Origin of the sequence: Mariprofundus micogutta, assembly GCF_001895085.1 — a bacterium.
GTDB lineage: Bacteria > Pseudomonadota > Zetaproteobacteria > Mariprofundales > Mariprofundaceae > Mariprofundus > Mariprofundus micogutta.
This window is the reverse complement of the sequence record NZ_BDFD01000003.1, coordinates 1-115343: the sequence shown is the minus strand read 5'-3', so window position 1 is coordinate 115343 and position 115343 is coordinate 1. Positions and strand designations below refer to the sequence as shown.

General features: G+C 50.1%; 94 protein-coding genes, 6 tRNA genes, 6 rRNA genes, 1 other RNA gene and 1 riboswitch (1 of these 108 running past the window's edge). Of the genes, 67 read left to right on the top strand and 40 right to left on the bottom strand.

Annotation, left to right across the window (positions count from 1 at the left end; all coding sequences use genetic code 11):
• The 3 genes in view from MMIC_RS02845 to MMIC_RS02835 are tightly spaced (at most 25 nt apart) and all read right to left on the bottom strand, a layout consistent with a single transcriptional unit that may run on beyond the window.
• On the bottom strand, positions 1–764 hold the 5' portion of the coding sequence (locus tag MMIC_RS02845; protein WP_083530407.1) for a helical backbone metal receptor. 7 nt of this gene lie to the left of the window's left edge; the window shows 764 of its 771 coding nt (coding positions 1–764); the start codon lies at positions 762–764; its stop codon lies beyond the left edge, outside the window.
• Between the two features lie 14 nt (positions 765–778).
• Positions 779–1402 carry an energy transducer TonB gene (locus MMIC_RS02840; protein ID WP_072658836.1) on the bottom strand — a complete coding sequence of 208 codons (624 nt, stop codon included), beginning with the start codon at positions 1400–1402 and terminating at the stop codon, positions 779–781.
• Between the two features lie 25 nt (positions 1403–1427).
• On the bottom strand, positions 1428–3359 hold the full coding sequence (locus tag MMIC_RS02835; RefSeq protein WP_072658835.1) for a TonB-dependent receptor: 1932 nt from the start codon (positions 3357–3359) through the stop codon (positions 1428–1430).
• A gap of 154 nt (positions 3360–3513) precedes the next feature.
• Positions 3514–3717: riboswitch (cobalamin riboswitch) on the bottom strand.
• 113 nt (positions 3718–3830) lie between these two features.
• On the opposite strand from MMIC_RS02835, the gene MMIC_RS02830 reads away from it, so the two are divergent.
• The gene (locus MMIC_RS02830; RefSeq protein ID WP_072658833.1) at positions 3831–4400 is read left to right on the top strand and encodes a YajG family lipoprotein; all 570 of its coding nucleotides are present in this window, start codon (positions 3831–3833) and stop codon (positions 4398–4400) included.
• 67 nt (positions 4401–4467) lie between these two features.
• Here MMIC_RS02830 and MMIC_RS02825 read toward each other — a convergent pair whose 3' ends face one another.
• From MMIC_RS02825 to MMIC_RS02765, 13 genes are all read right to left on the bottom strand, one after another.
• A complete protein-coding gene (locus MMIC_RS02825; protein ID WP_072658832.1) occupies positions 4468–6381 on the bottom strand; it encodes a tetratricopeptide repeat protein in 1914 nt (637 codons plus the stop codon).
• A gap of 34 nt (positions 6382–6415) precedes the next feature.
• Complete coding sequence (gene ubiD, locus MMIC_RS02820; RefSeq protein WP_072658830.1) at positions 6416–7876, bottom strand: 4-hydroxy-3-polyprenylbenzoate decarboxylase; 1461 nt, start codon at positions 7874–7876, stop codon at positions 6416–6418.
• On the bottom strand, positions 7873–8205 hold the full coding sequence (locus MMIC_RS02815) for an STAS domain-containing protein (RefSeq protein ID WP_072658829.1): 333 nt from the start codon (positions 8203–8205) through the stop codon (positions 7873–7875). Before MMIC_RS02815 ends, ubiD begins: the two co-directional genes overlap by 4 nt.
• Positions 8189–8674: an ATP-binding protein gene (locus tag MMIC_RS02810; protein ID WP_227819320.1), complete on the bottom strand. Its 486-nt coding sequence runs from the start codon at positions 8672–8674 to the stop codon at positions 8189–8191. Before MMIC_RS02810 ends, MMIC_RS02815 begins: the two co-directional genes overlap by 17 nt.
• Positions 8675–8697: 23 nt before the next feature.
• Positions 8698–9681, bottom strand: a complete 984-nt coding sequence (locus MMIC_RS02805) for a hypothetical protein (protein WP_072658825.1) — start codon at positions 9679–9681, stop codon at positions 8698–8700.
• Positions 9678–10679 carry an MlaD family protein gene (locus tag MMIC_RS02800; RefSeq protein ID WP_072658823.1) on the bottom strand — a complete coding sequence of 334 codons (1002 nt, stop codon included), beginning with the start codon at positions 10677–10679 and terminating at the stop codon, positions 9678–9680. The genes MMIC_RS02805 and MMIC_RS02800 overlap by 4 nt, the downstream gene beginning before the upstream one ends.
• Positions 10680–11354, bottom strand: a complete 675-nt coding sequence (locus MMIC_RS02795) for a hypothetical protein (RefSeq protein WP_072658822.1) — start codon at positions 11352–11354, stop codon at positions 10680–10682.
• The gene (locus MMIC_RS02790) at positions 11351–12172 is read right to left on the bottom strand and encodes an MlaE family ABC transporter permease (RefSeq protein ID WP_072658820.1); all 822 of its coding nucleotides are present in this window, start codon (positions 12170–12172) and stop codon (positions 11351–11353) included. Before MMIC_RS02790 ends, MMIC_RS02795 begins: the two co-directional genes overlap by 4 nt.
• A 117-nt stretch (positions 12173–12289) precedes the next feature.
• Positions 12290–15325: an AsmA-like C-terminal domain-containing protein gene (locus MMIC_RS02785; RefSeq protein ID WP_072658818.1), complete on the bottom strand. Its 3036-nt coding sequence runs from the start codon at positions 15323–15325 to the stop codon at positions 12290–12292.
• Positions 15326–15345: 20 nt separating this feature from the next.
• Positions 15346–15975: an MlaC/ttg2D family ABC transporter substrate-binding protein gene (locus MMIC_RS02780; RefSeq protein ID WP_072658817.1), complete on the bottom strand. Its 630-nt coding sequence runs from the start codon at positions 15973–15975 to the stop codon at positions 15346–15348.
• Positions 15976–16040: 65 nt separating this feature from the next.
• The gene (gene mlaD / locus MMIC_RS02775) at positions 16041–16490 is read right to left on the bottom strand and encodes an outer membrane lipid asymmetry maintenance protein MlaD (protein WP_072658816.1); all 450 of its coding nucleotides are present in this window, start codon (positions 16488–16490) and stop codon (positions 16041–16043) included.
• 12 nt (positions 16491–16502) lie between these two features.
• The gene (locus MMIC_RS02770; protein ID WP_072658815.1) at positions 16503–17306 is read right to left on the bottom strand and encodes an MlaE family ABC transporter permease; all 804 of its coding nucleotides are present in this window, start codon (positions 17304–17306) and stop codon (positions 16503–16505) included.
• The gene (locus MMIC_RS02765) at positions 17303–18112 is read right to left on the bottom strand and encodes an ABC transporter ATP-binding protein (protein ID WP_072658814.1); all 810 of its coding nucleotides are present in this window, start codon (positions 18110–18112) and stop codon (positions 17303–17305) included. Before MMIC_RS02765 ends, MMIC_RS02770 begins: the two co-directional genes overlap by 4 nt.
• A 113-nt stretch (positions 18113–18225) precedes the next feature.
• Here MMIC_RS02765 and MMIC_RS02760 point away from each other — a divergent pair, with 113 nt between their 5' ends.
• Positions 18226–19146, top strand: a complete 921-nt coding sequence (locus MMIC_RS02760; RefSeq protein WP_072658812.1) for a branched-chain amino acid transaminase — start codon at positions 18226–18228, stop codon at positions 19144–19146.
• Between the two features lie 69 nt (positions 19147–19215).
• Here the strand turns inward: MMIC_RS02760 and MMIC_RS12675 are convergent, their stop codons facing one another.
• A complete protein-coding gene (locus MMIC_RS12675; RefSeq protein ID WP_171966441.1) occupies positions 19216–19371 on the bottom strand; it encodes a hypothetical protein in 156 nt (51 codons plus the stop codon).
• Positions 19372–19506: 135 nt separating this feature from the next.
• Here MMIC_RS12675 and MMIC_RS02755 point away from each other — a divergent pair, with 135 nt between their 5' ends.
• The 7 genes from MMIC_RS02755 (at position 19507) to MMIC_RS02725 (ending at position 27701) form a co-directional block, all read left to right on the top strand.
• Entirely contained in the window at positions 19507–20295 is a 789-nt protein-coding gene (locus MMIC_RS02755) for a methyltransferase domain-containing protein (RefSeq protein WP_072658811.1), read from the top strand.
• Between the two features lie 271 nt (positions 20296–20566).
• On the top strand, positions 20567–21952 hold the full coding sequence (gene gltX, locus MMIC_RS02750; RefSeq protein ID WP_072658810.1) for a glutamate--tRNA ligase: 1386 nt from the start codon (positions 20567–20569) through the stop codon (positions 21950–21952).
• A 116-nt stretch (positions 21953–22068) separates the two neighbouring features.
• Positions 22069–24138, top strand: a complete 2070-nt coding sequence (locus tag MMIC_RS02745; protein ID WP_072658808.1) for a M3 family metallopeptidase — start codon at positions 22069–22071, stop codon at positions 24136–24138.
• Positions 24135–24323 carry a hypothetical protein gene (locus MMIC_RS02740; protein WP_072658806.1) on the top strand — a complete coding sequence of 63 codons (189 nt, stop codon included), beginning with the start codon at positions 24135–24137 and terminating at the stop codon, positions 24321–24323. Before MMIC_RS02745 ends, MMIC_RS02740 begins: the two co-directional genes overlap by 4 nt.
• A gap of 237 nt (positions 24324–24560) precedes the next feature.
• Positions 24561–24941 carry a SpoIIAA family protein gene (locus MMIC_RS02735; RefSeq protein WP_072658805.1) on the top strand — a complete coding sequence of 127 codons (381 nt, stop codon included), beginning with the start codon at positions 24561–24563 and terminating at the stop codon, positions 24939–24941.
• A complete protein-coding gene (locus MMIC_RS02730) occupies positions 24934–25251 on the top strand; it encodes a YajD family HNH nuclease (RefSeq protein WP_265331361.1) in 318 nt (105 codons plus the stop codon). Before MMIC_RS02735 ends, MMIC_RS02730 begins: the two co-directional genes overlap by 8 nt.
• A 200-nt stretch (positions 25252–25451) precedes the next feature.
• A complete protein-coding gene (locus MMIC_RS02725; protein WP_072658801.1) occupies positions 25452–27701 on the top strand; it encodes a TonB-dependent receptor in 2250 nt (749 codons plus the stop codon).
• A 47-nt stretch (positions 27702–27748) separates the two neighbouring features.
• On the opposite strand, the gene MMIC_RS02720 is transcribed toward MMIC_RS02725, so the two are convergent.
• The 3 genes from MMIC_RS02720 to MMIC_RS02710 are packed head-to-tail and all read right to left on the bottom strand — an operon-like array spanning position 27749 to position 29831.
• The gene (locus MMIC_RS02720; RefSeq protein ID WP_072658800.1) at positions 27749–28792 is read right to left on the bottom strand and encodes an AI-2E family transporter; all 1044 of its coding nucleotides are present in this window, start codon (positions 28790–28792) and stop codon (positions 27749–27751) included.
• 3 nt (positions 28793–28795) lie between these two features.
• Positions 28796–28999: a hypothetical protein gene (locus tag MMIC_RS02715; protein ID WP_072658799.1), complete on the bottom strand. Its 204-nt coding sequence runs from the start codon at positions 28997–28999 to the stop codon at positions 28796–28798.
• Complete coding sequence (locus tag MMIC_RS02710) at positions 28992–29831, bottom strand: sterol desaturase family protein (protein ID WP_171966444.1); 840 nt, start codon at positions 29829–29831, stop codon at positions 28992–28994. Before MMIC_RS02710 ends, MMIC_RS02715 begins: the two co-directional genes overlap by 8 nt.
• A 222-nt stretch (positions 29832–30053) precedes the next feature.
• Here MMIC_RS02710 and MMIC_RS02705 point away from each other — a divergent pair, with 222 nt between their 5' ends.
• The 4 genes from MMIC_RS02705 to MMIC_RS02690 all read left to right on the top strand — a co-directional run bounded on the left by MMIC_RS02705 (position 30054) and on the right by MMIC_RS02690 (position 35038).
• Positions 30054–30731 (top strand): YiaD family glycine zipper/OmpA-like lipoprotein, encoded by a 678-nt coding sequence (locus tag MMIC_RS02705; RefSeq protein ID WP_072658796.1) that lies wholly within the window; start codon positions 30054–30056, stop codon positions 30729–30731.
• A 300-nt stretch (positions 30732–31031) separates the two neighbouring features.
• Positions 31032–31235, top strand: a complete 204-nt coding sequence (gene cspE / locus MMIC_RS02700; RefSeq protein WP_072658974.1) for a transcription antiterminator/RNA stability regulator CspE — start codon at positions 31032–31034, stop codon at positions 31233–31235.
• A gap of 174 nt (positions 31236–31409) precedes the next feature.
• Positions 31410–33593: a DUF3857 domain-containing protein gene (locus tag MMIC_RS02695; protein ID WP_171966440.1), complete on the top strand. Its 2184-nt coding sequence runs from the start codon at positions 31410–31412 to the stop codon at positions 33591–33593.
• 14 nt (positions 33594–33607) lie between these two features.
• Positions 33608–35038 carry a hypothetical protein gene (locus MMIC_RS02690; protein ID WP_072658793.1) on the top strand — a complete coding sequence of 477 codons (1431 nt, stop codon included), beginning with the start codon at positions 33608–33610 and terminating at the stop codon, positions 35036–35038.
• A gap of 210 nt (positions 35039–35248) precedes the next feature.
• On the opposite strand, the gene MMIC_RS02685 is transcribed toward MMIC_RS02690, so the two are convergent.
• From MMIC_RS02685 to MMIC_RS02675, 3 genes are all read right to left on the bottom strand, one after another.
• Positions 35249–36205, bottom strand: a complete 957-nt coding sequence (locus MMIC_RS02685) for an acetyl-CoA carboxylase carboxyltransferase subunit alpha (protein WP_072658791.1) — start codon at positions 36203–36205, stop codon at positions 35249–35251.
• A gap of 14 nt (positions 36206–36219) precedes the next feature.
• A complete protein-coding gene (gene dnaE / locus MMIC_RS02680; protein WP_072658790.1) occupies positions 36220–39711 on the bottom strand; it encodes a DNA polymerase III subunit alpha in 3492 nt (1163 codons plus the stop codon).
• A gap of 168 nt (positions 39712–39879) precedes the next feature.
• Complete coding sequence (locus MMIC_RS02675) at positions 39880–41583, bottom strand: carbon starvation CstA family protein (RefSeq protein WP_072658788.1); 1704 nt, start codon at positions 41581–41583, stop codon at positions 39880–39882.
• A 364-nt stretch (positions 41584–41947) separates the two neighbouring features.
• Between MMIC_RS02675 and MMIC_RS02670 the strand changes: the two genes are divergently transcribed.
• Complete coding sequence (locus MMIC_RS02670) at positions 41948–42781, top strand: peptidylprolyl isomerase (RefSeq protein WP_072658786.1); 834 nt, start codon at positions 41948–41950, stop codon at positions 42779–42781.
• Positions 42782–43045: 264 nt separating this feature from the next.
• Here MMIC_RS02670 and hemH read toward each other — a convergent pair whose 3' ends face one another.
• The 3 genes from hemH to nadB are packed head-to-tail and all read right to left on the bottom strand — an operon-like array spanning position 43046 to position 45938.
• Positions 43046–44056 carry a ferrochelatase gene (gene hemH / locus MMIC_RS02665; protein WP_072658785.1) on the bottom strand — a complete coding sequence of 337 codons (1011 nt, stop codon included), beginning with the start codon at positions 44054–44056 and terminating at the stop codon, positions 43046–43048.
• Between the two features lie 20 nt (positions 44057–44076).
• The gene (gene yccX / locus MMIC_RS02660; protein ID WP_072658783.1) at positions 44077–44358 is read right to left on the bottom strand and encodes an acylphosphatase; all 282 of its coding nucleotides are present in this window, start codon (positions 44356–44358) and stop codon (positions 44077–44079) included.
• Positions 44355–45938: an L-aspartate oxidase gene (gene nadB, locus MMIC_RS02655; protein WP_072658782.1), complete on the bottom strand. Its 1584-nt coding sequence runs from the start codon at positions 45936–45938 to the stop codon at positions 44355–44357. Before nadB ends, yccX begins: the two co-directional genes overlap by 4 nt.
• Positions 45939–46024: 86 nt before the next feature.
• On the opposite strand from nadB, the gene MMIC_RS02650 reads away from it, so the two are divergent.
• The 14 genes from MMIC_RS02650 to MMIC_RS02585 all read left to right on the top strand — a co-directional run bounded on the left by MMIC_RS02650 (position 46025) and on the right by MMIC_RS02585 (position 59513).
• Positions 46025–46540, top strand: coding sequence for a SoxR reducing system RseC family protein (locus tag MMIC_RS02650; RefSeq protein ID WP_227819319.1), 516 nt, complete (start codon positions 46025–46027; stop codon positions 46538–46540).
• 89 nt (positions 46541–46629) lie between these two features.
• Positions 46630–48045 (top strand): DegQ family serine endoprotease, encoded by a 1416-nt coding sequence (locus MMIC_RS02645; RefSeq protein ID WP_227819318.1) that lies wholly within the window; start codon positions 46630–46632, stop codon positions 48043–48045.
• A gap of 31 nt (positions 48046–48076) precedes the next feature.
• Entirely contained in the window at positions 48077–48322 is a 246-nt protein-coding gene (locus tag MMIC_RS02640) for a glutaredoxin family protein (RefSeq protein ID WP_265331360.1), read from the top strand.
• On the top strand, positions 48319–48882 hold the full coding sequence (locus tag MMIC_RS02635) for a TlpA family protein disulfide reductase (protein ID WP_227819317.1): 564 nt from the start codon (positions 48319–48321) through the stop codon (positions 48880–48882). The genes MMIC_RS02640 and MMIC_RS02635 overlap by 4 nt, the downstream gene beginning before the upstream one ends.
• Complete coding sequence (ligA, locus tag MMIC_RS02630; protein WP_227819316.1) at positions 48854–50956, top strand: NAD-dependent DNA ligase LigA; 2103 nt, start codon at positions 48854–48856, stop codon at positions 50954–50956. Before MMIC_RS02635 ends, ligA begins: the two co-directional genes overlap by 29 nt.
• On the top strand, positions 50953–51684 hold the full coding sequence (locus tag MMIC_RS02625) for a hypothetical protein (protein WP_072658778.1): 732 nt from the start codon (positions 50953–50955) through the stop codon (positions 51682–51684). The genes ligA and MMIC_RS02625 overlap by 4 nt, the downstream gene beginning before the upstream one ends.
• 23 nt (positions 51685–51707) lie before the next feature.
• Entirely contained in the window at positions 51708–52034 is a 327-nt protein-coding gene (locus MMIC_RS12535; RefSeq protein WP_143144850.1) for a hypothetical protein, read from the top strand.
• Positions 52035–52138: 104 nt separating this feature from the next.
• The gene (locus tag MMIC_RS02615) at positions 52139–52960 is read left to right on the top strand and encodes an RNA polymerase factor sigma-32 (RefSeq protein WP_227819315.1); all 822 of its coding nucleotides are present in this window, start codon (positions 52139–52141) and stop codon (positions 52958–52960) included.
• Positions 52961–53092: 132 nt separating this feature from the next.
• The gene (leuS, locus tag MMIC_RS02610; RefSeq protein WP_072658774.1) at positions 53093–55546 is read left to right on the top strand and encodes a leucine--tRNA ligase; all 2454 of its coding nucleotides are present in this window, start codon (positions 53093–53095) and stop codon (positions 55544–55546) included.
• Positions 55543–56052, top strand: coding sequence for an LPS-assembly lipoprotein LptE (locus MMIC_RS02605; protein ID WP_072658772.1), 510 nt, complete (start codon positions 55543–55545; stop codon positions 56050–56052). The genes leuS and MMIC_RS02605 overlap by 4 nt, the downstream gene beginning before the upstream one ends.
• Positions 56053–56077: 25 nt before the next feature.
• Positions 56078–57067 carry a DNA polymerase III subunit delta gene (holA, locus tag MMIC_RS02600; RefSeq protein ID WP_072658770.1) on the top strand — a complete coding sequence of 330 codons (990 nt, stop codon included), beginning with the start codon at positions 56078–56080 and terminating at the stop codon, positions 57065–57067.
• Complete coding sequence (bioA, locus tag MMIC_RS02595) at positions 57064–58347, top strand: adenosylmethionine--8-amino-7-oxononanoate transaminase (protein WP_072658769.1); 1284 nt, start codon at positions 57064–57066, stop codon at positions 58345–58347. The genes holA and bioA overlap by 4 nt, the downstream gene beginning before the upstream one ends.
• A 33-nt stretch (positions 58348–58380) precedes the next feature.
• Positions 58381–58659 carry a hypothetical protein gene (locus MMIC_RS02590; protein WP_072658767.1) on the top strand — a complete coding sequence of 93 codons (279 nt, stop codon included), beginning with the start codon at positions 58381–58383 and terminating at the stop codon, positions 58657–58659.
• 8 nt (positions 58660–58667) lie between these two features.
• A complete protein-coding gene (locus MMIC_RS02585; RefSeq protein ID WP_072658765.1) occupies positions 58668–59513 on the top strand; it encodes a radical SAM protein in 846 nt (281 codons plus the stop codon).
• A 24-nt stretch (positions 59514–59537) separates the two neighbouring features.
• Here MMIC_RS02585 and MMIC_RS02580 read toward each other — a convergent pair whose 3' ends face one another.
• The 3 genes from MMIC_RS02580 to MMIC_RS02570 form a co-directional block, all read right to left on the bottom strand.
• The gene (locus MMIC_RS02580; RefSeq protein ID WP_227819314.1) at positions 59538–60227 is read right to left on the bottom strand and encodes a Crp/Fnr family transcriptional regulator; all 690 of its coding nucleotides are present in this window, start codon (positions 60225–60227) and stop codon (positions 59538–59540) included.
• Entirely contained in the window at positions 60214–60552 is a 339-nt protein-coding gene (locus MMIC_RS02575) for a DUF190 domain-containing protein (RefSeq protein WP_227819313.1), read from the bottom strand. The genes MMIC_RS02580 and MMIC_RS02575 overlap by 14 nt, the downstream gene beginning before the upstream one ends.
• A 104-nt stretch (positions 60553–60656) precedes the next feature.
• Positions 60657–61130 carry a response regulator gene (locus tag MMIC_RS02570; protein WP_072658764.1) on the bottom strand — a complete coding sequence of 158 codons (474 nt, stop codon included), beginning with the start codon at positions 61128–61130 and terminating at the stop codon, positions 60657–60659.
• Positions 61131–61698: 568 nt separating this feature from the next.
• Between MMIC_RS02570 and MMIC_RS12440 the strand changes: the two genes are divergently transcribed.
• The 18 genes from MMIC_RS12440 to rrf (MMIC_RS02465) all read left to right on the top strand — a co-directional run bounded on the left by MMIC_RS12440 (position 61699) and on the right by rrf (MMIC_RS02465) (position 86853).
• Positions 61699–63915 carry a histone H1-like repetitive region-containing protein gene (locus tag MMIC_RS12440; RefSeq protein ID WP_171966439.1) on the top strand — a complete coding sequence of 739 codons (2217 nt, stop codon included), beginning with the start codon at positions 61699–61701 and terminating at the stop codon, positions 63913–63915.
• A 201-nt stretch (positions 63916–64116) separates the two neighbouring features.
• Positions 64117–66456 (top strand): cellulose biosynthesis cyclic di-GMP-binding regulatory protein BcsB, encoded by a 2340-nt coding sequence (locus tag MMIC_RS02550; RefSeq protein WP_171966438.1) that lies wholly within the window; start codon positions 64117–64119, stop codon positions 66454–66456.
• 14 nt (positions 66457–66470) lie between these two features.
• Positions 66471–68534 carry a cyclic di-GMP-binding domain-containing protein, MshE-related gene (locus MMIC_RS02545; protein WP_507760603.1) on the top strand — a complete coding sequence of 688 codons (2064 nt, stop codon included), beginning with the start codon at positions 66471–66473 and terminating at the stop codon, positions 68532–68534.
• A gap of 43 nt (positions 68535–68577) precedes the next feature.
• Complete coding sequence (locus MMIC_RS02540; protein WP_227819311.1) at positions 68578–70038, top strand: hypothetical protein; 1461 nt, start codon at positions 68578–68580, stop codon at positions 70036–70038.
• A complete protein-coding gene (locus MMIC_RS02535) occupies positions 70038–71129 on the top strand; it encodes a glycoside hydrolase family 113 (RefSeq protein WP_072658757.1) in 1092 nt (363 codons plus the stop codon). Before MMIC_RS02540 ends, MMIC_RS02535 begins: the two co-directional genes overlap by 1 nt.
• A gap of 20 nt (positions 71130–71149) precedes the next feature.
• Complete coding sequence (locus MMIC_RS02530; protein WP_143144848.1) at positions 71150–72013, top strand: hypothetical protein; 864 nt, start codon at positions 71150–71152, stop codon at positions 72011–72013.
• A gap of 7 nt (positions 72014–72020) precedes the next feature.
• Positions 72021–73991 (top strand): CotH kinase family protein, encoded by a 1971-nt coding sequence (locus tag MMIC_RS02525; RefSeq protein ID WP_072658754.1) that lies wholly within the window; start codon positions 72021–72023, stop codon positions 73989–73991.
• Between the two features lie 568 nt (positions 73992–74559).
• Positions 74560–76096: ribosomal RNA gene (locus tag MMIC_RS02520) — 16S ribosomal RNA — on the top strand.
• 104 nt (positions 76097–76200) lie between these two features.
• Positions 76201–76277, top strand: a tRNA-Ile gene (locus MMIC_RS02515).
• 73 nt (positions 76278–76350) lie between these two features.
• Positions 76351–76426 (top strand) — tRNA-Ala (locus MMIC_RS02510).
• A 172-nt stretch (positions 76427–76598) separates the two neighbouring features.
• Positions 76599–79546 (top strand): 23S ribosomal RNA (locus MMIC_RS02505).
• A 65-nt stretch (positions 79547–79611) separates the two neighbouring features.
• A 5S ribosomal RNA gene (gene rrf, locus MMIC_RS02500) occupies positions 79612–79726 on the top strand.
• 402 nt (positions 79727–80128) lie between these two features.
• Positions 80129–80896: a nuclear transport factor 2 family protein gene (locus MMIC_RS02490; protein ID WP_072658957.1), complete on the top strand. Its 768-nt coding sequence runs from the start codon at positions 80129–80131 to the stop codon at positions 80894–80896.
• A gap of 790 nt (positions 80897–81686) precedes the next feature.
• A 16S ribosomal RNA gene (locus MMIC_RS02485) occupies positions 81687–83223 on the top strand.
• 104 nt (positions 83224–83327) lie between these two features.
• Positions 83328–83404 (top strand) — tRNA-Ile (locus MMIC_RS02480).
• A gap of 73 nt (positions 83405–83477) precedes the next feature.
• Positions 83478–83553: transfer RNA gene (locus MMIC_RS02475), tRNA-Ala, on the top strand.
• A gap of 172 nt (positions 83554–83725) precedes the next feature.
• Positions 83726–86673 (top strand): 23S ribosomal RNA (locus MMIC_RS02470).
• A gap of 65 nt (positions 86674–86738) precedes the next feature.
• A 5S ribosomal RNA gene (gene rrf / locus MMIC_RS02465) occupies positions 86739–86853 on the top strand.
• Together the 16S, 23S and 5S rRNA genes with 4 tRNA genes alongside form the textbook arrangement of a ribosomal RNA operon.
• 283 nt (positions 86854–87136) lie before the next feature.
• On the opposite strand, the gene MMIC_RS02460 is transcribed toward rrf (MMIC_RS02465), so the two are convergent.
• The 6 genes from MMIC_RS02460 to dnaQ form a co-directional block, all read right to left on the bottom strand.
• Positions 87137–87697: a Maf family protein gene (locus MMIC_RS02460; protein ID WP_072658751.1), complete on the bottom strand. Its 561-nt coding sequence runs from the start codon at positions 87695–87697 to the stop codon at positions 87137–87139.
• 30 nt (positions 87698–87727) lie between these two features.
• Positions 87728–87913, bottom strand: coding sequence for a DNA gyrase inhibitor YacG (locus tag MMIC_RS02455; RefSeq protein WP_227819310.1), 186 nt, complete (start codon positions 87911–87913; stop codon positions 87728–87730).
• An 8-nt stretch (positions 87914–87921) separates the two neighbouring features.
• Positions 87922–88701, bottom strand: coding sequence for a cell division protein ZapD (locus MMIC_RS02450; RefSeq protein ID WP_072658750.1), 780 nt, complete (start codon positions 88699–88701; stop codon positions 87922–87924).
• On the bottom strand, positions 88694–89308 hold the full coding sequence (locus MMIC_RS02445) for an ATP-binding cassette domain-containing protein (protein ID WP_072658748.1): 615 nt from the start codon (positions 89306–89308) through the stop codon (positions 88694–88696). The genes MMIC_RS02450 and MMIC_RS02445 overlap by 8 nt, the downstream gene beginning before the upstream one ends.
• Before the next feature lie 30 nt (positions 89309–89338).
• Positions 89339–89412 (bottom strand) — tRNA-Gly (locus tag MMIC_RS02440).
• Positions 89413–89420: 8 nt separating this feature from the next.
• Positions 89421–90173 (bottom strand): DNA polymerase III subunit epsilon, encoded by a 753-nt coding sequence (gene dnaQ / locus MMIC_RS02435; RefSeq protein ID WP_072658745.1) that lies wholly within the window; start codon positions 90171–90173, stop codon positions 89421–89423.
• Positions 90174–90304: 131 nt separating this feature from the next.
• Between dnaQ and MMIC_RS02430 the strand changes: the two genes are divergently transcribed.
• Positions 90305–91213, top strand: coding sequence for an adenylate/guanylate cyclase domain-containing protein (locus MMIC_RS02430; protein ID WP_072658953.1), 909 nt, complete (start codon positions 90305–90307; stop codon positions 91211–91213).
• Between the two features lie 115 nt (positions 91214–91328).
• A complete protein-coding gene (locus MMIC_RS02425; RefSeq protein ID WP_072658951.1) occupies positions 91329–91715 on the top strand; it encodes a glutaredoxin family protein in 387 nt (128 codons plus the stop codon).
• A 31-nt stretch (positions 91716–91746) separates the two neighbouring features.
• On the opposite strand, the gene MMIC_RS02420 is transcribed toward MMIC_RS02425, so the two are convergent.
• Both MMIC_RS02420 and MMIC_RS02415 read right to left on the bottom strand, forming a co-directional pair.
• Positions 91747–92175 (bottom strand): YchJ family protein, encoded by a 429-nt coding sequence (locus MMIC_RS02420; RefSeq protein WP_072658744.1) that lies wholly within the window; start codon positions 92173–92175, stop codon positions 91747–91749.
• Complete coding sequence (locus MMIC_RS02415; RefSeq protein WP_072658742.1) at positions 92168–92608, bottom strand: YcgN family cysteine cluster protein; 441 nt, start codon at positions 92606–92608, stop codon at positions 92168–92170. Before MMIC_RS02415 ends, MMIC_RS02420 begins: the two co-directional genes overlap by 8 nt.
• A 212-nt stretch (positions 92609–92820) precedes the next feature.
• Between MMIC_RS02415 and mraZ the strand changes: the two genes are divergently transcribed.
• From mraZ to MMIC_RS02325, 18 genes are all read left to right on the top strand, one after another.
• Complete coding sequence (mraZ, locus tag MMIC_RS02410; RefSeq protein ID WP_072658740.1) at positions 92821–93252, top strand: division/cell wall cluster transcriptional repressor MraZ; 432 nt, start codon at positions 92821–92823, stop codon at positions 93250–93252.
• Positions 93236–94258 (top strand): 16S rRNA (cytosine(1402)-N(4))-methyltransferase RsmH, encoded by a 1023-nt coding sequence (gene rsmH / locus MMIC_RS02405; protein ID WP_227819308.1) that lies wholly within the window; start codon positions 93236–93238, stop codon positions 94256–94258. Before mraZ ends, rsmH begins: the two co-directional genes overlap by 17 nt.
• Positions 94239–94505 carry a cell division protein FtsL gene (gene ftsL, locus MMIC_RS02400; RefSeq protein ID WP_227819307.1) on the top strand — a complete coding sequence of 89 codons (267 nt, stop codon included), beginning with the start codon at positions 94239–94241 and terminating at the stop codon, positions 94503–94505. Before rsmH ends, ftsL begins: the two co-directional genes overlap by 20 nt.
• Complete coding sequence (locus tag MMIC_RS02395; RefSeq protein ID WP_072658739.1) at positions 94502–96382, top strand: penicillin-binding transpeptidase domain-containing protein; 1881 nt, start codon at positions 94502–94504, stop codon at positions 96380–96382. The genes ftsL and MMIC_RS02395 overlap by 4 nt, the downstream gene beginning before the upstream one ends.
• On the top strand, positions 96375–97910 hold the full coding sequence (locus MMIC_RS02390; RefSeq protein ID WP_072658738.1) for a Mur ligase family protein: 1536 nt from the start codon (positions 96375–96377) through the stop codon (positions 97908–97910). The genes MMIC_RS02395 and MMIC_RS02390 overlap by 8 nt, the downstream gene beginning before the upstream one ends.
• The gene (locus MMIC_RS02385) at positions 97901–99265 is read left to right on the top strand and encodes a UDP-N-acetylmuramoyl-tripeptide--D-alanyl-D-alanine ligase (protein ID WP_072658736.1); all 1365 of its coding nucleotides are present in this window, start codon (positions 97901–97903) and stop codon (positions 99263–99265) included. Before MMIC_RS02390 ends, MMIC_RS02385 begins: the two co-directional genes overlap by 10 nt.
• Entirely contained in the window at positions 99255–100325 is a 1071-nt protein-coding gene (gene mraY, locus MMIC_RS02380; RefSeq protein ID WP_072658735.1) for a phospho-N-acetylmuramoyl-pentapeptide-transferase, read from the top strand. The genes MMIC_RS02385 and mraY overlap by 11 nt, the downstream gene beginning before the upstream one ends.
• A gap of 2 nt (positions 100326–100327) precedes the next feature.
• Complete coding sequence (gene murD / locus MMIC_RS02375) at positions 100328–101704, top strand: UDP-N-acetylmuramoyl-L-alanine--D-glutamate ligase (protein WP_143144847.1); 1377 nt, start codon at positions 100328–100330, stop codon at positions 101702–101704.
• A complete protein-coding gene (gene ftsW, locus MMIC_RS02370; RefSeq protein ID WP_072658733.1) occupies positions 101701–102897 on the top strand; it encodes a putative lipid II flippase FtsW in 1197 nt (398 codons plus the stop codon). The genes murD and ftsW overlap by 4 nt, the downstream gene beginning before the upstream one ends.
• Entirely contained in the window at positions 102894–104015 is a 1122-nt protein-coding gene (murG, locus tag MMIC_RS02365; protein WP_072658731.1) for an undecaprenyldiphospho-muramoylpentapeptide beta-N-acetylglucosaminyltransferase, read from the top strand. The genes ftsW and murG overlap by 4 nt, the downstream gene beginning before the upstream one ends.
• On the top strand, positions 104012–105385 hold the full coding sequence (gene murC, locus MMIC_RS02360; protein WP_072658729.1) for a UDP-N-acetylmuramate--L-alanine ligase: 1374 nt from the start codon (positions 104012–104014) through the stop codon (positions 105383–105385). Before murG ends, murC begins: the two co-directional genes overlap by 4 nt.
• Positions 105382–106326, top strand: a complete 945-nt coding sequence (gene murB / locus MMIC_RS02355) for a UDP-N-acetylmuramate dehydrogenase (RefSeq protein ID WP_227819306.1) — start codon at positions 105382–105384, stop codon at positions 106324–106326. The genes murC and murB overlap by 4 nt, the downstream gene beginning before the upstream one ends.
• On the top strand, positions 106323–107243 hold the full coding sequence (locus tag MMIC_RS02350) for a D-alanine--D-alanine ligase (RefSeq protein ID WP_072658728.1): 921 nt from the start codon (positions 106323–106325) through the stop codon (positions 107241–107243). Before murB ends, MMIC_RS02350 begins: the two co-directional genes overlap by 4 nt.
• Positions 107236–107988, top strand: a complete 753-nt coding sequence (locus tag MMIC_RS02345; RefSeq protein ID WP_072658727.1) for a cell division protein FtsQ/DivIB — start codon at positions 107236–107238, stop codon at positions 107986–107988. The genes MMIC_RS02350 and MMIC_RS02345 overlap by 8 nt, the downstream gene beginning before the upstream one ends.
• Complete coding sequence (gene ftsA, locus MMIC_RS02340) at positions 107988–109220, top strand: cell division protein FtsA (RefSeq protein WP_072658726.1); 1233 nt, start codon at positions 107988–107990, stop codon at positions 109218–109220. Before MMIC_RS02345 ends, ftsA begins: the two co-directional genes overlap by 1 nt.
• Before the next feature lie 63 nt (positions 109221–109283).
• Positions 109284–110489 (top strand): cell division protein FtsZ, encoded by a 1206-nt coding sequence (gene ftsZ / locus MMIC_RS02335; RefSeq protein WP_072658725.1) that lies wholly within the window; start codon positions 109284–109286, stop codon positions 110487–110489.
• 177 nt (positions 110490–110666) lie between these two features.
• Positions 110667–111566, top strand: coding sequence for a UDP-3-O-acyl-N-acetylglucosamine deacetylase (lpxC, locus tag MMIC_RS02330; RefSeq protein WP_072658724.1), 900 nt, complete (start codon positions 110667–110669; stop codon positions 111564–111566).
• A 178-nt stretch (positions 111567–111744) separates the two neighbouring features.
• Positions 111745–112287 (top strand): Crp/Fnr family transcriptional regulator, encoded by a 543-nt coding sequence (locus MMIC_RS02325; RefSeq protein WP_072658723.1) that lies wholly within the window; start codon positions 111745–111747, stop codon positions 112285–112287.
• Positions 112288–112340: 53 nt separating this feature from the next.
• Here MMIC_RS02325 and ffs read toward each other — a convergent pair.
• Positions 112341–112437, bottom strand: an RNA gene (ffs, locus tag MMIC_RS02320) — signal recognition particle sRNA small type.
• An 81-nt stretch (positions 112438–112518) separates the two neighbouring features.
• Positions 112519–112608, bottom strand: a tRNA-Ser gene (locus MMIC_RS02315).
• Positions 112609–112715: 107 nt separating this feature from the next.
• Between MMIC_RS02315 and MMIC_RS02310 the strand changes: the two genes are divergently transcribed.
• Entirely contained in the window at positions 112716–114077 is a 1362-nt protein-coding gene (locus tag MMIC_RS02310; RefSeq protein ID WP_072658944.1) for a POT family MFS transporter, read from the top strand.
• 433 nt (positions 114078–114510) lie between these two features.
• Here MMIC_RS02310 and MMIC_RS02300 read toward each other — a convergent pair whose 3' ends face one another.
• Positions 114511–115182 carry an alpha/beta hydrolase gene (locus MMIC_RS02300; protein ID WP_072658721.1) on the bottom strand — a complete coding sequence of 224 codons (672 nt, stop codon included), beginning with the start codon at positions 115180–115182 and terminating at the stop codon, positions 114511–114513.
• Between the last annotated feature and the right edge of the window lie 161 nt (positions 115183–115343).

Below are 115343 nucleotides of genomic sequence, written 5' to 3'. Positions count from 1 at the left end.
ATCTGATCCAGTTGCTGCTGCAGTTGAGCGATACCTTCGACAATTCGTGGAGACGGGCGACTGATCAGGTCGGGATTGATGGCGATGACATAAGCCGTGGGTAGCCACTGCTTCCAGAAGGCCTTGCGGCTTTCAATATTGCCGCTGCGATTCGGAATGATAATCACTGCCGGTTTGGCGCGAATCACGGCTTCGATATTCACTCGCATGGTTTCGACATTATTGCCGGAAAATACATTGTCGCCACCTGCTGCATCCAGAACCTGTGTGATGAAGCTATTGCCGGCTTCAGTCATCAGCGGATCACTCCATACCTCGAAAAAAACACGATGACGTGTATCTGTTTTGGCTTTGATTTCAGCCAGTCTGGTCTGCAACTGGCCGACCAGTAGCGTTGCCTGTGATGCATGGCCTGTCTGTTCACCAAGCCGATGCAGATCATCAAAAATATCTTGTAGATTCTCAGGGTGGGTCACGACAATGAGGGCGCCATGTTGTCGTGCTGTTTCCAGTCCTTTCAATGAGGCGTTGGAAGCGATCAGCAGTGTGGGTTTGAGTCTGAGGGCAGCTTCATGATAGAGGCGTGAGTAGTTGGCGATAACGGGTCTGTTTTTTACTGCATCCGGAAAATCACAGTATTCGGAAACGCCAACCACCTCATCACCAGCACCGATGGCATAGAGCATTTCACAGGCATGCGGAGAAAGGGCGAGGATACGCTCCCCAGCCCAGGCGCTGCCCACAGAAAGGCAGGTTAGCAGCATGCATATAATGATTCTCACAGGCGTTTGAACCTTAGGCGAAAACGATAACTGCCATCATCGACAGGAAAAGGTTGCGCTCTGCTCACAGTTTGCATGGCTGCCCGGTCGAGCATGGCATAACCCGAGCCCTGCAGTAGTTTGATTTGATCGGCAGAACCATTATGGCTGAGAACAAAGGCCACATCGACATGACCTTCAATGCCACGTCGGCGTGCACTGGCAGGATAAAATTTGAATGATTCCAGGTGGTTCCTCACCAGTGTGTTTATCTGCTCATGTTGTGCGATATTAGAGGCAGACTGGCTGACTACTGCTGCCGCGATCTGAGATTCAGTTTCACTAATAGCCGAAACAGGCTTTTCTGCTTCCAGAGCCTGGCTGGCAGCCTGATGCATTGAACTCCTAGCTGGTTGGACCACAACAGCTGCAGGTTTTCTTTGTGTGACTTGTTTCGGCGCTTTTGCTGAATTATTTTCAGAGATGGCTGGTTTGGAGGGCAAGGTAGCAGGCTTTTCTTCAGGGATGGCTTCAATGCTGACAACTTCCAGCACGGTTTGCTTTTGCGATACAGCACTGCTACTGCCGCTCAGATCCAGCCATACGACAAACAACAGGCCATGGATGGCAGCAGATGCCACCAGCCACGGCCAGATGGGTTTGATCCTAGAAGTTATAACTCACTCCGCCATGGATACTGATCGTTGCAGCGGGGTACAGGCCGAAGGTACCAGCGCTTGGTGAAACAGCGCCTGTACTGATATATTTCTTGTTCGTCAGATTGTCTACACGCACGAAAACCTCCACACCCTGCCAACGATAGGATGCAGCAGCATCGACTAAAAAGTAAGCGGCTAATTTCGGGCGACTGTTCAACTGATCGTTAATCAGATGGGATGCACCGACATAGGTACTGTGTAGCGTGGTCGAGAAAGCTTCACTCCAGTCCGATTTCAGATTCAAACCAAAGCGGCTCTGCGGCACACCGGGAATGTGATTTCCGCTGAAAGCTCCACCCTGGAATGTGGCACGAACCTGTGTGAAATTGGCGCTGATCTGGGCAAAATCATGGGCATGCCAAAAACCTGCAATGGTTAGTACACGGTGCAGGGTTGGATCGACATAATTACTGTTGGTGCCGAAGAAACCGATGGTTGGATCCAGATAAATTTCATGTTTCAACTTGGCATGCTGATAGGAGACTTCCAGCCAGGCAGATTCCGCCTCATAGCGCAGCGCAGCATTATAATGCATACCTGTCTGAGGCAGGAGATCGGCACGGAAGTTCGGAGCAAATGTGGGGAACAAATACTCGGTACGCTCATCCAGACGGGGCAAGCGGATGGAACGATTATGATTCAGACGCAGTCGAAAATCACCAAAGCCGATAGAAGTACCTATATCGTAGGCATTCAGTCGATTGGAAGCAGTGCTGGTGCCATCGATCAGGGCATCATTTACTTTCTCGGAGCGAAAGCCACCTGAAACAACATAGTTACTATCAGAATCAGAAACTGTGAACTGGGCGTAATAACCACTGCGGTCACGCTTGGCATCAAGACCGGCAACCGTACCTTTTACCTTGTCGATATCTGCGCCGGCAATCAGTTGCGAATTAAAATCAGCATGTTCATGAGAAACAGTCATCTTCGGGCGAATGGAGACCGTGCGCAGCACACTTGTGGAATCAAAAGGGAATAAGCCTCCAAAATGAGCAGAGGAATCACGACGACGAAATGAAGCAGGGAGATCCAGTTCGACAGGGCCGGCATTGATTAACAGACCTGAGTTGATGAAATCATCGGTGGTGCTGCCATAATCATCCGGTTTCAGAGTCTGCTTTGGATTGGTGTCGATCTGAGCCTGTGTCAGCGCTCCGGGCAAACCGAAGCGGTCTGTATGATGATTGCCGCTGCCGTACCACATGATGTTATCGCTGATGTCGGCCTCAAAACGTGCACCTGCATCGTAGCGCTCATATTTACTATTATCGCGATAACCATCGGTTTTCTGGCCGGAGAAGTTAGCTTCCAGACGCACCTTGCCGGTATCAGCACCTATGCGTGCTTTGCCATTCTGGCTGCCAAAGCTTCCGCCACCCAGTGCAATCTGGCCGCCGGATTCCGGGATGCGGGTGATAATGTTGATCACACCGCCAACTGCTCCGTCGCCATACAATACTGAGCCTGCACCATGCAAAATTTCAATGCGTTCAATCTGATCGATGGGAATCTGTGTCCAGTCTGCTTCTGCCAGATCAGGATTGCTGATACGACGTCCATCGATCAATACGACTTTATTCGAGGCTGCCGAATCCCCGAATCCCCCCAGGTCAATCACCGCTTTAGCACCAACGCCGGAAGTGTCTCGCACAGTAATGCCAGCCTGACCTTTGAAGAGGTCAGCTACATTTACCGCATGTGAAGCCTCTATCTCTTCTCTGCTGATGATGGTAACTGGTTTTGATGACTGAATCGAAGGCGATTCGATTCTGCTGCTTGTGACATCGAGTTGCCCCAGGTCCTGTGTTTGAGCGATGCCTGTTGTTGGCATGGCTGCCATACAAGCTGCCAGCCATAGTATATGTTTCTGTTTCAAAGTGTTCTCCGCGCCCGCCGCGCTATATTGTATTTTGGCGGTTGTCAGGATCAGAGGAGAGTGGGAAGCGGATCAGAAGAGGCAGATGGGGAGCCAACAGTCCGGCAACACCTCCCTCCGAGGCCATCAAACCGATGATATGCAGGTATTTCCCGTCATATCGCATTTCAGGCCGGTCTCCTGGCTTACCTTCATCCGCAGCGGTTCTCCTTCCCGGTTTCCCAGTGGGTTTGAACAGCGTTGTCAGGTCTACAGTAGCGGGGGCTGCGCCGGAATTGGATCATTAAGACCCGCACCGGACTTCCCGTTTCACCCATAGTCTTTCGACTGATCGGGCACCCAAAACAGCGCGAAGCTTAGCGAGGGGGGGTAGCTTAGTCCATGAGCTTGAAGCCGGGTGTGATTTTTCGCACTGCATGAAATGTAAATCTTGCTAGTGTGTTTGTAATCTTGTGTTTGGAGAGTATGAGTATGCTGAATGTAAAAAGAACGATGATGATTATGTTGCTATCGCTGATGATACCGGCCCTTGCCTGTGCAGGTGAAATCAAAACGGAAGTGATCTATCCGAAAGATGCGATACCTGTCGTAGGGGGTCAGAGCGAGCTTGCGCTCTGGGTTGAGGATGGCAGAAAAGAGACAGTATTCGGACGAGCTGTTGACGGGGAATATCTGGTTTCAGCATCTGATGTGGCAGCATCACTATATGCACACATGACTTCTTCCTTGAAAGCTGCCGGTTATCAGGTTGTTCCTTTTAACCCCGATCACGCCAATGGCATGCTGGTCCGTATTCAGTCCATTACATATTCAAGTGAGCGAGAAATGTTCAAAAGCAAGGTGGGGGTTAAAGTGGCGCTGGAGGTCAAGATGAACAGCTCAGATGTCACACGTACCTACCGCGCTGCCGTTGAGCAGCAGTTTGCCCTGAGCCCCTCGCCAGAAGAGAACGGCAGCACTATCGGTAATGGTCTGTCGACCGCTGCTGCGGCAGCACTGGCTGATTTGAAGTTGGCCGAAGCAAATCCTGCAGCGGAATAAAGACAGTATCATTCCGGGTATTTATCTCCAGCAGGGCTGCATCGGCGCAGTGAGATATGGCTGACGCTTATTGCAGTTCCGGCATGCGGTAGACATCCAGTCGTTGTTCGAGATTGAAAGGCTGTTCATCGAGAATTGTGGCGCGAATCTGAATGTCTATGCTCTGGCTTGCCAGTGTGAAACTGCTCTGCTTCTGCCTGAGCAGGTTGAGATTCTGCATGGCAATACTTAACCCCTGCTCAGCCGCTTTTTTAAACCATGCTTCGGCCATATGTCGATCAGTTTTCACACCGCGGCCAAGGGCGTACATATAAGCCAGAGAATTCTGGGCCTGCGCATATTTCTGAGCTGCAGCCTGTTGATACCAGTGCACTGCCTTTTTATCGATTTGTTCAACACCTTCGCCTTTACGATAAAGATTGGCCAGATTGAACTGTGAGGGAGCATACCCCTGTCGGGCTGCTTCTTCGAACGATGAGGCAGCTTTGCTCAAGTCATAATCAACGCCTTGTCCCTGTTGATACATCAGGCCGATAATATTACGAGCCTCGTTGTCGCCTGCATCTGCTGACTGTAAAAACAGTGTATAAGCTTTTTTATAATCACCTGCCTTATAATGCAGGATGGCGAGATTGAATGTGGCATCAGTGTCGCCCAGAGATGTGGCTTTGCTGTACCAGTGAATAGCCTGTTTCTCATTATACAGGACACCACGGCCAAGATGATACAGCAGCCCCAGCAGGATTTGAGATTGCTGGTTTCCGCTGGCCTCGGCTTTTAAGAGCCATTCTGCGGCGAGTTCATCATTGTGCATGACATGAACGCCGCGCAGATATAACAGCGCGAGATTATATTGTGCCCGGCCATCTTCTTTGGCGGCTGCCTTGAACAGTGTATAGGCTTTTTTCAGATCACGGTCTACACCTCTGCCCTGCAGATACATGGCAGCCAGATTGTTCATGGCTTTGCTCTGATTCTGATCGGCTGCTTTTTGAAGCCATTGAACTGCTTGTTTGTCATCATGCTCAAAACCCTTGTTCTCGTCATAGAGAATGCCGAGATTGGTTTGCGCATGGGTAATGCCTGCATCTGCTGCCTTGTGTAACCATAACAACGCATCTTTACTGTTTTGCACAGTGCCCATACCTGTCGCAAACATGGTGCCGATGGCTGCTGCAGCCAGCAGATGATTCTGTTTCGCCGCTGCGAGATACCAGCGCGATGCTTCGCTTGCTCCTGCGGCTTGTTTAATCAGCAAATTGGCAAGATGGAATTGCGCCTCGGCATTGCCACTGGCTGCACTTGCCCTTAACCACTGTTCTGCAGATTTCACATCTTCATGGATGCCTTCACCGCGTTGATAGAGTCGGGCCAGTACAAACTGGGCTTTTGCATCACCATGGGATGCCTTGTTTTTCACCTTGTTGATCATTTGTTGCTTAAAAGAATCGGCTTCAGTGTTGTTGGCTTTGGCTGACCTGATCGCCCAGTCCAGTGCGAGTGCTTCATCTTTTTTTACACCCCGTCCGTCAGCATAGAGCATGGCCAGACGAAGCTGGGCGGCGGCCAGATTGTGTTCGGCAGCTTTGCGATACCAGTGAGCAGCACCGACAGGATCGGCCATGTCTACACCACGGCCGGTTTCAAGCAGCTTGGCCAGTTCATATTGAGCTTTCAGGTGGTCCTGGGCTGCGGCAAGTTTCAGCCAGCGTAGAGCTTGTGCATCATCGCGCTCTACGCCCTTGCCATCGCGGTACAACATGGCCAGATGGAATTGCGCTTCCTGATTGCCGAGCTTGGCAGCCTGACGAAACCATTCTGCCGCCTCATCGAAATCACCCTGATTGAAAGCAGCTTTGCCTTGTGCCAATCCGTCAGCATTCAAATCGTTGTATTCAGTGTTGGTTAGTAGCAGGTATGAGAGTACTGCGGTGATAAGCAGGGCAGCGATGAGAAGTGGACCTTTCAGTTTCGTAACCATCGTTTAAGCCTGTTTGCCTGTCATGAGCTGTGAATCAGAGCCCGAGTTCCGGCCATAAATCGTCTATGCGCTTTTTCACATCCTCATCCATGACAATCGGACGGCCCCATTCGCGGTCCGTTTCACCTTGCCATTTATTGGTTGCATCGATGCCAACCTTGGAGCCGAGTCCTGCCACCGGAGATGCAAAATCGAGATAATCAATCGGTGTATGTTCAGCCATGGTAAAATCGCGAACCGGATCACAACGCGTTGTGATCGCCCAGATCACTTCATTCCAGTCCCGGCAATCGATATCCGCATCCACAACGATAATGAATTTGGTATACATGAACTGCCTTAAATATGACCAGATACCGAACATCACCCGTTTGGCATGCCCCGCATAACCTTTGTTGATCGATACTATGGCCATGCGATAGGAGCAACCTTCCATAGGCAGGTAAAAATCGACAATTTCAGGGAACTGTTTTTTCAGGATCGGTACAAACACTTCATTGAATGCCAGTCCCAGTATAGCCGGTTCATCAGGCGGTTTGCCCGTGTGCGTGGAGTGGTAGATAGCGTCACGCCGCATGCTGACAGACTCAACGGTAAACACCGGGAACATTTCTGTTTCGTTATAGTAACCGGTATGATCACCAAAAGGACCTTCTTCAGCATATTCATCAAGGGAGACATAACCTTCAAGCACAATTTCGGCAGATGCAGGCACCTGCATATCTATGCTCAGGCAGTTTGTTAACACTGTTTTTTCACCACGCAGAAGCCCAGCGAACTGGTATTCGGACAGCGTATCCGGGATTGGCGTCACTGCAGCCAGTATTGTGGCCGGATCTGCACCGATCACAACCGCGCAAGGGAAGCGCTCGGCCCCTGATTTTTTTGCTTCCAGGTGATCCTGAGCACCACCGCGATGTTTGAGCCAGCGCATGATCAGCTTGTTTTTGCCTATCAGTTGTTGGCGGTAAATGCCGAGATTCTGGCGATCTTTGTTCGGCCCCCTGGTAACTACCAGTCCCCATGTGAGCAGTGGTGCCGCATCTTCCGGCCAGCAGCGCTGAATAGGGAGTTGATACAGATCAACATCATCCCCCTGCATAACCACTTCCTGCCAGGCTGCCTTTTTCGTGACTTTGGGCTGCATATGCATGACTTTTTTCAGAATAGGGAACTTGTCCCAGGCATCGCGTAAACCCTTCGGAGGTTCGGGCTCTTTCAGATAAGCGAGCAGTTCACCAATATCGCGCAGTTCCTCAGCCGATTCCCGGCCCATGCCGAGCGCAATGCGTTCGGCAGTACCAAACAGATTGGTCAGCACAGGCATGTTCGAGTCTTTAACGTTTTCAAACAGAAGGGCAGGGCCTCCGGCGCGCAGTACCCGATCCGAGATTTCGGTGATCTCCAGTTCGGTGCTTATCTCTGTTGTGATACGTTTAAGCAGGCCTCGCTTTTCCAGTTCAGCTGTAAAGGCGCGCATATCGGAAAAACTCATGCTGTGGTATTATCCTCGATATCAAATACGGTATCCAGTTTGGCTAGCGAGAATACGTCTTTGACGTTGTCCCTGAGTCCGGAGAGTACAAAACGACCACCGGTAAGTCTGGACCATTGCAAGCCCTCCACCAGTGTGGCGATACCGGATGAGTCCATGAAGTCCACCTGCTCGAGTGTGACGTGAATCTCCTGCATTTTCGTCGTAAACAGAGGTTTTAGCTGTTCCCGTAATCGCGTGGAAGTATGAATGGTGACGTCACCGATAACGCGTAATAACACATGCGTATCATCCTTGTCTTCACGTTCGAAATTAAGCGTTACATCCATTTTGTTCTCCATCATTGATGTTAAATATCAGGCGCCAGTGGTTGCCGTCTTCAAGACTTTCATGTTCGCAGTGATCCGACACCTTGCAGATCAGTCTCAAGCCAAGTCCGCCCGGGGTAAGGTTTGCAGGATCCGGTTCATGGTTTGCGGCGGCCTTGATATCACCGCTCCATACCACGGAGGCAAAGTCTCGAAAATCGAAGATCAGTACAGGCCCTCGATCTGACTCGTTGCAGATACAGGTTTCCATCTCCACGCGACCGGCCTTGCCGCCATATGCGTGGGTTGCAATATTGGCAAACAGTTCGTCGACAGCAATGGCAACCCTGTTGCTGCGTAACTCATCCATACCGGCACGAGCGGTCATTACCGCAACCATGGAACGAAGCACATGGATGCAATCGCTATTGCAGTTCAGCTGCAGGCATAATTTTCCGACATGACTGCTTTCTTTTTCGGAAAAGCTCACGTCTTGAATACAGGGGGCTACCATCAATGATCCTCTTTTGCGCTCGAAAAGTTTGTATCCTTTTCGCTTGCTTTGCCAAGCTTGTCTTCGAGCTGCTGTAAACGCAACTGCAGGGCTGAGCCTTTTCCTGGCGGACTGATGTTGATGAGTGCTGTGAGAACCTGTTTTTGTCCTGCATGACTGTTGAGGGCAGTGTATATGCTTAGTGCGCGCTCCAGTCTGTCCTGACGCGCAGCTTTTTCGATGATCGTAAGTTGGCCCTGTAGCAGCAGGGCATGCGCAGTCAGACGCGGGGCGCCAATCTTGCGGCAATAAACCAGTGTCTGTTCACTTTCGGCCAGACTGTTCCCATACTTGCTCTCGGATCTGGCCAGAAGCGCAAGCCCCATATGGGCCTCAGCTTTCATTTTCAACAGATTCTGTTTATTTTCTGTCTCGGAGGTGACAGTCAGATAACCCTGTTTTGCCAAAGATGTTTGTTGCATCAGTTGCGCCAGACGTGCTGCCTGCAGGCGAATATCTGCTGGCCACTGACCGGCTGTAAACAGGCTCGCTGGAAACTGTTGCAGGTTGAATGAATCCGGAAGTTTTGCTTCACGTTGCTGCATCAGGGCAAGTGCCAGTCTGGCACGCATATGCATATTGGAATCATGATGGCGGTCGGTGAGCTCAATAACCCGCAAGTAAGCTTTCTCTGCACCGGCTATATTCTTTAATGCAGTGCGTACGATGGCCAGATTATACCAGGCGTGGGATACGAGATGGATGTCATCTGACAGTTGCGATGAGGTGAGTGCCAGCTTGAAAGAACGCTCAGCAGATTGCCAGCGCTCATACTTCATGGCGGCTAAGCCGTTCTGGATATGATTGTTGGCCTTCAGGATATAAGGGTTCTCTGGTTCGGCAATCTTATGGCTGCTTCGCCCGGCGCATGAGCATAACAGCCCAATGAGCAGTAGAGAGAGCAGGTATGCAGCACTGCGTGAGAGGGATAGACGCTGTCTCAAGGCTGCATCTCCAGCACTGGAGGTGCTACAGACCGTTCATCATCCTGCGCAGGTTGAGCTTTCCCGCCGACCAACCATGAGTTTTGCAGTGCTTTCAGGAGTTGCTGCATTTCTGCGATGGTGACGCGGGATTCACGTGCTAGACCCGGTAGTTCAGGTGTCAGTTCGGAAAGGTCTGAAGCTACCGAATCGAGAGATTTGGACAGCTTATTCACGTGATTAATCAGGCTGTTAATACGTTTCAGGCTTTCCGGTCCCTCTTTGGAAATCTGTTGAGTCAGGGGTCTCAGGTCAGATAATATCTGTGACGTTGAATGCAGCGATTTAGCCAGTTGTTCACCAACATGGCTGTCTTTCAGGTCTTTGGTGAGGCTCTGCAGGTTTTCCAGTATCTCTGCTAGATTCACAACCAGTTTGCCTACATTTTCACGGTTCAGATCCTGACTGAGGGCGTTAAAACGTGCTCCCATCTGGCGGAAGTCGCTGTTCGGGTCATTCAGCCATGTGGCGAGCTCAGACAGCTCTTGCAGCAAGGTGTTAGCATTTTCCACGGCTGGTTTTATATCCTGCAGCAGTTGTTCAATGGTGGCGGCAGTTTCGTATGTGATGACCTGTCCGGGTTGTACAACAGGTTTTTCAGAATCACCGGAGGTGATTTCAAGCGTTTGTTCTCCAATCAGCCCTTCTCTGACCAGGTGAACTATAGCGCCCTCATGTAGCATGGGATGATAACGCTCCAGCAGATTCAGGGTGATGCGAACGGTGCCGTCATCTTGCAGATCCATCGCTTTGATGCGGCCAACGGTGAAACCCTGAAACTTGATGGCCTGACCTTCGTAGAAGGATGCAGCTGATGGTGGAGAGAAGTATAGTTGAAACTTTTTCGCAAACAGATCGCTTTGCAGGCTGACAGCGAGGATAATGGCGACAATGGTGCCTATGCCGAGTAAGACAAACCAACCGACCTGACGTCTGACATTTGCAACAAATTCGGCCACTTATTCTCCTTTCCTGCTCTGAATGTCTTTGTGTTCGGCTTTGACTGTCAGCGTACGAGCATAATCCAGGCCAGAGCCCTCTTCAGGGCTGGCAGTCAGATAAAGCAGACCTGACCCTAATCGCTGAAGAGCGCTCATGCTAATATCTTTAAACTGTTCCAAATGTTCAGGAGGCATGCCGATATGCACCTCCTGCGCTACGATAATGGCTGGTTTTATCAGCAGGCAGCGTCCCAGGCTAATCAGCGCGTGGGTGAATGTGGTGCGTTCGCCGGCCTTTTCATCCAGTGCTGCAGTGAGACCGATCAGGTTGGCAACATCCACCAGTTCATCTGCGGCCTGTTCAAGGCGGGTATGGTTTTCGTGATACAGGAATGGCAGTAGCAGGTTTTCCCGCAGGCTCAGGTTGGCAATAAGGCCACGATGACGAATCATGCTGCCGACGGACATGCTGAACTCCCGACTTCCCGACATCTGAAGTCCGCTATCTGTTTGAAGCCACATTTTCCAGTTGTCGGCACATGATTCGTCGCAGGGAGAAAACATATGTTGCATAAATGCATACTGGCATGGGTAGTTCATCACCAGACGGACAAATTCACCGTGGGCCACATGTGATGCCGGAATGAGGGTGTGTCCAAGGTGCAGCTCATCCCAATGCAATACATCACTCATGCCAGCGCCTGTATGATGGCGATGAAGGCATCACTCATCAGTATTAGCATCAGAGCTCCCAATACACCCTGTGTTGCATGTACCGGGATCAGGTTGGGTTCACGGCCAACATGGCAGCCCCGGTTCAGTAGCATGATGGCACTGAGCATGGGATACAGTGATCCCTTGAAGATGAGGATAAGCAGTTCATTAAAGCTGGTGCCTTTCCTGACTTCAATCAGGAAGTCTATGAAGTTGATTTCATAACTGAGTGAAACAAGCAGTCCGCCCAGCCAGATTGATACAAACACAAAGACGAAAGTCAGGATCAGGCCGCACAGGGTAAATGCCATCAGGCGAGGCCACAGCAGGTATTCCTGCACACTGATCCCCATGCTGCGCAGTGCCAGGTCTTCGCCGCGCACGTGCATGGTACCCAGTTCCGTCACTACAGCGACACCGGAACGGGAGAGAAGCAGGATGGTGACAATCAGCGGGGCGACTTCCTGCACCAGCAGGTTTGAAATCAGGCGTCCGATCAGAGACATGTCCTGTATACTTTTGGCAAAATCAACGATGTTATAAACGGCCAGGACTCCCACGCCCAGCGCAACCAGTATAACCCAGGGCAAGCCCTGCACACCTGTAAAATAAATCTGTCTGAACGCGACATTGGTGACAGCCGGCTTGGATAGCCAGGACATTCGCAGCCCAACGACCAGAATGGATAAGGTCATCTGGAAGATGCGGCGCAGCTCGGAAAACATGTGCAGGCTAATGGTGCCGACCCGGTCGGCTCGTTTGTGAAGCTGCATCATCATGTTGCGCTGCGATTCCATGTTGACTTTATATGCTGATTGTCAGGAAAGACAAGTGAGATCTGTCACATTGTATGTTCATGAGGTGTGTTGAAAAAGCCGGGCTTTCCCTGATGCATGCATTTGAGAAGCGTAGGCTTAAGAGCCGAACCACTCTGTGGGAAGATTGAAAAGGCGTTCAACAATGCCGGGGGAGGCGAGTCCTGCATCTTCGGCGCTCACAGCCTCAACCTGAGCATCGGTGAATGGCCCATGCATATGATAAATCTTTCGCATCAGGCTGTGTGATTTGCCGCCGAGAAGGTCGCGGAGCAGCGGTATTTTAGCCAGCAATGCATCCAGATTCTGGAGCGGTTGCGCAACCAGATAGAGATCGATGTTCGCTTGATTGATATCCATAGTTCCCTGACCCACGAGATCAAATGCAGATGATCTCAGGGCAACATTTCTAATCTGGATATTCTGATTTTGCATAATGGCTTCCATCTGCAGGCGTTCATACATGATGCCCGGTCCTGAGAGGTCCTTACGTTGCCCCAGCAGCAGCTTGTATAATTCTGTAAGGTTGAATGCAGCCAGTAGTGTTGTAAGCGTGCCGCCCTCCAGAATTCTCCCATCATCCACGCGTAATCTCAGTCTGCCATCAATGCCTTGCCACCAGGGCTGATTCTTGAGAATGATGCCCTGACCTGAAAATAGCAGGTGACCATCGCCATTACTGAAGCGTTTGGATAGATCGCCGAATTTCATCAAATGCCCGAAGTCACCGCCCAATTCGGCAAATCCACGCCAGTGCATGCCGCCCTCGCTTTCGGGTGTGAGTGTGGCGGACATGGTAAGGGTTTGTTTTTCAACATGAGCGGACAGTTTGCGCAAATCCACTGTGCCTTTGCCGGGAAGCGAGAATATGGCATCTACATCAGTGATGTTCAGTTGTGCGGTGCTTATTTTTTTTGCTTTGAGCCGGCCAAGACTGTTTTTGGCTGAAGCCAGCTTGATACTTACACCATTCATCTGTGCATCATTCCAGTCGAAGCGTTCAATATCAGCGGTTAAAATCCAAGATTGCTCAATAAGTTGATCCGGATGATCAAGTGCTTCAGGCAGGGCATTACGATTTAAGTAACGCACTTTTGTTGATAAAGACCAGGGTGTGTCGGCGAAGGGAATTCTGATATCCAGAGAGCCACTGAATGAAGGGGTGTGCAGATCATTCAGATAAAGGCTGAATGCATCGCGGTTGATTTTCACAATGCCGCTGTGAATGAGAAGGGCTGCACCTTCGCTTTCCAGCTTTGTCATATGGATGGTTGGTATCGCCTCATTGAGTTCCACATCACCTGCAAAATTGATGCGATAGGCTTCCCCTGCATCTTTGCTGGAGCCCAGAAGATGCTGCCATCCGGCAGCTGTCATATCGATATGACCTGACCATGTTTTATCAAAATGTAGTTCTGTTTTGATCGTGCCGTCTGCATCTGATACGGGCAATTGAAAGTGGGCGGCTACTGCAGAAAAATCGCTCTCGCCTTTGGCATCCATTTCGGTAATGCGCCAGTTACCATCTGCACCGGCTGCTGTACTCAGCGATAGCGTTCCTTGCATGTGCTCGGATTGAAAATGCATGCCGGAAATATTCAAGCCATGTTGCTGGTCCCATTGCGCAGATCCGGTTGAGAGCTTTAGCGCTGCATCATGGATGGATACATTCCAGTCACCAATAGGGTTCAGTGTTGCTGTGGCCTGTGCAGGTTCCGGTTGACTGGGATCCCAAATCAGCTCAAAAGTACTGCTTGCTTTAGCCTGACCCCACTGCCAGTCAGAGATATGGCTCGGCCCGAACCAGCGCAATAAGGATGCGACATCGACATCGGATTGTCCTGAAACATGAAGCTCCAGCGTCTGCCATGGGATATACAGGCTGCCGGTTGAGTGGCCAAGCTGTCTGGGTAGTTCGGCATCAATAATGTCGGCATTCAGTCCGCTCTGATTGAGTTTTACACTGGCATGGGTCTGCAGAAGAAAGTCTTCGGAGAGCCCCAGGGCGATGTCGGTTTGTTCAATCTCTGCTGCAAGTTGGTACTGCATATTTTTCCATGCATCAGATGTGGGCAGCGAAGACAATGGGTTCTGCCATGTCAACGATAGCTGTCCTTTGATCTGTTTGGCTGACCCTGCCTGCATCATGGAGAGCCAGTTTTGCCATGCTTCATCGCCAAGCGGGCGTAACCAAGACCAGATTAACGGCATGGCCAGCTGATCGGATGTCGCGGATGCAGTTAATCGGCCCTCATGCCATTTGCCATTTGCTGAGATGCTGTTGTCGCCCAGCGCCCAGAAGACTTTGCTGATATCTACTTGTTCCAGCTGGATGGGCTCAAGCTGCTTCATCCTGATATTCATCTCTGTTTCGATGCGGTTCAGGCTATAGGCATAAATAGTTTCGGGGAAAAGGGTTACAGGCTGCGCTGACTGCGCTGACGCGAGGATATGCCAATCGTGTTGCGAAGTTCTTTGCAGTTTTATGTTGATTCTGGGGCTGCCTTGCATCTGCTGGCGCATCTTTTCCGGTAGCCAGTTAATATGACTGCAGGACATAGTCAGCTGTTTAGGCAGGCCATCCGAATCAAGCTGCGCATGCAGGGACAGTACAGATGAAACCGCATCAAGCTTGCTGCTGTCACCATCAAGTGTTAGACGAAGTCCGGGCAGCGAGCCGTGCATCTCTTTATAGGACCAGTTTAAGGTGACATCTTCGAGAATAATCTGCTCGGCAGGAATCGGAGCGCTGGACTCCGCATTATGACGCAGGTTCAGTGTGCCGCCATTGAGGCGAATGCGATCAGGTTGAATGGCTCCGGTGAGCAGGGAAGAGAGTGGCAGTCGTACGGCAACACCGCCATCATGAAATGCGACGTCTTCCTGGCTGTTGATGAAGTCCAGTTTGTCGGAACGTAGCCACAAATGCCCGGCCCAGTACCATGACAGACCACCCAATTGTACCTTTTTGAGTTCAAGGTTCTGGGCAAGATATTGCTCGATGCTCGGACGTAGCGAGTCGAGCGTAGGAGATTGCCAGTATACCCAACTGCCCGCTACAGTGATTGCCAGTAGCAGTAGCAGGAAGACGCGCCGGCAAGATGCCAGCGCGCGTTTAACCAGTTCGCCTTTCATGGCGGAGTGTTTTATCTCGGTCAGCTCTGGTCTTTTTCTTTCAGCTTGGCGATTTTATCTTCGAGTGTTTTGAGCAGGCCCGCATAACCACCCGCATCCAGTGTTGATTTGAAATCCTGATAGAAGGTGCGCACCATGCTGGTGCCTTCGATACGAATGTCATATACCTGCCAGCCGGTTTTGGTTTGATGCAGGCGATATTCAACGGGAGTTTCACGCGTGCCATCGATGACGGTCGACTCGACACGTGCTTTTTTACCTTTCATTTCGGCATCGGCAAACACCACTGTCTGGCCTTTGTATTCATTCAGACGGTTGCCGTAAGAACGCTCCAGTAATTCACGGAATACATCTGTGAAATGAGCGTGGTCATCCGCGCCGAGCTTTTTCCATGGTTTACCCAGACTACGTTTGGCCATAGCCATGTAATCGAATTTACCTTCGACGGTGTTACGGATGGCATCCCGGTCAGCCGTAGTCAGTTTGCTCTTGTCGGTACGACTATCCAGCACATGAATAATCTGGTTTACCGTGCTTTCAATAACTGTTTTTGGATCGTTTTCACTGCCAGCGGCGTTTTCAGTTGCCCATGCCGGCATGGCAATCAGGAGTGTGAAAAGTGCGATCATACTGTGTTTTATCAAATTCATGCTGTAACTCCTTTCCTTTGATAGTGCATCATAGAATGCATGGATGCGGCGGCGAAGCGGAATGATTACTCCTTGCCGCTGAAAATATACTTGCTGATCAGATCTTCAATGTTGATGGCTGATTCGGTCTCTTCAATTTCACTGCCTGCGACCAGCGCATCGTCTTCCATGCCCTGGGTGATACGGATGTAGCGGTCACCGATAATGCCCTTGGTGCGCACCGATGCGAATGCATCTTCAGTAATTGCCACGCCTTCGTGGATGCGGAGAATCATGGTTGCGTGGTCGTTATCGGTCAGGCTGACCGCATCCACACGGCCGATAATGACACCGGCCATCATAATGTCGCTGCCTTTGCGCACGCCACCGGCATCGTCGAAGTCTGCGGTCAGCGTGTAACCGGATTCACCAATACCACCGACCTGGCCGACTTTCAGAGCCAGCCATGCAATGGCAACCAGCCCCAGGAAAACAAATACGCCGACAGTCATTTCCACTTTTCTATACTGTTGCATTACAAACTCCTATTACAGGTAGAACGAGGTTAAAATATAGTCCATGATCAGCACGCCCACAGAGGCAACAACCACGGCTTGCGTGGTTGCTTTGGCAACACCTTCAGTGGTTGGGGTGGCACGATAGCCCATGTAGGTACAGATCATGCCGATCATGAATCCGAATACGACTGCTTTTACCCAGCCGCCGTAAATATCATGCATGGTGATTTTGGCAATGAGTTCAGCCATATACGCGCCGGGATTCACGCCCAGTAGTTCAACACCCACGATATAACCCGAACCGATACCAACCACATCAAAAATGGATACCAGCAGGGGAACGGCAATGGTGGTGGCAATGATACGCGGCAGCAAAATGCGCTGCTTGGGATTGACTGCCATCATTTCCAGCGCATCAGTCTGTTCAGTTACACGCATGATGCCAATTTCAGCTGTAATACTGGAGCCCGCCCGCCCGATGATCATGAACGCGCCAAGCACAGGACCGAGTTCACGAATGATCGACATGCCTACGCCCGCACCAAGCAGTGATTCCGAACCGAATTTTGCCAGTGTGTAATAGCCCTGTAGTGCCAGCACCATGCCGGTAAAGGCACCGGTAATGATGATAATGGCCAGTGATCCCACGCCTAGCGCATACAGCTGTAGAACGAAATGTTTGCCCTGCCAGGGGCGGACAAAAAACAGTGACAGGGCCTGCATGCCGAGGCGGGTACCATCACCGAGTTCTTCAATGCCGCGCATGGCATAGCGGCCAAGGCTGCCGAAAAACATGGATATAGCGGATGATTTACCAGACATTTCGTTACTCATGATTCCAGCCTTACTGTACCCGGTCTGTGAGTCAGGTCATCAATATAGGATGTTGTACTGCGTGAGAAGGGGATTGGCCCATCAGGACGGCCTTCAAGGAACTGGCACACGCGCTCATCGGTGCTCTCCCTGATCGAATCCGGCGGGCCTTTGGCAATAATGCGTCCCTGCCACATCAGGATAACATGGTCTGCAATGGCAAGGCCTGCGGAAACATCGTGGGTGACCACGACCGAGGTCATCCGATTCATTTTAGAGGTATCATGTATCAGCGTGCTGATAACACCAGCAGAGATCGGGTCCAGACCGGAAGTGGGTTCATCAAAGAAAACAATTCGGGGATCCATGGCCATGGCACGGGCGAAAGCCACGCGTTTGGCCATGCCGCCGGAGAGCTCTGAGGGCATCAGGTTTTCAAAACCGCGCAAACCGACCTGCTCTAGTTTCATGGCAACCATGGTGCGAATCACATCTTCATCCAGGTCGGTATGTTCATGCAGTGGAAATGCAACATTGTCATATACATTGAGCGAATTCAGCAGGGCTGAATACTGAAACAGCATGCCCATGCTTTCGCGTACTTCATACAGGCGTTTGTCTGGCATGTCGCACAGATCTTCATCACCGTACCAGACGTGGCCTGTGGTGGGTATTTCCAGGCCGGAAAGCAGACGCAGCAGGGTGGTTTTTCCTGAGCCGGAACCACCCATAATTGCAGTAATGGCACCCGTCTTAATATGGATATCAGTCGATGCTACTGCATCCACATCGCCATATCGTTTGCTTAAATTCTCTCCACGGATCATGGCCGGAGGATAGCACAGCAAAAGCGCTTTGCACGCTCAAGGATGGCATGGCTCGATGTGAGACGCTACATTACGCGCTGTTTTATTATAAATGCAGGATTGGAGTTGTTTCGATGAATTTCGCAGATCGTGATGGATTAATTTGGTTTGACGGTCAGATGGTAGATTGGCGTGATGCCAAGGTGCATGTGCTGACACATACGTTGCATTATGGCATGGGTGTTTTTGAGGGTGTTCGTGCCTACCATGCTGATGACGGTGCTGCGATTTTCCGACTGCAGGCGCATACTGACAGGCTGTTTCGCTCAGCCAAGATTATGAATATGGATATGCCTTTTAGCAAAGAAGAGTTGAATGATGCGCAGTTGGCGGCAGTTCGTGAAAACGGACTGGATTCGGCTTACCTGCGCCCGATGGTGTTTTATGGATCAGAAGGTATGGGACTGCGTGCCGACAACCTCAAAACCCATGTTATTGTTGCCGCATGGAGTTGGGGAGCCTATCTGGGTCAGGATGCACTGGAGAAAGGAATTCGTATTCGCACCTCTTCTTTTACCCGCCACCATGTGAATATTGCAATGTGTAAGGCCAAAGCCAATGGTAACTATATCAATTCCATGCTGGCTCTCTCCGATGCACAGCGTGATGGTTATGACGAAGCACTATTACTAGATGTTGATGGTTTTGTGGCTGAGGGCTCCGGGGAAAACTTCTTCATGGTTTACGACGGGGTGATTTACACGCCTGAACTGACCAGTGCCCTGGATGGGATTACGCGTCAGACCGTCATGCAATTGGCGAAAGAAGAGGGTTATGAGGTGCGGGTGAAGCGCATTACCCGCGATGAAGTCTATGTAGCTGACGAAGCTTTCTTCACAGGTACAGCTGCCGAAGTTACCCCGATCCGTGAGCTGGATGGCCGCAGCATCGGTTGTGGCTCACGCGGACCTGTTACAGAAGTCTTGCAGAAGAAGTATTTCGATGTGGTTCATGGTCGCAGTGAGGCGCATAAGCAGTGGCTGGCTTATATCTGATCCGGATAGCGTGAGACGAAAAGGCCTGAATTGTGCAGGCCTTTTCACTTGGATCGTTTGACTCTTTGATCAGAGGAAATTGATAGCGACCAGAATGCCTACTGCACTGAGGATTAACGCGACCATCATAAAGTTGGAGCCTTTAAAGTCTTCATTCTCCCCTGGCATGGGGTTGCGCTTCCACGAATTGTCCAGATCATCGAGATTATCATTGTTTACACCCATCCGGTGTCCCTCTATGCATTCCATTGTTTATCTTGTTCTTCCTGATGCAGATAGTTATAGACCAGGATTGCCAATTCCGCCATCTCCTGAACCGAGGATTAACCGGGACGTAGACCACATTACTAAAGAAGAGGCATGCTTTTGATTCAGTCAGATCGGAATTTTGATGATTTAAGTGAACGTTTTGCACGTAATATCTATGGTAGTGCCAAGGGTGAAGTGCGTCTTGCCATTGTCTGGGAACATCTGTTGCAGACTTTGCCACAGCTCAGCGAAGGTAAACCGCTGCGTATTCTTGATGCCGGTTGCGGATTGGGTCAGATGGGGTTGAAGCTGGCAGAGATGGGGCATGAGGTGGTGCTTTCCGATCTTTCTGAAAAAATGCTGGAAGAGACGCGTACCTTGTTTAAGGAAAAACGACCGGAACTGGAGCCGGTAATGATCCATGCATCGGTACAGAATTTGGATTCTGAAATGCATGGTCAATTTGATCTGATACTGTTTCATGCTGTGCTGGAGTGGCTGGCAGAGCCGAAACAGACTCTGCAGCACTTGCTGAGATTCATCCGGCCGGATGGTTTTCTCTCACTGATGTTTTATAACCGCGATGCACTGGTGTTTCGCAATCTGATTCGCGGCAACTGGCGTAAAGCTGAAAGTGATAAGCTGCAGGGTGAGGAGGGCGGACTTACGCCATATTATCCGTTAACGCTGGAAGAGGTTCAGGGCTGGCTGATGGAGTGGGATTGTCCGGTGCTCAGTCGCGCCGGTGTACGTGTGGTTTTTGATTATATGGATCGCAAAATGCGTGAGGCACGAGATGTTGAAGAGGTGGTGCGTATTGAGATGAAGTACGCCAGAAAAGAGCCTTATCTTCATATGGGGCGTTATCTGCATCTGATTGTTTCTAATGCATCGAAATAACCGATTGCGGAAGGTGGTTACTTAAAAAAGCCTGAAAAGGCCATGCCGAGCATGAGAAAGCCAATGAGAAACAGAGCAATGCCAAGATAACGCTTGAGCGGATTTTCCTGATCGTGTTCCTTTTTGCTCATGATGCTCTCCCAGTATCTCGCTGTAATAGCGAATTCTTATGTTTTTTGCGCCAGAGGTAAATATGGATCTCTCTTTACTCTTTAACAGTGCCGCTACTTCCGGTTAGGCTGCGCCGCCGTTTTTGAATTTAGGAGAACCCATGACTGTTCGTACTCGTTTTGCCCCATCACCAACCGGCATGTTGCATATTGGCGGTGCCCGTACCGCGCTGTTTGCCTGGTTGTATGCCCGTCACTTTGGAGGCGAATTTGTACTGCGCATCGAAGATACTGATCGCGAACGCTCAACCGATGAAGCAACGAAGGTAATCCTTGATGGTCTTGCATGGCTGGGACTGGACTGGGATGGTGAGCCCGTTTTTCAAAGCGCCCGCGAGGCTCAGCATGTAGCCGCGGTGGAAAAGCTGCTTGCTCAAGGCAAAGCGTATAAATGTTATTGCAGCAAAGATGAGCTGGATGAGATGCGTGAGGGGCAGCGCGAAGCCGGCCAGAAAGCCATGTATGACGGACGCTGCCGCAGTCGTAAAGAGCATCCTGAAGGAGCGCCATATGTGGTACGTTTCCGCTCTCCTGATGAAGGGGAAACCTGGGTAAAAGATCAGGTGCTGGGTGATGTCTGCTTCCCCAATAAAGAGCTCGATGATCTGATTATCATGCGTACAGATGGCACGCCGACCTATAATCTGGCTGTAGTGGTGGATGATGCTGATATGGGAATCACCCATGTTGTTCGAGGCTCTGATCACCTGAACAATACACCGCGTCAGATTCAGCTTTATGAAGCACTCGGCCTGATACCACCTGCGTTTGCTCATATTCCACTGATTCACGGTCCTGATGGAGCTAAAATGTCCAAACGTCATGGTTCCGTGGCGATTACCGAATACCGCGAACAGGGTTATCTGCCACATGCAGTGAATAATTATCTGGCCCGTCTCGGCTGGTCACATGGCGATGAAGAGGTGTTCTCCGAAGCTCAGTTGATTGAACTGTTTGATCTGGCACAGGTTGGTAAGGGTGCTGCCCGTTTTGATCAGCAGAAGCTGGACTGGCTTAACGGCCATTGGCTGCGCGAGTCAAAAGCTGCGGACCTGGTGGCCGAAGTCAGCCGTCTGCTGGCGATCGATGTGTCGGCGGGCCCTGATCTGGAGCCTGTGATTGCTTCATTGCAGGAGCGTTCTAAAAACCTGGTGGATCTGGCAGAAGGCGCACGCTTCTTTTACGAAGCTCCCACAGCATATCAGGAAAAAGCTGTGAAGAAGAATTTCAGGGATACCACATGGCCTCTGCTTGAGTCCTTTATTGCACGCATTGAAGCCATGGAAGATTTTTCAGGTGAAGCTGCGCATGCTTTGATCGGAGAAATTTGTGAAACCGAAGGCGTGAACATGGGTAAACTGGCTCAGCCGATCCGCATCATGGTTGCCGGTGGCCCGATTTCACCGCCGATCGACCTTACTCTCGGCCTGCTAGGTAAAGATGAAACACTGGCTCGCTTAAAGTCGGGAATCACTGCGCTTAAATAAAACGGTAATATTTACTCTGAATGCCCTGAACAAAGGGATAGCCATTCGAGAGTGTTTATGAATTCACGGAGAATGCCTGGGCTTGCGTCCAGGCTTGGCTGATTTAGCTTGCCAGCATGACTGAAAATACTTCCCTTACTGATAATCCGATTCTTGACAGCATTACGGCTGAACTGCCGCTGTTTGATGCAATTCAACCTGAATATGTGCTGCCTGCGATTGATGCGGTGCTGGCCGAAGCACGGCAGGCAGTATCTGAACTGATTGAGCAGAGCGATCCCGACTGGGATTCGTTGATGCTTCCGCTTGAAGTAATTGATGAGCGCCTGGGGCGTGTTTGGGGACCGGTCGGGCATCTTAATTCGGTATGTGATTCGGATGAATTACGCCCTGTTTATCAGCAGGCTGTAGCTAAGATGACCGAGTGGTCGAGTGAACTGGCCCAGAATGAAGAGCTCTATGCTGCCATTCGCAAAGTAGCTGAACGCCATGATTTCACCGATCTGTCTGCCGAGCGCAGGCAGGTGGTTGAACACGCGCTTCGTGATTTTAAACTTTCCGGCGCTGAGTTGGAAGGGGAGGCGAAGGCGCGGTTCAAGGCAATCCAGATGCGGCTGTCCGAATTAACAACAGCTTTCGGTCAGCATGTGCTTGATGCAACACAGGCTTTTGATCTGCACTTGAGCGATGAGGCGGATGTTGCAGGTTTACCTGAATCTGTTTTGGCCTCTGCCTCACAGCGTGCTGAGCTATCCGGAAAAGAGGGCGGCTGGTTGATTACACTCGACGCCCCGTCTTATGTGCCGTTCATGCAGTTTGCAGAGCATCGTGGTTTGCGTGAAACGATGTACCGTGAATATGTCACACGTGCATCCGGGGGTGAACTCGATAACGGACCGGTGATTGATGAGATTCTGAGTCTGCGTAGCGAAGCTGCAGATTTGCTTGGATTTGAACACTACGCAGCATCATCTTTGGCCAGCAAAATGGCGGAAGACGTAGATGAAGTAACCGGATTTCTGCGTGAGCTGGCAGCAAGGAGTAAGCCGCAGGCACAAGCGGAGTTTGCCGAACTGCAGGCTTTTGCTGCGGCCGAGTTGGGTATTGAAGACCTGCAGGCGTGGGATGTGGCTTATGCCTCAGAAAAGCTACGTCTGAAAACTTATGCGATTTCTCAGGAAGAGCTGAAACCCTATTTTCCGGAACAGAGTGTTGTGAACGGTATGTTCGGGCTGGTTGAGAAGTTGTACGGCTTGTCGATCAAAGAGAATACGGATGTGCCAAAATGGCATAACAGTGTGCGTTATTTTGAAGTGTCAGGTCAGAACGGAGATCAGATCGCTGCCTTTTATCTTGATCCGTATGCGCGTGCACACAAGCGCGGTGGCGCATGGATGGATGAGTGCATTGTGCGCTGCCGTAAATGCGATGGCTCTTTGCAGTTGCCGGTGGCTTATCTGGTATGCAATTTTGATGCGCCGGTAGGAGATAAACCGGCACTGTGGACACATGATGAAGTAACAACACTGTTCCACGAGTTTGGTCATGGTCTGCATCATATGCTGACCACGGTAAGCGAGTTGGGTGTATCAGGTATCCGTGGCGTGCCATGGGATGCAGTGGAACTGCCAAGTCAGTTTATGGAAAACTTCTGCTGGGAGCGGCAGGTCGTTGATCTGTTTGCGCGTCACTTTGAGACGGGTGAAACATTGCCGGATTCCTTGTTCGACAAGATGCTGGCGGCAAAGAATTTCCAGTCAGCAATGATCATGTTGCGCCAGATCGAGTTCGCCCTGTTTGATGTCTTGCTGCATAGCGAGTTTGACCCGGCCGGTGAAGAGACTGTGCAGCAATTACTGGACCGTGTACGTGCCGAAGTTTCAGTTATCGCACCGCCTGCGTTTAATAAGTTCCAGAACAGTTTCTCGCATATCTTTGCCGGTGGATATGCGGCGGGTTATTACTCCTATAAATGGGCTGAAGTATTGTCAGCTGATGTATATGCCACATTTGAGGAGGAGGGGGTGTTGAATGCGGATACGGCTTCCCGTCTGCGCGAAGAGTTGTTATCTGTTGGTGGTAGTAAAGAGATTATGGATGCCTTTGTGGCGTTCCGGGGCCGTAAGCCGAGCGTCGATGCATTGCTGCGCCATAGCGGGCTGAATGTTGAAGGAGTGGAAACATGAGTGATCAGGTGACAATCGTGGATATCAAGATGCCGTTTATGTCGATGGTAGTATTTATGGTGAAAGCGGCCATCGCATCGATTCCAGCATTTATTATCCTCTCCATTTTCGGCTCGATTACATTTGCGCTGCTCGGGGCAACATTCGGATCAATCGAGACCTATTTCGGCCCGACACAGTACTAAGGTTGCTCTGAATAACTACGTCCATGTCGTTGTTCAGCACGAAAAGGAAAAAAGATCGATTTCTCCTTTTCTCACATAATCTAATCACTTGTAGTGCGAGGTTTGGTCGCCCATGGCCTGTGCGGATGCTCTGATTTATTCAGTTCTCCCTGATTCAGACGGAATGATGCCTGCAATCATACTCTGACAGGTCTATACTAAAGTGTGCCCGATGTTTCAGAGCCATGGAGGTCACCTATGATTGATTTTGATCTGAATATGCAGAATTTAATTCTCACAGTGCGGCCCTGTGGCCCGTTATCAGAGGATGATTTCAAAAAGGTTGCCAGGCGGGTGGATGCCGTGATTGAGAAAGATGGTGATCTTCCCGGCTTGATTATCCATGCCGAATCATTTCCCGGCTGGGATAGCTTTGCCGGCCTGCTCAGTCATTTACGTTTTGTCAGGGATCATCACAAGTTTATCAAAAAAGTAGCCATTGTGTCTGATGCTGCAGTGCTGACGATCTTTCCTCGTATCTCTGCCCACTTCATTCGTGCAGAGCTCAAACACTTTCATTATGAAGATTATGAGGCGGCGGTGGAATGGATTGAAGATAAAGAGTCGCCAGATGAGTGATAGCCGGGGCTCATATCGAGAGCAGGCCTTAAAATTATTCCCCTGGGTATGCGGTCGTTGTGGGCGTGATTTTGCAGGCAAACAATTACGCGAATTGACAGTTCATCATAAAGACCACAACCACAGTAATAACCCACCCGATGGCAGCAACTGGGAACTACTCTGTACCTACTGTCATGATAATGAGCATCAGCGTTACCTTGAAGCGGATGCTCAGGGTGATATCAAACGTGATGAACCCGAAATGACAACCTACAAGGGGTTCGCCGGGCTGGACAAACTATTAAAAGGCGACAAGAACACAGGCTAGCTATCTGCGGGACTTTAGCTTTTTCCATTCCGGCTTGCTTGAGCCGTAGCCGGATCATTGCCCTCGGAGTTGCCTGTCTGAGCGGGCAACAATCACCTGCGACAATTTGCCCTATTATTAAAATCTCTTTCGTCACTACTCTTCGCCCCCACCTACACTTTTGAGAGGCCTTTTTTAAATATCAGGCGAGGGGACAAACCATGAATATATATTATCGGCAGGCATTTCTGGCGGCATTGATTGCAGCTTCCAGCCACGGTGTTGCTCTGGCGGAAGATACAGGGCTTCCTGTCATCGATGTAACCGGCTCAGCTGTGACCGATACGCAGGCGCCGCATTGTGAAATTATTCCTCAGAAAGAGCTGAAATCTCTGGCACCGGCAACCAGTGACTCAGCCAGCTTGCTGAAGAATATTCCAGGCCTCAACCTTCAGGGTGGGGGCGCTGTTTCCAGTTTACCTGTGATTCGAGGTCTTGCTGATGATCGTCTGCGAATCAAGGTTGATGGTATGGATCTGATTTCTGCTTGTGGTAACCACATGAATCCAGCTCTCTCCTATGTGGATCCGAGCAATGTCGGCAGTGCAGCGGTCTTTGCCGGCATTACACCTGTCAGCATTGGTGGTGATAGCATCGGCGGTACTATTCTGGTTGATTCCGAAGAAGTGGAATTTGCCAAACCCGGAGAGGGAATTCTAAGCAAGGGTGAGATTGGCGCATTCTATCGCAGCAATGGCAATGTTCAGGGTGGCAATGTGGCCGCGACAGTGGCCAGTGAAAATGTGAGCTTGAGCTATCGTGGCTCAACGGCCAAAGGCAAAGATTACAAAGCTGGCGGTGACTTTAAACCGGCCGGACTTGCAGCGGCAGGTCGGGGCTGGCTGGCTGCTGATGAAGTTGGTTCAAGCATGTACAAGTCGACCAATCAATCGATCGCAATGGCTGTACTTAATGGTAACCATCAGTTTGATGTGAAGCTGGGGCTGCAGGATATCCCTTATCAAGGCTGGTCAAATCAGCGCATGGATATGACCGGAAATGACAGTAAGCAGGCTAACCTGCGTTATGAGGGGCAATACAACTGGGGCGAGTTGGAAGCACGCGCCTATTATGAAAATACCAAACACGCCATGCAATTCGGTGAAGATAAGCTGTTCTGGTATGGAAACCCTATGCCAATGGCTCCAAATGACGGCGTTCCCTGCACACCTTCTGCAGGCATGATGGGCTGTGCTGCGGGTATGCCTATGGATACAGAAGGGCTGAACATCGGTGGTAGCATCAAAGCCAATATCCCACTTTCAGCAGGCTCCCTGCTCAGGGTGGGTGGTGAGACCCAGCAGTATCGGTTGGATGATTGGTGGGACCCATCCGGTAGAATGATGGCACCTAATACCTTCTGGAATATCAATGGCGGGAAACGTGACCGTCTGGCTCTTTTCAGTGAATGGGAGTCCGAATGGAATTCGGACTGGCTGACGCAGTTTGGTGTACGTTATGAACAGGTCACGATGGATACCGGCACGGTGCTAGGGTACAATAATATGGCTGTCTATGCTGCTGATGCAGTTGCCTTCAATGCCGCCAATCGCAAGAAAACCGATAATAATATTGATCTGACGGCGCTGGTGCGTTTCACGCCGACAAACACACAGACGATTGAGTTTGGCTATGGTATGAAAACCCGCTCACCGAATCTTTATGAGCGTTACACCTGGTCAACCTTCGGCATGGCCATGCGCATGATCAATATGGCTGGTGACGGCAATGGTTATGTGGGTAACCTGAACCTGAGGCATGAAACTGCTCATACCATTAGTGCTACGTTCGATTTCCATGATGCTGAAAAGAAAGCATGGGGAGTCAAGGTGACGCCGTATTATAGCTATATCAAAGACTATATTGATGCTAATCGCATAGCTAACCACGCTGCTACGACTGGTTTTGTTTATCTTCGCTTTGCCAATAAATCAGCCAAGATGCATGGCGTTGATGTGTCCGGCAAGCTCTCTCTGGTTGAAGGCAGTGACTTCGGAAGCCTCTCTGCCAGCGGTATCCTGAACTATGTGCGTGGCAAGAGTATGGCGACTAACGATAACCTCTATAATATCATGCCATTGAATGGCCGGATCGGGGTTACACACCGCCTGAGCGGCTGGACTAACACTGTTGAGGTTGAGATGGTCGCTGCCAAAACGAAGGTTTCGAAGGTGAGAAACGAGGTTCCGACTTCTGGGTACAGTCTGCTTAACCTGCGCAGCAGTTATGAGTGGGAACAGGTGCGCATTGATGTAGGCGCTGAGAACCTGCTCGATAAATTCTATAATGATCCGCTGGGTGGTGCTTATCTGGGGCAGGGCAAGACCATGTCGGGCACCATTGTACCCTGGGGTGTCCCTGTTCCGGGTATGGGGCGTTCGTTTTATGTCGGTATGACCGTCAAGCTCTAGGGTCTTATGGCAACTACATAGCCACGAATGCCCCTGGGTGTTCGTGGCTATTTTTTTATTTCAGCGATGTCTTCCTGATTGATATCAGGGCCTAATAAAATCGCTATCCATTTTGTGCCTTTACGCTCTTCCAGAGCCAGTTTTACCACCATCGTCAAAGGTACTGATAATAACATGCCGACAGGACCGAGAACCCATCCCCAGAATACCAGAGACAGGAACACAACCAGAGTCGAAAGGCCAACGCCTTTACCCATAAAACGCGGTTCAATCACATTGCCCATAACAAGATTTACAGCAATAAAACCGAGTCCGGTTAATACGGCATCACCCAACCCGAGTTGAACCAGCGCTAACAGCACGGCTGGCACTGCGGCAATGATTGAACCGATATTGGGAACAAAATTAAACAGGAATGCCACGAGCCCCCACAATACCGCGTGGTCCACACCGAGCAGGGATAGCCAGAGAGTGATGCAGGTGCCGGTTGCAAGACTCACCCAGGTTTTGATGGCGAAATAAGAGCTGACGGTGCTGGAAAACTTTTCAAAAGCCCCGGTTGAGGGGGCTGATTCACCCATTGCAGCCCATTTATGCGGCAGGGCTGTCGCTTCAATCAGCAGAAAAATCACGGTCAGCACAATGAGGAATGTATTGGTCAGCGCATTGCCCAGGCCCGATAACAGGTTGCCTGCCATGCCCATGGCAACAGATGGATCGAGGTTTTCACGCAGCAGTTGCGTATTCAGGTTGATGCCGAGGCTGGAAAGCCAGGTGGTCAGGTCGGCAGTCTGCTGATGCAGACGCGCTTGATAGGTCGGCAGATTACTGGAGAACTCGGCAACCGATGCACCGACAAAAGCGCCCAGCAGGCTTCCAATCAACACCAGTACCAGTGTGATAATCAGAACTGAAATGGCTGCTGAAATGTTTCTATCCGTCAGCCATTTCAGGGGTGGCAGGCAGATGATGGCGATAAAGGCTGCAAGCAGGAATGGCACCAGCATCGAGGTTGCAGCCTGCATGCCGGCCACGACCACCACAAAGGCTGCGGCAGAGATTAAGAAATTGTGGCCGGATTGCGTTTCCATAAGCTATTGGTAACTGCTCAGTCGCTCATCTTCAATATCAAATGCGGTTTCGCCGCTTGCGAACATCAACTTCAGATAAGGTACACAGCCTTCACATTCCAGTCCGCAGCCGGTTTTGGCCTGAGCTGTTTCAAAGTCCGGAAACTCTTTCAGCTGCTCAAAGGTCTTGTTGATACACTCACAGCGATTGACCTTTTCATCACACATGCGGGTTCTCCTGATCGTTGGTTTTGTGTTGCAGGATCGGATACTGGCCCAACTGATGATGAAACGGCAAGCGCAGCATGAAGCCCAGCTGATGTGTCGGCGCCTGTTGCAGGTGCTCCAGACCGATACGCATTGCAGCGTGTCCTTTTTCAGGTTGGGCCCGGTAGGTGCCGAACAGCCGATCCCATATCGAAAGATTGAAGCCGTAGTTACTGTTGGTCTCTTGTTTGATGATGGAATGATGTATCCGGTGCACATCAGGGGTAATCAGGAGCAGCCGTAGCAGTGCATCCAGTCGTCGGGGTAATTTCACATTGGCATGGTTGAACATAGCCATGCCGTTGAGCACAACTTCAAAGATAATTACCGCCATAACCGGCGCACCGAGCAAAACAACACAGCTGATTTTTATCAGTAGTGAGATGATGATCTCGATGGGATGAAAACGCAGCCCTGTGGTGACATCAATATCTCGATCAGCATGGTGAACCATGTGCAGTCGCCATAACAGGGGCAGCGCATGGAACAGTAGATGTTGTGCGTATATAATCAGATCAAGCAGGACAACTGCAGCGAAGATGGTGATGGGGGCAGGCAGTTCCAGCCAGTTCAGTATTCCGAACTGGTGCCCGGCGGCCCAAACGGCAGCGCCTGTTGCACCTGCAGGCAGCAGCAGACGCACGATCGCGGCATCCAGAATGACAATGCCAAGGTTGGCGCCCCAGCGTTTGCGCCCCTGAGTCAGCTGCTTGCGCGGGGCAAACAGCTCTAACAGAGCCATGCCGATAAGAATGGTGAAAAAGAAAGCGAGTCTGATACTGGATTCATCCATGTCGCCATGCTGTATGAAAACCAGATAGAGGAAAACGTTGGTTGCACGCATAGCGCGTAAATTCCCCTTGGTGATGTTTGTCATAGTTTGTAGTTTGAAGCGACTTATGATGGCAGTCGCCACACAGGCATGGCATCGTGTTTTTTGCTATACTTGCGAGTACAGACGATGAAAGCATCGCCGATAGTTATTGAGAATGTGATTGTTTGACGGAGGAAAGAGATGAAACGAATGATGATATTGGCAACCCTGCTGGGACTGACCCTGACTGGTTGCATAAGTAATGATGATCCAAATAAGAATACCAAGCAGGGCGCTGCTGCTGGTGCTGCTATCGGTGCTATTGCCGGTGCTGTGATCGGTCATCAGCAGGACCGTTCCGGTGGTGCATTACGCGGTGCATTGATTGGTGGTGCAGCCGGTGGCGCATTGGGTGCCGGTGTTGGTTATTATATGGACAAACAGCAGGCTGAGTTCAATCGTGTGCTGGCTGAAGAGCGCCGTGCCAATCAGATCGAAATTGAACGTCTGCAGAACGAGAATCTGAAGATCACCATGAACTCAGAGGTTTCTTTTGATTACAACTCGTCACAGCTGAAACCAGCATTCCACAATACACTGGATAAAGTGGCTGATATTCTGAGTCGTTATCCTCGTACAACGATCAAGGTGACCGGTCATACCGACAGTCGCGGTTCAGCTGAATATAACCAGCAGCTCTCTGTGAAACGTGCACAGTCAGTAGCCTGGTATCTGGCAGATCGCGGTGTCAGCTCAAACAGGGTCATTGCCGATGGTCGTGGTGAGTCTCAGCCAAGGGCAACCAATGAGACAGAAGCAGGACGCCAGCTGAACCGTCGTGTTGAAATGCTGATTATTCCGGATCGGGATATTCAGTAACAGCTGACTGAGTTTGTAACTCAAGAGCCCGGCTATTGGCCGGGCTCTTTTATTTTCCAGACAGTGCCATAAAGAGACTGTTTGGAAATCGATAGTGTGACAGATTGAAGACAAAGTTGATTTTTGGCTTAATTTTACTGGCATATTGCTATTAACTGACATACAGTGCGCATCGCAGAACATGATTATTGATGGTTTTAATGGACAATTGTAGGGCTCGTTCCTTGAATTTTGCCACTAAATTTCTCGTCTGAAGCATGAATGCAGATAATTATATTTAGAATAGAGGTACATTTCAAAATGGCTACAGGAACAGTTAAATGGTTTAACGACACTAAAGGCTTCGGCTTTATCGCTCAGGACGACGGCGGCGACGACGTTTTCGTTCACTTCTCTGCAATTCAGGGTGACGGCTTCAAGTCACTTGTTGAAGGTCAGAAGGTTGAGTTTGAAGTAGAAGACGGACAGAAGGGCCCACAGGCTCGTAACGTTTACCCACAGTAAACCGTCTAAGTAAGATTTAAAAGCACCTCGCCTCGGCGGGGTGCTTTTTTTTGTCCTCCATTTGGGGGACAGACATCAATTAAAAATTGAGTAAGCTTGCCGGGCTAAATCCGGAGGGGAAGCTTTATGGTTAAGTCTGTAGCTGATTTCATGAGCACGTATAGGTGTATGGTAATGGCGATATTATTGCTTATGTGCTCTTCAACAGCGTATGCAGCTAGCCTTGCACCAAGCTTGAAACAGCAGTCCAGTCTATGGGGCGGGGGAGATGGGGCCGAAGTCCTCCATGCCATCCAAAAAGTGATAGTTCGCGAAGACAAACATTGGGAGGAGGTGCAATACTACTCCATTCAGGTCAATGATCTTGATGCTGCAAGAGACTATGGCCGTATCGTGATTCCGTATAATCATTATTACAACAATATTGAGCTTGAGTTTGCCAATGTTCTCAGCGATAAGGGTGTGATCAAAGCGGTTGCTAGCGACGCGATTCAGAGGCGCGATAAAAGCGGGCAGGATTTTTATTCTGAGGACTCGGAGTTGGCATTTTCACTGCCTGATATTAGCCCTGGTTCAATAATTGAATTTCAGTTTCGTATTCAAAGTGAAAAGTTGACCATGCCTGATTTATTTTACAATCGATCCGATAACTACTGGTTTCAGCCTACAGCTGGAGGGGATGGGTTTAGGGCAGATCCAGTGCGTGAAGCGTCATACGAATTAAACCTTCCTAAGCAGATGCAAATCCATATCAAAGAGTTTGGTCCGGGCAAAACGGATTACGATGTTGCTAATAAAGCCAACAGACAAGTACACATGTGGAGTTGGGATAGGTTGCCTGCAATTTCGATTGAAGGGAATATGCCTGATTTTGATACGTTGAGAAAAAGAATCCGAGTGTCGACCAGCAAGCAATGGATGGATGTTGATTCATGGTCCTGGAACCTTGTCCGAGACAAATTTCAGTCAACTTCTGCGGTTTCAAAACTTGCTAAGAAGATTGCTCGCCCCGGTGACAGCAGGGATAAGAAGATCAGAGCTGTATATGCATATTTGCAGCAAAATATCCGTTATGTTTATGCCCATCTGGGGCGTGGTGGATATGAGCCGCATATTGCTGATGAAATTATTCAAAAACAGTATGGCGACTGTAAAGATCAGACTATATTGGCAGTTTCGCTGTTGAGGGAACTTGGTATAGATGCCTATCCTGCACTGATTGCCACCAGACGTGTTGGCCAGCCTGATATGGATATGGTCCATTTAAGTTTCGATCATATGATTGTACATATTCCCCAGGCAGATGATGGACACAACACGAGATGGATGGATACAACCTCTGATCGAGGTCTTTTCCCCGGTATATATAACAGTCTGCTTGATCAGCCTGTGTTTGTTCTTAATGGTCACGGAGGCAAATTAACGACCATTCAGCAAGATGATTTATATGAGAATCTCGCAAGGCTGGAAATAGATTTTACCACCAATAAAAATGGCAGTTTAAATGTTGTGATGAATACTTTTCTCTCTGGGGAATATGAACAGTATTTACGTGACTGGTGGTTAAGAGATCACAACCGTAAAACGAATTTAAATAGAATGGTTTCTGGGCTTTTTACCCTTGAAAAAGGTGATGTGAAAGTGGACGCCGAAGTGCTTCATCATAATGATCTATGGAAGCCGATCGCCATTAAGGCTGAATTTAATCTCAAATCAGAAAATGGAAAAAAAGAAATATTTCCTTCTGTAGCCATTTCCCAAGTTTATCGTATGTTCAATGCCCGGGGGGTCCTTCCGCTTCCGGCATCAAGGGAAAATGACTGGCTGGACAAGCAGCCTCATACCCTTCAGATCAAGGCTAATTTCCATGATAAAAAAAGACGATTTCCTGTGGTTGTACACTCAGGCGGGTTTGTGGATAACGATTATTATGTTGTGACCCAGAGAGGTGAAAAAAGGGAAAAAGAGTATTCCATATTTATGGAATTTAAGCAGAAAGCTCTTTCTCTATCCCCTAAAGGGTACAAAAAATATTACTATGCAATTGAAAACCTGCATAAAAATAGCGGGAGTTGGCTTATCGCATATGACGAAAATGAGAAGAATAATTCATTGGCCGAATTGAAAGCGAAAAGTGAGGGTGAGGGGGGAGAAGAGTCTAAACTAAAACTCGCCCGTCATTATATTAAGCAGGGGCAGTTCGAAGAGGCCCTGAGAATTGCTACTGCTGTTGTCGAGTTAGATAAAGAAAATGGACAAGCTTGGTATATCCTTGGGGTTGCTCAGGGCTACAATGCGATGATTAGCGAATCTACCAAGTCATTCACTCAAGCAACCACACTAGGTTATACCCCGTAAGTGACGTGTACCCGATGAGATTATATTCTATTTTTCTGGCACTGGCATTTTTCTCTATCAATTCATTGCCTGTAACCGCTTACGCAAAAGCAGGGTCTGACTCTGCAATAGAACTCTGGGAGAAAGGGCGTACTGAGGTTCGTCGTGGCTTAGAGAGTGGCAGTAGTAGTACGCTGAAAAAAGCAGAAAAAATATTGAGGGATGCTCGTTCTCAGATGCCTGACAATGTTAATCTGCAAGTTGAATACTATAGGCTTCTATACCACCTCGTCGGAGAAAAGGACTTTAATAAACAAGCTCTGGAGAAGGAGTTTTCTCTTTTGCATCAAAAAGCGAAGGAGGTTGTTCATCCTCCAGTGATGCTTGATATTCTCGATGCATTTCAGCGGGACAGGCCGAGCCTGTTTACAGAACCAGCAACGTCTGAAGAAAAACTGAATCTTTTAAGACAGGCGATCAGGCAGCAACCTAAGTCTGTTCTTGCTTGGTATATTCTTTCTGTACATCAGCAAAATGAACACCGTGAATTCCTTGCTCTAGATGCAGCTTTGATGGCGTTAGAGCTTGATAAAGATAATGGCAGTGCTCTCTATCAGGCCGGAGAGTTATATAATATCATTGCAGAAAAAAATACCTATGTTTATGAAGAGACTGAAGTTTTAGGTAAGGCTGCAAGGCATTTGGCCAAGGCAGTGGCAATAGTTCCAAATCATGGAAGTAACCTTTATGCGTTGAATCTGTTGGGCCAGATATATGTCAGACTTGGGTTATTTCCTCTAGCTATGGAGGTTTCGCAGAAAGCCAAGGCTCGGATGATATTTGATGGTATTTTGCTCCACCCTGCGGCATTGACGGATGCCCTTATCTATCTCGGCAAAGGAGATGAGGCGGTGGCATTGATGAAAGTCAGTCGTGAGGTGGACGTTAAATTTCTTTCTCATCCTGTTTCAAGTGCAGCTAAATCACCTGCTAGAAAAAGCCGTTTTGCTGCTGCAAATGTTTTGAAAGGCGATTGGAAAAGAGCATATACTGAGTATGTGAAAGTCGTGAAAAAAACCGATTCACCCAAACTTAAATGGATTGCACAGTGGGTACATGACGTTTATGGCAAAAAGTCACCACGCTTTGTTAATATGATGAAGATGGAAGAGGCTTTTGAACCGATCAGCGAAGGAGCTTCCACTGATCCATGGATCAAAAAAATCAATGATTATTTAACAGATGCGAATAGAGATGAGATGGCTTTGGTTAGAGATGCGAATGGGACCTTTCAGAAGGTAGAGGCTCATTTCTATACTGCCTTGGCATTGTGGATTGGTGGGGATGCCGAAGGTTCAAAAAGGCATTTAAGAGAAGCTGTAAAATTAAAAGCCTATGGTTATCAAGAGCATTTTTGGGCAACTGTTTTTCTAAAGAGTGAGCTGTTTTCAGAAAACAAAGGTTGAGTTTAAAGTAGAAGGCGGACAGAAGGGCCCACAGGCTCGTAACGTTTACCCACAGTAAACCGTCTAAGTAAGACTTTAAAGCACCTCGCTTCGGCGGGGTGCTTTTTTTTGTCCTGATTTTGCAAGGTGTTGGTAACTGTTTTGAGCATCAACGCATGTATTACCCAGAACAAGTGCCTGAAGCTGCTTGTTCAGGGTAATATAGCAGGATTAGCCGCCGTACTGGCCCAGATTACGGAGGCGCTCGGCGCGCTGGGCGAGCAGTTGATCCACAGGCAGAGCCAGCAACTCATTCAGTGTTTTTTCCAGGGTGTCGGAGATCAGTTCCGCCGCATCTTCGACATTGCGGTGTGCTCCCTCCAGAGGCTCGGCAATGATGCCATCGATCAGGCCAAGTTCCTGCAGGTCTTCAGCTGTTGGTTTCAGAGCTTCTGCTGCTTCATCAGCATGCGCACGGTCACGCCAGAGAATGGCTGCACAGCCTTCAGGAGAGATTACCGAATATGTGGAGAACTGCTGCATATACATGCGATCTCCTACTCCGATAGCCAATGCCCCACCGGACCCTCCTTCACCGATTACAGTACAGATTACCGGTACTGTAAGTGCTGCCAGTTCCTGCAGGTTGCGGGCTATCGCTTCACTCTGGCCGCGTTCTTCAGCATCGATGCCGGGCCATGCACCGGCTGTATCGATGAAGGTAAGAACCGGGATTTCAAAGCGTTCGGCCAGTTTGAGCAGACGCAGTGCTTTGCGGTATCCTTCAGGCCTTGGCATGCCGAAATTACGTTTCAATTTTTCTTTGGTGTCGCGGCCTTTCTGGTGGCCGATCACCATAACACTTTTGCCGCGGAAGTTTGCAATGCCGCCTACAATGGCACCATCGTCAGCGAATGCACGGTCACCATGCAGTTCCTGAAAATCATCAAACATGTGTGGGATATAATCCAGAATATACGGGCGGTCAGGATGACGCGATAGCTGACAGACCTGAGCGCGTGTTGCCTTGCTGTAGGTCTGCTCGATCAACTTGGACCGTTTTTCATTCAGCTTTTCGACCTCTTCAGCGATATTCATGCCTGAGCTTTTGCCCATGCCGGACAACTCTTCAATCTTTGAGGTTAGTTCTGCGATCGGACGTTCAAATTCCAAATAACTATAAGCCACTTCAATCTCCTCGTTTATCCACGACGTGCCTGCTGTTTGCGCGGTGGTTGCCATGGTTTGCAGCGCAGGCGTACAGCATCCGGTCCAAATCTGGCATCCAGTTGTGCCTTGGTAGCATCATTCCAGCTGATGCATGGGCCGGTGATCAATTTCGCAAGACTAGCGTCTGGAAGGCGTACATGGAATGAGAGCCTTGCGTCGCCCCCGCTGGCCATGGATTTTAACCTTGCCAGTGTCATTTCATCCCAGGCAATGCTGGCAGCAGTAATCTGAATTTCATGCACCAGTTCGGGTAGTATTCCATCCAGTGATGCGATTGCCTCAGCTATCAATACCGGGTCATCTTTTGACTTGTCCACTCTGGCGGCGACCAGGATGGGTGCATCGCCGTGCAGCAGTTCAGAGACCTCGGCGTACAGCTTGGCAAAGCAGATCATTTCAGACTGTCCATGCAGGTCTTCCACTTGCACAAACGCCATAGTTCCACTGCGCCCGTTATACGGTCGGATGCTCGAAACACCGACCGGAATGACGATCTGACTGTCCTGCTCACGATCAGCCAGTTCGGTCAGGTTGCAGTCGCCAAGGCCACTGGTGCGGTTCAGGAATGCTTCCAGAGGGTGGCCTGTCAGATAAAAGCCCAGGACCTCTTTTTCAGCCTGCAGAATTTCACCCGGATTCCACGGCGCAACATCAGGGAAACCACCTTCACCGGCTTCAGGTTCGGCGACTTCAAACAGGGCTGACTGGTTGGAAGCATACTCCTTGCGCTTACGGCCAAGCATTTCCACCACTTCGGTGAGGCCTTCAAGGGCAGCTCGCTGATGAGGAACCAGGCCTTCGAGGGCAGCTGCTTTGATCAGTGCTTCCAGAACACGTTTGTTCAGGGTGCGCCCCTGAGATCGCATAATCAGCGCTTCAAAGTTATCAAAGGCGCCATTTTCGCGACGTTCGTTCACCATCTCCTTGATGGCTGCTTCACCGACACCTTTGATGGCGCCAAGACCGTAGCGGATGCCATCCTTTTCCGGTTTGAATTCCCAGTCCGATTCGTTGACATGCGGTGGCAACATCTCGATATCCATATTGCGGCAGTCAGTCACCAGAGCGGCAACCTTATCGGTATTACCCATATCACAGGTCAGTGTGGCGGCCATGAATGCCTGCGGGTAATGTGTTTTCAGATAAGCGGTCTGGTAGGATATCAGCGCATAGGCAGCCGAGTGTGATTTGTTGAATCCGTAACCGGCGAATTTCTCCATCAGATCGAAAATCTGTTCAGCCTTGTCATGGTTGACCTTCTGTGTTTCTGCACCTTCCATGAAAATCTTACGCTGCTTGGCCATCTCTTCGGGTTTCTTTTTACCCATTGCACGACGCAGCATATCGGCCTGACCGAGCGTGTAACCGGCCAGTACCTGGGCGATCTGCATCACCTGCTCCTGATACAGGATCACCCCATTGGTCTCCTGCAGAATCGGTTTGAGCTGGGGCAGCAGATAAACAATCTCCTGACGGCCATGTTTACACTCGATGTAGGTGTCCACCATGCCCGATTCCAGCGGCCCCGGACGATACAGCGCAACGAGTGCGATAATATCTTCAAAGCAGTCAGGTCTCAGACGCGTGAGCAGATCACGCATGCCGGATGATTCCACCTGGAATACCGCGCCGGTCTGGCCGCGCTGCATCAGCTTGAATGTGGCTTCGTCATCCATCGGGATGGTGTCGATATTGAGAGCCTGAGCTTCAGGGCTGCTGTCGTATTTCTTGATCAGCTGGCAGGCAATATGAATCACGGTCAGTGTTTTCAGACCGAGGAAGTCGAACTTGATCAGGCCCATCTTCTCGCTGTTGCCCATATCCCACTGAACAACTTTTCCCTCTTCGCCAGCCACTTTGAACAGTGGTGCTGATTCATCCAGATCCTGACGTCCGATAATCACACCGGCGGCATGTTTACCTGCATTACGGTGGCAACCTTCGAGACGATCGGCCAGTTCAAACAGGCGGGCGACCTCGGGGTCATCATCAATCATTTTGGCCAGTTTCGGCTCTTCTACCAGCGCTTTTTGCAGCGTCATTTTCAGATCGTTGGGGATCAGTTTGGCAATCAGATTGACCTTGGAGAGTTCCATACCCAGTACGCGACCGACATCGCGGACCACGGCTTTGGCCTTCATCTTGCCGAAGGTAATAATCTGGGCAACTTTCTCTTCACCGTATTTCTCGGTGACATAGCGAATTACCTCTTCACGGCGGCTCATGCAGAAATCGATATCGAAATCGGGCATCGATACACGTTCAGGGTTCAGGAATCGTTCGAACAGTAAGCCGTATTTGATCGGATCGAGATCGGTGATCTTCTGGCAGTAGGCCACCAGAGAACCTGCACCGGAACCACGGCCGGGGCCGACAGGGATATCATGATTTTTAGCCCACAGGATGAACTCTGATACGATGAGGAAGTAACCGGGGAAACCCATGCCTTCAATAATATCGAGTTCAAATTCAAGCCGTTTATCATACTCCTCACGATTTGCATCGGGGCAGCCAGCCAGAATCGCCGGCCAGCGCAGGTCGAGGCCTTCGCGTGCCTGTGAACGCATGTAGGCATTGAGTTCCATATCATCCGGCGGCACAAAATCCGGCAACTGATAGTTTCCAAAGCGGAGGTCCACATTACAACGATTGGCAATGTGTATGGTGTTTTCCAGTGCTTCGGGGATATCGGAGAACAGCTCTTCCATCTCCTCATACGACTTGAGATAATATTCCGGTGTAAAATGACCTGATACTTCATCATTGAGAGTACGGTTCTGCTGCAGAGCCAATAAAGCTTCAAATGAGTTGAAGTCGTCACGATCGAGAAAGTGCGCGTTATTACTGGCTACCAATGGAATATCCAACTCATGTGCCAGCTCAATGACCTGACGGTTTAACTCTTCCTGACCATTAGAGCCGTGGCGCTGCAGCTCTAGAAAAAAGCAGTGTTCGTGGAACATGTTTTTATAGGCAAGTGCTGCAGCTTTGGCACCTTGTCTATCGCCTTTTTGTAGCAGTTGTTCCACTTCACCATTCAGGCCGGAAGAGAGTGCAATGATACCGTCGGCATGTTCAGCCAGATATGGTTTGCCGACACGCGGTTTGTAGTAAAAGCCCTCCATGTAGGAGACGGATATGAGTTTCAACAGATTTCGCCAGCCGTGATTATTGCGGGCCAGCAGTACCAGTTGCGGAAAATTTGGTCCGCGCGGTCCTTCGGAGATTCGCACGTTATGATCGTCGCAGAGGTAAACTTCACAGCCCAGAATAGGTTTAATACCCATTTGCATGGCTTTGGAATAGAACTCGATGGCACCAAAGAGGTTACCGTAATCGGTCAGTGCGATGGCCGGCTGCTTAAGCTCTGCCGCCCTTTTCAGCATATCACCCACCCTGAGGGTAGATCCTAACAGGGAGAAATCCGAGTGGTTATGCAGGTGGGCAAATGGAGCAAAGCGCATCCCGCGAGCATAGCGGCCGAGTCCGATTATTGCACCTGTCGATCAACACAATCAGGTCAACAAAAGATACAAAGTGAACGAATTCACTGCAGTTACTTCTGGGGGGCTCTGATTATTCGTTCGAGCTTTGTTTGGGGAGCCATGCAGGACTCGAACGAATGGTCGCAGTTAGCCGGAGGTTTGGTCTCCGCCCCGCTCCAGTTTTACTTTTTTGACTACCAGCATCGCTTCGACCAGTACCCAGCTGGCGAGCAGGAAGATGGCTGAGCCCACTGAGGCGACGATCCACTGCTCTTTTGCGATGGCGCCGAAAATGCCCATGACCATGCCGGCGATGGTGGCGCCGAGAACGAGTAGCATCGGCAGCAGGGTGTAGAGGATCGGTTTTTTCTTGCGATACAGATAGATCGTGACGGTCAGCAAGGTCAGTGCTGCGAGAATCTGGTTGGTGGTGCCGAACAGGGTCCAGAGGAACAGGCCTGCCGGTTTACCGTCGACCTTGAAGAAGGCGAAGAAACCGATGGCTGCAACAGCAAGGAAGGTGGCGATATAACGGTTGCCGAGCGCTTTTACACCAATCGTCTGACCGATCTCTTCCAGATTGAAGCGCAACAGGCGTGCGCCGGTATCAACCGAGGTCATGGCAAAGCCCACGACAACAACAGAGATGAACGCCGCAGCGTAATCGAGTGGTACGCCGAGTTGATGGATGAAGTTGGCATTGCCCTGAATGAATACGCCGAGTTTCTGGTGCAGACCCGCAGCTTTGTCCCATGAGCCGTAAAATGATTCCCATTCGGCACGTGATGAAAATGCACCTGCTGTTGTGGCAAGCACTGCCAGCAGAGCTAGCAGTGATTCACCGATCATGCCGACATAACCGACAAAGGGCGCATCGGATTCTTTGTTCAGCTGTTTCGAAGTCGTGCCTGAAGCAACCAGCCCATGGAAGCCGGAGACTGCACCGCAGGCAATGACGATGAACAGGAACGGCATCAACGGCGGTGCTCCAACAGGGTTCGGATTGATCGCAGGTGCGACCCAGTCAGGTGAGAGCACGAAGAAACCAGCCATCATGGCAAACAGTGCCAGATAAAGTAGTAGTGAATTCAGGAAGTCACGCGGCTGCAGTAGCAACCAGACAGGTAGTATGCTGGCGACAAAGGCATAGATGAGCAGTGTCCAGGTCCAGTCGCCAGCGGTGAATCCGGTGACAGGCATTTCCAGGCCGAGATATGTTGTGGTCAGCATCAGTACGAAGCCGAGCCCGATCATGGGCCATAACGGCATGTTCTTTTTATAAACCATAAATCCGATAACCATGGCAATGAGCATCAGTGAGTAGGTAGGGAATACTGCTTCCGGATGTGAAGTCGAAGGGATGTTGGCTGCATCGGGTGCAGCAAAGAGGCCCGAAATCACCAGTACAAATACACCCATGGCCAGAGCTACGAGGAAAAATATCACCAGCAGAAAGAGCAGGCGTGTACGTGGACTGATCACATCGCGGGCAATGGTTCCGACACTCTGCCCTTTATGACGAATGGAGAGCACGAGGGCTGAGAAATCATGAACGGCGCCGACCAGAAGCGTGCCGAATACCACCCAGCACAGTGCCGGTACCCAGCCCCAGATGACGGCAATCGCAGGCCCCAGCATGGGGGCAAGACCGGCAATGGAGGCATAGTGATGGCCGAAGAGGATATATTTATTGGCAGGCACATAATCGACATCATCGCGTAGCGCATGAGCAGGGGTTTCGTTGACATCATCCAGTTCAAAGACTTTCCTGGCGAGAATACGCTTGGCATAAAAGCGGAAAAAAATTAAATAGAGGCAGAGTACGGTGACTGCCATAACTACAGGTGACATCTGTTATTCTCCCACATAGAAATAACGCACGATCAAGGCTTGGTTGTGCAGAGGGGCGACGCTACCCTAGTGTCCTATCCCATAGAAGAGCGCACTATCAGCGAATGCTGGCGGGATGTGCGGCAAGGCGCACGATGAGTAGGACTGGCCGAAGCCAATTCAAACGAGTGCAACACAGCCGAACGCCCGCCAGTATTCGCCCGAAGGGAGCCACCCCAAAGCACCAATGCGGTGTTACGTCCCTTGCCAAGGGCATGCCATTGCCTGCGGGTCGCGCCTTGCTTTGGTGTTTTGGGATGACTCTGATAGCGTGTTCTTCTACGGGACAGGGCACTGCTATCCACGATGGACAAGAGGTGAATGAATGAGATTTCTGCTGCTTATATTTCTGGGCCTACTGGCTGCCTGCCAGCAGCAGGATGAATCCCTGCAGCAGGATGCAAACCTCAGCCCGGTAGTAGCCAGGGTTGGCGGTGTTGCTATTCATGAGTCGGATATTGATGTCGAAATGGCCAATATGCCGGATACCATGTACCAGTATCGTGATGATCCTAAAGCACGAGGTCATATATTGCGTTCGCTTGTTCACAGGCAGGCCATCAGTCAAAAGGCCAGACAATTGGGGCTGGATCTGGACCCTGCCATTCAGCAACGTATCGAATCGGTGCGTCGTCAAATCCTGATTGATGCGGCCAAAGAGTGGCAACTGGTGAATATGAAGAAAATCCAGGATGCTGAGATTCAGGTTTATTATAAAAAGCATCTGGATGAATTTACTGTGCCAGAACAGGTGCATGCGCGTCATATTCTTGTGCGAACAGAAAAACAGGCTTGGGATCTGTTAAAGAAACTACGCAAAAACAGAGCATCCTTTACTGCGCTGGCGGCGAGTCAGTCGCTGGATGACAGCAATAAATCTCGGGGTGGGGATCTGAACTGGTTTCCACGTGGTGTGATGGTGAAAGCTTTTGATGATGCGGTATTCGAATTGAAAAAACATGGTTTGAGCAGGCCAGTCAGGACCAAGTTCGGCTGGCACGTGATAGAGCTACTGGGTAAACGTGAGGCGGCTCTGAAATCGCTTGATGAGGTACGTGTTGAAATTATCAGCGTATTGCAACATCAGCGCCTGCAGCAGTGGTACGGAGAAGTGGAAGCGGCTGCAAACATCACGATTGAAAAACCGGAGTACCGCTAAGCCGGGTGTAATCCCTTTCAAGGGGCAAGCTGATAGCTGGTAACGCAGATCAGCCGTATTAAAAGCATTTACCGCAAAGTTTTGCAAAGGAAGTCAAAGACCCGGCTGGCAAAAGTAGAGGTATGCATCGGATCGCTATAGTGGGGTCAACACAATAAAAACCTAACATACTAAAATGTAAGTGTTTGCTCTGCGAGACTTTGCGTACTCTGCGGTGAAAGATACCTATGTGCTGTAAACATAGGGTGCTGTGCGATGGTCTGGCTAAAGACGCTGTAAAACCACCTGTGCGAGGGCATCGATATGCGCATTACTATCATTCAGGGCTGGTATGTAGCGGTATCTTGTGCCACCGGCTTCAAGAAAATAGTCGCGGTTTTCAATGCCGATCTCTTCAATGGTTTCCAGACAATCTGCAGCGAAGCCGGGGCAGACTACATCCACCGTGGCCGGACCTGATTTACCCCACGCCTTCAGGGTTTCATCTGTATAAGGTTGAACCCAGGGGTCTTTGCCGAAACGTGACTGGAATGCCAGTTGTGCCTGCTCTTCATCCAGTCCCAGGTTTTCGCGTACCAGCCGGGCTGTTTTGCGGCAATGGCAGGGGTAGGGGTCACCTGCCTGGAAATAGGATTCGGGAATGCCGTGGAAGCTCATCAGTAGACGTTCAGCTTCCCCGTGCTCCTGCCAGTATTGTTTAATACTATCACTCAGAGCTGCGATATAGGCTGGATGATCATGATATGCATCGATCATACAAAGTTCAGGCACGCGCCGCCATGTTTTCAAGGCATCGCTCACGGCATCAAATGTTGAGCCGGTAGTGGTAGCTGAATATTGCGGATAGAGCGGCAGAACGATGATTTTGCGGCAGTTCTTCCGGCGCAAACTTTCAAGCCCTGTCTTAATGGATGGATTGCCATAGCGCATGGCAAGCTCAACATGCAGCTTATCACCGCACTTTTTCTGTAAAACCTGCTGCAGCTTGGCGCACTGTTTTTTGCCGATAGCCAGCAAAGGCGATCCTTCGTCACTCCAGACCTCTTTGTAGGCCGCTGCCGATTTGGCCGGACGTGTATTGAGAATGATGCCATTGAGAATCAGCCACCATTTCCAGCGTGGCTCTTCCACCACACGCGGATCCCAGAGAAACTCCTTCAGATAAGTACGCAATGCTTGCCTGGTCGGTGCATCAGGCGTGCCGAGGTTGGTCAGCAGAATGCCGACGCCGGCCTGCTGATCATGATCAAAGTTCTGTTGAGCGCTGAAATCCATTCAATCTCCAGGAGAAATAGTTAGGTAATATAACGAATGCGAAAATCATTGCAGTTATCGGGCAAATGACCAGCAGAAAATTCAATATGATCGACAACTGCGAAATCCGGCCCCTGCTTTAACCACTGTTGCATAGAGGCGATTTGAGTCGGGTTACCGCAGATGCAGGCTTCGACACTACCATCCGGACAATTGCGCACCCAGCCTGAGATGTTCAGGCGATTGGCCTGAGCCTGAGTATGATAACGGAAGCCAACGCCTTGTACCCGCCCCCGGATACAGGCGATCAGACAGTCTTTCATGGCTCATCCGGCCTTAATATGGTGTCACTGGCTAGTTTGTCAGTTTGCGAGTGGTCGGTGGAAAAGTGTAAACCGCGCGATTCTTTGCGCTGCTGGGCGCTCTGAATAATCAACTCGGATACCTGCGCCAGATTACGCAATTCAAGCAGGTCCTGACTGACCGGATGTTTCCAGTAATAAGAGGCAATCTCTTCCCGGATAACGCGCAGGCGACGGCGGGCCATACGCAGCCTGTCATCGGATCGTACAATGCCGACATAATGCGCCATCGTGGCGCGAATCTCATCCCAGTTTAATTTAATCTGGATGCGTTCTGTTTCCGGTACAATGCCGCTGTCATCCCATGACGGAATGGGCGGTGAATCCGGCACATGTTCCCTGAGGATATCCTTGGCGCAGTAGTCGGCCATGACCAGACACTCCAGCAACGAGTTGCTGGCCAGTCTGTTGGCACCATGCAGGCCCGTACAGGCAGTTTCACCAATGGCATGCAGCCCCTCAAGCTCGGTTTTCCCATGTACGTCGGTTTGAATGCCCCCGCAAACATAGTGCGCTGCAGGCACGATAGGGATGGGTTCATTCAGCATGTTTAAGCAGAGCTGTTGCAGGCGGGCATGGGTATTGGGGAAATGATCCAGGATCAGATCCTCACCCATGGGCCGGGCATCCAGATACATGCAGTCTGCGCCCTGTTTTTTCATTTCATGGTCAATGGCCCGGGCGACAATATCACGCGGAGCCAGTTCGCCGCGTTCATCATAATCAAACACAAAGCGCCTGCCCTGTTTGTCTACCAGATGCGCGCCTTCACCGCGCAGAGCTTCAGAAAGCAGCATATTGGAACCCTGACGGTGGAACAGGCAGGTCGGGTGAAACTGAATAAACTCAAGATTCATCACAGCACAGCCTGCACGCCAGGCCATGGCAATGCCGTCGCCGGTGGAGGCATGCGGATTGGAGGTGTAGAGATATACTTTGCCAGCCCCCCCTGTGGCCAGAATGGTATGGCCAGCTTCAATGGTGAGGACTTTTCCTTCAGGGGAAAGGACGTATGCGCCAAGGCAGCGGTTTGTATCTGTGCGACCAAGGCGACTGGATGTGACCAGGTCAATGGCGGTATGTTGCTCCAGTCGCATAATGTTCGGGTGTGGTTTTATGCGTGATAGAAGGGCGTTGCTGATGGCTTTGCCGGTGGCATCCTGAGCATGGGCAACGCGACGGTTGCTATGCCCTCCCTCCTGAGTCAGGTGCAGTTCACCATCCTTCCGATCAAACTGTGTGCCGATCTCAACAAGTTCATGAATGATGGCATTGCCCCGATTGACAATGGCCTCCACCACATCTTCATGGCACAAGCCGGCTCCGCATCTGATGGTGTCCAGCACATGTGATTCGGTGGAATCGGAATCGGAAAGCACACCTGCAATGCCACCCTGAGCATACCATGTGCTTGAGTCCTGAAAGCTACCCTTGTTCACCAGTATGACTTTACCGTGCTGTGCCAGTCTGTTGGCCGCAAGTAATCCTGCGGCACCACTGCCGATAATCAGATAGTCAGTTTTCAATCTGTATTGATCCATGTGTAGCGAACTCTAGCCGTATAATGTTGATTAGAAACCATTTGAAATACTCAGGGGATGGCGCGACGAGATCAGATTAGTGTAATATGCGCCATGCTTCTTCTGACGAAGCAGTGGATCGTGTGAAAGAATGCGAGTATCGGAGTGATATGGAACAGCAGGTTGAAGTCATCGCAGTGGAAGGAAATCAGGCGCTTGTGCGTGGACAAAGAGCATCCGCATGTGGTGGTTGTGCTGGAAAAACCTCCTGCTCAACCATGGGATCATGGATTGAGCGCGCCATTGAGTTGAAGGTGAATAACAGTGTTTCAGCTGCTGTGGGTGATCAGGTGTTGCTTGAAGTGCCTGATAGTCTGCTACTGAAAGTCTCATTTAAGCTGTATGCATTACCCATGCTGGCCTTTGTGTTTGTCGGGCTGGCTATGCGCTCGTTTGCCCTGCAGCAAGGCTTGCCACATGCTGAGCTGTTGGCCGCTGTTGCGGGTTTGGCAGCTGTGATTGTCACATTTGCCTGGCAGATGGTCTCGCCTTTAGGCAAGAAAACCAGTCTGGATATCAGAATGGTCAAGGTAATTCGGCAGGCTGAATCACTGGTCGGCTAACAACAATTTCGATTTTAACACATCATTTTCATCTTTTATTCATCTTGGTTGCTTAAAAAGCGGCCTGACTACATTTCAAGGAGTGCAGATTGAGTTATTTTAGAGTCATGGTTCCAATGTTTGTGGCAGCAGTGATGTGGGTTTCTTCCGCTCATGCGATGCCGGAGAGTTTTGCAGATCTGGCGGCTGAACAGGCTGATTCGGTAGTAAATATAAGCACCACCCAGCATGCGAAACAGAGAATGCAAGGCATGCCTCCGGGAATGCAGCTTCCGCAGGGTTCACCATTCAACGATTTCTTTAATGATTTTTTGCGCAACATGCCTCAACAGCAGCAGGAGAAACACTCTCTTGGTACCGGCTTCATTATTTCAGCTGATGGCTATGTGGTAACCAATAACCATGTGGTTGATGGTGCTGATGAAGTGATCGTGAAGATGCGTGACGGCACAGAACATGAAGCAAAAGTTATTGGCGCGGATTCAAAACTTGATGTGGCCTTGCTGAAGATCAAAGCCAAGGGTTTGAAAAAGGTGAAAATAGGCAACTCCGAAGCCTTGCGTGTAGGTGACTGGGCAGTTGCAATCGGTAATCCGTTCGGTCTGTCCCAGACAGTGACTGCAGGTATTGTATCGGCGAAGGGACGTGTGATCGGCTCAGGTCCGTACGATGATTTCATTCAGACCGATGCAGCGATTAATCCGGGTAACTCCGGTGGTCCACTATTCAATACCAGAGGCGAAGTGGTCGGTATCAACACGGCCATTTATTCGCGCAGCGGCGGTAATAATGGTATCGGTTTTGCGATTCCGATTAATCTGGCCAAGCCGATTCTTGATGAGTTGAAAGAGAAAGGACATGTGACACGCGCCCGTCTGGGAGTGCATATTGCTGATATCAACAAGGAGACAGCCAAAGCGCTGGGTCTGAAATCACGTGATGGTGCACTGGTGCCGCAGGTTGAAGCCGGATCGGCAGCTGACAAGGCTGGTATCCGCGCCGGTGATGTAATTGTTTCTATCGATGGTACACCGATTCGTAAGGCGCATGATCTGCCGATCAAAGTGGCGCGTCACGCACCTGGAGATAAGGTGAAGATCGGTATTATCCGTGATGGTAAAGCCAAAGTGATCACCGTGAAGGTTGAGGCGATGCCGGATGAGCAGACTGCTCAGAACGGCAACAGCAGCTCTGGTGTGAGCAAGGTGCGGCTTGGTATGGTGCTCGAAAATCTGACCTCGGATCTGGCGGCACGCCTGCAAACAAGGGTTAAAAAAGGTGTTGTGGTTTCACAGATCCAGCAGGGCCTGCCTGCATCACGTGCAGGTCTTCAGCGCGGTGATGTGATTTACCGTATCAATGGTAGCGATATTAAAAATATGGCGAGCTTCTCCAAAATGGCCGGCCAGTTTAAACCCGGTGATGTGCTGCGTGTGATGTTGGATCGTCGCGGTGATCAGGTCTTTGCCCTGATCAAGCTGCCGAAGTCGAAGGCTGATAGATAACTGCCTTATGACTATCCCTCATCTTCAGTTAATGAGCCGGCGCGTCTGCTGCCTTTGCGACGATGCCAAGGCGGTGCTTGCGACTCTGGCTGATGAGGGGCTGTGCACATGGGAAACGGTAGATGTGGACCGGGATAAAACACTGATGGTATCCTATGGTCTGGATGTGCCTGTGCTGGTGTTTGAGAACAGAGTATTGTTCAAACACCGGCTGGTAGAAGACGAGCTAAAAAAATCACTGACTGAACTTGGTCGGCAGGATGCTGTAGGGATATGATGAAATATCGCTGGTTACTGGTTTTGGGTATTGTGGCAGGCATGGGGGCCATCGTCTGGCTGGCGCTTCCGAAGGCAACAACAGCAGCGATGAAGCAGGGACCGCAACTGGCAGCCTTGCAGTTACCTGACCTGAAGGGCCAACTGCACGGTATTATACCGAAGGGTGAAGTTGTGTTGCTGAACTTCTGGGCAACATGGTGTCCGCCTTGTCGTAAGGAAATCCCGTCCATGGCCGAGCTTCACAATAGATATGCCGGGAAAGGCCTGAAAATAATTGCTGTATCGGTGGACAAACACCGTGATGATCTGATCACATTTGTTAACGAACACGATATGCCGTTCCAGGTGTTGCATGATGGTACGACCTATGTTTCACAGCAGTTCGGGGTATTCAGGTTTCCTGAAAGTTTCCTGATTGGTAAAGACGGCAAAATTCGCCATCATTTGATTGGCGCTGTTGACTGGGAGTCACAGCCTGTGTTGGATTCAGTCGAGCAGATGTTAAGTGAGCCATTCAGTGGGGTCGTCAGTGGAGAAAGTCAGCCAGATAATAGCTGAAACAGATCAGGACGCTTTAAAGCAGCGTATCAATGTACTTCGTACAGAACTGACAGAGCATAATTATCGTTATTATATTCTGGATGCTCCGATGATTACGGATGCTGAATATGATCGCCTGTTACGTGAACTGACCACCCTTGAGACAGAGCTGGCTGAGCCCGTTCCTGCCGATTCCCCCACGCAAACCGTGGGAGCGCCGCCTTCTTCTACTTTTCAATCCAGAAAGCATGGGGAGCAGCTACTGTCTCTAAAAGATGTTTTCGATAAAGATGCAGTTGAATCATTCGTACAACGCTGCAAGAAAGAAGTTATTGATGATGAACTACATTTTATTGTTGAGCCAAAAGTCGATGGGCTAGCAGTAAACCTGCGTTATGAGCAGGGAGTTTTGACGGTGGCAGCTACACGTGGAGATGGCACCACTGGTGAAGATGTCACTGACAACGTCCGAACCATTTCTGATATTCCTTGGCAGTTGAATACTGATGGTTTTCCTGTGCCTGATGTTCTGGAAGTACGCGGTGAAGTATATATGTCCAAACAGGCATTCGCTGAGTTAAATGAGAGGCAGGACACTGAAGGCCTTGTTCTCTTTGCTAATCCGCGCAATGCAGCAGCTGGATCATTACGCCAGCTAAATGCGAAAGTGACGGCTAAGCGCAGACTTTGTTTCTTTGCCTATGGTGCAGGTATAGGGGGCAGGGTATTGGCTTCAAGTCAGTCCAGTCTCCTTGAACGTTTAAACTCTTTTGGATTTGCTGTGCAAGAAACTGTGCTGGTCAATAGTGTGAATGCTTTACTTGATAGGTACCAAGTTCTTTTGGAAAAGAGATCCGTCATGCCATATGAAATAGATGGCGTGGTTTATAAGTTAGATGAATTTCTTTCACAAGATACTATTGGGGCTGATGCCCGATATCCTCGCTGGGCAGTAGCGCACAAATTTCCTGCTGAAGAAGTTGAAACTACTGTTAAAGAAATCATTTGGCAGGTTGGCCGCACTGGCAAGATAACGCCTGTGGCAGATATGGAACCTGTAAAGGTCGGTGGTGTAACTGTTTCAAGAGCCACGTTGCATAACCTTCAGGAGATGACCAGGAAAGACATTCGAGCTAATGATAAAGTAGTCATTCGTCGAGCAGGAGATGTGATCCCAGAAGTAGTTCGTCTGTATGAATTTGGCAATAACAGAGGGCTTCCCTCATCAGCACCTAAGAAATGCCCAGTTTGTAACGCTCATTCTGAAAGAAATGAATTAGAAGCTGATATATACTGTTCTGGTGGATTGTCTTGTTCTGCCCAGTTGAAACAAAGGCTAAAACATTTTGTTTCAAGAGGGTGTATGGATATTGATTCAATGGGTGCCAAATTGATAGAAATGTTGGTGGATGAACCGGGTGATTCAAAATTAAAGTTATACTCTATTGATCAAATATATCGAATTGATTTTGATGCCTTGGTGGGTCGAAAAGGTTTTGGTGAGAAGAAAATTAGTGCACTAAAGAAGGCGGTTGAAGCTAGTAAGGCAAGGCCTTTATCAAAATTTATTTTTGCACTTGGCATTCGGCAAGTCGGTGAAGTTACAGCTTTCTCTTTAGCTAAGCGCTTTGGTTGCATTGAGAGGGTTAGAGATGCCAGTCTTGAAGAGTTGCAATCAATTGAGGATGTTGGCCCAGAAGTAGCGAAAAGTATTAAGTCATTTTTTGAGGAAGACCATAACATCCGAGTTTTGGAATCATTTAGAACGAACGGTTTGTGGCCAAAAGAAATTGAGGCGACTTCAAATCTTGTCGATAACCCATTTAAAGGGAAAACTATTGTAGTGACTGGAACACTTGAGAAAATGAGTCGGTCTGATGCTAAAGAAAGATTGCGATCATTGGGGGCTAAGCCCGCTGGGTCAGTGTCAAAGAATACTGATTTGGTTATTGCTGGTCCGGGGGCTGGATCAAAATTGGATCAGGCCAATAAGTTGGGCGTGAAAGTGATAGATGAAACCGAGTTTCTTTCTCTTCTAGAGGAGGAGCAGATCTCTGAACCTGAAGAACCCAAGCAGGATGTTTTATTATGAAAGAGTATTATTCATCTTTTAGGTGGGCAGTTCCCGTTGCATTTTCTGATGCGGTGAATCTGTGCAGGTTTGAAGAAGGGGACGTTTTTTATGACAGTCCTTTGGCGTATGGCGATTGTTGGAAAGAAGCGGGGGATAAAATTGGCTTCTCTTTGCAAGTGAGGTATCCAGCGCGTTCAAGTACTGCGGTAAAGGGTGCAGGGGCAGTGTTCGAAAAAAACTGGTCTTCTGAAGTTAGGATTGACCTGTACGAAAATCTAACGCTGACGAAGTCGATCACAACGACTCAAGGGAAACTCTATACGGCACTTTGGAAAAATGATTTGAAAGTTTTAGAGTCAAAAGAAACTCTAGCGATGCCAATTAGATTAAAGCATATAATGAAGTTGCTTAAAAAAGCTCCTAAAGAACTTTCTAATTACTCTAAAAACCATCTTACATTTGTTTTGCCTAGAGATATGGCGAACCCTGTTTCAAAAGCGAAGTATCAAAAAATTAAAGCAGCTTTGGCGGAATGTCTTGAGGGTGATCCAATTATTCTATCGCCAAGCGAGGCTGGAATAATAAATTGTGCTGATATTGCACCAACGCTAGATGTTGCTCTTTTCAAGGTGAATCTAAACAGCGAAGAAAAATTGATTGATTTGATCAAATCAGCTGTATATGCCCCATCCAAGAATGCAAAGATAAGCATGTTTAGATTGGCTAGCCATGGGTTTGTTGTTTGAATAAGAAGTCACAGGACAACGCTATGATCAAGTTCCTTGTTCAAGGCAGTTCAGAAACTCCATATACTGTTACTTTTACTTTAGATGGTAGCAATTTGAATGTTATTTGTACCTGCCGGGCTGGTGAAAATAGAAGTAGCTGCAAGCATTGGATGTCTATTCTTAGTGGAGATGTTGGGGGTGTGGTTAGCGCCAATAAGGATGACATAGTAATTGTAATGGATTGGTTGCATGGCTCTGCCCTTGAGTTGGCATTTAATAATTTTAAAGATGCAGAGCATGTGTCTGATGTGGCTAATAAGCGTAAATCTCAGGCTAAACGAGCTTTGAATCGAGCTATGAGACAATAAATTAAACTGGCAATAGACTTGCTTAACGCTGTTTTAATCATTAAATTGGCACTCTTACAGCTTGAGTGCTAAAGAAGACAATCAAGTTTTAGAGGTGATATTACGTGACAGCTGCAACACATGAAATGACAAGTCTTTCTCTCTTTTCGCGCGATGTGCGGAAAGTGGATCGTCTCGACCGTGAGGAAGAGAATCGCCTGTCCCGACTCTGGCATGACAACGGAGATCGTGAAGCTGCACGTCAGCTTGTCGTGGCTAATCTCGGTGGAGTAGCTGCGATTGCCCGTGAGTATCGTCATTTTGGTTTGCCGGAGATGGATCTGATTCAGGAAGGCACGATGGGCCTGATGCATGCTGTGAAACGTTTTGATCCGGATCGTGGCTTTCGCCTGATGACTTATGCATCGTGGTGGGTGCGTGCATCTATTCACGATTTTATTTTGCGTTCATGGAGCATTGTAAAGCTAGGCACCAACAAGCTGCAGCGGCGTGTGTTTGCAGGTTTGCAGAAAGCCAAAAATGCCATCGCCGCTATTGATGGGCGCCATGCTGATGAGGTGGGCGCGGATTACGGCATGAATGGTGCCGAATATCAGGAGGCTGCGAGCGCATTTTTGCAGCGTGATGTTTCATTGGATGCCGAGTGTGAAGAGGGCTCAGCCCTTGTGCATGCATTGCCGGGTAACGATGCGACACCTGAGCAGATTGTGCTTGAGTCCAACTGGGAAGATCATCAGAAGGGTATGTTGTACAAAGCTCTGAATAGCCTGGCAGATCGGGATCGTTTGATTGTCGAGCGTCGCCATCTGGCAGAAGAGCCGGCAACGTTGAAGGAGCTGTCTGAAGCTTTTGGTGTATCCATTGAACGCGTGCGCCAGCTTGAGGCACGAGCGATGAAAAAGTTGAAACAGGCTGTCGCAAACTAAGAACTGCATACATTAGTTTATATTTCAGGGGCGGTCCGGATGGACTGCCCCTTTTCTTTCCTTCTTCCAGACATCATCATCCGGCTTTGAGTTTATTTAGGTCATAACAGGCCTTTCCGGGAGTGTTTGCAGGTGTCTGATCGTTACGAAGCACAACAGATTGAAGCTAAATGGCAGCAAAAATGGGATGCGGCAGGTATTGATGCTGCGCGCGATGATGATGATCGTGAATCTTACTACTGCCTGGTGATGTTCCCTTATCCTTCCGGCAATCTTCATATGGGCCATGTGCGCAACTATTGTCTCGGTGATGCTGTCGCGCGTTATAAGCGTATGCGCGGCTTTAATGTATTACATCCGATCGGTTGGGATGCATTCGGACTTCCAGCAGAAAATGCGGCGATCAAACATCACCGTCCGCCAGCCGAATGGACTTATAGCAATATCGATCAGATGCGTAGCCAGCTTAAACGCCTTGGACTTTCGTATGACTGGTCACGTGAGATTGCCACATGCAGGCCCGAGTATTACCGCTGGGAACAGTGGATGTTTACACGTCTGATGGAAAAAGGCCTGGCCTATCAGGCTGAAGCCGAAGTGAACTGGTGTGACCCCTGCCATACAGTGCTTGCCAATGAGCAAGTGGTGGATGGCGTCTGCTGGCGTTGTGATACGCCCGTCATCAAGAAGAACCTGAAACAGTGGTTTATTCGAATTACCGATTATGCAGAGGAGCTGCTGGCTGATCTGGATAAGCTGACCGGTTGGCCGGAAAAAGTGGTTGGTATGCAGCGCAACTGGATTGGTAAATCAAGCGGTGCGGAGGTCTCATTCGGTATCGAAGGCTCGGATGAAACACTGGATATTTTCACCACCCGTCCTGATACATTGATGGGCGTGACCTATATGGCCGTTGCTGCGGCGCATCCACTGGCGCAGAAGGCTGCAGAAAACAACCCTGAGCTTGCCGTTTTTCTGGACGAGTGCAGTAGAATATCAACCAAAGAAGCCGATGTTGAAACCATGGAAAAGAAAGGTATGGCAACCGGCTTTCACGCGATTCACCCGATTTCAGGCGAACTGGTACCGGTCTGGGTAGCGAACTTCGTACTCATGGGGTACGGCACAGGCGCTGTGATGAGCGTTCCAGCCCATGATGAGCGTGATTTTGACTTTGCCAGAAAATATGGCCTGCGAATTCAACAGGTGATTAAACCTGCTGATGGTGATTGGGATATAGAATCGGCGGCTTTCACCGAAGCCGGTATTCTGATCAATTCCGCTCAGTTTGATGGTCTGGCTTCAGCTGATGCGAAGCAAGCTATCATCGAGTGGTTGAGCGAAAATGATAAAGGCAGTGAGCGGGTACAGTACCGCTTAAGGGACTGGCTGGTTTCGCGTCAGCGTTACTGGGGCTCTCCGATCCCTGTGATTCATTGTCAGGATTGTGGCGAAGTGGCCGTGCCGGATGATCAGTTGCCTGTTATACTGCCAACCCATCTGCAGCCGACCGGTGGTGCGTCACCGTTGAATGAATGTGATGAATTCAGGCATACCACCTGTCCCAAGTGTGGCAAAGCTGCTGAACGTGAGCTCGATACCTTTGATACCTTCATGGAATCATCCTGGTACATGAATCGCTATACATCTGCGCGCAATGAACAGGCCATGGTTGATGCCGAAGCGATGAATCGTTGGGCCGCCGTGGATCAGTATATTGGCGGAGTGGAGCATGCTGTGCTGCATCTGTTATATGCCCGTTTTTATCATAAGCTGATGCGTGATGCAGGGCTGTTTACCAGCGAGCAGGGCGGTGATGAGCCGTTCAAGAACCTGCTTACACAGGGTATGGTGCTTAAAGATGGTACCAAGATGTCCAAGTCCAAGGGTAATACCGTGGATCCGAAGGCGATCATAGAAAACTTCGGTGCCGATACTGCACGCCTGTTTACACTGTTTGCTGCACCACCGGAGAAAGAACTGGAATGGAATGATGCCGGCGTAGAAGGCGGTTTTCGTTTCCTGAAGCGTGTCTGGCGCCTGCTGGAGCGGCTTGATCTATGTGAGGGTGAAGATGAAGCTGCAGCTGTAAAACAGGTGCGCCGTACTATTCATGCAACCATTCAGCGTGTGACACATGCTTTTGAACATGGTTTCGCATTTAATGTGGCGATTGCCGCATTGATGGAGTTGGCCAATGCCCTGCAGGATTACAAGCCTGCAGGCACGAGTGGAAAAGCTGCCTATCGTGAAGGTGTTGAGGCCCTGGCTACCATGCTCGCCCCGTTTGTACCTCATTTTGCCTGCGAATTGGCAGAGAGGCTCGGTATGGCAGAGATTGCTGTGGTGGCAGGCTGGCCTGAAGTGGATGAGGCGGCACTGGTGCAGGATGAGATTACACTGGCTGTGCAGATTCAGGGTAAAAGGCGTGGGGAAATCATCATTGCCAAAGATGCAGGTCAGGATGAGGCATTGGCAGCAGCTCAGGCTGATGATTCAATCAATAAGTGGCTGGACGGTATGCAGATCGTCAAAGTGATTCTGGTACCGGGTCGCCTGCTTAATGTTGTAGTGAAGCCGCAATGAGACATATCCTGCTGACCGCTGTGCTGGCGATGACGCTGCTGTTGAATGGTTGCGGCTATCATCTGGTTGGTCACGGTGAGTCTTCGGGCGCTATTCCTGCCGATATAAAAACAGTCACAATCAACGTCTCCGGTGACAAGCAGAAGGCGCTCTCTATATTCAGAAATCGCCTGTCTTCAGAGAGCTTTGCGCTGGTGGATTCAGCAGAGGTAGTTGATGCCGATGCGCATGCAGTATTACATGTGAATATTCAGCCGGTGGCTTTTGTTCCATCTGCTTATGATGCGGCAGGCGTGGCGACGCAGTATCAGATGACCTATAGTGGTTCCCTGTTTGTGCAGCGCTCTGGCCAGCGGGTTTGGCAGAGCGGCATATTGTTGCAGCGTGGGGATGTCTTTGTGACCGGTGGGCCGGCAAGTATCGAAGCATCAAAAGAGCGCTTGCTGCGAGATTTGCGTAAGCAGTGGGTGAATGATGCGCTCGGGCGTCTTCGTTCGGGTTTCTAAGTGTTTCTACTGAAGGTGATTTAATATGCGCCTGAGGCCAAATAGCCTGATTCCCCCCGAATACAATGCCTATTACCTGCACGGAGAAGATGAAGATGCTATCTTCGAAGCGGCAGAAGCACTGCTGGCCGCAGGTGATAAACAGGCTCATCGTCTGCGTGTAGATATTAATGAGCTGGCAAGAATCGAGGAAGCATCAAGAAATCAGGGGTTGTTCGGGCCTTCCACCTGTTATGCGCTGATTCGCAATGCACAGTCTGCCAATCCGAAGCAAACCGACCATCTGTTAAGGCTTTCAAATGCTGTGCTCGATGATAATCGTCTGATTATCTGTGCCCCCGGCATTGATTGGAAAAAAGCGCTGAATAAAAAGATGAAAGCGCAGTCCGATGTGGCGGAATGTGAGTTTGGTAAACCCGATGAATCCAGCTTTGCCCGTTGGCTGGAGAGTGAAATCTCTAAGGCCGGTTTAGATGTAAAACAGGATGCGCTGTTATGGATGGCTGAAAGTCTTTGCGGTATGCGTCTTGCTGCCAGGCAGATGATTGAGCGCCTGAGCTGGTATGATAATGGCAGGGGTGCAGAGATCGGAGCGGATGTTGTGGCCGAGCTGTTGGGTGAACGCGCACCGGGTGCTCTGGATGAATGGTGCCATGCAGTGGCGATGCGAGAAGCGCGTGCAGTCGGGCTGGCCCGGCATCTGCTGAGGAATCAGCAGGTTGCCGAAGTACAGATGATTTCATGGTTGGGTACACGTATGCAGCAGCTATTGATGTATCGCTGGTTTGCTTCACAGGGAGATCGGAACCCGTTAATGGCGGCCAAGGTGTTTGGCGATGCAAGGTCGAAGGTCGGAGCTGAATCGAAAGCCTGGGCAGGAGCAGAGTTGTCACTTGCGGTTAAACGCATTGTTGATGCGGAAAAACTGATCAAGGGTGCCTCGGTTGAAGATAATATCACTGTCATTGAGCGTTTGACTCTGGATCTGATTGAGCAGGGTAGATTAAGCGTATGAGCTGGCTCGATTTCGAATCACAGCATGTTTGGCACCCCTATGCTTCGATGCTCAATCCCGGGCCAGTTTATCCGGTGAAACGGGCAGAAGGCGTTTTTCTGGAATTTGAAGATGGAACTCGTGTGATTGATGGCATGTCATCATGGTGGTGTGCCATACACGGTTATAACGTACCTGAATTGAATGCTGCATTGCTTGAACAGTCTTCGAAAATGTCGCATGTTATGTTTGGGGGGCTTACACATAAACCGGCAGCAGAGCTTGCCAAAAGACTACTTTCTCTTGCGCCTGCCAATATGTCTCATGTGTTCTTTTCCGATTCCGGCTCTGTATCGGTGGAAGTGGCGATAAAGATGGCCCTGCAATACTGGCAGGCGAAGAGTTGCCCTGAAAAGCACAGATTGCTGACAATTCGGTCGGGTTATCATGGGGACACTTTTGGCGCGATGAGTGTCTGTGACCCAGAATCCGGCATGCATCATCTGTTTTCAGGCGTGTTGGCTCAACAATTGTTCGCTGACCGACCCGCTGCAACTAACGATGATGAGTGGGATGAATCACAGATCGCCGCATTTGAATCCAGAATTAAAACACACCACCATGAACTGGCTGCAGTAATTCTTGAGCCCATCGTCCAGGGGGCGGGCGGCATGCGTTTTTATGCGCCTGAATTCCTGCGCCGGGTTCGCTTGTTGTGTGATGAGTATGATGTGCTGTTGATAATCGATGAGATCGCCACGGGTTTTGGGCGCACCGGCACGATGTTTGCCTGTGAACAGGCTGGCATCAATCCGGATATCATGTGTGTCGGTAAAGCCTTAACCGGTGGTTACCTGAGCCTGGCTGCAACCCTTTGTTCTGCTGCAGTTTGTGGGGGTATTCATGCCGATAGCAATGATGAACAATCCGGTGTGCTCATGCACGGGCCGACATTTATGGCTAATCCCCTGGCCTGCGCGGTAGCTGTTGCCAGTATTGATCTCCTGCTTGCATCTGCATGGCAGCAACGTGTGTTGGATATTGAGGTGCAGCTGAAAGAAGAGCTGGAGCCATGCCGTGGCTTTGATTCTGTCGCAGATGTGCGAGTTAAAGGTGCTATCGGTGTGCTTGAGATGAAAGAGTCAGTTGATGTGGCAAATGTGCAACGACTGCTGATTGAACAAGGGGTATGGCTTCGCCCATTCGGGAAGTTGCTGTATACCATGCCGCCATTCGTGATCAGGCCAGCGCAGTTAGGGACCCTTACATCTGCGATGAAACAGGTTTGTGGACAGATTTGATCATTTTGTTTCTCAGCCTATAATGTACTCCTTATGGCTGTAACTCTGGGTTTGATGTTTCGCATTGATGGTTTTCCGCCAGCGGCACCTGTGCCTCCTTTGCAGCAGGGGATGCAGCCTGTCCCTCCAATTATTGAAGCGCACAAGGTGGTTGAGCCTACTTTAATGGCAAGTAGCAATGGGGCTCGCAATAATATGATGGCCCGTTCCGGTTATTTCGGGCCGGACAACCAACAGCCTCTGACCTACTCGCGTAAGGGTGGTGCTTCTGCAGAGTTGTTGAGTGGTCGCCTGCTTGATACATACGTCTGACTTATCGCATGAATAACAATTTGAGTACGGTCAACCATGATCGTGATGTGACTGGTATGACTTATGTTTACCCTGTGATTTCCCGTCGTGCCGGTGGTGTATCTGTCGGCATCAATCTGAATCCGAATAATGCGTGCAACTGGCACTGCGCATATTGTCAGGTTCCGGGTCTTGTGCGTGGCGTGGCGCCGGATATTGATCTGCACCAGTTGCACTCTGAACTGAGCACCATGTTGGAAGATCTGATACGCGGCACATTTATGCAGGAGCGCGTTCCGGAAGGTAGCAGGGCGCTGTGTGATGTGGCCATTTCCGGCAATGGTGAGCCCACCAGTTGTGCTGCCTTTGATGATGTCATTGCTGTTATTGTGCAGGTGATGCGGCAGTTTGATCTCTGTGTTCCGCTGCGTCTGATTTCTAACGGCTCTTATGTGCATAAGCCGCATGTGCAAAAGGGACTGGCTTTGATGGCGCAACATCATGGCGAGGTGTGGGTCAAGGTGGATAGTGTCACCGATGATGGTATTAGCCGAATGAACGGTGTAAAAATGCATGCAGCTAATTTATCGCAGCAGGTGTGCTCCGTTGCTGTTGTTTGTCCGACATGGATTCAGACCTGTTTCGTGGCATGGGATGGGCAGCCGCCTTCAGAGCTGGAAATGACATCCTATATTGAATTTCTGAATGCCTTAAAAGAAGCAGAAGCTCCGATTCGCGGTGTGTTACTGTATGGTCTGGCGCGGCCATCTCTGCAGAAGGAGTCAAAGCATCTGAAGGCACTGGATAAAGGGTGGATGGAGCATGCTGCTGCCAGAATCGGCCAGACAGGTCTTGATGTGAAGCTGTCGCTTTAGAGCCTGCTCATCGGCTGGAGTCGTTTAGAATTCGTCGAGCAGGCCTTCCAGGGTGTCTACATCAACGCGCATTTTTCCTCGCCCTTCACCCTGAATAAGAATGCCATCTTTTTTCAACTGACTGATGGCGCGTGAAATGGTTTCGCGGCTTGTCGAGAGTTGATCGGCAAGCAATTGATGGGTCGGTAGTACTGTGGAATAGCGGCCATCAGCATCCTGCTGGCTGAAACGCTGACAGTGATCTACAAGGTAGGAGTAGAGGCGATGCGGCACATCCATGCTGCTTATGCGCTCAAGAACACGGCTGGTTTTTCTCAGTCGAGAAGCAACTTCAGCCAGAAGTTTTAGTGCAATGGCTGGTTGATCCATCATCAGAGGCACCAGATCCCGTCTGCGAATGTTGGCAAACTTGGAGTCTTCCATGGTGGTAACATTGGCTGAGCGGGGTTCTTCATCAAGTAGCGACATTTCACCGAAAAATGAGCCTTTGCCAAGCAGGGCCAGTACCACTTCACGCCCTTCAGTGGAGTATGTGGAGATTTTTACCTCCCCACTGAGAATAACAAAGAGCGAATCACCTGGATCATGCTCCTGCACAACAATGCTCTTTTTGCGGATATCAATGCTACTGGCCAGAGAGGCCACGGCTTTTAATTCACTCTCATTCAGTTCGGAGAACAGTGGTACTTTCCGAAGCAGTTCATGCATTTCCATTGTTTACTCCATTGTGCATCAGTGAAACGGGCCAGGTGGCCAGCGTGCACTCTCCAAGATGTGGCTGCATCTGCTCCAGCGCCTGTTCGATGTGTTCCTTGGTGTCGATTGCCTCGATCACCAATGGCAGGCTGGTCGCCAGATCCAGAAAAGAAGCGGAATGGATGCCATGCTGCCCCAGCCCTTCAATGCCACGCAATACGGAAACGCCAGACAGTCCTGCCTGTTGGCAGAGGCTTAAAATAGCCTCCATCGCCGGTTTGCCGTCGATTCTACTGGATTCGCTTAAATAGATGCGCAGGCATGAGCCTTCAGTCAATGTCATCCCTCCATTTCTTGTGCAAGTAGTCTGTAGAATGTGAGGGGAGCTGACAAGTGGGAATGTGATGGTAGGTCACGCCCTGCATGAGATGACATGCTGCTCCATTGTCAGGGTTTAGAAATTGATTGCTTGTCTGGATAGTGAAACGGACAGTTGTGATCAATGCCGAATTCACATTGATGGAAGGCCCCGATTTTATCGTTTGAGCCCCGGTGTTCATTTTCACAGGCAATCAGGGCCGTGATGAGTGCGATAAGTGTTTCTGCATGGTATGGCTTGTTCAGAGTGTAGCAGAGTTGGCTGGCTGCAAACCGGTGGTGCTCTTCATCCGCATAAGCGGTAATCAGAATGATTTTCTGAAACGGTAGATTGTTGCGAATTTCCACTGCGAGGTCATAACCGTTGATGCCCGGCATTGTGACATCAGTCAATACAGCTATGGGGGGTATAAAGTCAGGGTTGTTCAGGTACTCAAGGTACTGAGTGCCGGATTCAAAACAGAGGGCTTCATGCCCTGTTCTTACAATCAGCGCTTTAACAAGATTGCGAATCTGTTCTTCATCATCAATGATATGGAACATACAGGTCAGTATATCAATCCGGTTTTTAAAGTCATCATATCGATTCCTTCCTGCGCTTTGATACCTGCCATGCGAGGCCCTGTTGTGAGATGGAAATGACTGTTTGAATTAAGATATGTAATGCTTTTGAATGGCTCGTTATGAAAGAGCGCTATTGCCATAAATGTGAAAGAGTCACTCAATACAGTCGGAAATTTGGGGTTGGAAGCTGGATATTGAGCGTGCTGACTCTGGGGCTCTGGCTGATTGTGGTGAAGTTGTTTTATAAGAAGCGCTGTTCAGGGTGTGGTTTAACCCGGAAGCAGGCGAATAAAATTGCATTTCCGGCAGAATACTGGGCTCCGGCTGTTATTCTATTATGCATACTTTTCTTTATCATGGTCTTATGGTCTGCCCTGACCTGAAGTAGCCTTTTTCCGAGAGGAGTGGGCATGCCTTTTGGCTACATGTGAATGGTGACAGGTAAGGTAGTGCTGGCTAATAATTTCCATTCTTTATACGCTTGCAGATTGAGGGATATATGCTATAAGTAATCGAGCAGGCATATATGCAACGAGCGGGGGCTCATATGGATGTGAGATGGATGATGTTTGGGAGGCTGCTAAAGCTGCAGCTTCTTGCCTTGGTATTGATGACGCCATTGAGTGCGTTTGCAAGCTCTTCTGTTCTGTATGTGGTTGATTCATCAGGTAGCATGTGGAGTAAGGTCGATGGCACAGAAAAAGTGTATCTGGCCAGAAATGCCTTATCTGCATCTATTGCGAGACTCCCTTTAAACGTTGATGTTGGCCTGGCTGCGTATGGCTATAGCAAGAAAGGCGACTGTAGTGACGTAGCGGTTCTTGCCCCGCTCGGGTCATCGCGCGCATCGATTATGAAAAAAATGAATTCTTTTACTCCAAAGGGCATGACTCCATTGAGTCGCAGTATCGACACTGCAGTCAATGAAATTAAAAGCCGTGGTGGAAAAGGAACGGTAGTATTCCTTAGTGATGGTGCTGAAAGCTGTCGGCGTGATCCGTGCAAGGCTGCTTCACTGTCCGGAGATAATATTCGTATCCATGTCGTCGGTTTTGGTGTGAAATCGTATGACTTATCCCAGCTTCAGTGCGTTGCCGCAAACGGTGGCGGAAAATATTTTGCTGCAAATGATACTAAATCGCTTACGGCCGCATTTGCTTCGGTAGCGCGTGAAATTGCAAAGGATAATGTGGTTCCCGCAAAAGGGTCCTCTTCTGCGGCAAGGACGGGGGCGAAGGCTGTAGGTGTCGCAGTTCCGGCTGTTATTGAGATTCCAGCAGGTCAGAAAGCGGCGGCTGAGAAAGCAGCAGCTGAGAAAGCAGCGGCTGAGAAAGCAGCGGCTGAGAAAGCAGCGGCTGAGAAAGCAGCGGCCGAGAAAGCAGCGGCCGAGAAAGCAGCAGCCGAGAAAGCAGCAGTCGAGAAAGCAGCAGCCGAGAAAGCAGCAGCCGAGAAAGCAGCGGCCGAGAAAGCAGCAGCCGAGAAAGCAGCAGCCGAGAAAGCCGCAGCCGAGAAAGCAGCAGCCGAGAAAGCAGCAGCCGAGAAAGCAGCAGCCGAGAAAGCAGCAGCCGAGAAAGCAGCAGCCGAGAAAGCGGCAGCTGAGAAAGCGGCAGCTGAGAAAGCCGCAGCTGAGAAAGCGGCAGCTGAGAAAGCGGCAGCTGAGAAAGCGGCAGCTGAGAAAGCGGCAGCTGAGAAAGCGGCAGCTGAGAAAGCGGCAGCTGAGAAAGCGGCAGATGAGAAAGCGGCAGCTGAGAAAGCAGCTGCAGAGAAGGCCGAGGCAGACAGGATTGCGGCCGAAAAAGCGGCAGCAGCTAAGGCTGAGGCGGACAGGGTTGCGGCAGAGAAAGCGGCAGCCAGGAAAGCCGCGGAAGAAAAAGCAGCTGCAGAGAAGGCCGAGGCAGACAGGATTGCGGCCGAAAAAGCGGCAGCAGCTAAGGCTGAAAGGGCCAGGCTTGCAGCTGAGAAGGCGGCAGCCGAGAAGGCAGAAAGGGCCAGAATTGCAGCAGAGAGGGCGGCAGCGGCCAAGGCTGAAGCAGATAGAATTGCAGCTTTTGATGATGATAATTCATGGGGCAGAGAAGATGTCCAACATCGCCCGGGTTTGATTTATAGCGATGAATTTGATTCTGGTTACTTGTCGGAGCACTGGCAGGTGGAAAACCCTGCGCCCGCATTGCTGCATAATGATCATGGTAATCTCATTTTAATGACGAAAAAATCATCGATTGCCAAAGGAACTGTCCCCAATCTTCTTGTTTTGAAACATGAGGAGGTTTATGGCGATTATGTTGTATCAATAAAAATGGATTCTGAATTCAGTACTGGCAAGGTAGGCAAGACGAAGCAAGAGGCTGGCTTGCTGATGTACAAAAAGAATCGAGAGTTTCTGGCTTTGTTGGCAAGCATTGAAGATAAGGCGACATTTTCGAAATGTGGGGGTAAGGATTGCAGACAGGTGGTCAGGGTTGATCTGATCAAGGATCTTGATGGCTCACGTACGTATTTTGGTTCCCCGTTCTGGATTGCCTGGCAGCCGCCTGCTTCGACTGCAATGGCAACCCGATTCACAGTGCATCTGAAAATCACCAAGCTTGGTTTCGAATACACTGCATCAGCCAGTCTTGACGGGAAAGATTGGTATGAGGTTGGCAAGGTGCCGCTATATGGCAGGGATTTAAATCCGGCAATTTTTGCCAGTAGTAATTCGAACTATCCGTATGCGCTGGTGAAGTTTGATCACATCAAAATCAGTCGTGATGGAAATTGAGCTGTGAAGAAAATTGTAGTGAAGGCTGGTGGAGTGTGTGGTTTGAGTAGCTGGCGGCTTGGCGATTGTGATTAATTTTTTTTAATAAAAGTTTGCATGTCATGGAATTTATACTATATTAACGAGTAATTGTATCTAGGGGATAAAGTGATTGTTTATATTTCAGGGGGTAAGACCGTGTTGAATAATGTCATGTTTTTCATGAAAAATGTTTTATGTGTAACGGTGGCTTTCGTGCTGCTGTCAGGCCAGGCGGAAGCCAAGATCGGGGATGCGTTGAGTGTTTCCGGCAAGCAGGCGGTAATTTATGCTGCTCCAAATACAGCTTCCAGCAAGGTGATGAACGTTGATTCCAAATCGAAGCTGATTGAGATGGAGCGTCAGGCTGGCTGGGTGCTGGTGACAGCGAGGCCTTCCGGAGTTCAGGGCTGGATGGAAGTGAAATCCATTAAGGCTGCAAAACGTGCCCCTTTGAAGAGGGCTGCGTCATCTCCTGCAACGGCAAGAAAGGCACTGAGTGCACTGGGTCCGGTGAGGACAGTTACGCTTGAAGACCTCGGTTACAGGAAAGGGCATACGTTCAGAGGTTCGCAGGCAGGCCATGTTCAGGATTTCTATTTCAAGACCCCAATGGATTCAAGCGTCAGGGGTGGTGTGTTCCGTTTGTCATACCGCGCTTCACCGATGTTGCACGGACTGTCTAACATCAGGGTTTTCGTGAATGATGTTCCTCTTACCCAGATTGTGGCCAAATCAGATAACCTGAGGCATGAGGATGCGATTGTGCTTCCTGCTTCAATGTTCCGCGGTGGCATGGTTAAGGTGAGTGTTGAATCAGGTACGCTGGTGGATAAAAACCTCTGTCTTGATATTCGCTCCGGTGGCGGTTTCCTACATATTCTCCCGGATACAGCGATGGATATCACATATAGCTCAATTGATCGCTCGATTCGAGATACCTGGCGCATGCTGCCGCATACGGTCAGCGTATCCCTTCCGGCAGGCAAGCTGGATGCGGCTCAGTTTGCAGCTGCCATGTCAGTCATGGAATTGCTGACCAATGCCGGCAGGAAGATCGATATCAAACGGCTTCCTGAAGTTGGTAATATCGTTATCGCGTCAAAATCTGATATTGTTGCAGAGTTTAACCGTCGTGGAGCAAGGCTGAAAAAAGGTTTTGTGAAGCTTAAAAACGGTGATGTGTTCCGCACTCCTACAGACAACCTGAATCTGGTTAAATCCGGAGGTATGGTTTCTCTGGCAGTATCCGAGCCATATGATGTACAGCCACTGTATCTGATTGATGGCCAGTGGGAGCAGCTTGCTGCAGGACGTCATTATGATATCAATAAACCTGATTACTTCTATTCTCTGAGGGCATTGCCGAAAGACTCGAACAGTGAGTATTTTACAATGCCTCTTCACCAGTTGAATACAGAGCCACATTATGTGGCGCGTGAGACTGTCTGGAGCACTACGCTCTCTCCTCATGATCTGCCATCAGGCACTCGTCTGGATATGTTGAGTCTGAATATTGTTGCACCCGTGCGTTGGGATGCTGATCCGACATATGAGCTGTACGCATTCCTGAATAATGTACTGGTGTTTTCAAAACGACTGGAAAATGATGGTGCGAAACATAATTACTCCATTCCTCTTCCGGTTGAGTATCAGCAGCAGTACAATAACCTTCGTTTTGTAGTGCAGCATGATATCGTATCTGGTGACTGTTTTGGTATTATGCCAACTGACTTTGTGCAGATTACGCCTGACACATCAATCATTGTGAAAGCAACGGACACAGAGCCAACGAAGTTCTCCGGCCTGTCCCAGTATTTCTCATCAGGCTTTGATACAGTTATTGCCGAGAAGTTCCTGAGTGATCCGGAAAATGCATTGCATCTGATTTCCAGAATGGCTGCTGATCTGCCTATTATGATGGATTATTCAAGAGTCAGCTTTGTAAAAGAGAGTGAGGCGATTGACCCAAGTGGCCCATTCGTGGCATTTGGTAATTTCAACCTGGACAATATCGATGCGCCTGTGCGTATGGATAAGGGCCCTGTTGAAATCCGTGATAAAGATGGCCAATCGTTCTTCAGTTTGAATGTTCTGCCGAAAATCACTGTTGCGGAGATTGTTAATGGATCTTCAGCACAGGGTCTGCTGGTGATTCCATCCACTCAGGCACAGCATGATTTCTCTGAGAAGTTGCGCTTGATTGAAGGCGATGTTGCATTCATTGATGCTCATGGTGTAACACTTCATATCAATAGTAAGCAGCCAACACTGGCTGAAGTTTACTATCCTGATACCAAAGACTGGTTCGCAGTTCTGGGCGAGTACCGCTTCTGGCTGCTGGGTCTGCTTTGGTTCCTCCTGAGTCTGGCTGTTGTATACCTCTTCCGTATCGCACGCGGCAGACATGAAGGTGATGATCATGATGTAGAGATGCCTACGACTGAAGATCTGCATGCGCAGCGTATGCATCACACCAATATCAATGTTGAAGATGATGATATTCCGCCTGCCAGCAAGTGAAGTGGTGAATTGGAGTGAATCACGTGGAGACTTCACAACCCTGTAAGATTGGTGAGCGTTTAGTAGAAAAGAAGCTCATTACCAATGAGCAGTTGGCCGAGGCCCTTGCAGCACAGCAAGGGTCAGGCCTCCGCTGCGGAGAGGTTATCCTCTCCAAAGGCTGGATCACTGCTACTGAGTTTTACGGCGTTTTAACCGATCAATTCAGGAGAGGCAGGATTGGTGATCTTCTGGTTGAAGAGGGCCTTTTGACCCTGGAGCAGCTGGAAGAAGCCATTGCTATTCAGAAAGACTGGGGTACCCGTCTTGGTGATATTGTCCTGGCTAAAGGCTGGGTGAAATCGTATTCATTCTATCAGGTTCTGGCGGATCATTTTGACAAGCCATTTGTAAACCTGATGGATGAACCCTCGGATGAAAGTCTGGTGGACGTGGGTTATTATCATGTTTATCTGGAGACTCTGTTTGTCCCCTGGCGCAAAGTGGATGGGCTGACTCTGGTTGCCGTAGCCGATATGGATCCTGTAGTGATGGCCGAAGCTGAAAGGGTAGTTGACGGCCCTGTGGATTTTGTAGTGACCTCAAAATTTGACATTGTATGGTCATTGCAGAAGTACGGCGATGCTTTCTTTAGTGAAAAATCAGTGCATGAGTTGAGAAAACGTCAGCCGCAATATTCTGCCAGTACGGTATTTACCAAGCCTCAGCTTATTTTTGCATTTATTCTGATGAGTTTAACGATTCTGGCCGTTGCGATATGGCCGATTCCAACGTTGATTGCAATCAATGTATTTATATCTGTGTTTCTGCTGTTTAACTTTGGTCTGCGTCTGCTGTTTACGTGGGTTGGTGGAGACAAGCGTTTTGATAATTTCATTACGGATAAAGAGGTTGAGGAGGTCAAGGATATTGATCTGCCTACTTATACGATTCTTGTGCCTATGTACAAGGAGTCCGAGTCGCTGCCTCACCTCGCCGAGTCATTAAGGAATCTTGATTATCCACTGTCCAAGCTGGATATTAAAATCATTCTTGAAGAGGATGATGAAGAGACCATTCAGACCGCAAAAGACCTGGGTCTGGAGGGTATCTTTGAGATTATCAAAGTACCTGACTCGTTGCCGAAAACCAAGCCTAAGGCCTGTAACTATGCGCTCAACTTTGCTCGCGGTGAGCTTATTACCATTTATGATGGTGAGGATGCACCTGAGGCTGACCAGCTGAAGAAGGTTGTGCTGGCATTCAGAAAATCATCCAAGAATACAGCTGTGATTCAGGCACGTTTGAATTATTTCAATGTGACAGAAAACTGGCTGACTCGTATGTTCACCATGGAGTATTCTCTATGGTTTGATTTCTATCTGCCCGCCCTGGATGCACTGAAAATTCCGATCCCTCTGGGTGGCACCTCCAATCACTTCAAGATGGAAGTTCTGAGAGAACTACAGGGCTGGGATCCGTATAATGTAACAGAAGATGCGGACCTGGGCGTACGACTGACACAGAGGAACTATCGTGTTGGTGTTGTGAATTCGACAACCTATGAAGAGGCAAATAAAGATGTTCACAACTGGATCAGGCAGCGCTCACGCTGGTTGAAAGGTTATATGCAGACCTATCTGGTGCATATGCGCAGGCCGTTGAAGTTCTATGGAACTCTGGGCCATGTCGGTTTCTGGGGCTTCCAGTTCTTTATTGGCGGCACAATTCTCAGTGTGTTGTTGTCGCCTTTGCTGATGCTTCTCTTTATTACCTGGTTACTTACACAGACTGCCATGTTTGACCCGATATTCCCGGCAGCATTACTGTATATTAACCTGATCAACCTGCTGATGGGTAACGGCTTCCTGATCACACTGTTTATGCTCAGTGGTTTCAAACGGCACTATTATAAGTTGATGCCTTGGTCGATGACTGTTCCCATATACTGGTTGTTGATGTCATGGGCCGGGTATAAAGGACTGTGGCAGTTGGTGTTCAACCCATTCTACTGGGAGAAGACACATCACGGCCTTACAAGTTATGCTACATCCAGTGATGTCAGTGACCTCTCTTTGAATACCAAGAAGGCCGGGTGATAAGATGACGCCATATGTAAGTAAGCTTCGAGGTTCGGAAAACATGATTATTGTAATCATGTGTACTATCGCCTTATCGGTGCTGGCATCGTGGTTACTGTCCCATGGTTTCATGTTCGATGGTGCCTCACAGCGTTGGGCTAAAGTGCTGGGTGTTCTTGGATCAGAAGAGATCAGACTGGAAGATCTTAGTCTGCTCTACCCGCATTTGCCGCTCTATGCGCTGGTGCCATTCTATTATCTGCCAGGTATGGCATATGGTGGAACCCCGTATTTTGTTTCTGTGTTATTCAGTTGCGCGCTGATCGGCTTATTCCTCTTCCATATGAAGCCGATCGAGATCAGCGCGGCCAAGCGTCTGCTGCTTGTGTTCTTGCTGGTTGTTCACCCCACATTCTTATGGGGGGCGACAAATGGAAGTCAGCTTGCCATGAGTATGGTGATGTTCTATCTGCTTTATCATGCATGTCAGAAAATGATTGCAGAGCATGACGTACATGCATATATCTCGCTAAGTATCATTCTTGCCATTTTCTTCTTTGTAGATGGTTCGGCTGTGTTCCTGTTTATTGCACTGCTGCCCATGCTGGCAGTTGTAGCTCCAAGAAGACTGTTGATGGCATCTCCTATCAGTATCTACTTCATTCTTGCGGTACCGTTTTTCTTCTCGGTATTTTCATGGGCATGGCTGAACTGGGTCTTTGAAGGTGACTTCCTGAACTTTATTAAACATCCTGATTCCACTTATCTGGGTGGTTATATGGAAATGTTTAACTACCCCTGGCTACAGGAGTACGGCGGTAACTTCTTCAATTCTCTCGTGGCGGCAACGGGATATACCCTGATCGCATATCCGGTGATTCTCTATTTCCTGGTAAGTACCTGGGATGAAGGTTTGCGTTTCAGGGCCAGTTTTGTGCTCTTCGTTCACCCCTTGCTGGCGATTGCACTGGCAACGGATCAGTTCTACCTGACCCATCCCATGGAAATTCTGGTACTGATTAATGCCAGTATTCTGGCAGAAATCACATTCCTTGATATGGCCCGCAAGCGCGTCTACTGGAGTGTTGTTTCATTTCTGTTTGTCAGTTTGATCGGGGGTTGGTGGCTGTTCATGGAGTCGGCAGATCCGAACATGAGTAAATGGGTTGATTCATTCAGGACTGACCGTGTTTTGATTGAAGATGATGATGGCTCATTACGTCTTGGCCGATGGCTCAACGAAAACCGTATCGATACACTCATTGATGAAAGAAGTGGATACAAGGCTCTGGTGGCACGTGGCGATGCTGTTGGTTTGAATCTTTCATATACAAGTAAATTTAAACTTGCACTGAATCATGCTTTCCCTGGGGTGGAGCAGATTGTTGTGCCTGATCCTGAATCTGTGATCGGAAGAAAGGATAAAATCAGTTCGCGCTATCCACTGATGTATGCCGAAGGTATGAAGGGATACAGGCTGGTATATTCCGACAAGATCTGGCGTGTTTACAGGAAAATTTGATGTTTAGGTTGTCAGTTCTTGTTGCGATGCTGGTCATGATCGGAGGCTGCTCAACGAAAGTTGACCCACCTGTTGTCAAAGAGGTAAAGCCAGCAGCGAAGGTAGTAAAAAAAGTTCAGATAAAACATGAACCTGTACGCTTCAATCCTTCATCAGCGGGGCAGTGGAAAGGCTTCAATGCAATGCAGACCTCTAAAGTCGCATGGGATTCATCTCAGGCCAAGATATCCTTGTTGAACATGGCTGCTGTCGGTGCCAATGCGGTTGCGTTAATCCCGTTCATGAAGCAGAGCAGTATCCATGCAACAGATATCCGTTTGGCCAATAATGTTACCATCCCCCAATTGACGGCTGCGATAGAAGCTGCGCACAAGGCCGGACTGAAGGTTGTGGTCAAACCGCAGATTTTGATACCGGGAGGATGGGCAGGAGATATATCGTTCAGCAATGAAACACAGCGGAATTTGTGGTTTAAGAACTACTCTGAACACCTGCTGATGTATGCAAGGTTATCCCAGCAGTTAGGGGTAGAAGCCTTTGTTATAGGCACAGAGCTGAAGAAGGTTGCCAAGGATTTACCGTGGTTACCATTGATTGCTCAATTGAGAAGGGAATTCAGGGGTAAGCTGACTTATGCTGCGCACAATGTGGATGGTGTGGAAAAATTTCCATACTGGTACAAGTTGGATGTGACAGGAGTTTCCTATTATCCGCCACTTGGTGATATGGGTGAATACGATGAGATGCTCGCACATGTAGAGCTGGCTTTGTATAAGCTGAACAGGGTGGTGAAAGAGCATAGAAACAAATCTGTGTGGTTACTGGAAATAGGTGTGCCATCAGCTTCAGGTGCATCCAGCCAGCCCTGGGAATGGAGATCTTTAGAGAAAAGAACCCAGCGCCCGGATCTGACTATGCAGACCGGTGCAGTGGCGGCGTGGTTGAATGTCATCCAGCGCAGTAAAAATGTGAAAGGTGTGTTTTTCTGGAACTGGTTCAGTGACCCATACGCAGGTGGAGAGAGTGACATTGATTATACCGTGCAAAATAAACCTGCCGAAATCATGATCAGACAATATTGGAATAACTAAAGAAATACGGGACGGGGAATATGAAGATGAAAAATTTACTCAAACAGATGGTGGCATCCATAATTTTTGCAGGTGGTTTGTCTGTCGTTACTGCTGGATCAGCTCAGGCGAGTGCATTCATGCTCTCGGAAGGACAGAATATGTATACCACAGGTTTCACATATTCGACTGCAAGCGATTGGTTCAATGCCAACAGAAACCGGGTTCCGCAGGGCTGTAACTCAAGTGATGTGAGTTGGAATAACTCTTACACATACGGCTATTCGTATTATTATAACTTTTTTGCCAGTGCATCTCTGGCCAATCAATCGTGTGGTGTGGGTCCTAAAACCGCAGGTCTTGGCGATGTTCAGGTAGGTGTTCGCGGCAGGCTTGATAATACACGCAATGGACGGACCTGGGAGTTGGCTCTGAACATTCCTACCGGTTACGATAGTAAGAAAATCAACCGCCTTGGTTATGGTAAGCTTGGACTTTGGGCTGGTGTTGCATTTTCTACCCAGAATACCGGTTGGGAAGCGAAAATTCCTACATACTGGGAATTCGGTACTGGTATCAACTACTGGTTCGGGTCTCCGGCAACTCAATCTAAGAGCTATGTGAAATGGTCGTGGCGTATCGATGAAGATGGTGTTAACCGTATTGTACTCAAAGGCGTTCTCAAGCTTTCTTTGCGGGATCACACTCCGGAGCCAATTCCGGCAGCAGGCAACTTCCTGAGGAATTCAGGTGACTATGATGCGGGAATTATCTCTGCCAAATATGCACGCAGACTGAATGAAAACTGGACAGGTGCAGTGACGATTGGTGAAACTGTATGGGGCCGTAATATCAGTGCATCCAGATATGGAACTTTGTCATTCACTTACAGATGGGAAGACTGAGGTGTTTATGCTAAAAAATAGATTCATGCTTCTGGCGATAGGTGTTTTTGCTTTGATGGCATCACCTGTTGCTGCTATATCAGCAGCTGAGCTGGACTTTGAAGAGGGGCATTTCAGATATTCAAAAGAAGCGCTGGCCAATGCCCAGAAAGAGGTCAAGTTCACTGACATCAATGTATCGATGAACAGAACTGATGCCACGGTACTGTTTTTAAAGGACCCGAATGACAAATCTACATTTGCCGCGAGCTTCGAGTTGGATGGGCAGGAGTTCAGAGGCAGAATCAAATCCTTTGGCAGTTCAACACGTGCACTCAGAAAAAAATCACTGATTCTCAAGATTAAGGGTGCGAAGTGGAATGGTTACAAAAACATAGCGCTTCGTTCAATGTCTTCAGACGGGTCATTGATGCGTGAATGGATGGCCTGGGAACTGATGAAAGATATGGGCATGATGGTTCCGGAAACCAACTATGTCAGATTGAATATCAATGGGCAGTTTATCGGCTACTTCCTGTATATTGAATGGTTAGGCAAGAACTTTCTCGCAAAGCGTGGTTATGATGCAGCCAGCGAACTTTATCAACCGGATGACTCTGTATACTGCGGTGATTTCAGACATGGTTCAGATATTGAACGTTGCTGGAATAAATATACGCAAGATGGCAAGGATTATTCCAGTCTGAAGACCTTGTCCAGGCAGATAGCATCAGCGCCGATGGAGACCTTTGATAAGTTCGTTGCAGACAACTTTGAGGATGATTCGCTGACTAACTGGATTGCAGTCAATACGCTGACCAGCGATGGTGACACCTATAACAAGAACTATTTCATGGTGAAATCGGGTCAAACAAAGAAATGGAAAGTGATTCCCTGGGATTACGATCTGACTTTCGGACACTCTTTTGATATGTTTGCACCGTTCCCGGGCAGCATCTTTAATGAGCGTTTCCAGTATTATTACACACCTGATTTGGGCGTGTTTAATCCGATGAAGGCTAAGGCATTGTTAAATGAAAGCCTGAAAGCCAAACTCTATGCAAGAATCAAACATCTGATCGGAAAAGAGAAAAATGGCCCGGAAAAGACCTTTGGCTGGTTTTCCCCAACCGTAATGAGTGCGCGTGTAGAGCATCTGGCCGGCTTGCTGGAGGCAGGTCAGGTCAAACAGAAATATGGTAAGCGTTCGCCTGTATCATTTATTGAGCAGTACGATGCAGTAAAACACTTTGGTATAGCCAGGCCGTTTTACCTTGAAGCCAACCTGTTCTCTACATTTGAGTGGAATTACAGAAATACACCACAGATGAGAGAGTATGTGGCTTTCACCAAGGGTAAGGATCTCACACCCGAAGCCATTGCCAAGGCTGATGCTGAAAAAGCTGCTGAGCATTCAAGGCTGGTAGCAGAAGCTGATAATGTGATTAATCCGATTGGTGAAAAGAAGAAAGGTCTGGATGAGCATGAGTTTATGGCCAAGTTACTTGAGAAGCCGTTCACTGGCAGGGGGGTCTCCGGATATTCGAACAAGTCACTGGTCGTATCCGACCCTGGTTTTGGTTATGTACTGGCACAGCTGGATTTTAAGGAAGAGTTCAGGATTGCGGATTTTCAGGCTGAGGCAGAAGCATTCAAGGCACCGATGTATGTATTCAGTGAAGGAAATCCTGAGCAGTGTATTCAGCGCTCATGGGTGCTGTTCTCAAGGATACCCTCTCTCAACATCAAAGCGGATGTCACTTTCGAGTATTTCGACGAACATTCACGCAAGAACGAGTTGGGCGGCGTGAAAGATGAGCATAAGGTGAATCTGTGGATGCACTCCGGTGAAGCATGGAGACCACTGCGTACCGAGGTGAATCAGAAATCCAACACCCTGACTGTGAAAGACTTCAAATTGAGGGCTGGCAGAATTTATCGCTTCATTGCCTGCTCTACCGCTGAATCGGCATTGTGGAGTAAACCTGTAAGCAAGTAGTCCTGATTCAGGTGGCATTCAGGTATTGAAAGGGGTGGCATGATGCCGCCTCTTTTTTATTGATGTAGCCGCGCACCAGTAAATACATTGACGGCACCTGATCTGTCGCTATTGTTCGCCGCCCTCCGCAAGCGGCTTTGTTGATTTCGGAGGTCTTTCGGTCTGATTATTGGAGTAATTCAGTAGTCAGAAAGAAAGGAGTTGACGGATATTATTGTGACGATAATGTTCGCCGCCCTCGCAAGACAGGCGACTGTATTGAGAGGGTGATTTGAGGCAGATATAACGCAAGTTATGAGTGACTCAGATAGAGGTTGACACCTCGAACGGCGGGCCTATAGTTCGCCGCCCGCAGCCAGAGAGCGCAAGCTTACAGGCAGCGGAAAAGATAGTTTTGTTCTTTACAATTAGTGATTTTTATTTGAACTGTGGACGTGTCAGGTCTTTCCAAGCATTGGTTTGATCAGACTCTGATACTAAGCAAGTTCTATTTTGAACGTTAACGTTTAATATTTGAGTTTGATCTATGTGATCAATGCTGGGATCAAGTAATACAAAGTATCATCTTTCTTCGGAGAGTTTGATCCTGGCTCAGAACGAACGCTGGCGGCGTGCCTAACACATGCAAGTCGAACGGTAACAGTGACTTCGGTCAGCTGACGAGTGGCGCACGGGTGAGTAACGCGTGGATATCTGCCTATTAGTGGGGGACAACTACGGGAAACCGTAGCTAATACCGCATAATCTCTACGGAGGAAAGCAGGGGACCTTCGGGCCTTGCGCTGATAGATGAGTCCGCGTCTGATTAGCTAGTTGGTAGGGTAATGGCCTACCAAGGCGATGATCAGTAACTGGTTTGAGAGGATGATCAGTCACACTGGAACTGAGACACGGTCCAGACTTCTACGGAAGGCAGCAGTGGGGAATATTGCACAATGGGCGAAAGCCTGATGCAGCGACGCCGCGTGCGGGAAGAAGGCCTTCGGGTTGTAAACCGCTTTCAATTGGGAAGAAGAGAAGAGTGCTAATATCGCTCTGATTTGACGGTACCTTTAGAAGAAGCACCGGCTAATTTCGTGCCAGCAGCCGCGGTAATACGAAAGGTGCAAGCGTTGTTCGGATTTACTGGGCGTAAAGAGATCGTAGGTGGTTTGTTAAGTCGGATGTGAAATCCCGGGGCTCAACCCCGGAACTGCATTCGATACTGGCAGACTAGAGTTTGGGAGGGGTAAGCGGAATTCCGTGTGTAGCAGTGAAATGCGTAGATATACGGAGGAACACCTGAGGCGAAGGCGGCTTACTGGACCAATACTGACACTGAGGATCGAAAGCGTGGGTAGCAAACAGGATTAGATACCCTGGTAGTCCACGCCCTAAACGATGTCAACTAGCCGTTGCGGGTATCGACCCCTGCAGTGGCGAAGCTAACGCGATAAGTTGACCGCCTGGGGAGTACGGTCGCAAGATTAAAACTCAAAGGAATTGACGGGGGCCCGCACAAGCGGTGGAGCATGTGGTTTAATTCGACGCAACGCGAAGAACCTTACCTGGGTTTGACATCCTTAGAATTCTCTAGAGATAGAGAAGTGCCTTCGGGAGCTAAGTGACAGGTGCTGCATGGTTGTCGTCAGCTCGTGTCGTGAGATGTTGGGTTAAGTCCCGCAACGAGCGCAACCCCTATTGTTAGTTGCCATCATTAAGTTGGGCACTCTAGCGAGACTGCCGGTGACAAACCGGAGGAAGGTGGGGACGACGTCAAATCATCATGGCCCTTATGTCCAGGGCTACACACGTGCTACAATGGTGGCTACAGCAGGAAGCGATGGGGTGACCCGGAGCCAATCGTCAAAAGCCATCTCAGTTCGGATTGTAGTCTGCAACTCGACTACATGAAGTTGGAATCGCTAGTAATCGCGGATCAGCATGCCGCGGTGAATACGTTCCCGGGCCTTGTACACACCGCCCGTCACACCATGGGAATTGGTTGCACCAGAAGCCGCCGGGCTAACCCTTCGGGGAGGCAGGCGTCTACGGTGTGGTCGGTAACTGGGGTGAAGTCGTAACAAGGTATCCGTAGCGGAAGCTGCGGATGGATCACCTCCTTTTAGGGAAATATATCCCAAGGTCGAGGTCTGGCGCGTTCACAGTTCAGATAGAAATCACTATGAGGCAGGGTATGCGGATGCATGCTCTGTTTCTGTATGACAACGGGCCCGTAGCTCAGTTGGTTAGAGCGCACGCCTGATAAGCGTGAGGTCGGTGGTTCGAATCCACCCGGGCCCACCATATCACCGGCGACACGCACTCACTGATACATTTGATGCGGGTTGAGGATAGTTAAGTCTAGCCATCCATCACTGGGGGATTAGCTCAGCTGGGAGAGCGCCTGCCTTGCACGCAGGAGGTCAGCGGTTCGATCCCGCTATCCTCCACCAGTTTATGGTGTAACCGAAAAGTTGTTGTTCTTTACAAGTTGGTATTTTGTTAATCAGTTAAACGATCTGATGAGAGGTAATCGCTTACCTTTCGGATATCAGATTTATGATTTTACTTATTGGTATTTGTAGCAATAAGTAAAGTCGCATTCCAATGCTTTAACGTTGCATTGGTCAAGTGAATAAGGGTCCATGGGGGATGCCTTGGCGCTGAGCGGCGATGAAAGACGTGACTACCTGCGAAAAGTTTCGGGGAGCTGGTAAGTAAGCTTTGATCCGGAAATATCTGAATGGGGAAACCCGGCTGTTTCGACAGTCACTCACATCTGAATACATAGGGTGTGTAGAGCTAACGTGGTGAATTGAAACATCTTAGTAACCACAGGAAAAGAAATCAAATGAGATTCCCTGAGTAGCGGCGAGCGAAACGGGAAGAGGCCAAACCGGTAAGTTTACTTACCGGGGTTGTAGGACTACAACGTGGTATTGATAAAGAATAGTTGAACGCTCTGGAAAGTGCGGCCGTAGTGGGTGATAGCCCCGTAAACGAAATTCTGAGTCAGCCTAGTAGTATCCTGAGTAGGACGGGACACGTGAAACCTTGTCTGAACCTGGGGAGACCACTCTCCAAGCCTAAATACGTCTCAGCGACCGATAGTGAACCAGTACCGTGAGGGAAAGGTGAAAAGTACCCCGTCGAGGGGAGTGAAATAGACCTGAAACCATGGACCTACAAGCAGTAGGAGCCCTATGTCTTCGGACAGGGTGACTGCGTACCTTTTGTATAATGGGCCAACGACTTATGGCTCAGTGGCAAGGTTAAGTTTTTAAACGAAGCCGTAGCGAAAGCGAGTCTTAATAGGGCGACCATAGTCACTGGGCATAGACCCGAAGCCAGGCGAGCTATTTATGAGCAGGATGAAGCGGTGGTAAGACATCGTGGAGGTCCGAACCCACATCGGCTGAAGACGATCGGGATGACTTGTGAATAGGGGTGAAAGGCCAATCAAGCCTGGCAATAGCTGGTTCTCTCCGAAAGCTATTTAGGTAGCGCCTCATGTCTTACCCTCGGGGGTAGAGCACTGGATGGGCTAGGGGGTCGCGAGACTTACCAAACCTAACCAAACTCCGAATACCGAGGAGTACAATCATGGGAGACAGACCTTGGATGCTAACGTCCATGGTCAAGAGGGATACAACCCAGACCGTCAGCTAAGGTCCCCAAGTGTATGTTAAGTGGTAAACGAAGTGGAAAGGCAATAACAGCCAGGAGGTTAGCTTAGAAGCAGCTATCCTTTAAAGAAAGCGTAATAGCTCACTGGTCGAGTCGGTCTGCGCGGAAGATATAACGGGGCTAAACATACCACCGAAGCTACGGGTGCATTTATGCACGGTAGGAGAGCGTTCTGTAAGCCTGCGAAGCGATACTGTAAGGAGTCGTGGAGGTATCAGAAGTGAGAATGTTGGCATAAGTAGCGATAAAACGGGTGAAAAACCCGTTCACCGAAAACCCAAGGATTCCTGCACCATGCTAATCAGGGCAGGGTTAGTCGGCCCCTAAGGCGAGGCAGAAATGCGTAGTCGATGGGAAACAGGTTAATATTCCTGTACCGACTTTAGATGCGATGGGGGGACGGAGAAAGGTAGCTGATCCGGGCGTTTGGTTGTCCCGGTTCAAGTATGTAGGCTGAGAGCTTTGGCAAATCCGGGCTCTCACTAGGCTGAGATACGATGACGTGTTCTTACTTCGGTTCGAACGAAGTCAGTGATCCTATGCTTCCAAGAAAATCCTCTAAGCTTCAGTCTAAAGTTGACCGTACCGTAAACCGACACAGGTGGGTGAGGCGAGAAGCCTAAGGTGCTTGAGATAACTCTGGTTAAGGAACTCGGCAAATTGGCCCCGTAACTTCGGGAGAAGGGGTGCCCTTTGTATGTGTAGCGATTCGCTCGTGAAGCAGAAAAGGGTTGCAGTGACCAGGGGGTAGCGACTGTTTACTAAAAACACAGCACTCTGCTAAGACGTAAGTCGATGTATAGGGTGTGACGCCTGCCCGGTGCTGGAAGGTTAAGAGGTGGGGTTAGCCGCAAGGCGAAGCTCTGAATCGAAGCCCCAGTAAACGGCGGCCGTAACTATAACGGTCCTAAGGTAGCGAAATTCCTTGTCGGGTAAGTTCCGACCTGCACGAATGGCGTAACGACTTCCCCACTGTCTCAACCAGAGACTCAGCGAAATTGAACTTGCTGTGAAGATGCAGCATACCCGCGGCTAGACGGAAAGACCCCGTGCACCTTTACTACAGCTTGACATTGGATCTAGGTATATTTTGTGCAGAATAGGTGGGAGGCTTTGAACCTGCGACGCCAGTCGTAGGGGAGCCATCTTTGAGATACCACCCTGAATATGCTTGGGTTCTAACCAAGGCCCGTTATCCGGGTTTGGGACATTGTCTGGTGGGTAGTTTGACTGGGGCGGTCGCCTCCTAAAGAGTAACGGAGGCGCGCGAAGTTACACTCAGGCTGGTCGGAAATCAGCCATTGAGCGCAAGAGTATAAGTGTGACTGACTGCGAGACTGACAAGTCGAGCAGGGACGAAAGTCGGTTCTAGTGATCCGGTGGTTTCGAGTGGAAGAGCCATCGCTCAACGGATAAAAGGTACGCCGGGGATAACAGGCTGATTCCCCCCAAGAGTTCATATCGACGGGGGAGTTTGGCACCTCGATGTCGGCTCATCACATCCTGGGGCTGGAGCAGGTCCCAAGGGTTCGGCTGTTCGCCGATTAAAGTGGTACGTGAGCTGGGTTTAGAACGTCGTGAGACAGTTCGGTCCCTATCTACCGTGGGCGTTGGAGAATTGAGAGGATCTGTCCTTAGTACGAGAGGACCGGGATGGACAAACCTCTGGTGTTTCTGTTGTTCTGCCAAGAGCATTGCAGAGTAGCTACGTTTGGAACGGATAACCGCTGAAGGCATCTAAGCGGGAAGCCGGCCTCAAGATAAGTTCTCCCGGAGTTTTAAACTCCCTAAAGGGCCGTGGAAGACTACCACGTTGATAGGCAGGGTGTGGAAGTGTGGCAACACATGGAGCTGACCTGTACTAATTGCCCGTGCGGCTTGACCATGCAACGTTAAGTCATTGGAATGTTAACTAACTGATTACACAGAATACGCAGCTTGATACCAGTTTCCTGGTGTCCATAGCGAAGAGGAAACGCCTGATCCCATCCCGAACTCAGAAGCTAAGCTCTTTTGCGCCGATGGTACTGTAGCGTTCGCTACGGGAGAGTAGGTCGATGCCAGGATTTTTATACTAAGCCCCGCCGTTGAGAGCAATCTCCGGTGGGGCTTTTTTGTGCTCGCAATTCAAGGGCTGTTGCAGGCGCGTTTGATAGAAAGTTAAGCTCTTTTGATTCGGCACATCCATGTGCCTCACCCTGCGGGCGAGCTGAAGCACGTCCCATTCTGCTCTCGTGCAGAATGGTGCGCCGATGGTACTGTAGCGTTCGCTACGGGAGAGTAGGTCGATGCCAGGAATTTTATATAAAGCCCCCTTGTTGAGAGTAATCTCCAAGGGGGCTTTTTTGCTATCTGGCAAGTGGTTTAGGCCACTGGGATGAATTGGCAACCCGAACCTATAATAGTGATCGACTGTTCCCGGCCTCAAATGGACAGTCAACTACGTGACAATTACCATCCTCTCCACCATGGCTTCTAATAAAAAAGAACTGATATGCAAGTTATTGAAAGGTATTGAAACTGGTGATCCATTATCAGTAGCTGTAGTCAATGAAGAGAAATATATACAGCATAACCCTCAGACCCGTGAAGGTAACCAAGGGTTGGCAAAGTTATTTGAACGCCTATCTAAAACATCGCCTAGAGTAAATATTGTGCGGATTTTTGAAGATGGTGACTTTGTTTTCGCCCACACTGAGTACGACTTCGCGACACGGAACATAGGCTTTGAAATCTTTCGCTTTGAAGATGGTCATGCTGTGGAGCATTGGGATAATATTCAGAAGAGAAAGGGGCCTAATATCTCTGGTCACTCCATGGTCGATGGGGAAGTCACAGTGGTGGATCATGAAAAGACTGATAGCAACCGTTTTGTGATTCAATCATTTGTTGAAGAAACACTGATTAAAGGTCGTTTTGAAAAATTGGAAGACTACATAAATCAAGAGCACTATGTGGAGCATAATCCGCGCCTTAGTGATAATCTGGTCGAATTGTCCTGCGCTCTGTCCCAAGCTTCCAATAATGATTCTATTTCAATCAAATATGAGAAATGCCATCGTATTCTAGCAGAGGGTAATTTTATTCTATCTATTTGCGAAGGTTATACTAATCAAACCCCTACTTCCTTTTTTGATCTCTACCGCTTAAAGGAAGGGGAAATTGTTGAGCACTGGGACACGACAGAGGCAATTCCGCCTCGCAGCGAATGGAAAAACAACAACGGTAAGTTTTAAGGGAACACAATTAAGTTTCAAATAGCTATTGATCACTTCAATATTTGAATGGACGGTTTGAGGTAGTCAGTAGTTAAGATGAATCGCTTCATCTCAATGGTGTCCAGGTTTCCCCAGGGTGATGACAATACGGCTTCTAATTCACATTCATAGTTGCTAAAGGTTATTTGTGTGGTGCTGCAATTAACGCAATATGTAGACCAAACGTATATCTAAATCCCCTGGTAAGATTTGTCGTATGTATTTAAGTCATTTTTGTTGCTACTGCTGGGGTCTCTACTGCCGAGAAATATTATAAAAATATATCTGTTGACCCACCGAAAACTGTCGCTATTGTTCGCCGCCCTCCGCAAGCGGCTTTGCTGATTTCGGAGGTCTTTTGTTCTGTTTATTGGGGTTATTCAGTAGTCAGTAAGAAAGGAGTTGACGGATATTATTGTGACGATAATGTTCGCCGCCCTCGCAAGACAGGCGACTGTATTGAGAGGGTGATTTGAGGCAAGTATAACGCAAGTTATGAGTGACTCAGATAGAGGTTGACACCTCGAACGGCGGGCCTATAGTTCGCCGCCCGCAGCCAGAGAGCGCAAGCTTACAGGCAGCGGAAAAGATAGTTTTGTTCTTTACAATTAGTGATTTTTATTTGAACTGTGGACGTGTCAGGTCTTTCCAAGCATTGGTTTGATCAGACTCTGATACTAAGCAAGTTCTATTTTGAACGTTAACGTTTAATATTTGAGTTTGATCTATGTGATCAATGCTGGGATCAAGTAATACAAAGTATCATCTTTCTTCGGAGAGTTTGATCCTGGCTCAGAACGAACGCTGGCGGCGTGCCTAACACATGCAAGTCGAACGGTAACAGTGACTTCGGTCAGCTGACGAGTGGCGCACGGGTGAGTAACGCGTGGATATCTGCCTATTAGTGGGGGACAACTACGGGAAACCGTAGCTAATACCGCATAATCTCTACGGAGGAAAGCAGGGGACCTTCGGGCCTTGCGCTGATAGATGAGTCCGCGTCTGATTAGCTAGTTGGTAGGGTAATGGCCTACCAAGGCGATGATCAGTAACTGGTTTGAGAGGATGATCAGTCACACTGGAACTGAGACACGGTCCAGACTTCTACGGAAGGCAGCAGTGGGGAATATTGCACAATGGGCGAAAGCCTGATGCAGCGACGCCGCGTGCGGGAAGAAGGCCTTCGGGTTGTAAACCGCTTTCAATTGGGAAGAAGAGAAGAGTGCTAATATCGCTCTGATTTGACGGTACCTTTAGAAGAAGCACCGGCTAATTTCGTGCCAGCAGCCGCGGTAATACGAAAGGTGCAAGCGTTGTTCGGATTTACTGGGCGTAAAGAGATCGTAGGTGGTTTGTTAAGTCGGATGTGAAATCCCGGGGCTCAACCCCGGAACTGCATTCGATACTGGCAGACTAGAGTTTGGGAGGGGTAAGCGGAATTCCGTGTGTAGCAGTGAAATGCGTAGATATACGGAGGAACACCTGAGGCGAAGGCGGCTTACTGGACCAATACTGACACTGAGGATCGAAAGCGTGGGTAGCAAACAGGATTAGATACCCTGGTAGTCCACGCCCTAAACGATGTCAACTAGCCGTTGCGGGTATCGACCCCTGCAGTGGCGAAGCTAACGCGATAAGTTGACCGCCTGGGGAGTACGGTCGCAAGATTAAAACTCAAAGGAATTGACGGGGGCCCGCACAAGCGGTGGAGCATGTGGTTTAATTCGACGCAACGCGAAGAACCTTACCTGGGTTTGACATCCTTAGAATTCTCTAGAGATAGAGAAGTGCCTTCGGGAGCTAAGTGACAGGTGCTGCATGGTTGTCGTCAGCTCGTGTCGTGAGATGTTGGGTTAAGTCCCGCAACGAGCGCAACCCCTATTGTTAGTTGCCATCATTAAGTTGGGCACTCTAGCGAGACTGCCGGTGACAAACCGGAGGAAGGTGGGGACGACGTCAAATCATCATGGCCCTTATGTCCAGGGCTACACACGTGCTACAATGGTGGCTACAGCAGGAAGCGATGGGGTGACCCGGAGCCAATCGTCAAAAGCCATCTCAGTTCGGATTGTAGTCTGCAACTCGACTACATGAAGTTGGAATCGCTAGTAATCGCGGATCAGCATGCCGCGGTGAATACGTTCCCGGGCCTTGTACACACCGCCCGTCACACCATGGGAATTGGTTGCACCAGAAGCCGCCGGGCTAACCCTTCGGGGAGGCAGGCGTCTACGGTGTGGTCGGTAACTGGGGTGAAGTCGTAACAAGGTATCCGTAGCGGAAGCTGCGGATGGATCACCTCCTTTTAGGGAAATATATCCCAAGGTCGAGGTCTGGCGCGTTCACAGTTCAGATAGAAATCACTATGAGGCAGGGTATGCGGATGCATGCTCTGTTTCTGTATGACAACGGGCCCGTAGCTCAGTTGGTTAGAGCGCACGCCTGATAAGCGTGAGGTCGGTGGTTCGAATCCACCCGGGCCCACCATATCACCGGCGACACGCACTCACTGATACATTTGATGCGGGTTGAGGATAGTTAAGTCTAGCCATCCATCACTGGGGGATTAGCTCAGCTGGGAGAGCGCCTGCCTTGCACGCAGGAGGTCAGCGGTTCGATCCCGCTATCCTCCACCAGTTTATGGTGTAACCGAAAAGTTGTTGTTCTTTACAAGTTGGTATTTTGTTAATCAGTTAAACGATCTGATGAGAGGTAATCGCTTACCTTTCGGATATCAGATTTATGATTTTACTTATTGGTATTTGTAGCAATAAGTAAAGTCGCATTCCAATGCTTTAACGTTGCATTGGTCAAGTGAATAAGGGTCCATGGGGGATGCCTTGGCGCTGAGCGGCGATGAAAGACGTGACTACCTGCGAAAAGTTTCGGGGAGCTGGTAAGTAAGCTTTGATCCGGAAATATCTGAATGGGGAAACCCGGCTGTTTCGACAGTCACTCACATCTGAATACATAGGGTGTGTAGAGCTAACGTGGTGAATTGAAACATCTTAGTAACCACAGGAAAAGAAATCAAATGAGATTCCCTGAGTAGCGGCGAGCGAAACGGGAAGAGGCCAAACCGGTAAGTTTACTTACCGGGGTTGTAGGACTACAACGTGGTATTGATAAAGAATAGTTGAACGCTCTGGAAAGTGCGGCCGTAGTGGGTGATAGCCCCGTAAACGAAATTCTGAGTCAGCCTAGTAGTATCCTGAGTAGGACGGGACACGTGAAACCTTGTCTGAACCTGGGGAGACCACTCTCCAAGCCTAAATACGTCTCAGCGACCGATAGTGAACCAGTACCGTGAGGGAAAGGTGAAAAGTACCCCGTCGAGGGGAGTGAAATAGACCTGAAACCATGGACCTACAAGCAGTAGGAGCCCTATGTCTTCGGACAGGGTGACTGCGTACCTTTTGTATAATGGGCCAACGACTTATGGCTCAGTGGCAAGGTTAAGTTTTTAAACGAAGCCGTAGCGAAAGCGAGTCTTAATAGGGCGACCATAGTCACTGGGCATAGACCCGAAGCCAGGCGAGCTATTTATGAGCAGGATGAAGCGGTGGTAAGACATCGTGGAGGTCCGAACCCACATCGGCTGAAGACGATCGGGATGACTTGTGAATAGGGGTGAAAGGCCAATCAAGCCTGGCAATAGCTGGTTCTCTCCGAAAGCTATTTAGGTAGCGCCTCATGTCTTACCCTCGGGGGTAGAGCACTGGATGGGCTAGGGGGTCGCGAGACTTACCAAACCTAACCAAACTCCGAATACCGAGGAGTACAATCATGGGAGACAGACCTTGGATGCTAACGTCCATGGTCAAGAGGGATACAACCCAGACCGTCAGCTAAGGTCCCCAAGTGTATGTTAAGTGGTAAACGAAGTGGAAAGGCAATAACAGCCAGGAGGTTAGCTTAGAAGCAGCTATCCTTTAAAGAAAGCGTAATAGCTCACTGGTCGAGTCGGTCTGCGCGGAAGATATAACGGGGCTAAACATACCACCGAAGCTACGGGTGCATTTATGCACGGTAGGAGAGCGTTCTGTAAGCCTGCGAAGCGATACTGTAAGGAGTCGTGGAGGTATCAGAAGTGAGAATGTTGGCATAAGTAGCGATAAAACGGGTGAAAAACCCGTTCACCGAAAACCCAAGGATTCCTGCACCATGCTAATCAGGGCAGGGTTAGTCGGCCCCTAAGGCGAGGCAGAAATGCGTAGTCGATGGGAAACAGGTTAATATTCCTGTACCGACTTTAGATGCGATGGGGGGACGGAGAAAGGTAGCTGATCCGGGCGTTTGGTTGTCCCGGTTCAAGTATGTAGGCTGAGAGCTTTGGCAAATCCGGGCTCTCACTAGGCTGAGATACGATGACGTGTTCTTACTTCGGTTCGAACGAAGTCAGTGATCCTATGCTTCCAAGAAAATCCTCTAAGCTTCAGTCTAAAGTTGACCGTACCGTAAACCGACACAGGTGGGTGAGGCGAGAAGCCTAAGGTGCTTGAGATAACTCTGGTTAAGGAACTCGGCAAATTGGCCCCGTAACTTCGGGAGAAGGGGTGCCCTTTGTATGTGTAGCGATTCGCTCGTGAAGCAGAAAAGGGTTGCAGTGACCAGGGGGTAGCGACTGTTTACTAAAAACACAGCACTCTGCTAAGACGTAAGTCGATGTATAGGGTGTGACGCCTGCCCGGTGCTGGAAGGTTAAGAGGTGGGGTTAGCCGCAAGGCGAAGCTCTGAATCGAAGCCCCAGTAAACGGCGGCCGTAACTATAACGGTCCTAAGGTAGCGAAATTCCTTGTCGGGTAAGTTCCGACCTGCACGAATGGCGTAACGACTTCCCCACTGTCTCAACCAGAGACTCAGCGAAATTGAACTTGCTGTGAAGATGCAGCATACCCGCGGCTAGACGGAAAGACCCCGTGCACCTTTACTACAGCTTGACATTGGATCTAGGTATATTTTGTGCAGAATAGGTGGGAGGCTTTGAACCTGCGACGCCAGTCGTAGGGGAGCCATCTTTGAGATACCACCCTGAATATGCTTGGGTTCTAACCAAGGCCCGTTATCCGGGTTTGGGACATTGTCTGGTGGGTAGTTTGACTGGGGCGGTCGCCTCCTAAAGAGTAACGGAGGCGCGCGAAGTTACACTCAGGCTGGTCGGAAATCAGCCATTGAGCGCAAGAGTATAAGTGTGACTGACTGCGAGACTGACAAGTCGAGCAGGGACGAAAGTCGGTTCTAGTGATCCGGTGGTTTCGAGTGGAAGAGCCATCGCTCAACGGATAAAAGGTACGCCGGGGATAACAGGCTGATTCCCCCCAAGAGTTCATATCGACGGGGGAGTTTGGCACCTCGATGTCGGCTCATCACATCCTGGGGCTGGAGCAGGTCCCAAGGGTTCGGCTGTTCGCCGATTAAAGTGGTACGTGAGCTGGGTTTAGAACGTCGTGAGACAGTTCGGTCCCTATCTACCGTGGGCGTTGGAGAATTGAGAGGATCTGTCCTTAGTACGAGAGGACCGGGATGGACAAACCTCTGGTGTTTCTGTTGTTCTGCCAAGAGCATTGCAGAGTAGCTACGTTTGGAACGGATAACCGCTGAAGGCATCTAAGCGGGAAGCCGGCCTCAAGATAAGTTCTCCCGGAGTTTTAAACTCCCTAAAGGGCCGTGGAAGACTACCACGTTGATAGGCAGGGTGTGGAAGTGTGGCAACACATGGAGCTGACCTGTACTAATTGCCCGTGCGGCTTGACCATGCAACGTTAAGTCATTGGAATGTTAACTAACTGATTACACAGAATACGCAGCTTGATACCAGTTTCCTGGTGTCCATAGCGAAGAGGAAACGCCTGATCCCATCCCGAACTCAGAAGCTAAGCTCTTTTGCGCCGATGGTACTGTAGCGTTCGCTACGGGAGAGTAGGTCGATGCCAGGATTTTTATACTAAGCCCCGCCGTTGAGAGCAATCTCCGGTGGGGCTTTTTTGTGCTCGCAATTCAAGGGCTGTTGCAGGCGCGTTTGATAGAAAGTTAAGCTCTTTTGATTCGGCACATCCATGTGCCTCACCCTGCGGGCGAGCTGAAGCACGTCCCATTCTGCTCTCGTGCAGAATGGTGCGCCGATGGTACTGTAGCGTTCGCTACGGGAGAGTAGGTCGATGCCAGGAATTTTATATAAAGCCCCCTTGTTGAGAGTAATCTCCAAGGGGGCTTTTTTGGCTATCTGGCAAGTGGTTTAAGCCACTGGCTTAATCGTATTAGCGGCAGGCCAATCAGGGCTGTAGGGTCATCACCTTCAAGGCGTTCTAAGAGAGAAATTCCTAAACCTTCGGATTTGAAACTGCCTGCACAATCAATCGGATTTTCTTTTTCTACATAGGCTTCGATTTCTGCCTTGCTTAATGCACGGAAATGTACAGCAAATGGCACAATCACATTCCGCTTCTGATTCGGGCTGATCAAGGCAAGACCGGTCAGAAACTGTACAGTTTTTCCGGAAAGCATGGCTAGTTGTGCACATGCTGACTCAGTGTCACCCGGTTTACCCAGTATCAAATCACCGCATACCGCCATTTGATCTGAAGCTATAACTGTTGAGTGGGGATATCGGGCGAATACAGCTTCAGCTTTGCCCAGTGTGTTGTGCAGAACCAGTTCAGTTGGCGGTAGTGAACCTGCTTCTATTTCTTCAAAATCAGGAGCGACTTGCTCAAATGGAATTTGCAACCGTTGCAGAAGATCGCGACGGTAAGGTGATGTTGAGGCAAGAATAAGCTGCATAAATCCAATCCAGGTTAAGGCGATATTGTCCTAGAAATGTCCTTCCGAATCATCCGGTATATATGCATTTTCACCGGGGATACTGTATTCACCGGCAGCCCAGCGGCCCAGATCGGTAGTTTTGCAGCGATCACTGCAGAATGGGAAGTAATCACTGGTTCGCTCGACAGCTTTTCTGCATGTCGGGCAGCGAAACTTCATTTCGGTGGCACTCACGAGTTTCATTATGCACCTACCGGGATCAGCATCATGGAATAAGGCAGGTCTTCGTGAACATCTTTCGGTTCCTGGCCGGGAAGCCACTGTTGAAAACGAACCCGGATCGCTAGCCGGTTTCCTGATATGTCAGGAATAATGCCGCGGGCGACTTCATCTTCCGGCAGACCGATCACCAACAGGCCATACGATATTTTGCGCTCAGGACTAATCTGGCCGACGCCAGCTTGAGCAATATGTTTACTCCAGCTGACAAAATCATTGAGCATGCTATCCAGCGTATTCACAGCATCACTCAGTGGTACCAGAGCATGGTGCAGCGGTGTAGTGCGATCATCCGGACTTTTCCATAATGCTTTCAGGCTTTGCTGCATGCAGCTGCGATGGCCAAGCCAGTCATGTTTTTTCTGGTTGTTCAGGTGCGCGTTGATCAGAGCATCACGGGCCAGGAAATTACAGGCGTCAGCCATACCATCCTGCAGTTTTTCGATATGAGTATCGATATTGTCGCAAGCTGTTTGAACTTTGCCGGAGTAATGAGGCAGATCTTCCACCAGCTTTTTCAGATGGGCTTTCATATCCTGAAACAAACCGATGATTTCAGGTATGACATGTTTACGCCCCTGATCACCGAGCAGGGATGCGCGCAAGTCACAAGCGGAATGTAGCCAGTAGAAAGTGTTCTGAGTGACATAGGCTGACTCGAGGCAGACCAGAGCATCGCGCACTTCAATAAAAGCTCGCATACGCGGGCTTAAAGCAAAGGAAAATTGGACTATTTCACTCATTGTTAACTGTTACCTGTGGCAGTTCATCGGCTGAACTGCTTATCCATGTTTGTGATGCTACGGGCTGCCAATCATGCCAGCGGTTAGCGGCAACGACCACGATTGTATTGCTCGACCTTGCCCAGCTACTGACATCATTGCATACCATTGTAGCAGCTTTTTCAGACAATGCGTCGGTCGGGGCATCCAGTAGCACAAGTGTAGGTTGTGCAAATGCCATGCCTGCCAGTGTCAGGCGTATAGCCTGTAGACGATTCAGGTGTTTCAGCGGGCTGGAAGCTTGCAGGTCAGACAGGCCCCATTGCAGCAGACAGCTGTTTAAGCTTGCAAGGTCCGGTTGTTGTTTCAGACCGAAACAGACCTCTTCTCCAACAGTTTGCCCCAACCACACAGGTGGTTGCTGGTCAAACAACATGCGTACTGGTTCTTCAACGTTAAGGTTGATGCCTTCAGGCAGAGCAGTAAGGCGAGCCATGCGTTTTAACCAGCTGGTTTTGCCGCTGCCAACTTCTCCCCGAAGTAATACGATTTCTCCGCCCTCTGCTTGCAGGGATGCAGAAGCATTGCTGAGTTTCAGATGGCGTTTGCTAGATTCAGTATATGACATAGTGGTTGCGGCTCAGCTTGGCATAAAATATGGAGCGGGTGAAGGGAATCGAACCCTCGTTCTCAGCTTGGGAAGCTGTTTTACTGCCATTGTAAGACACCCGCTGGTGCGTTCAGGAGGCTTCTGCGAGTTCCGGGTGATGCCAGACCGTTTTGCCACCACTCTCTTCATGAATGCGCTGCATCATGGTGAGATGGGCTTCATGTTCGTCATCGGCAATAGGTGGTGACTGACGTTTCATGATTTTGGCTGTTTCCGCCTGCTCATCACGGCCACGCGACTGTTCCGGCAGCTGCACAAAGCTTGATGCTGGAAGGCTTGGGATATCCATGCCGAGTGAAAACTGACGTCCACCGGTCATGCCAAGGTAAACCTCAGCTAGCAGCTCCGAGTCAAGCAGGGCACCGTGCAGGTCACGCATGCCCCTGTCGATATCATAGCGATCACACAGTGCATCCAGATTGTTTCTCTGATGCGGGTGTTTTTTGCGCGCAAATGCCAGCGTGTCGATCACCTGCATATCCTGAATATTTTCAAAACCGTTCAGACGCAACTCATGCATAATAAAACCCAGATCGAATGATGCATTGTGGATGACCAGAGTGGCCCCCTCGATGAAGTTGAGAAAATCCTGTGCAATCTCTTTAAAGGTGGGTTTATTTTTTACTTTTGCATTATCGATGCCGTGAATACGCACCACTTCAGCCGGAATGTCGCGTTCAGGGTTGATGTACTGGTGGAACACATGTTGATCGCTAGAGAGCACCTTTCGGTCCAGTACTTCAATAGCACCAATCTCAACCATGCGATCACCATTGAGAGGCGAAAGCCCCGTGGTTTCTGTATCAAGCATGATTAGTCGCATGCCCGTAGTATAGTCAGCTTTTCATTTCTGCCAATGGTGCAACACAATATCCAGCTATTGTCGTGGGTTTAAATCATACATATAGTGGTCTTCAGGTATGCCATGAACATGCAGACGGGGTGGTGGTTGCAGTGAGCTATTTATATTCAGAAACCGACGATAAGCGTTTTAGCGTTTCTTCTCAGGAAACCATATTGGAGTCATCCCTGAAGGCTGGCATAGAACATACACATGTTTGTGGTGGAAAGGCGCGTTGTTCAACGTGCAGGGTCGAAGTCATCGAAGGACTGAGTCACTGTTTGCCAAGAAATGAGGCTGAGCAAGCGATGGGGTCCAGACTGGGGCTGCCGGAAACGATTCGCCTTGCCTGTCAGACCCGAGTGAATGGCGATGTAAAAATTCGGCGTCTGGCTGTTGATGACCTGGATGCCCGCATCATCAAAGATCAGTTGACTGGTCAAAATGACAATTCGATGGGACGCGAAAAGGAAGTAGCTGTTCTGTTTACGGATTTGGCCAATTATACAGAGTTTGCCGAGTCACTACCTGCTTATGATGTGGTGCATGTGCTCAATCGGTATTATCAGACTATGAATGCTATTGTGACTGAGCACGGTGGTGTAATTAGTGATGTGGCAGGTGATGGCATGCTGATTCTGTTTGGAGCCTGTAAAAAAGAGCATGGACTTGTGCTGGATGCTGTTCACACGGTACGGGCCATGCACAAAGAGTTGGACAGGTTTAACGAATATCTGATGAGCATGTATGGTCGTTCATTTGGTTTGCGGGCTGGGATTAACCATGGGCCTGCGATTATCGGTCATTTTAGCACAGGGCCAATGAGTAAAGTTGCGGCGATTGGTGATACTGTAAACTTGGCGAGCAGGATTGAGCAGGCAAACAAGGCGTTCGGTTCCCAGTTGCTCATTTCAGAATCAGCATATCAGCATATAAAGGGTGATATCGAAATCTCTGCGTCGCATCAGACGCACTTGAAAGGTAAGACTGGTCTATATGATTTATATGAAGTGCAAATATAAGCCGCATGCATGGTGATAACAGGCGCTCTTCTATTTCTGAGTATCTATATCTGTAGCTGGCGTTATATTCACCACATCACTGCTATTGAATACAGAGGTTCCAATGCTCAAGGCCATGTTGTTAAAAGTATTTCGTGAAGGTGTGGGTGGGCTGATGGCCTTCATCAGCTTTCTGACCCGCCCGCGTAAAATCAAGCGCACGCATGATGAGCAGCTGGCTGTGGCCGAAAAAGCAAAATCCATGTCAGTCTATCAATATTTCGCTTGCCCCTTTTGCATCAAAACCCGTCGAGCCATTCATCGATTGAATGTGCCGATTGAATATAGGGATGCACAGGTTCGGGACAGTGAGCATCGCCAGGCACTTGCGGTTGAAGGCGGCCAGGTAAAAGTGCCATGTTTGCGTATCGACGACGGCGACAAAACAACCTGGTTGTATGAATCCAACGATATTATTAGCTATTTGAACGAGCAGTTTGACCCTGCAGTGGAAGCAGCCTGATACTCCAGGTGCTGTACCGGGAGCCAGGCTTTTAATCTTTTCCGCAGCAACGCTTGGTTTTCAGGCCGCTGCCACACGGGCAGGGTGAGTTGCGGCCTGCTTCTGCAACATCGCAATCACCATCCACATAGCGCCAATAACCATCATGTTTGGCAAAGCGGCTGATTTCGTGCAGTGCCATAATTTTTGAGGTCTCCTTGAAACCGGCGATAAATTCAACGGTATCAGCCTTTGCGTTGACGATGCTTAGGCCGAGCCAGTGCGTGTCGGTGGGCGTGATTTTTGATGGGCGCGTATCCGGATGCCAGCTTTCGCGCAGATAGTCCCAACAACCCAGCACATAGGCTGAATAACGCGAGCGCATCAGTGCTTCCGGGCTGGGGGCAGGAGAACCGGCAATGATGGGCTGACAACAGCTGGCAAAAGGATCGCCGCTGCCGCATGGGCAGGGTTTATTCATCCGCTTCATCCGGATCGATAATGTGGCGCACGATATCTTCTTCGCTGAAGTTTTTTCCACAAACCGTTTTTTTCTGCAGTGATATACCTGCCTTGTGTACTGAGTTCCTGTCGCCTGAGATCAGTGGGTGCCAGTCGAACAATACTTTGCCTTCGTGCAGCAGGCGATAGGCACAGGTTTTCGGCAGCCATCGGTATTGTTCTCCAGAAAGCCTGCGTATATCCAGGCAGTCCGGAACAATGGTGGTACGCTGCGGATAATCGGTGCAGCGGCATGTGGCATCATTAAACAGCTGGCAGCGAATATCGGTGTAGAGAATTTCCCGGCTGTCTTCATCTTCAAATTTCCACACGCAGCAGCGACCACAGCCATCACACAGTGATTCCCATTCATCATCAGAAAGCTGATTGAGTGATTTATTCTGCCAAAACATCAAATACCACCATGTGCTCAACCCTACCCACAATTTCCCACCGGGAAATAGCAAGGTAAATCATATAAATACTTGTGGCTGATTGTGCCGCTGTAGAAAGAAATGGCGACAAGTGGGCTTGACAGGGGTGGTTTGGGGAGCAAGATTGGCATTTGGTGGGGAATAGTGGGTAAAGTGCCCACACCACTAAAGCGGGAGAGGGTCTAGAACGTATGTTTCAAGGCGAGTTCAGCAATAATATGGATGAGAAAGGGCGCGTAAGTATCCCCGCCGCTTTTCGTGATGTATTGAAAAGCTGTCATGCTGAAGGTGATATCATTATTACCCGCACGCCGCATTACCGTTGTCTGGTTGCCTATCCCATACGTGAATGGAAACGTTTACAGAAGCGCATCAGCACAACCCAGCCCAGTAAAGAGTTGCGGGCCTATAAGCATATTGTATTCAGTTCAGCACAGGAGTTTTTGCCTGATCGCCAGGGCCGGGTCCTCCTCTCCCCGGCTCTGCGCGATTACGCATCATTAGTGCGTAATGCTCAGTTTGTTGGGGATGGAGAAACATTCCAGATTTGGGACAAAGAAGCCTGGAGCAAGCAGCTTGAGGCCTCATTGGAGCTTGCCCAAGACTTTGAGCTTGGTCTCTGATGTGTTCGAAGACCATGACTATGCCGAACATATCCCAGTACTCCGGGATGAATTCGTCGAAGCAATCATCACAGATCCCGATGGCCAATATGTCGACTGTACCTTCGGGCGCGGCGGCCACAGCCGCGAGCTTCTCGCCAGACTCTCCGAAAAGGGCCGACTGCTTGCATTCGACCGCGATACTGAAGCTGTTGCAGAAGGAGAATCGCTGGCACGGAAGGACTCCCGCTTTGCCATCGTGCATGCTGACTTTGCCCGGCTGGGTGACATCCTTGACGAGCGAGGCTGGCATCAGGTGAGCGGCATTGGGTTCGATCTTGGTGTTTCCTCACCACAGGTGGACAATGCAGCGCGCGGTTTTTCATTTCAAAAGAATGGCCCGCTGGATATGCGCATGGATGTGAATGAAGGAAAACCGCTTTCACAGAGGTTGGAGCGCATTTCAGAGTCCGAACTGGCAAATGTGATCTATCGCTTCGGCGATGAGCGTTACTCACGCAGTATCGCCAAAGCCATTCTCAAAGCAAAACATGATGGTGTGCTGAAAACGACTTCTGATCTGGAGAACGCCTGTTTTCATGCTGTGCCAAAAAAAGCGCGTCATAGTGGCGCACACCCGGCAACGCGCACCTTTCAGGCTCTGCGTATCTGGGTGAATGAGGAGATGGATCAGATTGATGCAGGCATGTCTGCTGCCATGTCGCATCTGAAGCCCGGTGGTCATCTGGCCGTAATATCATTTCATTCAGGTGAAGATCGTCGCATTCGCGATCTGATCGAGACGCAAGTGAACCCTTGCAAGTGCCCGCCACAGTTGCCGATGTGTGTGTGTGGCAAGATGCCTTCCATGCGCTGGCTGCAGAAGAAGCCGGTGCGCCCGAGTGAAGATGAGGTGGCACATAATCCGCGTAGTCGTTCATCCCTGATGCGTGTGGCGCAGCGTTTGACTGAAGCTGAAAGCAAGCTGGTTACATGGGGGCCGGATTATGATGACGGCTTATGTTAAGCCGTGGCTGTTGGTACCCGCAGCAGCAGGTGTGTTGGCTGCGGGCCAGATCTGGATGTCACATCTGCGCTATGAATTGTCACTGGAAAGTCAGCAGGTGAATAAGGAGCAGCAGGAGACGCTGAAGCAGGCAAGCACGCTACGTCTTGAGCTGGCAAGCCTTACCCGGCCTGAACGTTTGCGTAAAATCGCGCAGGAAGAGCTTGATATGGCTCCGCCCAAACCGATGCAGGTGGTTCACCAGTGAGCGATAAGCAACAGGTCTTTGTCCGCCGCCGTATTGAGGCGGTTGCAGGACTGCTGCTGCTTGGGCTGCTGCTTTTGGTGGTGCGCGCGGTAGATTTGCAATGGCTGCAGAGCGAGCGTCTGACTACGCTGGCTGAAAAACAGCGTTATCGTGAATATACAGCACTGGCGCCTCGCGGTTCTATTCTTGATAGTAAAGGGCGCACATTGGCGGAAAGTGTCGAGATCCCATCGATTGCAGCCATGGCTGATGAGGTTCCTGCGGAACGCATGGGGGAGCTGGCGTCGGCTCTGGGTTTGTCGAAAAAACGTGTACAGAAAAAACTTGCCAAGCGTAAAGGTTTTGTGTGGCTGGCCCGTCAGGTGCCACCATCAGTAGCTGATCGGGTGATGGCCCTGAATATTCCGGGTGTGCGCAACGAGAAAGAGTGGCGTCGTTATCAGCCGCTGGGCCCTGAAACCGGACATCTACTTGGCTTTGTCGGCATTGATGGTAAGGGGCTGGAAGGCGTTGAACGCGCATGGAATGCTTTGTTAACCGGTGAATCCGGTTTGCGTCAGGTACGCCGCGATGCACGCGGGCACTCCTTGCCGGATGGCTCATGGTTGCGTGAACCGGTGCCGGGGCAGTCAATTAATCTGACCATTGATGCAACTATTCAGAGTATCGCCTATGCAGCGCTTGCAGAGGGTGTTCGTAATCAGAATGCCAAGGGCGGTTCGGTGGTGGTGATGCGTCCGAAAGATGGCGCAATTCTCGCCATGGCCAGTTGGCCTGGCTATAACCCGAACAATTTCCGGCACGCTAAACCGGGTCAGTGGCGCAACCGGGCAGTAACCGATGTGTTTGAACCGGGCTCTGTGCTGAAGCCATTTTCAGTGGCGGCGGCTATTTCATCCGGCAAATGGCAAGCCGATTCAATTGTATACTGTGAACAGGGTGCCATGAAGGTGGCTGATTACACGATTAAAGATGACCACCCGGAAGGCTGGCTGGATTTAACCGGCGTCATTGCAAAATCAAGCAATATCGGGGTGGCCAAGCTGGCGCTCGATGTCGGACCGGAGCCACTGCATGATATGCTGGATCGGGCAGGCTTTGGCAGGCGAAGCAATACAGGCCTGGGTGGAGAATCGCCCGGCATTGTCCTTCCAGTAGATCGATGGGGGCCAGTCGAAACGGCCAACATCGCATTCGGACAGGGTATCGCTGTTACGCCGTTGCAACTTGCAGCGGCCTTTTCCGTTTTAGCGAATGAGGGAGTATACGTTGCTCCAAAACTGTTTGCCGACCAGATGCAGGAGCCTGTGCTTGCTGAGCATCGGGTGATGTCGCAATCCGTTGCGGCTCAGATCAAGAGTATGCTTGAGCATGCGACAAGTGAAGACGGCACGGGTTCGAAAGCTGTACCCGTAGGTTATCGCGTGGCCGGAAAAACAGGTACGGCACAGAAAGCAAATGCCCGCGGTGGTTACAGCAAGGGCAAGTACAATGCTGTGTTCTCGGGTTTTGCGCCGGTGGACAAGCCTGAGCTGGTCATCGTTGTTGTTGTCGATGAACCGCAGAAAAGTAACTACGGTGGTCAGGTGGCAGCGCCTATATTCCGCCATGTGGCCGAAAGTGCGTTGCCATATCTCGGTGTTGCCGCTCAGTATGAGCAGCAGGGCGACTGGCAGACGATGGAAATTGCTGCTGAGGAAGACAGTTTCAAGCATGGCTCGCTTTATGGCCTGTCAATGCGTGAAGTTCGCCGCTTTGCATCGCAGCGAGGTTTGCGCCTGCATGTGCACGGTTCCGGATGGGTGGGTCGCCAGAAACCATCGAATATTCTCGCTTTAAGTCAGGGTGATGCGGTGGAGGTGTGGTTGCATGAGTAATACAGCGCAATCGCACGCAAGCGAACTGTCTCAGGGGTTTTCCCTGAAGCTGCTGGCCGAAGGTCTGGGAGAGCTGGATCTGGCTGGAGAAGATGATCTGCTGGTCATGGGCATCTGTGATGATTCACGCCATGCCAAGCCGGGTTACGCCATGCTTTGCCTGCCTCGTTCCGGTGATGCAGCCAGTGAATATGCTGATGCAGCTGCGAAACAGGGAGCCACGGCAATTATCAGTGTTGGTCTTGCAGTGAAAACTGAACTTCCCTGCCTGTATCTGGATTCTATGCAGCAGGCGGGTGCATTGCTCAGGCGTCTGTTCAATACCGAGCAGGCCGGTGCTCATTTGTATGGTGTGACCGGCACCGATGGAAAAACCAGTGTGGCCTGGATGTTACGCGAGGCTTTAAGCCGTCTGCAGACCAGGGCTGTGTGGAGCACAGGAACGTTGGGCTGGATGCGCAATCCTGAAGATATCCGCGATATCGGTAATACAACTCCTTCGTTGCTTACCATGCATGCGATGCTGACTCAGGCCTGTCTGGATGATGTGCACTCGGTTGTGTGTGAAATTTCTTCGCACGGCATTGTTCAGGAACGCATTGCCGGCCTGGATTTCAAAACGGCCATATGGACCAATATGGGCCATGATCATCTGCAGGATCACGGTGGTTATGAGCCATACCTTGCAGTCAAGGCGAGTTTTATTCAGGACTGTGCCAGTGCTGGCGGTAATGTGATTGCTAACGCTGATCACGCGGATATTCGCAAGAATGCGCCCGAATACAGCTGTTGGTACGGCCATGGTCTTTATCGTGATGATGTTGATCTTGCCTGGGAACAGGAACTGCCGGGCCTGTTGCGCTTGCGTAGTGGAGATAATGAAGTCGTGGTTGAGGATATTCCGCTGGGTGATTTCCATGCTGAGAATATCGCATCTGTTGCACTGACGCTGATGACATCCCAGAACATTAAGCTCGAAGAGTTGCCTGCACTGCTAACCGGTATGACAGCACCTCCGGGACGCATGCAGGATGTCGTAGCCGGATATGGACAGGTGTTTGTTGATTATGCGCATACGCCGGAAGCGTTGGAACGCTGCCTGCAGGCAGCACGTAAACTGACACGCGAACGCCTTATTCTGGTTTTCGGCTGTGGTGGCGAACGCGATCGCGAGAAGCGTCCTCAGATGGGTGAAATCGCCTCAGAACTGGCCGATGTGGTGTGGATTACTTCGGATAATCCGCGTGGTGAATTGCCTGCTGTGATCGCATCTGAAGTTGAGTTCGGCATGCGTCAGCCCTACAAGGCAGAAGTTCATCTGCAGCTGGATCGCGGGCAGGCTATTGATGATGCGGTGCAGGCACTTGAAGAAGGCGATGTGCTGGTGATTGCCGGAAAAGGTCATGAAGCCTATATGGAAGTGTGTGGCAAGCGGGTGCCGTGGAGTGATGCGGATACAGCCACCTATCATCTGAATGCTAAACATGGCCTGGACAGCAGTGGTCAGGAGAAGTCTGCATGCGCATGAATGGGCTGGATATTCAACACGCCACAGGCGGGCAGTGGCACGGTGCTATGCCGGATGAAGTTGAAGCTATCGTGACCGACACGCGTGATTTCAGATCAGGCCAGACCTTTCTGGCTCTGCGTGGCCCTAACTTCGATGGACACAGATTTGCAGCTTCGATTGCTGATAAGGCGCTGGCTTTGATTGGCGATGCTCAGGGCGTCAAGTTGTGGAAAGATCTTGCTGTTAAGCAGTTGGAAGTGGCCGACACACTGGTTGCACTCGGCGATATAGCACATGCCTGGCGCATGCAGCTGCAGGACACTACTGTGGTGGCCATCAGCGGTTCATACGGCAAAACCAGCCTGCGCTCAATACTGGAGACCGGTTTCACATCACTGGGTTTGAAAGTGGCGGCAACTCGTGCGAATTTGAATAACCTGATAGGCGTGCCGCAGACGTTGTTGGCTGTTCCCGCTGATGCTGATATCGCTGTAATTGAATGTGGTATCAGTGAAGCGGGAGAGATGGAGCGCCTTGCAGCCATTGTAGAGCCCGATATTGCTATCCTGACCGGTATCACAGCCGCGCACTCGGAAGGCCTGGGTGGACTGGCCGGTGTGGTGCAGGAAAAGGCTCTGCTCTTGCAAGGTGCAAGCAAGGATGGCTGGTGCGCGCTGGGTAAAGGGGTTTCTGAACTGCTGCAAGAAAACAATATACAGCTGTCAGCCTCAGGTATCTCTGTTGAGAGTGAGACGGCAGTCAATTGGCAGTTGAACGGTCAGGAGCTGGTGTTGAGCTGGCAGGGACAGCAAACATCCATGCAGCTTGCCTTACCTGCTCGCCACTGGGCGGAAAATATTGCATTTGCAGCCACTATTATGCTGCGTTATCTGAATGATCAGGGTGAAAAAGTCACGCTGGCCGATGTTGTGACATCGCTGGCCACTTGGCAGCCACCAGCAGGGCGTATGCGTCAGTGTAAAGGCCGGGCTGGATCACTGGTGCTTGATGATTGCTATAATGCAAACCCGGTATCCATGCAGGCAGCAATTGATACGCTGCGTTCAATCGATGGTAGCAGGGTCGCCATCCTCGGAGATATGGCCGAGCTGGGAGAATCATCGCTTGAGGCTCATGCGGGGATTGATATTACAGGTCTGGATGCCGTGTACCTGATCGGCTCGCGTATGCAGCCACTGGCTGAGAAACATCCTGATGCACAATGGTTTGCCTCGACTGAACAGGCGGTTGCCGAACTTTCAGGTAAATCATTTGACGAAAATGATACGGTGCTGGTCAAGGCATCACGCTCCATGGCACTGGAAGCCGTGGTGAACATTCTGTGTGAAGAGGAGGTTGCTGATGCTGTATAACCTGCTCTATCCGCTGGCTGATCAGGTATCCTTCTTCAATCTGTTCCAGTATATCACTTTCCGTACCGTTTATGCGCTGGTGACCTCTCTTGTGTTGTGCTGGATTTTTGGTCCCTGGTTCATCAGATATTTGAAATCACAGCAGGGTAAAGGTCAGCCTATTCGCAATGACGGGCCACAGACCCATCTGGTCAAGCAGGGGACACCGACAATGGGTGGCCTGCTGATCCTTATTGCATTAACTGTTACCACTTTACTCTGGGCAGACCTGTCCAACGGCTTTATCTGGCTGGCACTGTTGGTCACACTCGGTTATGGCCTGATCGGCTGGCTGGACGATTATCTGAAAATCATGCGAAATAACCCGAACGGATTGGCCGGGCGCTGGAAACTGTTGCTGCAGCTCCTGTTCGGCAGTATTGCAGCGGCAGGTCTGTGGGTGATGACGGACCCAATTGTCGATATCCCGTTCTTTAACATGCAGTGGGATATGGGCTGGTTCTATGTGGTATTTGTGGTGTTTGTGCTGGTTGGCTCATCCAATGCCGTGAATCTGACCGATGGTCTGGACGGTCTGGCGGTGGCACCGACTTTTATGGTTGCAAGTTCACTGGCTGTTGTTGTTTATCTGGCCGGTCACGCCAAGTTTGCAGCATATCTGATGATTCCCTTTGTACCCGGCTCCGGTGAGCTGGCTGTATTTTGTGGGGCGCTGGTTGGGGCCTGCCTTGGTTTTCTGTGGTTCAACACCTATCCGGCACAGGTGTTTATGGGTGATGTGGGAGCGCTTTCGCTTGGCGGCGCACTCGGATTTGTTGCCTGTGCCGTACATCAGCAGTTCCTGCTGGCAATTGCAGGCGGTCTGTTTGTGCTGGAAGCGGTGTCGGTGATGGTGCAGGTCGCCAGCTTCAAGATGACCGGCAAACGTGTGTTCCGTATGGCACCGATTCATCATCATTATGAATTGAAGGGTTGGCCTGAGCCGAAAGTCATTGTTCGCTTCTGGATTATCTCTATTTTACTTGCGCTGGTGGCGCTTTCCACCCTGAAAATCCGATGAGCATGGCAAACAGACAGCAACAGCTGCTTGCAGCGCGTCGTAGTGCTACTGCGATTATCGGCATGGGTAAAACAGGTCAGTCGGTGGCGAACTATCTGCTGCATCGCGGCATCTCCTGCGAGGCATTCGATGAGCATGCGGTTGAACTGCCTGCCTCAATGCAGATACAGCTGCACATCGGGCAGCTTGATGCGGACACCTTAAGTCAGTTTGAGCGCATCATCGTCAGTCCCGGCATCAGCTGGAATCACGCTGCCCTTGCTGCAGCCCGGGAACATGGTGTGCCGGTACATGGTGATCTGGAATTGTTTGAAGAGCATTATCAGGGTGACCTGATTGCGATTACCGGCACCAATGGTAAAACAACCACAGTCAGTTTGATTGATACTATGCTTGATACACTAGCAGGTGGCATTGAAGCCGGCGGCAATATTGGTATGCCTATGCTTGATTTGATTGCAGATGGTGATGAGCCGCAACGCGTTGTACTTGAGCTCTCCAGCTTTCAGCTTGAGCGCGCCAATCCGATTCATCCACGTTGGGCCGCGCTGTTGAATGTGCAGCCGGATCATGCCGATATGCATGAAAACAGCGATGCTTATAAAGCAGCAAAATTGCGTCTGTTTGCAGGCCAGGGTGATGGTGATAAAGCAATGTTGCCTGCCAATGGCGAGTGGAATGCATTGGCTGATGATCTGCGCGGCCGCGGTGTTTATGTGCGCCGCTTTGGCATTGGCGACAGTCAGGAACTGGATGCTGGTGTGCAGCAAAACGATGATGGCTCCTGGGCAGTCTTCTGGCATCACTATGAGGTGGCCGAATTCGTTACTTCATCCGAGTTGCCGCTACAGGGGCAGCATCAGCACCTGAATCTGGCCGTTGCAGCGCAAGCCGCCGCAGATTTCGGAGTATCCGCAAGTGTCATTCGCCAGTCGCTGACATCTTTCCGCGGTTTGCCTCATCGCATGCAGTCACTTGGACTTGTAGCTGGGCGTGAGTGGTTTGATGATTCCAAGGCGACCAATCCGGATGCTGCCAGAGCGGCACTTTCGGCATTTCATCATGTCATCTGGATTTGTGGAGGATTGCGTAAAGGTCTGGATGTATCTGTACTCAAGGACGCAGTGACCAATCATGTTGAACAGATGTTTATTATCGGTAACGATCCGAAGCCTTATGCTGAGCTTGCCTATACTGCAGGTGTACCAGCCAGTTTTGTGAAAACGATGGACCAGGCGGTCAAGCAGGCGGCTCATGCTCAGGCTGGATTGCCCGTGCTGCTTTCACCGGCTGCAGCCAGTCAGGATCAGTTCAGGGATTATGTCGAGCGCGGCCGTGTATATGCGGCAGAAGTAAAAGCGCTGGAGCCAAAACCATGAGTGCAAAGACAGCATCGCGGCTGGCTCCGCCCGATCCGATTCTCACCGGCTGTGTACTGGCACTGCTGGCTTTTAGCGTGTTGATGGTTTACAGCACCAGCATCAGCGTGGCCGAAGTTCGCTATAACGATCCGTTTCGTATTATCAGCCATTGGCTGGTCTATATTCCTGTCGGCTTAGCAATCATGTGGGGTTTATCCCGTGTTGAAGTGACGTGGTGGAGGGCGATTGCCCTGCCAGCATTGGCAATTGCGGTTGTTATGATGATTGCCGTGTTAGTGCCCGGTCTGGGGCGTGAAATCAATGGTGCACAGCGCTGGTTCTCATTGTTCGGGCTCACTCTGCAGCCGGTAGAGATGTTGAAGCCTGCTGTGATTATTTATATGGCTTATTATATGGGCAGCTTTCCTGATCGTTTGAGTAACTTTTCATCCGGTCTGGCACCGATGCTGGTGGTATTGATGGTCTCTCTGGTGCTGCTGGTACTGCAGCCGGATTTCGGTAGTGCCGCGCTGCTTTCAGCGGTCTGCTTCTGCATGTGGTTTGTCGGAGGCGTACCGATCAGGCATCTGCTGTTACTGCTATCCACATTCATTCCGCTGGCCGTGGTGGTGATGATTGCCGAGCCATATCGCATGCAGCGCCTGACCTCCTTTCTTGAGCCCTGGAATGATCCCTATGGAAGCGGTTATCAGTTGATACAGTCGATGATTGCTTTTGGCAGTGGCGGCCTGTTCGGTACGGGTGTCGGTCAGGGCGTACAGAAACTGTTTTATCTGCCGGAAGTATTTACCGACTTTATCTCTGCCAGTATCGGTGAGGAGTTGGGCCTGCTCGGTATCATGTCGCTGATCGTTCTGTTCACTGTTCTGCTGGGGCGTGGCATCTGGCTGGCCATACATAATCAGGACATGTTTTCACGCCTGCTCATTCTGGGTTGTATGATGACGCTGGGTGTTGCTTTCATCATTAATCTGGGGGCTGCAATGGGGCTGTTACCCACCAAAGGTATGCCGATGCCATTTGTTTCCTACGGTGGTAGTGCGTTGATAGGTGAATGCGTATTGCTTGGTCTTGTCTTGTCTGTGCAGCGCCATCAGGGCGGTAATAAACGTCTGCAGAAGTCCGGCGGCAAACGGGCAGCCAAATCATCGCAGCCACCCATGCACGATGGCCTGGAGCATCAGTTTTGAGTCGCAAACCATTACTCTGTATCGCCGGCGGTGGCACGGGCGGGCATGTGATGCCTGCACTGGCATTGGCTGATGCGGCACGTGATCGCTGGCCTGAGTTGCAGGTCAGCTTTATTGGCGCGGAGCGTGGGCTGGAAGCCAGATTGCTTCCCGAACGTGGTGAGCAGGTTTTATTGCTGGCGATGCACGGTGTGAAAGGCGCAGGCCTGTTGCAGAAGCTGCGCGTACTGTTATGGGAGTTGCCAAAATCAGTTGTAAGTATTCGCAAGGCCTGGAAACAGCAGCGCCCTGATCTGCTCGTTGGTGTGGGTGGGTATGCCAGTATTTCCGGTGTGGCTGCGGCCCTGATTTCCCGTATTCCAGTGGTGCTCTATGAGCAGAATGCCATGCCCGGCCTGGTGAATCGAACCTTGTCGCGTTTCTGTAAGCGTATCATGTTGGGCTTTGCCGAAGCGACAGCCCATCTGAGTGGCGGTACGCGTATGAGTGCAACCGGCAATATCGTACGTCAGGTGATCGCAGATGTGCAATGGCAGGCACATGCGATGCCACGTCTGTTGGTGCTGGGCGGCTCACAAGGTGCTCAGGTTTTGAATCAGACCGTGCCGCTTTCCTGCGAGATGCTGGTGAATGAAGGACGTGAATTCGAAATCACTCATGTTGCGGGAAATGAAGCTGCAGCAAAACTTGCCCGTGAAATTTATCAGCGTGCAGGACTGAAAGCTGAAGTGTTGCCATTCTGCAATGATATGCCGGCTTTTTATGCCAGTGGCAGTTTGATGGTAGCAAGGTCCGGCGCCATGACCGTATCTGAGGCCGCAGTGTGTGGCATGCCCACGCTGTTTGTGCCACTGCCGCATGCTGCAGATGACCATCAGCGTTTTAATGCAGAAAGCCTTGCCTGTGTTGGTGGAGCTGTGGTGTTAAGCCAGCAGGAGCTTAGCGCTGAAAGTCTGGCAGCCACGATTGATGAACATCTGTTTGATGAGAAAAAACTGGCCGTGATGAGTCGTTCAGCACAGGCATGGGCGCCGTTCGATGCCAGTGACAAGCAGTTGAATGTGCTGGCTGAATTCTTGCCGGTACTGGCTGATGCAGACAGGGAGGTGGCCGCATGAAGACACGCGTGCAGAACATCCATCTCATCGGTATCGGCGGCATTGGTATGAGCGGTATTGCCGAACTGTTGTTTAATCAGGGATTTCATGTGCAGGGCTCTGACGTGAGTGCCAGTCATAATGTCGTGCGTTTGCGCAGCCTGGGCATTGTCGTACATGTTGGCCATGCAGCCAGCAATTTGGGTGAAGCACAGGTTGTTGTTGTTTCATCAGCTATTGATAAAGCGAATCCGGAGATTGCCGCGGCACAGGCTGCAGGTATTCCGGTGATTCCGCGCGCAGATATGCTGGCTGAATTGATGCGCATGAAGCTGGGTGTGGCCGTAGCTGGTTCGCATGGCAAGACCACCATGACTTCGATGATTGCGCATGGTATGGAAGCTGCAGGACTTGACCCGACTTATATCATCGGTGGTCGTTTGATCACCACCGGCAGCAATGCCCGCCTTGGTGCAAGTGAGTGGCTGGTCGCAGAAGCTGATGAAAGTGATGGTTCATTCCTGCGTTTATCTCCGACGATTGCTGTGGTCAGCAATATTGATCCGGAACATCTGGATCACTACGGTGATTTCGACACATTGCTGGAAGCCTTTTCGACGTTTGTGAATCTGGTGCCGTTTTATGGGCGTGTTGTGTTACATCATGAACATCCGCATGTCGCGGCACTGCGTGAGAACCTGCACAAGCCGGTGACCACGTATGGCAGTAGTCCGCAGGCAGATTTGCACCTGCTTGATAGCCGTGCTGATGGCGAAGGTCAGTGCTTTACTGCCGCCAGTCGTGAACTGGGTAATCTGGGTGAAATACGTCTGCCCATGCCCGGTCGCCATAATGCTGAAAATGCTCTGGCAGCTATAGCTGTATTGCTTGATTTGGGTATTGATATTCAAACCATACGTGAGGCAATGCTGAGCTTTGAAGGAATTCAGCGTCGCTTCCAGCGCACCAGCATGGGGCAAGGTGTGTTGGTCGATGATTATGCGCATCATCCGAAAGAGGTGATGGCTACACTTGCTGCCGCACGCGACTGCTGGCCGGACCGTCAGATTTCTGTGGTATTCCAGCCGCATCGATTTACGCGCACGCGTGATCTGATGGATGAATTTATGGGTGCATTCGATGCAGCGAATCAAGTGGCTCTGCTGCCCATTTATGCAGCCAGCGAATGTGAGATCGAAGGTGTTTCCAGTGCCAGATTGCAGGAAGGCATGCTGGCTCGCGGGCATCGCGGTGTGTCATTGCTTGAAGATCTGGAGGCTGCACGTGACTTTGCACAGAGCAAGCTGAATGAAGGTGGCGTGGTTCTGTTGATGGGAGCCGGTTCTGTCGGGCAGCTGGCACAGCAGATGCGTGAGGGGGTGTCATCATGAATGCCGCTCAGTCATTGCATGAAATTGCAGAGTTGATGCAGAAACATACGCAGGAATGGGTATCTGCCTTGCATGAACTGGGTAAGTTTAGTGAACAGGAACCCATGTCTCGTCACACAACGCTTGCGGTTGGCGGCCCTGCACGCTGGTTCCTTCGCCCGCATGACAGGGATTCGTTGATGGCTGCCATGGCTCTGATTCCGACTGATGTAGAAATCCTGCCTTTGGGGCGCGGTAGTAATATGCTGGTGCCGGACGGTGGCTTTGATGGTCTGGTGGTTGATCTGTCCAAATTGAATGACTTTAAATTTGATGGTTGCATCGTATCTGCCGGTGCAGGTGTGCGCATGGGGCGTTTCTCCCGTCAGTGTGCAGACCATGGCCTGTCCGGTTGCGAATTTATGGCTACGGTACCGGGTGATATCGGTGGTGGTGTGGCTATGAATGCAGGCTGTTTTGCTCAGCAGGTGTCTGACTCCCTGATTGCTATACAAGTGGTACTGCGCAGTGGCGAATTGAAAGAGCTGGATGCAGCTGATCTGCAGCTGGCATATCGCCATGCAACACTGCCTGCACAGAGTCTGGTGGTATCAGCCACGTTTGAACTGCATCCGGACAGTCCTGATCAGATCAGGGAGCGTATGCGCAGTATGCGCAGCAGGCGTTCTGCTACGCAGCCGCTGAGTCAACCCAACTGCGGTTCTGTATTTAAAAACCCGGAAGGAGATCATGCTGCACGTCTGGTCGAGGCGGCCGGTTTGAAGGGCTTCCAGATTGGTGGCGCTAGAATTTCATCCCAGCATGCCAACTTCATTGTCAATGAAGGTGAAGCGAGCAGTTCCGACATTGTGGATCTGATTCGCCGCGCACAGCGGGTCGTGGAAGAAGAGTTTGATATCAGGTTGGAGCCGGAAGTCCGCATGATTGGAGAGTTGCTATGAACGGCATGGATTTGAATGCATTCGGCCGTGTCGGCGTACTCATGGGCGGCACGTCATCGGAGCGGGAAATATCCTTGCGCTCCGGCAATGCTGTGTTGAATGCCTTGCAGAGTGCCGGCGTGGATGCAGTAGCTGTGGATTTGAGTTCGGACTGGGCAGATAACATCAGAAATGCGGCTATTGATAGAGCATTTAATGTGCTGCATGGCACGCTGGGTGAAGACGGTTGTGTTCAAGGCATGCTGGAAGTCATGGGGGTTCCTTATACCGGAGCTGGTGTGCTGGCCTCGGCGCTGTGCATGCATAAGCAGTTGTGCAAGCAGGTGCTGAACCATGCCGGATTGAAAACGCCTGTGGATATTCCATTACATGCAGACGGTCCTTTGCGTTATCCGGTGATTGTCAAACCTGTAGCGGAAGGCTCCAGTGTAGGGTTGCACAGATTGACAGAAAAGAGGGATTGGGATGCGTTGAGTATCGACATCGAGGCGGATCAGTGGATGGCCGAGATGCCGGTTGAAGGTGTGGAAATCGCCGTCGCTGTACTGGATGGCAAAGCATTGCCTGCTGTAGAGGTGGTGCCAAAATCGGGTGTTTATGATTATACATCGAAATATACTGCTGGAGCCACTGAATATTTCTGTCCGGCAAGACTGCCTGCTGAGACGCTGCGCTATTGTATGTTACGTGCTGAGGAAGCTGTTGTAGCTACAGGCTGCAGCGGAGCACCGCGCGTTGATATGATCGTCACTTCCGGTGGTGAGCCGTATATCCTGGAAGTGAATACACTGCCGGGCATGACAGAAACCAGTCTGTTGCCTAAATCTGCCGCGGCAGCAGGTATCGATTTTGAAACACTATGTCTGAAAATACTTGTATCCGCAGCGACTGAAAATCAGGGGGTGGCTCATGCGTAATAATCAGCGCCGTACCGACCCCGCGAAGCAGAATGCCAGGCGTATGCTGAACTTGAAACGCCTCGGCGAGGTCTTTGCAATGATTGCGATTGCGGGCGCAGGCCTGACTACAGGCTGGTGGATGAATGACAAAATGAGCGTCACACAATGGCAGGTGGAAGGTGAGCCGGTATTGCAGCAGGCCATTCGCAGCAAACTTGAAGCCATGCCAGTGAAGGATTTCATCAGCACACGCCCGGATATGCTCAGTGCGCAGTGGTTGAATGAGATGCCTGACCTGGCGCGTGTGGATGTTTCACGCGTATTACCGAACAGCCTGCATGTGCGGGCTCATGCGCGTGTGCCGGTAGCACTCTGGCAAAATGCAAAGAGTCAGTTATTTCTGTTTGATGAGTCTGGCCTTGCCTACCGCATGCTGAACAAGGGTGAGTCACCGGATCTGCCATTGCTGCGCGTGGATGAGCAACAGCTGGCCGCGGCGCATCAGTTGCTGGCTGCATTGCAACAGCAGGATGTGATGAGTTTGAACAGTATCAGTGAAGTACGTGCCGGAAGTTCATACTGGCAGGTCTATTTTTCAAAAGGTGTGACATGGACGTTGCCATTCGGAGCGGAGAGCACGGCCATCAAACAGCTTGCAAGTTTATTGAAACAACCACGCTGGACAAATCGTAACTGGCAGGTGGACGCTCGTTCATCTGACCGTTGGTTTATTCGTCCGGCAAAGCATGGGGGAGTGATTTAATGCCCAAACATGATCAGGTACTCGTAGGTCTCGACATTGGCACAAGCAAGATTGCTTGTATCGTGGCTGAAGCATCGCCGGATGGCAAAGTGGATGTCATCGGTATCGGCACACATCCTTCGCGCGGTCTGCGCAAGGGCGTGGTGGTGAATATTGAGAGTACGGTGGAATCTATCCGACTGGCTGTAGAAGAGGCCGAGTTGATGGCCGGAGTTGATATTCAGTCGGTATTCACCGGCATCGCTGGCTCGCATATCCGTGGTTATAACTCTCACGGTGTGGTGGCGACAAAAAACAATGAAGTGATGCAGGAAGATGTGGATCGCGTGGTTGATGCGGCTCGTGCGATGAATATTCCGGCAGATCAGAAGATTCTGCATATTCTGCCGCAGGAATATATTATCGATTCTCAGGACGGCATTCGCGAACCGATTGGTATGTCCGGCGTGCGTCTTGAAGCCAAAGTGCATGTGGTGACAGGTGCTGTGTCATCGGCCCAGAACATTATAAAATGCTGTAATCGATGTGATCTTGATGTTTCAGATATGGTGCTGGAGCAGGTGGCTTCGGCTGAAGCGGTACTGATGCAAGATGAAAAGGATATCGGCGTCGTGCTGGTGGATATCGGTGGCGGCACAACAGATATCGCGATTTTCCTGAATGGTTCAATCCGCCATACACACGTGATTCCGATTGGCGGCGATCACCTGACCAACGATCTGGTGATTGGTCTGCGTACTTCAGCACGCGAGGCGGATCAACTCAAACGCAAATATGGCGCCTGCATGACCAGTCTGGTGCCGCATGAGGATCAGATTGAGATTCCAAGTGTCGGCGGGCGCGCACCAAGGCCTATGCCCCGCCAGGTGATGGCGCAAATTCTCGAACCGCGTGTAGAAGAGCTGTTCGAAATGATTAAAGACGAGTTGCAGCGTTCCGGCTTTCAGGAGCTGGTGGCTGCAGGCATGGTGCTTACAGGTGGTTCATCACTACTTGATGGCATGGTTGAGCTGGCGGAAGATGTATTCGATATGCCGGTGAGACTCGGGCGTCCACAGGGCGTGGGCGGGCTTGTAGATGTGGTCTCAAGTCCGATGTATGCCACCGGTGTTGGCCTGATTCTGTATGGCCATCGCTATCGTCAAAGTTCGCAAAGTTTTAAATCAGCAGATGGAAACATACTCGCACGTGTATGGAAGCGCATGCGGGGCTGGTTTGGAGATCCAGGATGAAACAACAACACACAACACTAAACACACACAACAACACAGATACAGGGAGCAGAGGAGGATAATATGGCAACATTATTTACTTTTGAGGATACAGCGGCCCAGTCGGCCAAGATTAAAGTTATCGGCGTCGGTGGCGGCGGTGGTAATGCGCTGAACAATATGATCAGCCAGAAAATGCGCGGCGTGGAATTCATCGTCGCCAATACAGATGCGCAGGCAATTGAGCGTAACCATGCTGAAACCAAACTTCAGCTGGGAGCTGAAATCACCCGCGGCCTTGGTGCCGGAGCCAACCCGCAGATCGGACGTGAAGCGGCAGCATCAGAAAAAGATCGTCTGTGCGAATTCATGCAGGGCACCGATATGGTATTCATCACTGCAGGCATGGGTGGCGGTACAGGTACAGGCGCAGCACCGGTGATTGCCGAGGCAGCCCGTGAAATGGGTGTGCTGACTGTTGCGGTGGTAACCAAACCATTCGGCTTCGAAGGTAAACGCCGTATGCGTCAGGCAGAAGCCGGCATCGGTGAATTGCGTAAACATGTGGACACACTGATTACCATTCCGAATCAGAAACTGATCGGTGCGGTAGGCAAGAATACCAGTATGCTTGAAGCGTTTCGCAAGGCGGATGATGTGTTATTGCAGGCCGTACGCGGTATTGCTGAATTGATTACACATACTGGTTATATGAATGTGGATTTCGCCGATGTGAAAGCGGTAATGAGTGAAACGCGTGGCGTAGCCATGATGGGTTCGGGCGTAGCATCAGGTGAAAGCCGCGCTATTGAAGCGGCAGAGCGCGCTATCTCCTCTCCTCTGCTGGAAGATATCGATATTCACGGTGCTCAGGGCATTCTGGTGAATGTGACCGGCAATGAAGATATGACACTGGCTGAATATGATGAGGCTGTATCGATCATCCATAATATGGCTGATGAAGATGCCAATATCATCTGCGGTATGGTTTATGATCAGGAAGCCAGTGAAGAGATTCGAGTCACTGTGGTGGCAACCGGATTGACCGGTGAAGCATCGGCGTTCATTTCCACTGCTGCAGAAAACAGGCCAGAAAAGGTTGCACCCCTGCCAAACCTGAATGTCATGCCTCAGCTGGGTGCAGTTCCGGTTCAGCCGGCTGCAGCTCCACAGTCACAGCCTCAGGCGCAGCAGTCAGCATCGCAGGCGAAGCCTAAACCGTTTGGCAATATCGACTTCAATGATGACGAATTTGCCGTGCCAACCTTCCTGCGCAGGCAGGCGGATTAACCGGCGCAAAAGCAGGGTTATTGGCTTTTGTAAGGGTTATTGGCAGAGTTGGGCATTGATTTTGTGCATGTAGAAGGCTGGAAACAGGGCAATGTGGTTTTAATCACATATTAATGCGGTGTTTGTTAGCAGTTTGCCTTGCGTGATGTTTGCCCGATTTGAAAGGAGGCATATGAGATGATAGTGCAGAGAACATTGGATCATCCGATTCGCTGTAGCGGCATTGGTTTGCATTCCGGTCGTAAAATTGAACTGGTTTTGCATCCTGCTGACGAAGACAGCGGTATCACATTTGTTCGATCCGATCTTGGAACCGATATTCCGGCGAAAGCCGAATTCGTTACCGATACCCGTCTGTGCACTACCATTGGCAATGGTAATGCCCAAATTTCAACTGTAGAGCATCTGCTCTCCGCTCTTGCCGGTCTCGGTGTGGATAATGCACGCATTGAAGTCAGCGGGCCTGAAGTTCCAATTATGGACGGCTCCTCAGCTCCCTTCGTGTTCCTGATTCAGTGCGCAGGTATCCGCGAGCAGTCGAAAGCCAAGAAAGTTCTGCGTGTTTTGAAACGTGTTGAGGTTGAAGAGGGTGATAAACGTTGCGTGCTGTACCCTGCTGCAGGATTCAAGATCAGCTATCTGCTGGACTATGATCATCCTCTGCTGCGCAAACGTCAGGTCACGATAGATTTTTCACGACAGGCTTATACCCGTGAAATTTCCCGTGCCCGTACTTTCGGCTTCCTGCATGAAGTTGAAGCCTTGCAGAAGGCAGGTCTGGCATTAGGTGGTTCTCTTGAGAATGCCATCGTGCTTGATACCCACAGGGTCGTGAATGAAGGCGGTCTTCGTTATGAAGATGAGTGTGTACGTCATAAGATTCTCGATACTCTGGGCGACCTTTTCCTGTCCGGGTTTCCGATTGTCGGAGCCTTTGAAGGTGAGCTGACCGGTCACGATATGAACCATAAACTTGTGACAACATTGCTGGCTGATCCATCCAGCTACCGTATTGAAGAGCTGCAGGCAGAAGAGACATCTGCGGCACTGCCTGCAGGTAAACCGCAGGAAGCTTAAACCTCCAAAAAATATTGTGTGTATGTGTGGCAGGCCAGCGAAAGCTGGCCTGTTTTTTTGTGCGCTGAAAGTGTGAGGTCTCTGATGAAAGCTGTGAAATAGTAAATATGCGGAAGTTGCACTATACTGATATCAATATTTAGCGTTTTATCCATAATAGAGGGCGGGAGAATCTGATATGGCAATTGATTTTGCATGGTTGGGAAACAAAGTCTTGGGAAGAGAATTGACTGAACCGGAATGCGGGCTGCTTGCATCGATGGTCAATGAGACTGCCTACGCTTCGGGAGATACGATTATTTCAACTGGCCAGGATGGTGGCGTGCTGCATATTATGCGTTCAGGTAACGCAAAAGTTGAAGTGTACAAGGAAGGCGAGGAGCGGGTCACCGTTGCTGATATTGATGAGGAAAGCATATTCGGTGAGCTGACTTTCCTGAATAATAATCCAGCTACAGCTGATGTGATAGCAACTCAGGATTGCGTGGTTTACAAGCTGTCCCGGCAAGATCTGGCCAGCGTAACCACTGCAGGGCAGCCACAGCTGGCCTATCTGTTTTTCAGCGCAATCATGGAACGTCAAACCGGCGTTATTCTTGAGCAGCGCGTTACACTCGCTCCTGAATTGCGTAACCAGAATAATCAGGGCATGCCGGTGTTTGCCAAGATTGTGATCGCAGCAGTGCTACTTGGCATTGTGTATATTATTGCCACTTCCTAGAAACAGACGCTGATTTATGATTGCAGGGCAGTAGGGTGGTGATAATGCGCCACCCGAGCCGGACAGATCCGCAACGCGCTTCGTCCTGCTGCCGCTGCTTCCTTCCGGATCTGACGGGGTTCACAGGGGTCCACCGTGCGGGGCCCGACCCGGGCGACACCTTGGTTCCACGTAGGTGGAAATCGGTATCATAGTCATGAGATATATTCCCAGACCATTCAAACAATAAACTGGCGGAGAGAGAGGGATTCGAACCCTCGGTACGCTTGCACGTACACACGCTTTCCAGGCGTGCTCCTTCAGCCACTCAGACATCTCTCCAGTCCCTTGCGTGACATGAGCTTTCACAAGGGCGGCGGATATTAGGGATTAAGGCGGGCAATCGCAAGGGCTTCCCCTGCGTGATTACAATGGCAGCCTGTCAGGCTATGGCAAAAGAGAATCCATACCGCACAGCGCCACTGGCAACGAAGTCTTTGCCGCCGGGTATTCCATTCATTATAGGCAATGAAGGGGCTGAGCGATTCAGCTATTACGGCATGCGCGCGATTCTTATCGTGTTTATGACCCAATACCTGCTCAATGCCGATGGTACAGCAGCCATGATGAGTGAAGATCAGGCCAAGGGCTGGTTTCATCTGTTTGTGTCCGCGGTATATTTTACCCCGCTATTGGGCGCCTTGATTGCAGATGGACTGCTGGGTAAATATCGAACAATCATTTTGCTCTCACTGGTTTATTGCCTTGGTCATCTGGCATTAGCGCTGGATCACACCGAGACCGGACTGGCTATAGGGCTGGGTTTAATTGCTTTGGGAGCCGGGGGCATCAAACCCTGCGTCTCTTCGCATGTCGGGGATCAATTCGGTCAAAGCAATGAGCATCTGCTGTCACGCGTGTTCGGTTGGTTCTATTTCTCCATTAATCTGGGCGCATTTCTCTCCATGCTGGCAACACCGTGGTTATTGCAGGCATACGGGGCATCAGTGGCCTTTGCTATTCCCGGCGTGTTGATGCTGATTGCAACCGTGCTGTTCTGGTCTGGCCGCAATCGTTTTGCGCATGTTCCGCCATCCGGTTTGGGTTTTGTGCGGGAAGTATTCAGTGGTGAAGGATTAAGGGCTCTGGGCAGACTGACTATGATCTATCTGTTCGTGGCGGTGTTCTGGGCACTGTTTGATCAGACCGGTTCCAGCTGGGTGCTGCAGGCACAGCATATGGATCGCATATTGTTAGGCTTTGAAATCCTGCCTTCACAGATGCAGGCGGCGAACCCCTTGCTGGTGATGCTGCTGATTCCCATCTTCTCTTATCTGATTTATCCGTTTATCGATCGCTTCTTTGCCCTGACCGAACTGCGCAAGATCACCATCGGCATGTTCGTGACGGTCATTGCGTTTGCTATCCCGACCTGGATTCAATTCCAGATTGATCAGGGTTTAACTCCGCACATTCTATGGCAGCTGTTTGCATATTTCCTGCTGACCAGTGCAGAAGTGATGATTTCCATTACCTGTCTGGAGTTCTCTTATACACAGGCGCCGAAGTCGATGAAGTCGTTTGTTATGGCGTTTTTCATGCTTTCCATCTCTGCCGGTAATCTGTTCACCAGTGCGGTGAACTTCTTTATCCATAATGAAGAAGGAGAGAGCATGCTGGCAGGTGCAGATTACTTTCTCTTTTTCACCGTGCTGATGCTGGCGACTTCTATTCTTTTTGCATTTGTCTGTCGCTTTTATAAGGGCAAACGCTATTTGCATGCGGAAATTGCTGCTGATCCGAAGATGTAGTTTTGATGTATGGCCCATTGTCAGTGAGTGGCAATCAGGCCATGCGCGGAATTTATTTATAAACATGCGGTGACTGAGTGGTCACATGGAAGCAAAAACTTGCTACAATAGAATCGTGTAGATCTCGTATAACGAAGCGAATATCACGGAGATATTATGCGCTGCTACGATTATCTTAAATGCAGTCAAACCGAGTGCCCTATGTACGGTAAGGAAGGTGGGCCTCAGTGCTGGGATGTTGATGGGACACTCTGTCTTCATCATGTCATTGAAGAGGTGAGGCAGGAGCTCTCTGATATGGAGAAAAAGGAGACGTGCAGGCTATGGGGCTGCCTCTATTACAAAGCAGCGAACCCCAAACAGAACTCGAACGAATGACCGTAGCTGGCAGTGCTAACGAAAGTAGTGAAGTAAGTCGCTCTTTTCCTCGGGTTTAACCATTCAGGGTTTTCGCGATCCATTTTCCGATCTGTTTGATCTCTTCCATGCAGACCTGATGTTCCATCGGATAAGTATGCCATTCCACAGTGCAGCCGGCTGCAGTGAGTTTTCGGTGTGAACTGTCTCCGAGCGCAAAGTTTACTACTGGGTCATGAATGCCGTGAGCCATAAAGATAGGCGTTTCTTTTGCTTTTGCATCAAAGGTGTCTGTTTCCGTGGGTAGTAGCAGATAACCCGAAAGTGCCATGATGCCAGCCAGTTTCTCTCCCTGCCTTACTCCGACATGCAGCGCCATGGCGGCACCCTGTGAAAAACCGGCGAGGATGATGCGTTCCGGTTTCATGCCGCGCAGGGTTTCCTGCTCAATGAGCATCTGAATATCACGCGCGGACTCCGTGATGCCCTTGCGATCATGTTCAATGCCGAGATCTGTCTCTTTAATGTCATACCAGGCAGGCATGATATAACCGCCGTTGAGTGTGACCGGCATGCTTGGCGCATGCGGGAAAATAAAACGTACAGGCAGATCTGCAGGTAACCCCAGCTGTGGTACGACGGGTTCAAAATCATGTCCGTCGGCACCGAGTCCATGCAGCCATATGACACTGGCCACAGGATTAGGTCCTGTTTCAACGGTGAGGTGTGGAAGTACATGCAAGTTCATGGGGCAATCATGTACGAAAATTTATATGAATTCTCACTGCTGTCCGGTTAAGCATTGAGCAGTGCCATCTGGCGAGGATTCACGGTCGGTTTTCGCTTTGGAGGCGGTGAGCTTCCTCCCAGCAATTCGGCGATATTCCTTCGCTGCATGAGGTTGACCGA

What these genes read in the sequence shown, in the direction of transcription:
- MMIC_RS02830 (WP_072658833.1), top strand. Translation starts at nt 3,831, where the DNA reads ATGCTGAATGTAAAAAGAACGATGATGATTATGTTGCTATCGCTGATG.
- MMIC_RS02825 (WP_072658832.1), bottom strand. Translation starts at nt 6,381, where the DNA reads ATGGTTACGAAACTGAAAGGTCCACTTCTCATCGCTGCCCTGCTTATC.
- ubiD (WP_072658830.1), bottom strand. Translation starts at nt 7,876, where the DNA reads ATGAGTTTTTCCGATATGCGCGCCTTTACAGCTGAACTGGAAAAGCGA.
- MMIC_RS02815 (WP_072658829.1), bottom strand. Translation starts at nt 8,205, where the DNA reads ATGGATGTAACGCTTAATTTCGAACGTGAAGACAAGGATGATACGCAT.
- MMIC_RS02795 (WP_072658822.1), bottom strand. Translation starts at nt 11,354, where the DNA reads ATGAGTGATGTATTGCATTGGGATGAGCTGCACCTTGGACACACCCTC.
- MMIC_RS02790 (WP_072658820.1), bottom strand. Translation starts at nt 12,172, where the DNA reads ATGGAATCGCAGCGCAACATGATGATGCAGCTTCACAAACGAGCCGAC.
- MMIC_RS02785 (WP_072658818.1), bottom strand. Translation starts at nt 15,325, where the DNA reads ATGAAAGGCGAACTGGTTAAACGCGCGCTGGCATCTTGCCGGCGCGTC.
- MMIC_RS02780 (WP_072658817.1), bottom strand. Translation starts at nt 15,975, where the DNA reads ATGAATTTGATAAAACACAGTATGATCGCACTTTTCACACTCCTGATT.
- mlaD (WP_072658816.1), bottom strand. Translation starts at nt 16,490, where the DNA reads ATGCAACAGTATAGAAAAGTGGAAATGACTGTCGGCGTATTTGTTTTC.
- MMIC_RS02770 (WP_072658815.1), bottom strand. Translation starts at nt 17,306, where the DNA reads ATGAGTAACGAAATGTCTGGTAAATCATCCGCTATATCCATGTTTTTC.
- MMIC_RS02765 (WP_072658814.1), bottom strand. Translation starts at nt 18,112, where the DNA reads ATGATCCGTGGAGAGAATTTAAGCAAACGATATGGCGATGTGGATGCA.
- MMIC_RS02760 (WP_072658812.1), top strand. Translation starts at nt 18,226, where the DNA reads ATGAATTTCGCAGATCGTGATGGATTAATTTGGTTTGACGGTCAGATG.
- MMIC_RS12675 (WP_171966441.1), bottom strand. Translation starts at nt 19,371, where the DNA reads ATGGGTGTAAACAATGATAATCTCGATGATCTGGACAATTCGTGGAAG.
- MMIC_RS02755 (WP_072658811.1), top strand. Translation starts at nt 19,507, where the DNA reads ATGCTTTTGATTCAGTCAGATCGGAATTTTGATGATTTAAGTGAACGT.
- gltX (WP_072658810.1), top strand. Translation starts at nt 20,567, where the DNA reads ATGACTGTTCGTACTCGTTTTGCCCCATCACCAACCGGCATGTTGCAT.
- MMIC_RS02745 (WP_072658808.1), top strand. Translation starts at nt 22,069, where the DNA reads ATGACTGAAAATACTTCCCTTACTGATAATCCGATTCTTGACAGCATT.
- MMIC_RS02740 (WP_072658806.1), top strand. Translation starts at nt 24,135, where the DNA reads ATGAGTGATCAGGTGACAATCGTGGATATCAAGATGCCGTTTATGTCG.
- MMIC_RS02735 (WP_072658805.1), top strand. Translation starts at nt 24,561, where the DNA reads ATGATTGATTTTGATCTGAATATGCAGAATTTAATTCTCACAGTGCGG.
- MMIC_RS02730 (WP_265331361.1), top strand. Translation starts at nt 24,934, where the DNA reads ATGAGTGATAGCCGGGGCTCATATCGAGAGCAGGCCTTAAAATTATTC.
- MMIC_RS02725 (WP_072658801.1), top strand. Translation starts at nt 25,452, where the DNA reads ATGAATATATATTATCGGCAGGCATTTCTGGCGGCATTGATTGCAGCT.
- MMIC_RS02720 (WP_072658800.1), bottom strand. Translation starts at nt 28,792, where the DNA reads ATGGAAACGCAATCCGGCCACAATTTCTTAATCTCTGCCGCAGCCTTT.
- MMIC_RS02715 (WP_072658799.1), bottom strand. Translation starts at nt 28,999, where the DNA reads ATGTGTGATGAAAAGGTCAATCGCTGTGAGTGTATCAACAAGACCTTT.
- MMIC_RS02710 (WP_171966444.1), bottom strand. Translation starts at nt 29,831, where the DNA reads ATGGATGAATCCAGTATCAGACTCGCTTTCTTTTTCACCATTCTTATC.
- MMIC_RS02705 (WP_072658796.1), top strand. Translation starts at nt 30,054, where the DNA reads ATGAAACGAATGATGATATTGGCAACCCTGCTGGGACTGACCCTGACT.
- cspE (WP_072658974.1), top strand. Translation starts at nt 31,032, where the DNA reads ATGGCTACAGGAACAGTTAAATGGTTTAACGACACTAAAGGCTTCGGC.
- MMIC_RS02695 (WP_171966440.1), top strand. Translation starts at nt 31,410, where the DNA reads ATGGCGATATTATTGCTTATGTGCTCTTCAACAGCGTATGCAGCTAGC.
- MMIC_RS02690 (WP_072658793.1), top strand. Translation starts at nt 33,608, where the DNA reads ATGAGATTATATTCTATTTTTCTGGCACTGGCATTTTTCTCTATCAAT.
- dnaE (WP_072658790.1), bottom strand. Translation starts at nt 39,711, where the DNA reads ATGCGCTTTGCTCCATTTGCCCACCTGCATAACCACTCGGATTTCTCC.
- MMIC_RS02675 (WP_072658788.1), bottom strand. Translation starts at nt 41,583, where the DNA reads ATGTCACCTGTAGTTATGGCAGTCACCGTACTCTGCCTCTATTTAATT.
- MMIC_RS02670 (WP_072658786.1), top strand. Translation starts at nt 41,948, where the DNA reads ATGAGATTTCTGCTGCTTATATTTCTGGGCCTACTGGCTGCCTGCCAG.
- hemH (WP_072658785.1), bottom strand. Translation starts at nt 44,056, where the DNA reads ATGGATTTCAGCGCTCAACAGAACTTTGATCATGATCAGCAGGCCGGC.
- yccX (WP_072658783.1), bottom strand. Translation starts at nt 44,358, where the DNA reads ATGAAAGACTGTCTGATCGCCTGTATCCGGGGGCGGGTACAAGGCGTT.
- nadB (WP_072658782.1), bottom strand. Translation starts at nt 45,938, where the DNA reads ATGGATCAATACAGATTGAAAACTGACTATCTGATTATCGGCAGTGGT.
- MMIC_RS02650 (WP_227819319.1), top strand. Translation starts at nt 46,025, where the DNA reads ATGCGCCATGCTTCTTCTGACGAAGCAGTGGATCGTGTGAAAGAATGC.
- MMIC_RS02640 (WP_265331360.1), top strand. Translation starts at nt 48,077, where the DNA reads ATGAGCCGGCGCGTCTGCTGCCTTTGCGACGATGCCAAGGCGGTGCTT.
- MMIC_RS02635 (WP_227819317.1), top strand. Translation starts at nt 48,319, where the DNA reads ATGATGAAATATCGCTGGTTACTGGTTTTGGGTATTGTGGCAGGCATG.
- MMIC_RS02625 (WP_072658778.1), top strand. Translation starts at nt 50,953, where the DNA reads ATGAAAGAGTATTATTCATCTTTTAGGTGGGCAGTTCCCGTTGCATTT.
- MMIC_RS12535 (WP_143144850.1), top strand. Translation starts at nt 51,708, where the DNA reads ATGATCAAGTTCCTTGTTCAAGGCAGTTCAGAAACTCCATATACTGTT.
- MMIC_RS02605 (WP_072658772.1), top strand. Translation starts at nt 55,543, where the DNA reads ATGAGACATATCCTGCTGACCGCTGTGCTGGCGATGACGCTGCTGTTG.
- holA (WP_072658770.1), top strand. Translation starts at nt 56,078, where the DNA reads ATGCGCCTGAGGCCAAATAGCCTGATTCCCCCCGAATACAATGCCTAT.
- bioA (WP_072658769.1), top strand. Translation starts at nt 57,064, where the DNA reads ATGAGCTGGCTCGATTTCGAATCACAGCATGTTTGGCACCCCTATGCT.
- MMIC_RS02590 (WP_072658767.1), top strand. Translation starts at nt 58,381, where the DNA reads ATGGCTGTAACTCTGGGTTTGATGTTTCGCATTGATGGTTTTCCGCCA.
- MMIC_RS02585 (WP_072658765.1), top strand. Translation starts at nt 58,668, where the DNA reads ATGAATAACAATTTGAGTACGGTCAACCATGATCGTGATGTGACTGGT.
- MMIC_RS02580 (WP_227819314.1), bottom strand. Translation starts at nt 60,227, where the DNA reads ATGGAAATGCATGAACTGCTTCGGAAAGTACCACTGTTCTCCGAACTG.
- MMIC_RS02575 (WP_227819313.1), bottom strand. Translation starts at nt 60,552, where the DNA reads ATGACATTGACTGAAGGCTCATGCCTGCGCATCTATTTAAGCGAATCC.
- MMIC_RS02570 (WP_072658764.1), bottom strand. Translation starts at nt 61,130, where the DNA reads ATGTTCCATATCATTGATGATGAAGAACAGATTCGCAATCTTGTTAAA.
- MMIC_RS12440 (WP_171966439.1), top strand. Translation starts at nt 61,699, where the DNA reads ATGGATGTGAGATGGATGATGTTTGGGAGGCTGCTAAAGCTGCAGCTT.
- MMIC_RS02550 (WP_171966438.1), top strand. Translation starts at nt 64,117, where the DNA reads ATGAAAAATGTTTTATGTGTAACGGTGGCTTTCGTGCTGCTGTCAGGC.
- MMIC_RS02540 (WP_227819311.1), top strand. Translation starts at nt 68,578, where the DNA reads ATGATTATTGTAATCATGTGTACTATCGCCTTATCGGTGCTGGCATCG.
- MMIC_RS02535 (WP_072658757.1), top strand. Translation starts at nt 70,038, where the DNA reads ATGTTTAGGTTGTCAGTTCTTGTTGCGATGCTGGTCATGATCGGAGGC.
- MMIC_RS02530 (WP_143144848.1), top strand. Translation starts at nt 71,150, where the DNA reads ATGAAGATGAAAAATTTACTCAAACAGATGGTGGCATCCATAATTTTT.
- MMIC_RS02525 (WP_072658754.1), top strand. Translation starts at nt 72,021, where the DNA reads ATGCTAAAAAATAGATTCATGCTTCTGGCGATAGGTGTTTTTGCTTTG.
- MMIC_RS02490 (WP_072658957.1), top strand. Translation starts at nt 80,129, where the DNA reads ATGGCTTCTAATAAAAAAGAACTGATATGCAAGTTATTGAAAGGTATT.
- MMIC_RS02460 (WP_072658751.1), bottom strand. Translation starts at nt 87,697, where the DNA reads ATGCAGCTTATTCTTGCCTCAACATCACCTTACCGTCGCGATCTTCTG.
- MMIC_RS02450 (WP_072658750.1), bottom strand. Translation starts at nt 88,701, where the DNA reads ATGAGTGAAATAGTCCAATTTTCCTTTGCTTTAAGCCCGCGTATGCGA.
- MMIC_RS02445 (WP_072658748.1), bottom strand. Translation starts at nt 89,308, where the DNA reads ATGTCATATACTGAATCTAGCAAACGCCATCTGAAACTCAGCAATGCT.
- dnaQ (WP_072658745.1), bottom strand. Translation starts at nt 90,173, where the DNA reads ATGCGACTAATCATGCTTGATACAGAAACCACGGGGCTTTCGCCTCTC.
- MMIC_RS02425 (WP_072658951.1), top strand. Translation starts at nt 91,329, where the DNA reads ATGTTGTTAAAAGTATTTCGTGAAGGTGTGGGTGGGCTGATGGCCTTC.
- MMIC_RS02420 (WP_072658744.1), bottom strand. Translation starts at nt 92,175, where the DNA reads ATGAATAAACCCTGCCCATGCGGCAGCGGCGATCCTTTTGCCAGCTGT.
- MMIC_RS02415 (WP_072658742.1), bottom strand. Translation starts at nt 92,608, where the DNA reads ATGTTTTGGCAGAATAAATCACTCAATCAGCTTTCTGATGATGAATGG.
- mraZ (WP_072658740.1), top strand. Translation starts at nt 92,821, where the DNA reads ATGTTTCAAGGCGAGTTCAGCAATAATATGGATGAGAAAGGGCGCGTA.
- ftsL (WP_227819307.1), top strand. Translation starts at nt 94,239, where the DNA reads ATGATGACGGCTTATGTTAAGCCGTGGCTGTTGGTACCCGCAGCAGCA.
- MMIC_RS02390 (WP_072658738.1), top strand. Translation starts at nt 96,375, where the DNA reads ATGAGTAATACAGCGCAATCGCACGCAAGCGAACTGTCTCAGGGGTTT.
- MMIC_RS02385 (WP_072658736.1), top strand. Translation starts at nt 97,901, where the DNA reads ATGCGCATGAATGGGCTGGATATTCAACACGCCACAGGCGGGCAGTGG.
- mraY (WP_072658735.1), top strand. Translation starts at nt 99,255, where the DNA reads ATGCTGTATAACCTGCTCTATCCGCTGGCTGATCAGGTATCCTTCTTC.
- murD (WP_143144847.1), top strand. Translation starts at nt 100,328, where the DNA reads ATGGCAAACAGACAGCAACAGCTGCTTGCAGCGCGTCGTAGTGCTACT.
- ftsW (WP_072658733.1), top strand. Translation starts at nt 101,701, where the DNA reads ATGAGTGCAAAGACAGCATCGCGGCTGGCTCCGCCCGATCCGATTCTC.
- murC (WP_072658729.1), top strand. Translation starts at nt 104,012, where the DNA reads ATGAAGACACGCGTGCAGAACATCCATCTCATCGGTATCGGCGGCATT.
- murB (WP_227819306.1), top strand. Translation starts at nt 105,382, where the DNA reads ATGAATGCCGCTCAGTCATTGCATGAAATTGCAGAGTTGATGCAGAAA.
- MMIC_RS02350 (WP_072658728.1), top strand. Translation starts at nt 106,323, where the DNA reads ATGAACGGCATGGATTTGAATGCATTCGGCCGTGTCGGCGTACTCATG.
- MMIC_RS02345 (WP_072658727.1), top strand. Translation starts at nt 107,236, where the DNA reads ATGCGTAATAATCAGCGCCGTACCGACCCCGCGAAGCAGAATGCCAGG.
- ftsA (WP_072658726.1), top strand. Translation starts at nt 107,988, where the DNA reads ATGCCCAAACATGATCAGGTACTCGTAGGTCTCGACATTGGCACAAGC.
- ftsZ (WP_072658725.1), top strand. Translation starts at nt 109,284, where the DNA reads ATGGCAACATTATTTACTTTTGAGGATACAGCGGCCCAGTCGGCCAAG.
- lpxC (WP_072658724.1), top strand. Translation starts at nt 110,667, where the DNA reads ATGATAGTGCAGAGAACATTGGATCATCCGATTCGCTGTAGCGGCATT.
- MMIC_RS02325 (WP_072658723.1), top strand. Translation starts at nt 111,745, where the DNA reads ATGGCAATTGATTTTGCATGGTTGGGAAACAAAGTCTTGGGAAGAGAA.
- MMIC_RS02310 (WP_072658944.1), top strand. Translation starts at nt 112,716, where the DNA reads ATGGCAAAAGAGAATCCATACCGCACAGCGCCACTGGCAACGAAGTCT.
- MMIC_RS02300 (WP_072658721.1), bottom strand. Translation starts at nt 115,182, where the DNA reads ATGAACTTGCATGTACTTCCACACCTCACCGTTGAAACAGGACCTAAT.